The sequence below is a fragment of the Acinetobacter sp. 12966 genome, from assembly GCF_031196995.1.
In the GTDB taxonomy this organism is placed as follows: Bacteria; Pseudomonadota; Gammaproteobacteria; order Pseudomonadales; family Moraxellaceae; genus Acinetobacter; species Acinetobacter geminorum.
On sequence record NZ_JAVIMC010000103.1, the window covers coordinates 1 to 98,666 of the forward strand.

The 98,666-nt window shown below is 39.5% G+C and carries 92 protein-coding genes and 2 pseudogenes; 35 read left to right on the forward strand and 59 right to left on the reverse strand.

Annotated elements, in window-relative coordinates; all coding sequences use genetic code 11:
- Window positions 1-97: 97 nt before the first annotated feature.
- Both RFW85_RS15810 and RFW85_RS15815 read right to left on the reverse strand, forming a co-directional pair.
- On the reverse strand, window positions 98-619 hold the full coding sequence (locus tag RFW85_RS15810; RefSeq protein ID WP_000501457.1) for a chromate transporter: 522 nt from the start codon (window positions 617-619) through the stop codon (window positions 98-100).
- Window positions 619-1,179, reverse strand: a complete 561-nt coding sequence (locus RFW85_RS15815) for a chromate transporter (RefSeq protein WP_001017026.1) — start codon at window positions 1,177-1,179, stop codon at window positions 619-621. The genes RFW85_RS15810 and RFW85_RS15815 overlap by 1 nt, the downstream gene beginning before the upstream one ends.
- Before the next feature lie 101 nt (window positions 1,180-1,280).
- Here RFW85_RS15815 and RFW85_RS15820 point away from each other — a divergent pair, with 101 nt between their 5' ends.
- Window positions 1,281-2,183, forward strand: a complete 903-nt coding sequence (locus RFW85_RS15820; RefSeq protein WP_033849754.1) for a LysR family transcriptional regulator — start codon at window positions 1,281-1,283, stop codon at window positions 2,181-2,183.
- Window positions 2,184-2,240: 57 nt separating this feature from the next.
- Here RFW85_RS15820 and arsH read toward each other — a convergent pair whose 3' ends face one another.
- From arsH to RFW85_RS15840, 4 genes are read right to left on the reverse strand one after another with little or no spacing between them, the layout of a single operon-like run.
- Window positions 2,241-2,954, reverse strand: a complete 714-nt coding sequence (gene arsH / locus RFW85_RS15825) for an arsenical resistance protein ArsH (RefSeq protein WP_068564293.1) — start codon at window positions 2,952-2,954, stop codon at window positions 2,241-2,243.
- Window positions 2,941-3,987, reverse strand: a complete 1,047-nt coding sequence (gene arsB, locus RFW85_RS15830; protein ID WP_170247789.1) for an ACR3 family arsenite efflux transporter — start codon at window positions 3,985-3,987, stop codon at window positions 2,941-2,943. The genes arsH and arsB overlap by 14 nt, the downstream gene beginning before the upstream one ends.
- 10 nt (window positions 3,988-3,997) lie before the next feature.
- Window positions 3,998-4,471, reverse strand: coding sequence for an arsenate reductase ArsC (locus RFW85_RS15835; RefSeq protein WP_130118462.1), 474 nt, complete (start codon window positions 4,469-4,471; stop codon window positions 3,998-4,000).
- A 4-nt stretch (window positions 4,472-4,475) separates the two neighbouring features.
- Entirely contained in the window at window positions 4,476-4,805 is a 330-nt protein-coding gene (locus RFW85_RS15840; protein WP_005069740.1) for a metalloregulator ArsR/SmtB family transcription factor, read from the reverse strand.
- 85 nt (window positions 4,806-4,890) lie between these two features.
- Between RFW85_RS15840 and arsC the strand changes: the two genes are divergently transcribed.
- A complete protein-coding gene (arsC, locus tag RFW85_RS15845) occupies window positions 4,891-5,319 on the forward strand; it encodes an arsenate reductase (glutaredoxin) (protein WP_170247790.1) in 429 nt (142 codons plus the stop codon).
- Between the two features lie 69 nt (window positions 5,320-5,388).
- On the opposite strand, the gene RFW85_RS15850 is transcribed toward arsC, so the two are convergent.
- From RFW85_RS15850 to RFW85_RS15860, 3 genes are all read right to left on the reverse strand, one after another.
- Complete coding sequence (locus RFW85_RS15850) at window positions 5,389-5,550, reverse strand: DUF1427 family protein (protein ID WP_000784879.1); 162 nt, start codon at window positions 5,548-5,550, stop codon at window positions 5,389-5,391.
- 57 nt (window positions 5,551-5,607) lie between these two features.
- Window positions 5,608-7,482, reverse strand: coding sequence for an amidohydrolase (locus RFW85_RS15855; protein WP_309171673.1), 1,875 nt, complete (start codon window positions 7,480-7,482; stop codon window positions 5,608-5,610).
- A gap of 107 nt (window positions 7,483-7,589) precedes the next feature.
- A complete protein-coding gene (locus RFW85_RS15860; RefSeq protein WP_003651277.1) occupies window positions 7,590-8,276 on the reverse strand; it encodes a hydrolase in 687 nt (228 codons plus the stop codon).
- Window positions 8,277-8,473: 197 nt separating this feature from the next.
- Between RFW85_RS15860 and RFW85_RS15865 the strand changes: the two genes are divergently transcribed.
- Complete coding sequence (locus RFW85_RS15865) at window positions 8,474-9,367, forward strand: LysR family transcriptional regulator (RefSeq protein ID WP_170247792.1); 894 nt, start codon at window positions 8,474-8,476, stop codon at window positions 9,365-9,367.
- Window positions 9,368-9,407: 40 nt separating this feature from the next.
- Here the strand turns inward: RFW85_RS15865 and RFW85_RS15870 are convergent, their stop codons facing one another.
- Window positions 9,408-10,157: a GntR family transcriptional regulator gene (locus RFW85_RS15870; protein ID WP_170247793.1), complete on the reverse strand. Its 750-nt coding sequence runs from the start codon at window positions 10,155-10,157 to the stop codon at window positions 9,408-9,410.
- 398 nt (window positions 10,158-10,555) lie between these two features.
- On the opposite strand from RFW85_RS15870, the gene RFW85_RS15875 reads away from it, so the two are divergent.
- Both RFW85_RS15875 and RFW85_RS15880 read left to right on the forward strand, forming a co-directional pair.
- Window positions 10,556-12,025, forward strand: coding sequence for an NCS1 family nucleobase:cation symporter-1 (locus tag RFW85_RS15875; RefSeq protein ID WP_170247794.1), 1,470 nt, complete (start codon window positions 10,556-10,558; stop codon window positions 12,023-12,025).
- Window positions 12,022-12,756 (forward strand): aspartate/glutamate racemase family protein, encoded by a 735-nt coding sequence (locus tag RFW85_RS15880; RefSeq protein WP_170247795.1) that lies wholly within the window; start codon window positions 12,022-12,024, stop codon window positions 12,754-12,756. The genes RFW85_RS15875 and RFW85_RS15880 overlap by 4 nt, the downstream gene beginning before the upstream one ends.
- 67 nt (window positions 12,757-12,823) lie before the next feature.
- Here the strand turns inward: RFW85_RS15880 and tauD are convergent, their stop codons facing one another.
- The 4 genes from tauD to tauA are packed head-to-tail and all read right to left on the reverse strand — an operon-like array spanning window position 12,824 to window position 16,424.
- Window positions 12,824-13,705: a taurine dioxygenase gene (gene tauD, locus RFW85_RS15885; RefSeq protein ID WP_001099243.1), complete on the reverse strand. Its 882-nt coding sequence runs from the start codon at window positions 13,703-13,705 to the stop codon at window positions 12,824-12,826.
- 8 nt (window positions 13,706-13,713) lie between these two features.
- Window positions 13,714-14,583 (reverse strand): taurine ABC transporter permease TauC, encoded by an 870-nt coding sequence (gene tauC, locus RFW85_RS15890; protein WP_017481613.1) that lies wholly within the window; start codon window positions 14,581-14,583, stop codon window positions 13,714-13,716.
- Entirely contained in the window at window positions 14,580-15,374 is a 795-nt protein-coding gene (locus tag RFW85_RS15895; RefSeq protein ID WP_170247796.1) for a taurine ABC transporter ATP-binding protein, read from the reverse strand. Before RFW85_RS15895 ends, tauC begins: the two co-directional genes overlap by 4 nt.
- Window positions 15,375-15,383: 9 nt before the next feature.
- Window positions 15,384-16,424: a taurine ABC transporter substrate-binding protein gene (gene tauA, locus RFW85_RS15900; protein WP_170247797.1), complete on the reverse strand. Its 1,041-nt coding sequence runs from the start codon at window positions 16,422-16,424 to the stop codon at window positions 15,384-15,386.
- A 441-nt stretch (window positions 16,425-16,865) separates the two neighbouring features.
- Between tauA and RFW85_RS15905 the strand changes: the two genes are divergently transcribed.
- A complete protein-coding gene (locus RFW85_RS15905) occupies window positions 16,866-18,050 on the forward strand; it encodes a hypothetical protein (RefSeq protein ID WP_170247798.1) in 1,185 nt (394 codons plus the stop codon).
- A 134-nt stretch (window positions 18,051-18,184) separates the two neighbouring features.
- On the opposite strand, the pseudogene RFW85_RS15910 reads toward RFW85_RS15905, so the two are convergent.
- Both RFW85_RS15910 and RFW85_RS15915 read right to left on the reverse strand, forming a co-directional pair.
- Window positions 18,185-18,361: pseudogene (locus RFW85_RS15910) on the reverse strand (monooxygenase); the annotation flags it as partial.
- 118 nt (window positions 18,362-18,479) lie between these two features.
- Entirely contained in the window at window positions 18,480-19,298 is an 819-nt protein-coding gene (locus RFW85_RS15915) for a hypothetical protein (protein WP_170247799.1), read from the reverse strand.
- 643 nt (window positions 19,299-19,941) lie between these two features.
- Here RFW85_RS15915 and RFW85_RS15920 point away from each other — a divergent pair.
- The 5 genes from RFW85_RS15920 to RFW85_RS15940 all read left to right on the forward strand — a co-directional run bounded on the left by RFW85_RS15920 (window position 19,942) and on the right by RFW85_RS15940 (window position 25,071).
- Window positions 19,942-21,387, forward strand: coding sequence for a cytochrome ubiquinol oxidase subunit I (locus RFW85_RS15920; protein ID WP_170247800.1), 1,446 nt, complete (start codon window positions 19,942-19,944; stop codon window positions 21,385-21,387).
- Complete coding sequence (gene cydB / locus RFW85_RS15925; protein WP_170247801.1) at window positions 21,380-22,387, forward strand: cytochrome d ubiquinol oxidase subunit II; 1,008 nt, start codon at window positions 21,380-21,382, stop codon at window positions 22,385-22,387. The genes RFW85_RS15920 and cydB overlap by 8 nt, the downstream gene beginning before the upstream one ends.
- 14 nt (window positions 22,388-22,401) lie before the next feature.
- Entirely contained in the window at window positions 22,402-22,536 is a 135-nt protein-coding gene (locus RFW85_RS15930) for a hypothetical protein (RefSeq protein ID WP_000749813.1), read from the forward strand.
- 98 nt (window positions 22,537-22,634) lie between these two features.
- A complete protein-coding gene (locus RFW85_RS15935; RefSeq protein ID WP_309171674.1) occupies window positions 22,635-24,053 on the forward strand; it encodes a PLP-dependent aminotransferase family protein in 1,419 nt (472 codons plus the stop codon).
- Between the two features lie 100 nt (window positions 24,054-24,153).
- Window positions 24,154-25,071 (forward strand): LysR family transcriptional regulator, encoded by a 918-nt coding sequence (locus RFW85_RS15940; protein WP_019458888.1) that lies wholly within the window; start codon window positions 24,154-24,156, stop codon window positions 25,069-25,071.
- Between the two features lie 54 nt (window positions 25,072-25,125).
- Here the strand turns inward: RFW85_RS15940 and madM are convergent, their stop codons facing one another.
- From madM to RFW85_RS15995, 12 genes are all read right to left on the reverse strand, one after another.
- Complete coding sequence (gene madM / locus RFW85_RS15945) at window positions 25,126-25,887, reverse strand: malonate transporter subunit MadM (protein WP_002133212.1); 762 nt, start codon at window positions 25,885-25,887, stop codon at window positions 25,126-25,128.
- 42 nt (window positions 25,888-25,929) lie between these two features.
- Window positions 25,930-26,331: a malonate transporter subunit MadL gene (gene madL, locus RFW85_RS15950; RefSeq protein ID WP_170247803.1), complete on the reverse strand. Its 402-nt coding sequence runs from the start codon at window positions 26,329-26,331 to the stop codon at window positions 25,930-25,932.
- Window positions 26,332-26,384: 53 nt separating this feature from the next.
- Window positions 26,385-27,317 (reverse strand): malonate decarboxylase subunit epsilon, encoded by a 933-nt coding sequence (mdcH, locus tag RFW85_RS15955; protein WP_170247804.1) that lies wholly within the window; start codon window positions 27,315-27,317, stop codon window positions 26,385-26,387.
- A 12-nt stretch (window positions 27,318-27,329) separates the two neighbouring features.
- Window positions 27,330-27,938: a malonate decarboxylase holo-ACP synthase gene (locus tag RFW85_RS15960; protein ID WP_170247805.1), complete on the reverse strand. Its 609-nt coding sequence runs from the start codon at window positions 27,936-27,938 to the stop codon at window positions 27,330-27,332.
- Window positions 27,929-28,756 (reverse strand): biotin-independent malonate decarboxylase subunit gamma, encoded by an 828-nt coding sequence (gene mdcE, locus RFW85_RS15965; RefSeq protein ID WP_170247806.1) that lies wholly within the window; start codon window positions 28,754-28,756, stop codon window positions 27,929-27,931. Before mdcE ends, RFW85_RS15960 begins: the two co-directional genes overlap by 10 nt.
- On the reverse strand, window positions 28,753-29,604 hold the full coding sequence (locus tag RFW85_RS15970) for a biotin-independent malonate decarboxylase subunit beta (RefSeq protein ID WP_170247807.1): 852 nt from the start codon (window positions 29,602-29,604) through the stop codon (window positions 28,753-28,755). Before RFW85_RS15970 ends, mdcE begins: the two co-directional genes overlap by 4 nt.
- A complete protein-coding gene (locus RFW85_RS15975) occupies window positions 29,597-29,896 on the reverse strand; it encodes a malonate decarboxylase subunit delta (protein ID WP_170247808.1) in 300 nt (99 codons plus the stop codon). Before RFW85_RS15975 ends, RFW85_RS15970 begins: the two co-directional genes overlap by 8 nt.
- A gap of 2 nt (window positions 29,897-29,898) precedes the next feature.
- Window positions 29,899-30,240 carry a triphosphoribosyl-dephospho-CoA synthase gene (locus RFW85_RS20075; protein WP_375143868.1) on the reverse strand — a complete coding sequence of 114 codons (342 nt, stop codon included), beginning with the start codon at window positions 30,238-30,240 and terminating at the stop codon, window positions 29,899-29,901.
- The gene (locus RFW85_RS15980; RefSeq protein WP_375143869.1) at window positions 30,203-30,784 is read right to left on the reverse strand and encodes a triphosphoribosyl-dephospho-CoA synthase; all 582 of its coding nucleotides are present in this window, start codon (window positions 30,782-30,784) and stop codon (window positions 30,203-30,205) included. The genes RFW85_RS20075 and RFW85_RS15980 overlap by 38 nt, the downstream gene beginning before the upstream one ends.
- Window positions 30,784-32,463: a malonate decarboxylase subunit alpha gene (gene mdcA / locus RFW85_RS15985; RefSeq protein ID WP_170247810.1), complete on the reverse strand. Its 1,680-nt coding sequence runs from the start codon at window positions 32,461-32,463 to the stop codon at window positions 30,784-30,786. Before mdcA ends, RFW85_RS15980 begins: the two co-directional genes overlap by 1 nt.
- A 169-nt stretch (window positions 32,464-32,632) precedes the next feature.
- Window positions 32,633-33,226 carry a GNAT family N-acetyltransferase gene (locus RFW85_RS15990; protein WP_170247811.1) on the reverse strand — a complete coding sequence of 198 codons (594 nt, stop codon included), beginning with the start codon at window positions 33,224-33,226 and terminating at the stop codon, window positions 32,633-32,635.
- A gap of 42 nt (window positions 33,227-33,268) precedes the next feature.
- Window positions 33,269-33,904 (reverse strand): FMN-binding negative transcriptional regulator, encoded by a 636-nt coding sequence (locus RFW85_RS15995; protein ID WP_086266156.1) that lies wholly within the window; start codon window positions 33,902-33,904, stop codon window positions 33,269-33,271.
- A 115-nt stretch (window positions 33,905-34,019) separates the two neighbouring features.
- Here RFW85_RS15995 and RFW85_RS16000 point away from each other — a divergent pair, with 115 nt between their 5' ends.
- Window positions 34,020-35,510: a PLP-dependent aminotransferase family protein gene (locus RFW85_RS16000; RefSeq protein WP_309171675.1), complete on the forward strand. Its 1,491-nt coding sequence runs from the start codon at window positions 34,020-34,022 to the stop codon at window positions 35,508-35,510.
- A 7-nt stretch (window positions 35,511-35,517) separates the two neighbouring features.
- Here RFW85_RS16000 and RFW85_RS16005 read toward each other — a convergent pair whose 3' ends face one another.
- Together RFW85_RS16005 and RFW85_RS16010 are read right to left on the reverse strand one after the other, a co-directional pair.
- Window positions 35,518-36,207: an LrgB family protein gene (locus RFW85_RS16005; RefSeq protein ID WP_033850199.1), complete on the reverse strand. Its 690-nt coding sequence runs from the start codon at window positions 36,205-36,207 to the stop codon at window positions 35,518-35,520.
- 11 nt (window positions 36,208-36,218) lie between these two features.
- Window positions 36,219-36,650, reverse strand: coding sequence for a CidA/LrgA family protein (locus tag RFW85_RS16010; protein ID WP_309171676.1), 432 nt, complete (start codon window positions 36,648-36,650; stop codon window positions 36,219-36,221).
- 110 nt (window positions 36,651-36,760) lie between these two features.
- Between RFW85_RS16010 and RFW85_RS16015 the strand changes: the two genes are divergently transcribed.
- From RFW85_RS16015 to yghU, 3 genes are all read left to right on the forward strand, one after another.
- Window positions 36,761-37,666: a LysR family transcriptional regulator gene (locus RFW85_RS16015; protein WP_170247813.1), complete on the forward strand. Its 906-nt coding sequence runs from the start codon at window positions 36,761-36,763 to the stop codon at window positions 37,664-37,666.
- Window positions 37,667-37,786: 120 nt separating this feature from the next.
- Window positions 37,787-38,413, forward strand: coding sequence for a glutathione transferase (gene yfcF, locus RFW85_RS16020; RefSeq protein WP_170247814.1), 627 nt, complete (start codon window positions 37,787-37,789; stop codon window positions 38,411-38,413).
- Window positions 38,414-38,445: 32 nt separating this feature from the next.
- A complete protein-coding gene (gene yghU / locus RFW85_RS16025; RefSeq protein ID WP_170247815.1) occupies window positions 38,446-39,306 on the forward strand; it encodes a glutathione-dependent disulfide-bond oxidoreductase in 861 nt (286 codons plus the stop codon).
- Window positions 39,307-39,344: 38 nt separating this feature from the next.
- On the opposite strand, the gene RFW85_RS16030 is transcribed toward yghU, so the two are convergent.
- Entirely contained in the window at window positions 39,345-40,265 is a 921-nt protein-coding gene (locus RFW85_RS16030) for a LysR family transcriptional regulator (protein ID WP_170247816.1), read from the reverse strand.
- Window positions 40,266-40,390: 125 nt separating this feature from the next.
- On the opposite strand from RFW85_RS16030, the pseudogene RFW85_RS16035 reads away from it, so the two are divergent.
- Window positions 40,391-41,127: pseudogene (locus RFW85_RS16035) on the forward strand (SDR family oxidoreductase).
- Between the two features lie 89 nt (window positions 41,128-41,216).
- On the opposite strand, the gene RFW85_RS16040 reads toward RFW85_RS16035, so the two are convergent.
- On the reverse strand, window positions 41,217-41,858 hold the full coding sequence (locus RFW85_RS16040; protein ID WP_170247818.1) for a LysE family translocator: 642 nt from the start codon (window positions 41,856-41,858) through the stop codon (window positions 41,217-41,219).
- A gap of 91 nt (window positions 41,859-41,949) precedes the next feature.
- Here RFW85_RS16040 and RFW85_RS16045 point away from each other — a divergent pair, with 91 nt between their 5' ends.
- Window positions 41,950-42,888, forward strand: coding sequence for a LysR family transcriptional regulator (locus RFW85_RS16045; protein ID WP_170247819.1), 939 nt, complete (start codon window positions 41,950-41,952; stop codon window positions 42,886-42,888).
- Between the two features lie 120 nt (window positions 42,889-43,008).
- Here the strand turns inward: RFW85_RS16045 and RFW85_RS16050 are convergent, their stop codons facing one another.
- The 3 genes from RFW85_RS16050 to RFW85_RS16060 form a co-directional block, all read right to left on the reverse strand.
- Window positions 43,009-43,293: a GNAT family N-acetyltransferase gene (locus tag RFW85_RS16050; RefSeq protein ID WP_005069864.1), complete on the reverse strand. Its 285-nt coding sequence runs from the start codon at window positions 43,291-43,293 to the stop codon at window positions 43,009-43,011.
- Between the two features lie 142 nt (window positions 43,294-43,435).
- Complete coding sequence (locus RFW85_RS16055; protein ID WP_170247824.1) at window positions 43,436-44,395, reverse strand: response regulator transcription factor; 960 nt, start codon at window positions 44,393-44,395, stop codon at window positions 43,436-43,438.
- A complete protein-coding gene (locus RFW85_RS16060) occupies window positions 44,392-47,856 on the reverse strand; it encodes an ATP-binding protein (RefSeq protein ID WP_170247825.1) in 3,465 nt (1,154 codons plus the stop codon). The genes RFW85_RS16055 and RFW85_RS16060 overlap by 4 nt, the downstream gene beginning before the upstream one ends.
- Window positions 47,857-48,051: 195 nt before the next feature.
- Between RFW85_RS16060 and RFW85_RS16065 the strand changes: the two genes are divergently transcribed.
- Window positions 48,052-49,668, forward strand: a complete 1,617-nt coding sequence (locus tag RFW85_RS16065; RefSeq protein WP_216076489.1) for a cytosine permease — start codon at window positions 48,052-48,054, stop codon at window positions 49,666-49,668.
- Between the two features lie 57 nt (window positions 49,669-49,725).
- Here the strand turns inward: RFW85_RS16065 and RFW85_RS16070 are convergent, their stop codons facing one another.
- On the reverse strand, window positions 49,726-50,181 hold the full coding sequence (locus tag RFW85_RS16070) for an Lrp/AsnC family transcriptional regulator (RefSeq protein ID WP_000376211.1): 456 nt from the start codon (window positions 50,179-50,181) through the stop codon (window positions 49,726-49,728).
- Window positions 50,182-50,337: 156 nt separating this feature from the next.
- Between RFW85_RS16070 and RFW85_RS16075 the strand changes: the two genes are divergently transcribed.
- Entirely contained in the window at window positions 50,338-50,949 is a 612-nt protein-coding gene (locus RFW85_RS16075) for a LysE family translocator (RefSeq protein WP_000885232.1), read from the forward strand.
- A gap of 70 nt (window positions 50,950-51,019) precedes the next feature.
- On the opposite strand, the gene RFW85_RS16080 is transcribed toward RFW85_RS16075, so the two are convergent.
- The gene (locus RFW85_RS16080; RefSeq protein ID WP_005069871.1) at window positions 51,020-51,631 is read right to left on the reverse strand and encodes a LexA family transcriptional regulator; all 612 of its coding nucleotides are present in this window, start codon (window positions 51,629-51,631) and stop codon (window positions 51,020-51,022) included.
- Window positions 51,632-51,918: 287 nt separating this feature from the next.
- Here RFW85_RS16080 and RFW85_RS16085 point away from each other — a divergent pair, with 287 nt between their 5' ends.
- Window positions 51,919-52,152, forward strand: coding sequence for a hypothetical protein (locus tag RFW85_RS16085; protein ID WP_002114518.1), 234 nt, complete (start codon window positions 51,919-51,921; stop codon window positions 52,150-52,152).
- Between the two features lie 58 nt (window positions 52,153-52,210).
- Here RFW85_RS16085 and RFW85_RS16090 read toward each other — a convergent pair whose 3' ends face one another.
- Window positions 52,211-53,560: a KGG domain-containing protein gene (locus RFW85_RS16090; RefSeq protein ID WP_170247827.1), complete on the reverse strand. Its 1,350-nt coding sequence runs from the start codon at window positions 53,558-53,560 to the stop codon at window positions 52,211-52,213.
- A 474-nt stretch (window positions 53,561-54,034) separates the two neighbouring features.
- Here RFW85_RS16090 and RFW85_RS16095 point away from each other — a divergent pair, with 474 nt between their 5' ends.
- Both RFW85_RS16095 and RFW85_RS16100 read left to right on the forward strand, forming a co-directional pair.
- Window positions 54,035-54,436: a DUF6367 family protein gene (locus RFW85_RS16095; RefSeq protein ID WP_170247828.1), complete on the forward strand. Its 402-nt coding sequence runs from the start codon at window positions 54,035-54,037 to the stop codon at window positions 54,434-54,436.
- Between the two features lie 140 nt (window positions 54,437-54,576).
- Window positions 54,577-55,455: an SDR family oxidoreductase gene (locus RFW85_RS16100; RefSeq protein WP_170247829.1), complete on the forward strand. Its 879-nt coding sequence runs from the start codon at window positions 54,577-54,579 to the stop codon at window positions 55,453-55,455.
- Between the two features lie 54 nt (window positions 55,456-55,509).
- On the opposite strand, the gene katE is transcribed toward RFW85_RS16100, so the two are convergent.
- Both katE and RFW85_RS16110 read right to left on the reverse strand, forming a co-directional pair.
- The gene (gene katE, locus RFW85_RS16105) at window positions 55,510-57,654 is read right to left on the reverse strand and encodes a catalase HPII (protein ID WP_170247830.1); all 2,145 of its coding nucleotides are present in this window, start codon (window positions 57,652-57,654) and stop codon (window positions 55,510-55,512) included.
- A gap of 41 nt (window positions 57,655-57,695) precedes the next feature.
- A complete protein-coding gene (locus tag RFW85_RS16110) occupies window positions 57,696-59,114 on the reverse strand; it encodes an iron-containing redox enzyme family protein (RefSeq protein ID WP_170247831.1) in 1,419 nt (472 codons plus the stop codon).
- A 316-nt stretch (window positions 59,115-59,430) separates the two neighbouring features.
- Between RFW85_RS16110 and RFW85_RS16115 the strand changes: the two genes are divergently transcribed.
- The 3 genes from RFW85_RS16115 to surA1 all read left to right on the forward strand — a co-directional run bounded on the left by RFW85_RS16115 (window position 59,431) and on the right by surA1 (window position 60,832).
- Window positions 59,431-59,907, forward strand: a complete 477-nt coding sequence (locus RFW85_RS16115; protein ID WP_170247832.1) for a CinA family protein — start codon at window positions 59,431-59,433, stop codon at window positions 59,905-59,907.
- A gap of 279 nt (window positions 59,908-60,186) precedes the next feature.
- A complete protein-coding gene (locus tag RFW85_RS16120) occupies window positions 60,187-60,399 on the forward strand; it encodes a hypothetical protein (RefSeq protein WP_170247833.1) in 213 nt (70 codons plus the stop codon).
- A gap of 115 nt (window positions 60,400-60,514) precedes the next feature.
- Complete coding sequence (gene surA1, locus RFW85_RS16125; protein WP_170247834.1) at window positions 60,515-60,832, forward strand: surface antigen protein 1; 318 nt, start codon at window positions 60,515-60,517, stop codon at window positions 60,830-60,832.
- Window positions 60,833-61,025: 193 nt separating this feature from the next.
- Here the strand turns inward: surA1 and RFW85_RS16130 are convergent, their stop codons facing one another.
- Window positions 61,026-61,172, reverse strand: a complete 147-nt coding sequence (locus RFW85_RS16130) for a hypothetical protein (RefSeq protein WP_033850239.1) — start codon at window positions 61,170-61,172, stop codon at window positions 61,026-61,028.
- Between the two features lie 905 nt (window positions 61,173-62,077).
- On the opposite strand from RFW85_RS16130, the gene RFW85_RS16135 reads away from it, so the two are divergent.
- Window positions 62,078-62,380, forward strand: coding sequence for a hypothetical protein (locus tag RFW85_RS16135; RefSeq protein ID WP_068565411.1), 303 nt, complete (start codon window positions 62,078-62,080; stop codon window positions 62,378-62,380).
- Here RFW85_RS16135 and RFW85_RS16140 read toward each other — a convergent pair.
- Window positions 62,373-63,278 carry a LysR family transcriptional regulator gene (locus tag RFW85_RS16140; protein ID WP_170247835.1) on the reverse strand — a complete coding sequence of 302 codons (906 nt, stop codon included), beginning with the start codon at window positions 63,276-63,278 and terminating at the stop codon, window positions 62,373-62,375. The genes RFW85_RS16135 and RFW85_RS16140 overlap by 8 nt on opposite strands.
- Window positions 63,279-63,389: 111 nt before the next feature.
- Between RFW85_RS16140 and RFW85_RS16145 the strand changes: the two genes are divergently transcribed.
- Window positions 63,390-64,628: an SGNH/GDSL hydrolase family protein gene (locus tag RFW85_RS16145; RefSeq protein ID WP_309171677.1), complete on the forward strand. Its 1,239-nt coding sequence runs from the start codon at window positions 63,390-63,392 to the stop codon at window positions 64,626-64,628.
- 49 nt (window positions 64,629-64,677) lie between these two features.
- Here RFW85_RS16145 and RFW85_RS16150 read toward each other — a convergent pair whose 3' ends face one another.
- The 5 genes from RFW85_RS16150 to RFW85_RS16170 all read right to left on the reverse strand — a co-directional run bounded on the left by RFW85_RS16150 (window position 64,678) and on the right by RFW85_RS16170 (window position 70,864).
- Window positions 64,678-66,033 carry an MFS transporter gene (locus RFW85_RS16150; protein WP_309171678.1) on the reverse strand — a complete coding sequence of 452 codons (1,356 nt, stop codon included), beginning with the start codon at window positions 66,031-66,033 and terminating at the stop codon, window positions 64,678-64,680.
- 100 nt (window positions 66,034-66,133) lie between these two features.
- The gene (locus RFW85_RS16155) at window positions 66,134-67,423 is read right to left on the reverse strand and encodes a DcaP family trimeric outer membrane transporter (RefSeq protein WP_309171695.1); all 1,290 of its coding nucleotides are present in this window, start codon (window positions 67,421-67,423) and stop codon (window positions 66,134-66,136) included.
- Window positions 67,424-67,700: 277 nt separating this feature from the next.
- Complete coding sequence (locus tag RFW85_RS16160; protein WP_309171679.1) at window positions 67,701-68,372, reverse strand: class I SAM-dependent methyltransferase; 672 nt, start codon at window positions 68,370-68,372, stop codon at window positions 67,701-67,703.
- 71 nt (window positions 68,373-68,443) lie between these two features.
- Entirely contained in the window at window positions 68,444-70,138 is a 1,695-nt protein-coding gene (locus RFW85_RS16165; protein WP_309171680.1) for an AMP-binding protein, read from the reverse strand.
- Between the two features lie 108 nt (window positions 70,139-70,246).
- Window positions 70,247-70,864: a TetR/AcrR family transcriptional regulator gene (locus RFW85_RS16170; protein ID WP_002114305.1), complete on the reverse strand. Its 618-nt coding sequence runs from the start codon at window positions 70,862-70,864 to the stop codon at window positions 70,247-70,249.
- A gap of 144 nt (window positions 70,865-71,008) precedes the next feature.
- On the opposite strand from RFW85_RS16170, the gene RFW85_RS16175 reads away from it, so the two are divergent.
- From RFW85_RS16175 to RFW85_RS16195, 5 genes are read left to right on the forward strand one after another with little or no spacing between them, the layout of a single operon-like run.
- Window positions 71,009-72,181, forward strand: a complete 1,173-nt coding sequence (locus RFW85_RS16175; RefSeq protein WP_005076583.1) for an isovaleryl-CoA dehydrogenase — start codon at window positions 71,009-71,011, stop codon at window positions 72,179-72,181.
- A 24-nt stretch (window positions 72,182-72,205) separates the two neighbouring features.
- Window positions 72,206-73,807, forward strand: coding sequence for a carboxyl transferase domain-containing protein (locus RFW85_RS16180; protein WP_309171681.1), 1,602 nt, complete (start codon window positions 72,206-72,208; stop codon window positions 73,805-73,807).
- A gap of 9 nt (window positions 73,808-73,816) precedes the next feature.
- Entirely contained in the window at window positions 73,817-74,620 is an 804-nt protein-coding gene (locus RFW85_RS16185) for an enoyl-CoA hydratase/isomerase family protein (protein ID WP_309171682.1), read from the forward strand.
- Window positions 74,621-74,631: 11 nt separating this feature from the next.
- On the forward strand, window positions 74,632-76,623 hold the full coding sequence (locus RFW85_RS16190; RefSeq protein ID WP_309171683.1) for an acetyl/propionyl/methylcrotonyl-CoA carboxylase subunit alpha: 1,992 nt from the start codon (window positions 74,632-74,634) through the stop codon (window positions 76,621-76,623).
- Complete coding sequence (locus tag RFW85_RS16195) at window positions 76,620-77,522, forward strand: hydroxymethylglutaryl-CoA lyase (RefSeq protein WP_309171684.1); 903 nt, start codon at window positions 76,620-76,622, stop codon at window positions 77,520-77,522. The genes RFW85_RS16190 and RFW85_RS16195 overlap by 4 nt, the downstream gene beginning before the upstream one ends.
- Window positions 77,523-77,773: 251 nt before the next feature.
- Here RFW85_RS16195 and RFW85_RS16200 read toward each other — a convergent pair whose 3' ends face one another.
- Window positions 77,774-78,715, reverse strand: a complete 942-nt coding sequence (locus RFW85_RS16200) for a LysR family transcriptional regulator (RefSeq protein WP_309171685.1) — start codon at window positions 78,713-78,715, stop codon at window positions 77,774-77,776.
- Between the two features lie 204 nt (window positions 78,716-78,919).
- On the opposite strand from RFW85_RS16200, the gene RFW85_RS16205 reads away from it, so the two are divergent.
- Window positions 78,920-82,402: an indolepyruvate ferredoxin oxidoreductase family protein gene (locus tag RFW85_RS16205; protein WP_309171686.1), complete on the forward strand. Its 3,483-nt coding sequence runs from the start codon at window positions 78,920-78,922 to the stop codon at window positions 82,400-82,402.
- A 61-nt stretch (window positions 82,403-82,463) separates the two neighbouring features.
- Here RFW85_RS16205 and RFW85_RS16210 read toward each other — a convergent pair whose 3' ends face one another.
- The 8 genes from RFW85_RS16210 to RFW85_RS16245 form a co-directional block, all read right to left on the reverse strand.
- Entirely contained in the window at window positions 82,464-83,267 is an 804-nt protein-coding gene (locus tag RFW85_RS16210; RefSeq protein ID WP_309171687.1) for a thioesterase family protein, read from the reverse strand.
- A gap of 247 nt (window positions 83,268-83,514) precedes the next feature.
- A complete protein-coding gene (gene phnX, locus RFW85_RS16215) occupies window positions 83,515-84,330 on the reverse strand; it encodes a phosphonoacetaldehyde hydrolase (RefSeq protein WP_309171688.1) in 816 nt (271 codons plus the stop codon).
- A 36-nt stretch (window positions 84,331-84,366) separates the two neighbouring features.
- A complete protein-coding gene (phnW, locus tag RFW85_RS16220; protein ID WP_309171696.1) occupies window positions 84,367-85,554 on the reverse strand; it encodes a 2-aminoethylphosphonate--pyruvate transaminase in 1,188 nt (395 codons plus the stop codon).
- A gap of 26 nt (window positions 85,555-85,580) precedes the next feature.
- Window positions 85,581-86,735, reverse strand: coding sequence for a TIGR03364 family FAD-dependent oxidoreductase (locus tag RFW85_RS16225; protein ID WP_309171689.1), 1,155 nt, complete (start codon window positions 86,733-86,735; stop codon window positions 85,581-85,583).
- Window positions 86,736-86,836: 101 nt separating this feature from the next.
- Window positions 86,837-88,546 (reverse strand): putative 2-aminoethylphosphonate ABC transporter permease subunit, encoded by a 1,710-nt coding sequence (locus tag RFW85_RS16230; protein ID WP_309171690.1) that lies wholly within the window; start codon window positions 88,544-88,546, stop codon window positions 86,837-86,839.
- Window positions 88,540-89,742: an ATP-binding cassette domain-containing protein gene (locus RFW85_RS16235; RefSeq protein ID WP_309171691.1), complete on the reverse strand. Its 1,203-nt coding sequence runs from the start codon at window positions 89,740-89,742 to the stop codon at window positions 88,540-88,542. The genes RFW85_RS16230 and RFW85_RS16235 overlap by 7 nt, the downstream gene beginning before the upstream one ends.
- A 22-nt stretch (window positions 89,743-89,764) precedes the next feature.
- On the reverse strand, window positions 89,765-90,802 hold the full coding sequence (locus tag RFW85_RS16240) for a putative 2-aminoethylphosphonate ABC transporter substrate-binding protein (protein ID WP_068931127.1): 1,038 nt from the start codon (window positions 90,800-90,802) through the stop codon (window positions 89,765-89,767).
- 91 nt (window positions 90,803-90,893) lie between these two features.
- Entirely contained in the window at window positions 90,894-91,616 is a 723-nt protein-coding gene (locus RFW85_RS16245; protein WP_017385548.1) for a UTRA domain-containing protein, read from the reverse strand.
- A 1,260-nt stretch (window positions 91,617-92,876) separates the two neighbouring features.
- Between RFW85_RS16245 and alr the strand changes: the two genes are divergently transcribed.
- Complete coding sequence (gene alr / locus RFW85_RS16250) at window positions 92,877-94,169, forward strand: alanine racemase (RefSeq protein ID WP_309171692.1); 1,293 nt, start codon at window positions 92,877-92,879, stop codon at window positions 94,167-94,169.
- A gap of 147 nt (window positions 94,170-94,316) precedes the next feature.
- Here alr and pobA read toward each other — a convergent pair whose 3' ends face one another.
- Complete coding sequence (pobA, locus tag RFW85_RS16255; protein WP_002114537.1) at window positions 94,317-95,531, reverse strand: 4-hydroxybenzoate 3-monooxygenase; 1,215 nt, start codon at window positions 95,529-95,531, stop codon at window positions 94,317-94,319.
- A 141-nt stretch (window positions 95,532-95,672) separates the two neighbouring features.
- Between pobA and pobR the strand changes: the two genes are divergently transcribed.
- Entirely contained in the window at window positions 95,673-96,488 is an 816-nt protein-coding gene (gene pobR, locus RFW85_RS16260; protein ID WP_309171693.1) for an IclR family transcriptional regulator PobR, read from the forward strand.
- Between the two features lie 164 nt (window positions 96,489-96,652).
- Here the strand turns inward: pobR and RFW85_RS16265 are convergent, their stop codons facing one another.
- Both RFW85_RS16265 and RFW85_RS16270 read right to left on the reverse strand, forming a co-directional pair.
- Entirely contained in the window at window positions 96,653-97,297 is a 645-nt protein-coding gene (locus RFW85_RS16265; protein ID WP_057086183.1) for a glutathione S-transferase family protein, read from the reverse strand.
- 216 nt (window positions 97,298-97,513) lie between these two features.
- Window positions 97,514-98,071 carry a TetR/AcrR family transcriptional regulator gene (locus RFW85_RS16270; RefSeq protein ID WP_309171694.1) on the reverse strand — a complete coding sequence of 186 codons (558 nt, stop codon included), beginning with the start codon at window positions 98,069-98,071 and terminating at the stop codon, window positions 97,514-97,516.
- Between the last annotated feature and the right edge of the window lie 595 nt (window positions 98,072-98,666).

Consider the following 98,666-nt stretch of genomic DNA (forward strand, 5'->3'; position numbering starts at 1 on the left):
TATATATTTGATCGGTTTTTTAGATTTAATTATTATTTACTTCAAATCAAAAAAGCCAACCTGAACTCATCCAGCGCAGGTCGGCAAACTGGTTAAACTAGAGTAAGACCACACCAAATACAGCCCCAGCAATCAAGACATGTAAAGGATGAACCTTTTTAATTAAAGATAATAAAGTCGCAATGACTACCATAATAATGAGTAACGTATTTATTGCCGCTGCCTCAGAAATAATCCAAGCACTAGCAAGTACAGTTCCCACAGTGACAGGTTGTAAAGCAAGCTGTAAAACACGTCTCCATTTTTTATCTTTAAATTTTGACCAGCCTCTCATCACAAATACAGTAATTAGAGATGAAGGTAAAAATTTAGCGGTAGACGTTACAAGTAGACCTGACAACCCTGCTACATGCCATCCCACCAACGGTACAATCATCATGTTCGGACCGGGTGCAGCTTGGGCCATGGCGAACAATGCACTAAATTCTTGCGCCGTCATCCAGTGATGAATATCAACTACTTGGCGTTGCATCTCAGGCAAAATCGTATTTCCACCACCAAATGCAATAAGAGACAATTGAGTAAAAATGATCGCTAAAGTAAGTAGAACTGCACCCATTACACACGTCTCCAAATGATTGCCGAGTAAAATGCCAACAAAATCAGCATAGTCACTAGTAAAGAGATTTTTAGAAAAGCAATACTGATAATTGCAGCAACCACTACGCAAATCGCTAATGGATTACGTAACAATGGCTTAAGCATTTTTAAACCTGTTGCAACTAGAAGCCCAGCCGCAGCAGCAGCTAAACCTTCAAAAAGATGCTTAACCATTAAATTATCTTGGAACTGCTCATAAACATAATGTAAAAGTACAACAATTATCGTAGGTGCAAGGATCAGACCAATGAGTGAGCTCACTGCCCCACGAACACCGCGAAACTCCATGCCAATCGCAACCGATAAATTAATAATATTGCCGCCTGGTAAAAATTGACACAGACCAAGTAACTCAGTGAATTTTTCAGGGCTTAACCACTGCCTCTGCTCTACAATAACTTTACGGGCTAAAGGCAGCACGCCACCGAATCCAATTAAACCTAATGTTAAAAAACCTAAAAATAACTCTGTGCAGGTCGGGACACTCTCCTTCTGCACAGCAATCTCAACATGGTTCATTTTCGTTACTTTTCACTTTATCTGACCAAGATAGAATGATACTTTTGTGATATATCTACAAATGCTTTTATTTTCATCTGCCATACCATAAAGGTATTCCTATGCTCGATTTACATAAGCTCCATGCCTTTGTTGTGGTAGTTGAAGAAAGGAATATTACGCATGCCGCAAACCGATTGTTTATTCAACAGCCACCTCTAACGCGTTTACTTAAAAAGCTGGAAGAAGAACTCGGCACACAATTACTTATTCGCCAGCCTCGAGGAATTGAACCAACTGAGGCTGGTTTAGCCTTATTTAAAGAAGCACAACTTTTATTAGAACATGCCAGACATATTCCGAAATTAGTCCAAGATGTTAGCCAAGGTAAAACTGGTCAACTCAATATTGGTTTTACAAGTTCCGCAGGTTTGCATCCTCTTATTTCATTAGTATTGCGCTCATATCGAGAAATATATCCAAAGGTACAAACCAAACTTGAAGAAGCAGGCAGCCAAAAACAGTTAGATTGGTTAATCTCCGAGAAACTTGATATTGCTTTTTTAAGAGCACCGATCAGCCGTGATATCGGGTTAAAACATCTTCATATATTAGATGAACCAATGATGGTGGCATTGCCTATAGGCCACCCACTTACACAAAAAGAAAAAATTAGCTCAAATGACTTATCAAATGAAAATTTTGTTTTATACCGTCGTTCTTCAGGACAAGGTTTATATGACAATATTTTATATAGTTGCTACCAAGCAGGTTTTAGTCCACGTATTATTCAGGAAGCACCTCGGCCAACTGCAACATTAAATTTAGTTGCTGCTGGGATTGGTATAACGATTGTGCCAGCCTCAATGCATAACTTTTGGGAACATGAAATTGTGTATCGCGATTTTGATGATTCAATAAAAATGAATGCGCCTATTTACTTGATTACAAGAGAAAATGAGAGCTCTGCCAAAGTTTCAAATTTTATTGAACTATTACAAAAACTTTTGCCCACAATGGCCTGAGTGTAAAAACTAAGCAATAAAAAGTGCCCCGAGTGGAGCACTTTTTTATGAAACTATTTATTTTTGATTTACTCGTTTTGACAGCTCTTCTGCTGATTCTTTGCGCTCAGAATAGCGATCTGTCAAATACTGTTTTTGCCCACGTGTTAATAAAGTGAACTTATACAATTCTTCCATAACATCAACGATTCGGTCATAGTAAGAGGATGGTTTCATACTGCCATCTTCTTCAAACTCTAAAAAAGCTTTAGCAACTGAAGACTGATTTGGGATGGTAATCATGCGCATCCAACGCCCTAAAATACGCATTTGATTGACCGCATTAAATGACTGCGAACCACCACTAACTTGCATGACTGCCAAGGTTTTACCTTGAGTTGCACGGATTGCTCCGGCTGCCAAAGGAATCCAGTCAATCTGGGCTTTTAAAATTGAACTCATTGCACCATGACGTTCAGGTGAGCACCAGACCATACCTTCTGCCCAAGCCAAAAGCGCATGTAATTCTTGAACTTTCGGATGATCAGTTCCTGCATCCTCAGGTAAAGGTAAACCTTTAGGATGAAAGATTTTGACTTCAGCACCTAAGTATTCAAGGATTCGACCAGCAGTCAGCACAGCAAAACGACTATAAGAACGTTCACGATTAGAACCATATAGCAATAAAATGCGAGGTGGATGCTCAAGCTGCTGTGCTTGCACTTGCTCAAATGTAGGCTTATCAAGAAGATCTAATACTACATTTGATAAATCATTATTAAGACTGTTCATCTGAGAAATACTTTTTCTTTAACCAAAGAGAAACGGTAACGAGTGAAATTAAAACGGGAACTTCAACCAATGGTCCAATCACTGTGGTAAATGCCACAGGTGATGCCAAACCAAATGTTGCAATGGCAACCGCTAAAGCTAACTCAAAATTGTTACCAGCCGCAGTAAACGAAATAGCAGTGGTACGTGGATAGTTATTCCCCATACGTTTACTCATAAAGAAGCTAATGAAGAACATCAACACAAAGTAAATCGTCAGTGGGATTGCAATACGTAATACATCTAAAGGTAAGCTCACTACATCACCACCTTTTAGGCTAAACATCGCCACGATGGTAAAAAGTAGAGCAATTAAACTAATCGGACTAATTTTTGGTAAAAATTTAGTTTGATACCATTCCAAACCTTTCGACTTGACTAAAATCAAACGCGTCAAGAACCCCATTAAAAATGGAATACCCAAATACACCAAAACCGCATGGGTAATGGTCCAGAAATTCACATCAATGACTTGTCCAGCCACACCAAAATAAGGCGGCAAAAATGTCAAGAATAACCATGCATAGGTACTGAAAAATAAAATTTGGAAAATACTGTTAAAAGCAACTAAAGCAGCAACATATTGGTTATCCCCACATGCCAAACCGTTCCAGACCAATACCATTGCAATACATCGTGCCAAGCCTATCAGGATTAAACCTGTCATATATTCCGGATAGTTATGGAGAAAAATAATCGCTAAAGCAAACATCAAAATTGGAGCAATTAACCAGTTTTGTACTAAAGACAAAGCCAACGTTTTTTTATCTTTAAATACTTCCGGTAACGTAGCGTAGTCAACCTTTGCTAAAGGTGGATACATCATCAAAATTAAGCCGATTGCGATTGGGATATTAACGTTATCCACACTCATCTGGTTCAAAGAAACCGAGGCCTGAGGAAAGAAAACTCCAATAGCCAAGCCTAAGGCCATGGCTATAAAAATCCATAGCGTCAGATTTCGGTCTAAAAAGGAAAGCTTTTGCTTAGTCATGTCTGCTCTCTTACTCAATATGAGAGATTTCATTAATCTCAGCAATTAAATGTGAACGGTTTAGATTCGCAACATCAAGTGCAAACAATGCATCTAAACGACGATTAATATGAGCTACGGTCTCTTGGAATGCTTTAAGCTTTTCTTCTTTCGGCAAATCCAAGTGAGATGGGTCACTTAAACCCCAGTGTGCTTTGATCGCACCACCTAAATATAATGGGCATGCTTCTTGTGCAGCGGAGTCACAGACTGTAATAACAACATCTGGTTGATATTGTTCACAGTCATCAATAGTTTTACTCCATAATCCATCTGTGGGAAGGCCTAAATTTTCAAGTGTTTCAATCGTTAATGGATGTACCTGTCCTGATGGTTTACTACCAGCGCTATAAGCTTTCCAACCTTCTGGTGCACGGCTGTTAAATAAAACTTCTGACAAAATGCTACGGCAACTGTTTCCAGTGCATAAAAATAAAAATTTCATGGCCTCACTCACAATAGGTAGAAATAGAAGAAAACTGTGAAGATTGGTGTTTCATCGAATCTTCATCTTGCACGCCTATAATTTTTAAAACGTCGACAGCCCACTCAGGTAAATTGGGATTCAAACTGTAATAAACCCATTGTCCCTGTCGTGCATCAAGTAAGATGCCATGTGTGCGTAGCAATGCTAAATGTCTTGAAATTTTCGGCTGGCTTAAATCAAGCTGTTCGGTCAAATCACAAACACAAATTTTTTGTTGATTTAACACAAGTTTTAGAATGTTTAGTCGTGTTGAATCGGATAGACACTTAAAAAAATCAACTTGGTTGACCATGTCAGCTCCTCATTTAATATCTGTTATTGCAAATATACGCATATCCATATATAAATGCAATATCTCAACTTATTGTGAATTCGTCATGACAAATCCTGTGAAGATTTACCATAACCCTGCTTGCGGAACCTCACGTAATACATTAGCGCTTATTCATCATGCAGGCCTTGAACCTATCGTTATTGAATATTTACAAACGCCTCCAACGAAAGCTGAACTGGTACAACTCATTCAGGATTCAAACTTAACTGTACGTGAAGCAATTCGTAAAAATGTTGATCCATACAAAGATTTAGAGTTGGAACAAGGTCACTGGACTGAGGAACAGTTAATTGATTTTATGGCGGAGTATCCAATTTTAATTAATCGTCCTTTCGTGGTTACACCAAAAGGTACACGACTTTGCCGCCCTTCTGAAATTGTCCTTGATATTTTAGATGTAGAAAACTTAGGCTATTTCGCAAAAGAAGATGGCGAAGTGATCATTGATGAGCAAGGTCATCGTATAAAGTAATTAAAGATACTTATTAATATAAAAAGCTAAATGGCATAACACCATTTAGCTTTTTTTGAATTAAACAGGTTAAAAATAAGACTTAATGAAAGGAAGAAGTTGCTCTCCTATCACCATGCCCAATAAACCGACTAATGCAACAAGAGGTGGAGCTGGTGACTTAACATTTAGAACATAATATAAGACACCAACAAGCAACCCTACAGCCAAAGATAACAAGTACATTTTCATCGTACATACCTTAGAGAGTTAAGCCATTTAATGAAGCAGGTTCCCATACTGTTTTATTTAAAATGCAAAACACGAGCACCCAAGTGCGCCCCAGAAAGATTTTTTGTCCTTATCATTTACAGGAATATCAAGCATCCAAGCATGGCTATGCCCATGCATACCACAGCTGCTAGCACATGCACACAAAGCACTTTGTGACTGTAATGATTGATTAGAAGGTGCATTACGATTCTCAGATAACCGCCACTGACCACCGAAGCGCTTTACTGGTGACCATGTTGGTGAAGCTGGTGGTAACGGCGGATCGTCGTGCTTAAACTCTGCCCCTGCATAGACCACTTTGCCACCTAAGACAGTAAGTACAGACTCAATCCACTGGATATCTTCTGCTTCCACTTTAAAGTAGTCATCAGACAACACGACCAAGTCAGCGAGTTCCCCTGCTGTTAGTGAACCTTTGACATCTTTTTCACCAGAGAACCAAGCCGAACCTTTGGTCCAGAGCATAAGCGCTGTTTGGCGATCTAACAGATTTTTTTCATCATAGAGTGGTAAACCACCGACTGTTTTACCAGTACTTAGCCAATACAAACACACCCAAGGGTTATAAGAGGCAACACGAGTCGCATCTGTGCCCGCACCAACAGGAACACCAAGTTCTAACATTTTCTTAACTGGTGGCGTTGCCTGAGCAGCCTCGGCACCATAGCGTTTTACGAAAATCTCACCTTGGTAGGCCATACGGTGTTGAATGGCGATACCACCACCCAACGCACCTATACGTTCAATATTACGCTCAGATACAGTTTCGGCATGGTCAATAATAAATCGAGTTGCAAAAGGCTGTTTTGAATTTACTTTCTCAAATACATTGAGCAAACGATTAATACTTTCATCATAGGTTGCATGAATACGGAATGGCCATTTCTTTTCAGCCAAGTGCTCTACAATAGCTTCTAGTTCACCTTCCATTTTTTCTGGTAAATCTGGACGTGGCTCATAGAAATCTTCAAAGTCACCCGCTGACCAAGTCAGGTTCTCACCTGCTCCATTCATTCTAAATAACTCATCACCATCGCCTGGGAATGTCATTTCTGTCCAACGGCGATAGTCATCAAGCTCTTGGCCTGCCTTTTGAGCAAATAGATTGTAAGCAATTCGCACTGTCATTTGATTTTGATCATGCAATTGCTTAATCACATCATAATCTTCAGGATAGTTTTGCCCACCGCCACCCGCATCGATTGCAGAAGTAATACCTAATCGGTTCAATTCACGCATGAAATGACGAGTTGAATTGACTTGATCTTCAACTGGCAATTTCGGTGCTTTCCCTAAGGTCGAATACAAAATCATAGCCGATGGAGTTGCGAGCAACAGACCCGTTGGCTCACCCTTTTCATCTCGTACAATCTTGCCGCCGGGCGGGTCTGGTGTGTCTTTATTAAAACCCAAGACATCAAGTGCCGCTCGGTTCAACAAGGCGCTAGCATATAAATGTAAAACAAATACTGGAGTATCTGGTGCAGCTTTGTTGATTTCTTCTAAAGTCGGTAAACGCTTTTCGGCAAACTGGAATTCAGTCCAACCACCAACCACACGTACCCATTGTGGAGCTGGGGTATTATCTGCTTGTTCTTTGAGTAAGCGTAATGCATCAGCAACGGATGGCACACCTTCCCAGCGCAGCTCCATATTGTAGTTCAGGCCACCCCGAATAATATGTAGATGGCTGTCATTTAAACCCGGTATAACGCGACGGCCATTTAAGTCTACTACTTTGCTCGTCGCTGTTGCGAGCTTCATGACATCATCATTCGTACCTGTGCATACGACTTTACCGCCTGCTATGGCAATTGCTTGTACTTCTGGATTTTTTGGATCTAAAGTTGTGATTTTACCGTTTTTGAGTATGAGATTTATTTCGGTCATTCTGAACTCCATTCTTGTGAATTATCGTTCTAAAAATAAAGGCATATCTGTATTAATATCACTTAAATATTGAATACTAGACATGCCTTTACCAAATCAGTAGTATTTTATTTTGCAGGAACTGGTGCAAGTACTTCGTGTTTTGATGTGGTACGTTCAGGTGCCTTATGTACCATCGTATAAGCATAATCAACGCCCATACCATAAGCACCAGAATGCTCACGTACAATTGCCATAACTGCATCATAGGTATCACGGTGTGCCCAATCACGTTGCCATTCAAGTAATACTTGTTGCCAAGTTACTGGAACAACACCTGCTTGAATCATACGTTGCATAGAATAATCGTGCGCTTCTTTCGATGTACCACCAGAAGCATCCGCAACCATATAAATCTCATAATCGCCTTCAAGCATAGCACCAAAAGCAAAAGTGTTATTGCACACTTCAGTCCATAAACCTGAAACAATCACTTTCTTACGATTATTTTTTGCAAGTGAATCACGTACTTTTTGGTCATCCCATGAATTCATTGAAGTACGTTCTAATAATGGAGCATCGGGAAATACATCTAAAAGCTCAGGATAGGTATGGCCAGAGAAGCTTTCAGTTTCAACCGTAGTAATGGTGACAGGAATATTGAACGTTTTAGCTGCTTTTGCTAACCCTACAGTATTATTTTTTAATACTTGGCGGTCTATTGACTGCACACCAAAAGCCATTTGTGGCTGGTGATCAATAAAAATAACCTGACAATTCGTTGGTGAAAGTTGTTCTAAAAGTGATTTATTCATGGGTAAACTCCATTATTCCTTATGAGTAATGCATTAAAATTGCTTACTGGTCATTATCAAAACAGATAAAAATGTAAAAGCATAGACAGCAAATCAGCACGAATCTGTATCCTGCATGAATACAATAAAAACAATGATTGCTTTTTAATTTTTATAGTTTAATCATTGATATATATTTTTTTAACTTTCGCTTATCCATGGATCGATTAGACTGTATTTCCACTTTTGTAAGTGTCGTAGAACATGGTAATTTTAGTAGTGCAGCCAGAGCACTCGATATCTCTCGTGACTTGGTTGCCAAGCGCGTTTGCTACCTCGAAAATGACCTAAAAACTACACTATTAACCAGAACCACAAGACAGATGAACCTCACCTCTTGTGGAGAAAAGTTTTATCAACATAGCAAAGTCATTTTAAGTGAGTTTGAATGGGCTGCCTATGAAATTAACTACAATCAGCAGTACCCTGAAGGTGAACTCAAGCTCAATACCCCCATGTCTTTTAGCAATATTTTTCTTCAAAATATAATTTCAGACTTTATTGAAAAATACCCTAGTATCAAAATTGATTTATTCATGACAGATCAGCTATTAGACATGAATAATAATAATAAATTTGATTTAACCATTCGTGTAGATGGCTCTCCTCCAAATTTGGCAAATAGTAAAATATTAAATACCTATCAACGTTACTTATACGCAACGCCTGAGTATTTTAATCAGCATGGATTACCCGCTTCTTTAGAGGAACTCAAAGATCATAAATTTTTAATTTATTATCAAGATAGCCGTCATAAGAAGTTGATTTTCCAAAAAGATCAAAAAGAAGTGTCTTTTAATTGTTTCCCTGTGATGACCTGTAATAATGGTGAATTATTATTAGATATGTGTCTAAAAGATCACGGTATTGTCTTTCTTCCAGAGTTTATTGCAGAGCCTTACTACAAAGAAGGTAAATTACAGAAATGTTTGGAAGACTACACCAGTCAGCCGCTTCACTTATATGTCACATGGCCAAACCGTAAGATTTTGTCGAAGAAAGTAAAATTATTTATTGATTTTTTAACACGTCAAATCGTTCCTATAAAATAACCAATCCGGGCCTTTTCCATAGGAAATTGGCCCTTGATTTTCAGTTAGTTTGAATTGTTTCAATCTTCTTATTTTTAAATAAATTTAATAAATTTTGTTCTGCTGACGTTGTGCTGTCTTCTTCAATAAATGTGGTCGCGTAGTTTTCTAAATGCTCTTCCATCAATTGAGTTGCTCGTTTTTCATCACCGTGCTCAATTGCATCTAAAATTGCACGATGTTCATCTGCCGAACAATTATTATGTTTTGGAATTTCATATAACCCAATTAATAACGAAGTTCTCGCAATAAGTGTCTGCAAATAATTAGTCATGATCGTATTCTGATTTGCTTCAATCAATTTCAAATGAAATTGTCCTGATAGCTTAATCCACTCAGCCCAATTACCAGCTAATCGCTCTTGCGACTCTTGATCGACTAAGGCTCGAAGCTCACTAAAATCTAAGTGATGAGACTTTTGAGCTAACTTTTTTACAGTGACAATTTCAAGCATGCTGCGTGCTTCAAAGACTTCTTTTGTTTCATGAGCACTATGTTTTGCGATGAGTGCCCCACGATTGGGCTGAATTTCGATGACCTTATCATGGGCAAGTTTTACGAAAACACGTCTTAACACTCCCCTCGTTACACCGAATGCCTCACATAGGGGTGCTTCAACCAAACGCGCCCCGGGTGTAAGTTGCCTATTTAAAATGGCATCAACAATAGCGTTATATATATGGTCATCAATTTCATCATTGCTCTTTTCTACGGCTTTTTTTAGTGCATTCGATGGCATTGATTTCTCCATTTTTGTTAACGCCTCCTCTTTTTAAAACTTTATCTACTAACTGTAGTGTAAGTTTAACTTAACCTTTTGGGAATATTACTCTCATTTCCGCAGCATCTATGTGCTACTGAACAATTCAAAAATAAACCTTAAAATATCAGCTTATATAACTAAATTTATGTACTTTTTATAAAAATTAATCTCTTCTCATTTTATAAAACTGTCTCTTTATATCCAAATTCCGTACCAGTTTAAACAATCTCATCAATGCTACCCGCGAAATTGGCACAACTTTTGCTCAATAGAATTGTGCACAATCAAAATAACACATTGTGCACAATTTTAACTTCTTTCTTTTAGTCAGAGTTTCAAGCTGCTGAAGAACGTGCCCGCCCAACATAGGGAAGTGAGTGTTCAAGATGAATAATACCGAAGCAATAATTAAACCTTCTTATGATGCAAAGCTAACAAATCAAGACCTAGCTCCTTTAAAAAAGCAAACTTGGGGCGCTTATAATATTTTTGCCTTTTGGATGTCTGATGTTCATAGTGTCGGCGGTTATGTCATGGCTGGGAGCCTTTTTGCACTTGGGCTCAATAGCTGGCAGGTACTTCTCTCTTTACTGATCGGCATTGCCATTGTTCAGTTTTTTACAAACCTGATTGCCAAGTCTAGTCAACAAACTGGCACGCCCTATCCTGTTATTTGCCGTGCAACCTTCGGTGTGCTTGGTGCAAATATTCCTGCTGTTATTCGTGGGCTTATTGCTGTCGCATGGTATGGCATTCAAACCTATTTGGCCTCAAGTGCATTCTTATTGGTCATTTTAAAGTTCTTTCCAGAATGGTCCGTCTATGCCGATGTTTCAAATTACGGCTTTCTTGGGCTTTCCTATTTAGGATGGGTTGGCTTTATGCTGCTTTGGTTACTGCAAGCGATTGTTTTTTGGTCTGGCATGGACAGCATTCGTAAATTTATTGACTGGGCAGGTCCGGCTGTCTACGTTGTGATGTTTGCGATGGCAGTCTGGCTCATATGGAAAGCTGGATGGCAGAATATTGATTTAAACCTAAGTGGTGTTCAATACGACGGTTTTGCGGTTGTACCTGTCATGATTGGTGCTATTGCTCTCGTTGTCTCATATTTTTCAGGTCCGATGCTGAATTTTGGTGACTTCTCTCGTTATGGCAAAAGCTTTAACGCGATTAAAATGGGCAACTTTCTTGGACTACCAATTAATTTCTTAGGCTTTTCTTTACTTACTGTTGTATGTATTGCGGCAACGCTTCCAGTCTACGGCAAGCTCATTACAGACCCTGTCGAGATGGTTGGTAAACTGGATAATACCTTTGTGGTGATTCTAGGTAGTTTGACCTTAATGATTGCCACGATTGGGATTAATATTGTCGCTAACTTTGTTTCACCTGCCTTTGATTTTTCCAACGTTTCACCGAGCAAAATTAGCTGGCGCATGGGTGGAATGATCGCAGCAGTTGGTTCGATTTTCATTACCCCATGGAATTTGTTTAATAATCCTCAAGTGATCCATTACACCATTGATATTTTAGGCGCATTTATCGGTCCACTTTTTGGTATATTGCTCGCCGATTTTTACCTCATTAAAAAACAAAAAATTGTGGTAGATGATTTATATACCTTAGATACCAAAGGTTCGTATTGGTACAAAAATGGTTATAACCACTCTGCCTTTTATGCCTTAATTCCTGCTTCATTAATTCCTATTCTCTGCGTACTTTTACCACAACTGTCGGGGCTTGCTAATTTCACATGGTTTATTGGGATGGGATTCGGTTTTGTCATTTACCGATTTCTTAACCAACCGCTTGCCCATGCTAAATCGGCAATGACTAAGGTAAAAGTACAATGAAAATTAAAATTATTAATCCTAATACTACTCAAAGCATGACAGACAAAATTGCTGCATCAGCAAAGGTAGTCGCGAGTTCTGGTACTCAAATTATTGCAGTGAGTCCTCAAATGGGCCCTGCAACGATTGAAAGTTATTATGATGAAGCCCTAAGTGCCGTAGGTGTGCTGGAGGAAATCTGCCAAGGTGAACAGCAAAATGTAGATGCTTATGTTATTGCCTGTTTTGGCGACCCTGCGCTTTATGCCGCCCGTGAAATCACTTCGGCACCTGTGATTGGGATTGCCGAAGCAGCCATGCGAACTGCAAGTTATGTCAGTACTGGTTTTAGTGTGGTGACAACCTTACAACGCACAGTGAATATGAGCTGGCATCTGGCTCATCGCTATGGGGCTACGCCATTTTGCAAAAATGTTCGAGCTTGTGACATTGCCGTTGAAGAATTGGAGCTTCCTGACTCAGATGCTTATCGAACCATACGAGATGAATGCAAAAAAGCACTCGCTGAAGATAAAAGCGATGCGATTGTTTTAGGATGTGCAGGTATGAGTGATTTGTGTCTAAAGCTACAAAACGAGTTAGGCGTAATCGTTATTGACGGCGTTGCAGCAGCAGTTAAACAAGCTGAAATGTTAGTTCAGTTAAATTTAAAAACCAGCAAAGTTGGTGATTGGGCCTCACCTCCTGTAAAGAACTACACAGGCATATTGTCAGGATTTGGAATGCGCTAAAGAGTTAATATTTCAATTCCAGCTCAAAACTCAGAGTTGGAATTGAAATAAAGAATAATTAAAGGAATTAAGCCTCTGCTAACTCTGGCTGTTGTTCTTCTTTATAAAATGGCACATCGCCATTAATAGTTGCGCGGTGCATAATTCGATGAGCATCTCCGTAATCAAATAATGCTTTATGTTGTGTGCAACGGTTATCCCAAATCGCGACGTCACCGTCTTGCCATTTCCAGCGTAAATGAAATTGCTCTTGGGTCGCATGTTCAAACAAGAAATTAAGTAATTGCTCACTTTCTTGTTCGGGTAACTCATTAATGTGTGTGGTAAAACCCTCACTTACGAACAACAAAGGCTCGCCTGTGACCGGATGGGTACGCACCACTGGATGAACCACTGGAGGATTACGCTTAAAGGTTTGTAACAGCTTTTCACGTTCTTCTTCGTTATGAGCAAAACGCTCAAGTGGAAAAGACTTACGAATATCGTGTGTTGCAGTTAAGCCACGCAATTTTTGCTGTAACTCAAGCGGAAGCCCTTTAAAAGCTGCTGTGTTGCTCGACCACAACGTGTCACCACCTACAGGTGGAATTTTAATAGCTTGCAACACACAACCTAAAGGTGGAGTTTTACTAAAAGTCACATCTGTGTGCCAAAGTTCATTGTCACGCAAATCTTGTTTCCAACTGTCGAGCACCATCACCTCAGGTACATCTTCAATTGAAGGATAAATCGGGTGCACATGCAATGTGCCAAAACTACGGGCCAAGTCTGCTTGTGCTTGTGGTGCTAATTGTTGCTTTCGAAAAAAAATGACCTGATGATCAAGCAAAGCCTGCTGGATTTGTTGCGTTGTCTGTTCATTTAACGCATTCAAATCAATATCGTGAATAATTGCGCCAATGGTAGGCTTGATCACTTCTATATTTAAGTTTGCTACTACTGTATTCATCTTCTTTACTACAACTGCTGACCATACCAAGGAGAAAACTGTTTTTGTAACCAACGTAAAAACAGCTCAAAACTAACTGCGACAATCGCAATCACAATAATGCCCAGAATCACCGTATCGGTAATTAAGAACTGTGCTGCCGATTGCACCATAAAACCAATACCACGGTCCGCTGCAACCAACTCTGCTGCAACTAATGTTGACCAACCCACCCCAAGACCAATACGAATACCGGTAATAATATGAGGTAAGGCTGTTGGTAAAATGACATGCCAAAAGACTTGTGACTGACTTGCCCCTAGCGACAATGCTGCACGTTCACGATTAAGCTGATGGCTTAACACACCATGCGCACTACTAATAATGACAGGCGCCAAAATCGAGAAGAAAATCAAAAGTACTTTTGTGGTTTCACCAATACCGAACCAAATAACAAGTAACGGCAAATAAGCTAACGGCGGAATTGGTCGTAGCAATTCAACCAAAGGATCTAGAACAGCACGAACCCATTTGTTCAGCCCCATCCACAAACCCAGCGGAACACCAATCACCACGGCAGCAATCAAAGCTAAAAATACACGAGAAATGCTGGCTGCCAAATGTTGCCACAAAGTTGCTTTCATAAAGCCTTCTTGGCTGACCGATATAAATTTTTGCCAGACTGCCTGTGGACTCGGTAAAAACAGTTCAGGTACAACATGCAAAGCAGTAATGAGGAACCAGAGTGCAACTACACTTCCCACACTGATTATGCTGACCGCCAAAGTACGATGCTTCTCAAAGAATGACGATAGAAAAGAAGCACTTTCTGTTTGTACATCTGGCTTAATTTTTAGCTCTGCCTTGTCATATTCATAGACGTTATCTTTAGTGTTCATGTAGGTAACGCCTCCTTACCGCTTTGTTTTTGTACCCTTAAACTTTCAAATAGCTGTTCTCTGAGCTGAATAAATTGAGAATCCGATTTAATTGAGCGAATAGACTCGCCCTGACGATATCGTTGGGCAAAATCGAGATGTAGAGTTTCTACAATTTTGCCTGGATGCGCTGTCATTAGTACCAGCTGATTGCTGAGCAATAATGCTTCTTCAATGTCATGAGTAATCAAAAAGAAGCTTTTATTTTGTTGAATCCATAAATCGAGCACTAACTGCTGCATGTTTTCACGCGTAAAAGCATCTAATGCGGCAAAAGGTTCATCTAATAAAATAAACGGCGCGTGACTGATCAAAGCTCTGGCAATACCAACACGTTGTTTCATACCACCGGAAAGTTCCCAGATATTGGCTTTTTCAACGTGACTTAAACCCACAATTTTTAAAATTGCGTTCACTTGTGCTTCGATATCCGCGCGCTTTAAACCTTTTAACTGCAAAGCGAAGCCAACATTATCTGCAACATTCAACCAAGGAAGTAAGGCGTGATCTTGAAATACAACAGCACGAGTTACATCTGGTCCAGTTACGACTTCATGATTTACAAGCACATCACCTGAACTCGGCTTTTGAAACCCTGCCAAGATATTAAGCAAAGTTGTTTTGCCACAACCCGACTCACCTAAAATCACGGTTAAAGAACCTTCTTCAATGGTTAGGTTAATGTCTTGTAAAACTGGCTTTTGCTGTTTAGGAAAAGTCAGATGAATATGTTTGGCTTCTAGTACACTCATGACAACTCCTTAAGGCTGCAAAAATGAAGAATTCACATTGCCTTTATAATCGGCTTTCAGTTGATCGACTTTGCCCTGACCTTTTAAGAACTTCGCTGTATCAAAAATATTTTGCGCAAATTCACCATCTAACGTTTGTTTTTGCTGAGCGTGGTCAAGGTAAATATTTCCTCTTAATAAAAGCGGGATATCTTTTGCATCAGAACCTGTGAGCTGCGCAATTTTTTGCACGTTATCGGCATCTTTAACGTAAGCGGCTGGGTCTTGATTATATTTTTCGAGTTGCTCAAGTGTGGTTTGAACAAAAGCTTTCAAGAAGTCAGGATTTTTCTCTGCAAAATCTTTACGTACAACCCATAAGTCATAAGTTGGAGCGCCCCATTCACCGACTTGTTTTGAGTCGGTTAAAACCGTACCAGATGCTTTGGCTTTACTTAAAGCAGGTTCCCAAACATAGGCAGCATCAATATCACCACGTTCCCACGCCGCTGAAATTTCAGGTGGACGCAAGTTAATAATTTTTACTTTGTCTTCTGGAATGTTCCAATGTTTAAGTGCAGACAAAAGGCTGTAATGGGTTGTCGAAACAAACGGTACAGCAATGGTTTTGCCAATTAAATCTTGAGGAGTTTTAATTCCTGACTTATTACTTACTACTAATGCTTCAGATCCACCAAGTTTTGATGTAATTAAGAATACTTCAATCGGTAAATCACGGCTTGCTGCAGCAGCAAGTGGACTTGAGCCAATATTGCCAAGTACGACATCACCTGAAGCAAGTGCGTTTACAACATCTGAACCCGCATCAAATTTTTTCCATTGAATGATACGTTGACTATGTTTTTCATAGTCTCCATTCGCCTGTGCAACTTTGCTTGGGTCAACTCCGGTTTGATAAGCAATCACGACAGGTTTGTTGTCACGAACTAAAGCACCCGTATTATTATCTTTCTTATTTTGCCATACGATAAATGCAACAATTGCTACAACCACAATTGCCGTGATAATCAACGGTTTGGTCTTTGTGCTCATAATTTCATGATCTTTCAATAATATAAGCCCATGGTATGCAGCCGGCTTTATAATGAAAAATAAAAAAATATGAGTTGCTTATCAGGTTTTTATAAATAACTTTTCCTTATAAGTTTTTATCTTTTGGGAAAAAGCAAATTTTAAATAATCTTATAGAATAGATACAAAATTAAAATACTTATATATCAATAAGTAAAAACGACATTCCCAAATCATATGATTGTGAAAGCCTGACATATGCCCTTTAGTATTTTATCCTCTGATATTTGATCATTTTTATTTTTGCTTATTGTATCCAGAGTTTTGCATCTAATTAATTTTCTTTCTTTTATATAAGGTTTAGATTTTATTATCTTTTTATCTTAAAACCTCTGCAAATATTGAGATTTGGACAAATCTTTTTCTGGTTTATACATGACGCAAATTTAATTTTTATTTTTTAAGAGGAGAAAAATTCTTTTGTTTAAACATTCTCAAATTTTGACAAAAACATTAATTACAACATCTTTGCTTACATTCAGCCTTTCAAGTCATGCAGCGCTTACCTTTGGCAATGCTGAAGAAGGTCAACTTAAAGTAAGCGGTACTGTTCGAGCTAAATATGTTTATGATTTTGACTCTGATCCCACTACCAGTAAATTTTCTTTTAATGACGCAGTATTATGGCTGGACTATAACTCTCCGAAATGGATTGGTCGTTTAGATTATCGAGTTTATGAATATTACGGACGTCTAGGCGATGCCAATTGGCTCACCGATGCATGGTTAGGTTATAAAATTAATGATAACAGTAAAATTATTGCTGGCTTAAACCCCGTTCCTTTTGGCTTGGGTCGCTTTTGGGGAAATACTTATTATTTAGGCATTGCCAATAGTGCTGGTTGGGAAGATGTACACAACCTTGGGGTGAAATATGATTTCAATGATGGAATCAATGAAGCACAACTCGCCTTTTATCCTACCGATGGTGGCACCTATAGAGGTAAAAGCAAAGACTCGAGTCGATTTAGTATCAACCCTATCAATGCGGATGACTCTGTACCACAAGGCACCAATACTAAAGAAAAGAACTCCATTGTTGTTCGCGGTGCTCATACCTTTAAAAATGTCTTAGGCCAAGAAAATTTCTCTACTCAACTGGGTGCATCTGCATGGTATTCCACCATTGAAAATAAACGTTCAGGGCAAGATGGCGATCGCCAAGTCTATTCGGTTTTTAGCAATACCAATTATAACCAATGGAATTTACAGCTTTTGGCCGGTTATCAAGACATTGATAATGCCGACACTCAATATAAAGATCATCTGACTCTGGGCGGTTTCGATTATTCATTTAACTCTGCAACCAAAGGTCAGATTTATTCAGCCGAACTGAGCTATTTATTTCCTCAGCAGTTTGGCCCGATTACCTCTGTCCGCCCGTACCTAAACTATAGTTCTTACCGAAAAGAACAAGATGGCTTTAAAGACTCAACCCGTTTTATACCCGGTATTGCCTTTAACTATCAAAAATTGACAGTACAAGCCGAGTTGTTGATGGGCAAACATGACCCATATTTAGGTGATAGTGAGGGTCTGGCAGCTGGTGGAACTAACGATAAATGGAATAAAAAAGCGTTTGTAATTTTTGCTTATTACTTCTAACTCTAAAAATAAAGGCCAACAGATGTTGGCCTTTATTTTATTTAGAGATTTACTTTCACTCTAATCAATTACTGGTGAATTGCTGAGAGGAAGTTCTGTTTTATCTTCATCGATAACATTGACATCTTCGTATACTGCTCACGGATTAAAGCCCCCTTTTTTTAATACGGGCAAAAGTCGGTCTGAAATTTTCTGCCAATTCATCATAACGTGATGACTGCTTCACCCCACACGCGAGAAATACTTAAGGCCTGACTAAGTGCTGCATGCGTTAGTGAACCGAGATGATGCTCAAAATTTAAATTTCTCATGTAAGTAAAACCAATATTGCTTTGCTTTTACCATAAAATATTTATTTCACATGAAAACGATTATTTTTTTATAACTGTATTCATTCTTTATATAAAGCAAAACAAAAGCCTGAAAGCGCTAAGCAATCTCTTTCTTGTTAAGACTATGCTGACTTTGCAATAAGGTTTGCATATATTCTGAATAGACAGATAACTTTTCAAAAATATGTTCTGAATAAAACATGTCGTCAATTAAATGCGTCATTTGAGGCGTCGTGAAAGTGTCACAGAGTCCTACCAATTCAGCATTCATTTGAGCAAATTTCGCGCATAATTTGACATAAGTTTCATCTTTATTTTTGAATAATAATTTCCGCATTTCTAAGCCATTGAGGTTTTTTAAGTCATCATGTTTTGTGGTTTTAATCCAATAAATTTTTATTTTTAAAAACTGTTCAAGTTGATTTAGAGCCTCTAAATCAATTTCTAAATATGTTATTAAAAAAACTGTAGAGATATCACTTCGGCATAGTGCCTTGATTAAGCTTAGATAAATAAATTCGACTTCATTAAGCTCTGCAAGTTCCAAATCGATATAAATTTTTAGACTTTCTAAAACGTCATCTACTTTGAATAAGGCTTTTTTTTCAGCTTGGTAATATTTATTAAGAATAGAAAGCACAGGCGTAGTCGCAGGCGTTGTATAAATAGCAGCCTTATTTAGGTTAGCAAAAATAAATGGTGAAAATAGATAAGCCACACTACTTTGCTGTGGCTCAATATGAGATTGGATTAAATATACAGTTTCAGATTTAGAAAAGTCTCTGAGTACTTTCGCTCTTAATAAAGTAGCTTCAAAATTAACGTAAGTCTGCTCTAACTGAACTAATGTAGATACAGGAATAGGCTGATTTTTAATAATTTTATGCAGGACATTGAGTTGAGAAGTAATAAACATTTTTTAACATCCAAGCTATTTTAGAAGAGCTACACTTAAATCAGGTCTTTAATAACCTACGTAACAACCAGACCTCACGCAAAACAACAAAGGAATAAAAGAGAAGAAACTATTCTGCGCTTATTACCCAAAGTCGCATTCACTTTGTTTTGGAGAGTGATTTTGGCCATTCGTAAATCTTGTTCATTTATTTTGGACTTTTGAAGAATGGATACATAGCTACAGATAATTGAAAAAAAACTATAGCACACCTCATGACTGCTCCAGACTGTTATAGTTTTATAAAAAATTTCTGTATCTACATATACAAAAAGAGTAAGTGCATGATTAGGGAAACTTCTTAAGGTAGGTAGTTTTCATGAGACGATCTATTGCATATCGCCAGATATTTCATCAATGTTTCAATGCAACATGCATTTTTACAAATGCAACATCAAGCATAAACTTTGTTAACAGATTGAGAACAATCAATCAGTCTATTCTCTTGGAATATCAAGCAATTATATTGCTTAACCCTGTTGGCATTTTACTTGCTAAGAACATTTATCACAGAAGTAAGTTTAATCGCCAAAATACTTTGTTGCCTGAAAATAAGTATTTAACTCATTCAATCATCATCAGCTAGTTCACAGGGGGAAAGTTTATGAGCCTCGGTCTAACCGCTCTAGAATTAGCGCGAATACAATTTGCTTTTACAGTATCCTTCCATATTATTTTTCCGGCCACTTCCATCGGTCTTGCCTGCTTTTTAGCAGTGTTAGAGTGGAAATGGTTAAGAACCCAAGACCCGATTTATAAAGATCTATTTAAATACTGGATTAAGATCTTTGCCGTTGCCTTTGGTATGGGTGTGGTCTCGGGCGTAGTCATGAGTTACCAGTTCGGTACGAACTGGAGTGAATTTTCACGTGTCGCCGGAAGTATTACTGGTCCTTTACTTACCTATGAAGTCTTGAGTGCCTTCTTCTTAGAAGCAGGTTTCTTAGGCATTATGTTATTTGGTTGGGGCCGTGTTGGTCCTCGAGCCCATTTCTTCGCAACACTTATGGTTGCCATCGGAACATGTATTTCCATGTTCTGGATCTTATCTTCGAATAGCTGGATGCAGACCCCTCAAGGCTTTGCTATCGAAAATGGCATTATTGTGCCAAAAGACTGGTTTGCAATTGTCTTTAACCCATCCTTCCCTTACCGCTTTGCCCACATGGGTGCAGCAGCTTTCTTAGTTTCATCATTATTGGTCGTCGGAACATCTGCATGGCATTTAGTAAAAGGCCGTCGCGATGAGTTGGTGAAAAAATCGTTCTCGATGGGTCTCTGGATGGTACTTGTGACTTCATGTTTGCAAGTAGTGATTGGCGATAACCATGGGTTAAACACCCGTGAACATCAACCTGCCAAACTTGCAGCAATGGAAGGACATTGGGAAACTAATCACAATGAACCAATGCCATTATTGCTATTTGCAATTCCCGATATGAAAGAAGAACGTAACCACTTCGAAGTAGGTGTTCCTTATTTGGGTAGCTTAATTTTAACGCATAGCTTAGATGGCCAAGTGACAGGTTTAAAAGATTTCGCACCAGAAGATCGTCCAAATTCAACCATCGTTTTCTGGAGCTTCCGTGTGATGGTGGGTCTTGGTGTACTCATGGTCACTTTGTCTTTAATTGCGCTTTGGTTACGTAAGCGTGGAAAACTCTATGAAACATCTTGGTTCCATAAATTTGCTTTAGTAATGGGGCCTTCTGGTTACGTTGCCATGCTTGCAGGTTGGGTAACAACTGAAGTCGGTCGTCAACCGTGGGTTGTATACGGCATTATGCGCACAAAAGACGGGCTTTCACATACTGTTTCCGCAGATCAGGTCGGACTTAGCCTGTTTATTTTTGTGGTGGTCTATACCATCGTTTTTGGTAGCGGTATCTACTACACCTTAAAACTGATTAATAAAGGCCCTGTATTTATCGATACACCAAATGTTGAAACTGGTGGCGTTGGACACTTTAAAACACCAATGCGTCCACTCAGTGCGGTCGATGAAAACATTGACGATAATCAAAAATCTGGGGAGAAACATCATGATTGATCTTTCTTTAATATGGGTCGGTATTATTGGTTTAGGTGTTTTAATTTACGTGGTCATGGACGGTTTTGACTTAGGAATCGGAATTATGTTCCCTTTCATTAAGAACAGCCAAGAACGTGATGTCATGATGAATACCGTCGCTCCTGTTTGGGATGGTAACGAAACTTGGATGGTTCTCGGTGGTGCTGGTCTATATGCTGCCTTCCCGCTGGTTTATTCAACAGTTTTATCCGCACTATATTTACCGATCATTTTTATGGTAATTGCCCTGATTTTCCGTGGCGTTGCTTTTGAATTCCGTTTTAAAGCTCACCGTACCAAACATCTTTGGGACTTGGCTTTTATTTGGGGTTCAGTTTTAACGAGCTTCCTTCAAGGGATTATTTTGGGTGCTTATATTCAAGGAATCAAAACCGAAAATGGTATTTTTGCTGGTGGGTCTCTTGATTGGCTTTCTCCGTTTACGATCTTCACAGGTATTGGCGTAGTTGCCATGTATGCTACTTTAGGCTGTGGATGGCTGATTTTAAAAACCGAAAAAGGTTTGCAGCAACGTATGTATGAGCTTATGCCAAAGCTAATTATTGCGCTGCTCATTATTTTTGGTGGCGTGAGTTTATATACGCCGTTGACTCATCCTGAAATTGCAGATCGTTGGTTCTCTTTACCAAATCTGTTCTATTTTAGTCCTGTACCGATTTTGGTCTTATTGTTTGTTGGCCTGATTTTATTGGCATGTAAAAAGCAAGATCATGACCTCAAACCATTTGCATATACATTGGCTCTCGTTTTCCTTGCATTTACTGGTTTTGTGATTAGTTTATGGCCATATATTATTCCGCCATCAGTCACAATCTGGCAAGCCGCAGCACCGCATTCAAGCCAGATGTTTGCTTTGGTTGGCGCACTTATTCTGATTCCGATCATTATTGCTTACACCATTGTGTCTTACTGGGTATTTAGAGACAAAGTTCGTGTAGGTGACGAAGGCTATCACTAAGTATGGAGGGTTTTATGAAAAAGTCATCCGTTAAACTCAATCAAACCCAATGGTTTATTTTGCTATGGCTCGGTGGTTTTTTAGCCTTAGCTGTGATTGCGGGATTGTTTAAAGTTATCTTGATTTATGCAGCCCCTTACTTAAAGTAAATCTATTGTTCTAAACAAATGCCGTTTGTAGATTCTGCAAACGGCATTTATTATTGATTAAGTGCTTCTTTCATTTTGTTATTTCGTGCAGCCCCTACATGTATAAATCAGAACAACTCGCTCATAGCATTCGCCAACTCATTGAGAGCGGCACTTTAAATGCACATGAGAAATTACCGTCATTGAGAGATCAGGTACAACGTTCTGGTTTTAGTTTAATGACCGTCATGAATGCTTATCAGGAGCTTGAATCACAAGGTCTGATCTATTCAAAAGAAAAATCTGGCTACTTTGTTGCCGAGCAAATTGCACTAAAGCCACTCGAACAATATTCAATTGTTTCACTAAACTCTAAAATTGAAATTAATTCCTTAGTTTTTAAATATCTTAAGTCAATTCAACATGAGTCTGTCGTACCTTTTGGCTCAGCTTTTCCAGACAGTCAGCTTTTAACAGCACCTAAACTTATTCAAATTATGGGGCAACTTGCGCGCAAAAGACAAAGCTATGACCAGACCACAAGCTTGCCTCCTGGTAATTTAGCGTTAAGAAAACTGATTGCTCAGCGCTACTGTATGCAAGGTATACAGACCGATCCAGATGACATTGTCATTACATCTGGAGGTTTAGATGCACTAAACCTTTCGCTACAAGCTGTCGCTCAACCCGGCGATTATATTCTATTGCAACAAACCGTGTTTTACGGCGCTTGGCAAGCCGCTGAGCGTTTAGGACTTAAAGTGATTACCATTCCTGAGCATCCGCAACATGGTTTTGATCTAGAGGCTTTTGAACAGGTTATTCATACATATCCAATTAAAGTATGTTGGCTCATGTTAAATAGCCACAACCCGATTGGTTTTACAGTCAGTGATGACATTAAATATAAAATTGCTAAGTTGCTTCACGAACATCAAATCTATTTAATTGAAGATGATGTCTATGAAGAGCTTTATTACGGTGGGCAAAAACCACTTTCAATGAAGTATTTTGATCAACAAAATCTGGTACTGCACTGTTCGTCTTTTTCTAAAACATTAGGTGCAGGTTTTCGGGTCGGTTGGGTCTATGCGGGTAAATTTTCAGACCATATTCAACACTTACAGCTCATGAGTACTATTTCAGTGAATGCACTCATTCAAAATGCATTGATTGAGTTTTTGTCTCATCATCATTATGAAAAACACTTACGTACGCTTAGGCTTTCACTTGAGCGTTATAAAAAGCAGTTTTATCATTATTTAAAACAACATTTACCTAGCTCTTGTGAAGTGTATTACTACCCAAGTGGTTATTTTCTATGGGTCAAACTTCCTAGTACGCTGGACAGTATGCAAGTTTATGAAGAATTGATTCAGCAAGACATTGGCGTTGCGCCAAGCCCTTTGTTTAGTGTTTTACCTGCACAGCAATATTATTTAAGAATCAATTGCTCTTTTGAATGGAACACTAAAATTCAAAATGCATTAGATCAGGTTATCAAAACCATTCAACAAAGAGTTGAAGCAAGTTTATAAAGATATGCTTCGACCTAAGCACAATTTTATAGTCTTTATTTTGTGCTAACTTTATAGCTCAAATCTATAGTGTTAAGGGAAACTGGTTCAAGGAATTAATATGGAAATTGATGAAGAACTCACCCTTAAAAAAATACAGATTTTTTTAGCTTTCATGCGCTGCGGAAATTTGTCTAAAACAGCCACAGAAATGCAGTTGAGCAATGTCAGTGTTCATAAAGCCTTACATTCTTTAGAAAGTGCTTTACGTTGCCCTCTTTTTAAAAATGAAGGCCGTAACCTCATTCCTTTAAAAAGTGCTTATGTCTTTGAAGAACGGGCACAGAAAATCGTACAAGACATTTTTATTACCGTAAATAAAACCAGAGAAGCAGCAGGTTTTGCAGCCAAGGTTTTACATCTAGGTTCTCTTTATTCTTTGACGGTAAACACCATTCCAAATGTGATTAGCGGCCTTAAACTCAGACGCAGTGAGCTTGATATTCAACTGTTGCTGAGTTCGAATCAGGATTTGGTGAAAAAGCTTAAAGCAACTGAGCTGGATGCAATTATCGTGGCTTTAAATGAAACCACTCAAGATGATGACTTTGAAATTTTGCCGATGTTTTCAGACGATATCTTTCTGGCAGTCAATAAAGATTCAAAATATGCCGATTTTAAAGATATTGATTTAAGCCTTTTAAAAGAAGAAACTTTTTTAACTTTAACTAAGGGTTTTGCAACTCATAACGACAGCGACATCATTTTTAAAAAAGCAGGTTTTTCACCAAAAGTTGCTTTACAGGTCAATGATATTTTTACCCTCATTAGTATGGTCAGCTCAGGTGTCGGTTTTGCTCTACTACCCGGTCGTATTTCTGCCGTCTATGAAAGTTCAGTAAAACTTATTCCACTAAAACAGCAATATCATATGCAACAAGAAATCGGTTTAGTCTTTCTAAAAAGTAAAGAACGCGACCCAAACTTACTTGCTCTGATTGCTGAATGTCGTATGTTCGCCACTAATTTTAAAAGATAAATATCGGCAACTTATTAAAGAATAATGAGTTGCCGTTATAGGATTTTCAAAAATTTATCCAAAAATCGCATTAACCGTTAAGAAAAATACAGAAGGTCCAAGTAAACAGCCAAGTCCTGTATAGAAGGTTGCAACCAAAGCGCCATAAGGTACAAGTCGTACATCAGTGCCAGCTAGGCCTGCTGCGGTGCCACTGGTTGTTCCAGCCAAACCACCAAAGACCATGGCAGAGCGCGGACTTTTTAGATACATAAATTTCGCAAGCAATGGCGTCCCTACCATAAAGAAAACTGACTTGATTAATCCAATTGCAATAGAAAGAGCAATCACATCAGAGCTTGCACCAATTGCGGTTCCTGTAATCGGACCAACAATATAAGTCATTGCACCTGCACCGATCGTTGTCATCGAAATTGGATCTCGATACCCCATGCCCCATGCGACCAGAACTCCAATTGCAAAAGGCACAACACAACCAAGCATTAATGCAATTAGACCAATTTTGCCTGCTTTCTTCACCTCTTTCACATCAACTTCAAATGCAGTTGAAGCGATAGCTAAATCACGAATCATGGCTCCGCCCAAGAGCGCAAAACCAGAAAAAATAGCGATGTCCGAAACACCTTTGGTTCCCTGCGTATAAACTCCTGCAAAGTAAGCAACAACCAAACCTAAAGTAATCGCGATTGCAGAGCTTTGTAATTTTCCCTTCGTCAAATATTTTGAGAGTAAATGGGAAACAAACATCATTAAACCCGTTACGGCAAGAGCAGTAACTAATGCATTTTTTGATAACACAGCAATTATAGCGTCCATCATTTAAATCCTTTTTGATTGAACTTCTTGTAGTTTTATTGCTTAGGCTATTTTTTCCTTAGATTCTATTGTCCATTCATAGGTTTCATAGTCACCACTAATTCTATTTAAATAACGGATGACTAAAACCGTACCGATTAACGATGCAATAGAGACAATCAGCCCTAACATGCCACCCGATAAAGCTGCAACGACATTTTGACCTGCCGACATCGCAACAACGATCGGAATATACATACCTGACCAATACAAAATGCCGAATTGTGTGACTTGAGGTAAGTAACCTTTTTTTGCCAGTAATTCTTTAGATAAGATCAACAGAATCATTGAAATAGCAACGCCACCGACATTCGCTTTAACACCTAATACCATGCCTAAGGTATTGCCAAGATAGTCGCCTAATAAATGGCAGATCGCTAATATTGCTGTTCCATATATAATCATTGTAAATCCCTCATATCCTTGGGTTATTACTCAATTTTTAATTTATATTGTAATTACAAAGAAGCGTTATTTTCATTTTGCATTGCTAACTGAATGCTGTCTAAACGTGTTCCCTGAAATGACAATACAGTTCCTTCTTTAAATATTCGACGTGCAAGTGTAGTAAGCACCGTTCCCGGTAAAGCTTCAATCTGCAACCTCACACCTCGCTCCCATGCAGCTTGGATGGTACTTTCCCAATCTACAGTTCGGCTCATATTAAAAGCCAAGTCATCACCAATCTGTTCTGGCCTGCTAAGCGTACGAGCCGTTGTACCACTTAAATAACGTATTTTAGGCTGCTTTAAAGTCACTCCCTCCATAGACGCTGCAAGTTGCTTTGCTTGCTGACTTAATAATTCACAGTGCGATGGCACCGATACATCTAATTTTTTTGCCACCACGCCTTGTTGCTTTGCCAAAACAGCAACTTGGTACATGGCTTCAAAGCTTCCTGAAATAACGATCTGGTTATGTGCATTAATATTTGCAACAAACACCTGTGGCGTTATTTCATAAATCTGTTTGACCCATACTTCTACTGCTGAACGATCTGCACCAATCAAGGCGGTCATACCATAGCCCACCGGATAGGCGTTTTGCATGAGTTCACCGCGATAGGCAACCAAACGAATAGCATCTTCATAGGATAAAACTCCCGCTACAACCGCCGCTGACCATGCACCGATTGATAAGCCCGCAACATAATCTGGTGTTAAGTTTTCCACACTTAATAGTGCAGAACTCACCACACCTGAAATCAGTAAACAAAGCTGTACTGCACGTGTCGATTGCAATGCAGCCGGACTATCTAGCATCAAGACATCTTCTTTGAGTGCATCCGATGCACGCTCAAGGTATTCTTTAACTAGAGCGGTTTGAGGTAAGTCGTGCAACATATTGCTTCGTTGCACACCTTGCCCCGGATATACCCAAATTGAAGCCATGATATCTATTCCCTAATTCCATGGGTTTTCTAATAAAACAGCACCATCAGAACGTTTCAATAGAACTTTTCCACTGTTCTCAGCCCATTCTTTTAATGCCAAACCACCTTGTGGTAGTTGCAGTTGTATATCCACATTAAGCGCTGCTTGCTGAAAATTTTCGAGTAGCTCAATTGCCAGCTTTTTGGCAAAAGATTGTTCAGCTCGAATCAACAGATCTATGTCACTTTGTTGGGTTACTGTTTTAATGCCAGTTGCCAGTTCAAACCCGAAACTTCCTGTATATCCCCAACATCCTGAAAATTTTTTCATAATGCTGGAAATGCTCTGTAAACGTTCTGCCAAGTGTGCAAACTGCTGCATATCTACATGAGTCAATTCTTCGGGTTTAAGCTGTCTGCTAATTGCAGATCGTGGCATTTGCGCTGCATATCGTTGATGACGAAATTGCCCCCTTATACCCACAGCCACCTGATCTTCAGGAGTAATTTCCCGTCGAACTACAACGGGATCACCGCGTAGTAACACCTCTTTCACCCAAAGCGGAGCATCATCAGCCAAGCAGTCGGCTGTCATGCCCCACAGCAAATCATGGGCTTCGAGATTAAGTTTCATGACCATTGCTCACGCAATAATTCACGAACCTTCTTAGACATCTGACGGTTTTGTCCGTGAAGTCTTTGTTCCAGTCCTCTAGACTGCTCAGCATTAATTTCTTTAAATGCTTGAGCAATCACCTGCTTCGCTAACAAAAGATCATCATTTGTCGGTTGTTCAGGGTTTTCAACAGATAACAGTTCAGATAACAAACCAAGCGTGGCATAACTTTCAATGTCATAAGCCATTGGCGGAATGCTTGAGGCCAATTGCTCTAACTCATCAACTGATCGCAAGGTAACGCGTGCAGCAGATTCCTTACCCATCGCATGCACCATAACACCTGAATCTTTTAAGGCAATAATACGATTGGCTTGATATCCATGCGCCAAGAAAGCACCCGACATCGATTTACCAACCAACAAGCTAACAATAGGATGGCCTGCTAATCTGGCTCTAGCATAGCTATCTACTGCACCCGCTAAAGCTTGATGAATGCCTAATAATTCTTCACGGCGCCCATAGGCCTGACTTGGAACATCAACCAGACATAAAATGCCGCGTTTAGTTTCTGCATTTGCATCGGCTTGAATCACCTCATCAACCGCTTTTGCTAAATTCCAGCCTTCTAAGAGTCCAACTTCGCCTTGTCTTGCCCGTGGGAACAGATTATTACTATCTTGCACAACTGCAATCACACGCACTGCTTGCTGATCAATCTGACCATCAGCTACCCAAACAGAAGCTTGAAAACCTTCAACTGTCTTAAAGCCTTGTGTCAGTGCTTTAAACCAATGTGCACCACGAGTAGATGCTTTTAATGTATCAACGGCGATATTCATGCTTGCTCTCCTTGATACAAAGCTTGAACTTGTGCTGGGGTAATTTGCTCACCAGTATCAACTTGTTGTAGCTTTTCTAAATAGAATGAGTAATTTGAACTACGATGCTGGTGAGGTACGCCTTGAGTTAAATAATCGATGACTTGCTGACGAATTTTCTGGCGATCATCGTCTACATAAGCATCTGCCAAACCACTAGTGAAGCGCTGATTACCACCAGTAATACTCCATATAAATGGACGATCTTTGGCGTTATATTCTTGAACACCAGCTTCTTGTTCAATTACTTGCGGGCCATTTAAGCCTAAACGCCCTTCTTGTGTCATTACAATATAGCTACATAGGCCAGCCGCAATTGACATACCGCCAAAGCACCCTACACTGCCTGCAACTACTGCAATCACAGGTTGATACTGACGTAAGTTCACAATTGCAGCCTGAATCTCAGCAATGGCTGCCAAACCCAGATTTGCTTCTTGTAAACGAACGCCACCCGTTTCTAAAAGTAAGATTGCTGCTGTTGGAATGCCTTTCAGGTTGTCTTCAACTGCAAGCTCTAAGGCTCCCGCAATTTTGGCACCGCCCACCTCGCCTAAACTTCCACCTTGAAATAAGCCTTCAATTGAAATTAAAACCACTGGGCGTTCTTGAATAGATCCTTTTGCAATCACTACACCATCATCGGCTTGTGGGACAATATTTTGCTGAACCAACCAAGGCGACATAACACGGGCAAATGGGTCGAGTAACTCTCGAAAAGTCCCTTCATCTAATAATGCTTTAGCACGCTCTCTGGCGCTGAGTTCAATAAAATCTTGTTTATTTAATAAACTTTGGATATCAGTCATGCGCAATCTCCTCTAATGCTTGTTCCAGACGTAAGCGCACGACACCGGGAGTTGCACCAAAGTCATGAATATCAATATTGACGGCAGGTGGTATTTGCGCAGTAAAAATTCGTTCAAAAACATTGTGCCAACGTGCTGCACTGCCATCTACCGAAGTCACTACATGAATAGAAGCTTTTCCAGTTTCACCAGGTTCCATCAAAATTTCTAAATCGCCAGAGCCGACACATCCTACCAACGCTTTTTTTACAGGTGGCTCTGTTGCAACAAATTCAAAATGAAGTGTTTCCATAATCAAAATCCCTCTTTATTTTTTAAAGATGACTGCTGAGCACGATCTATAAACAATGTTGTTGCCAACAAATCTGCGGCACCACCAGCGGAGGCTTTCATCCGAAGTAGATCAATCTCTAAAAGATGCAAAGCTCGGCGACCTTCTAAGCTTGAGCTGCCGCCCAAATCAAGTACTTGCTGAGCACCTTGTTGCATACGCTTTAAACCCGATGTTCCCGAGCGATAAAGCACACAGGTATCGGTCAGGTCAGTCATCATGGCAAGTAAGGCATCTAAGCGAGCGAACTCTTCTTTCATTGGTTTACTACGACTTTGGTAAAGCTGCTTTAACCCAAAATTCACAATAGTTGGAAAACCTTGTTGTGCCTGTTCTTTGGCACCTAAGATGCCTAATTTTTTCTGTAACTTGTTGGCCATGACTCAAAGCCTTCTTTGGAATAAAGCGATCTTCAAGCTGAGCAATCTGACCAGCTAAATGGCATAGCTCAACAGCCGATAAATATTGTTGATTCGTGCGTGCCAATGCTGCGGCCGTCACCATTAAACCCAAGGCCCAAATTGCACCGCGGTGTGTATTTACACCATTTGTTGCCAACATCATGGTCTTTTCACCTTGGCGACCGATTTCTCCAATGTGTTCACGCAAGGCTAAACAAACCTCACCATGATGTATGGCTGCTTGAGCCATTGCCTCAAACATAGGTTCTAAACTTTTTGCAGAGCGCTCCATTAATTCCAAAGTCAGGTCATCATGTGCGCCACTGCCACGCCGATCAACCAAAGCTGGTTTCGGTGTCAGATTAACTTCATCAATTAACGCTTCGACCGCTAAACTTGCCAAAATATGACTATCGCTGAGCGTTTGATATTTAACTTGTGCCATCATTACCAACTCCTGAATTTTGCAGGGGGTTGATATAAACCATCAGACCATGTCACCAAGTCGGCAATATTTTTAGCAGCTAAAAGTTCACGTGTGGCATCGGTACGGCGAATACCTAAATCTTCAGGAAATACCACCAAACCTTCACGTCTTAAACGTGCTGTTGTTTTCGGGTCTTGGCTTAAACCAATGCTAGTCACACCTGCCACCGCAGCAATCATGGCTTGGCGCTCTTCTTGGCTGCTTGCTTTATATAAATAAGCAATGCCTTCTTCGGTGAGTAAATGGGTGACATCATCACCATAAATCATGATCGGTGCTAAAGGCAGACCTGCTGTTTTAGCAACATCAATCGCATCAAGACGATCTACAAAAGTTGGCTTGCCACCCTCTTGGAAGGTTTCGACCATTTGCACCACCAGCTTTTTACCACGTGCCAAATAGGTTTCTGTTTCATTGGCACCTTGCAAGCGCATATCTAGCCATGCTGGCGTATCGTGACGACGTCCGCGTGGATCATGCCCCATATTTGGTGCCCCACCGAAACCAGCCAAACGACCTTTGGTGACAGTCGAAGAATGCCCCATGCCATCAACTTGCAAAGTTGCGCCAATAAATAGATCAACAGCGTATTGACCTGCAAGCTGACACATCATGCGGTTGGAACGTAAAGCGCCATCACGACCTGTAAAGAACACGTCGGGACGAGCTGCAACATATTTTTCCATACCGAGTTCAGTACCAAAACAATGCACGCTTTCAACCCATCCAGTTTCAATCGCTGGAATTAAGGTTGGATGCGGATTCAGAGTCCAGTTTCGGCAAATTTTTCCTTTTAAACCTAAAGACTCACCATAGGTCGGTAAAATCAGTTCAATTGCCGCAGTGTTAAAACCAATACCATGGTTTAACGATTGCACATTATGCTTTTCATAAATTCCGCGAATTGCCATCATCGCCATAAGCACATGCACTGGCTTGATGTGTTTCGGGTCACGAGTAAATAACGGTTCGATATAAAATGGCTGATCTGCCACCACCACATAATCAACCCAAGAAGCAGGAATATCGACACGTGGTAAATCTGAAACGTCATCGACCAGTTCATTGACCTGAACAATCACGATACCGTCACTAAAAGCAGCAGGTTCAATGAGTGCTGGAGAGTCTTCGGTGCTAGGGCCTGTATAGATATTGCCTTGGCGGTCCGCCATAAAACCCGCCGAGAGCACCACATTTGGAATTAGGTCGACCACCAAACGTGAATACAACTCGATATAGGTATGAATGGCACCAATCTCTAACAGGCCATCTTCAATTAACTGGCTAATACGTAAACTTTGCGGGCCAGCAAAAGAGAAATCGAGCTTGCGTGCAATACCTTTTTCAAATAGATCAAGATGTTCCGAACGCCCGACACTTGGCATAATCATATGTAAATCATGCAAAACATCTGGATTGGTTTGTGCCAAAGATCGAGATAAGAAATCTGCTTGCTTTTGGTTATTCCCTTCAAGTACGACTCTGTCACCCGGTGTAATCAAGGTTTCTAAGACTTTAATAATGTCTTGGGTTGGAATGACCACACCATCGGTATATTGGCTTGCCATCTCCAGTTTTAGCTGTTTGGCATGACGCCGCTTTGTCCATAATCGTTCTTTATTCTGAACTGATCCTTCCATGTGCTTACCTATATAGATCGCAGTTTTGTTCTGAATCTATAAAAGCGCTTTATGGAATTTTGATCAATCAACCTACATCGGTAGTTATTAACTTCAGGTTAATGATTGTCACAGCTTCTCTCTTCTGGCTAAGCCCAAAAAGAGAAAAACAGCTTGCTTAAAATTCCTTTTAACGTGGTTTATTCAACATCCATTCCAGATTTTGGCGAACCGCAGGCCACTCATGTTTTAAAATGCTATAAACATGGGTATCCCTCAAAATATCATCTTTCACAATTTGATGGCTTCTTAGCACACCATCGAGCTTTGCACCCAAGCGTACAATCGCGGCTTGACTTTGAACATTTAAAGAAGATGTGCGTAACTCAACAGCAATACAGTTTAAAGTCTCAAATGCGTGAGCGAGCAATAGCTTCTTACATTCAGTATTTACAGGCGTACGCTGTGCAGATTTGCGGTACCATGTCGAACCAATTTCTACACGGCGATGTGCTTCTTCAATATGCATTAGTGTTGTCATGCCCAACGCCCGTCCCGTTTTTCGATCTTCAATATAAAATGGCAGCATAGAGCCGGATTTTTGTAAACCAAGACGCCTTTCAATTTCAGCAGCCATTTGTTCAGGTCTTGGCACACGGGTATACCAAAGATTATAGAGCTCCCCATCGCAAACGGCCTCTGCCAGTAAGTCAGTTTGAGTTACATCTAGCGGCTTTAAAATAACGTGTTCACCCAATAACTCAACAGGTGTAGTCAAAGACATCTTTATCTCCTCAATTGATATTAAGCTTTTATATTTTCAAAATTATTTATTTAACTCAGCGACACTATACATAGCGTCCGCTATAGTTTGATGACCAGATTTCGATAGGCCATCTGCCGCGCCTAAAATGTCACGACGTTCTTTATTTTGCCCAAGTTTTGATTTTCCTTGCAGCTTGGTAATTTCAATTTCTATTCCCACAATCGCCTTTAACATTGGTTCAAGATAGTCCTTTGGTGCATCTGACATTTTCCATGGTTCAGGTTGAGATGCCTCATGAGTACGGGTTAAACGAGCCACCACGCCACGGACAAATCGCTCATCATCTCGAATCGTCACTTTGCCATATGCATGCACAACCCTATAGTTCCATGTCGGTACTTGTCTGTGCTGTTCATGTTTGGATGGGTACCAGTTTGGTGAAATATAAGCATCGCCCGCTTGAAACACGACGAGTACCTCATCTCCATTTTTAATGTCCTGCCAGACAGGATTAACTCTAGACACATGCGCATGTAGCACACCCAAGTTCTCTTCATTTACCAGCAATTCAAATGGAAGATGATTTGCATCTAAGCCATTACTTCCATGAGTAAAAAGCACACCAAATGGATATTCGGTAATAAGAGAATGTAATACATCCAAACGGTTTTCTGCATAATCATCGGGGATATACATGGCTCAAAACCTCACTGTAAATATCAGGGTTATTTATATTTTGTGTTGTAAATTTTCTGGTTTATGTGGTTTATTAAAAAGAACCACTTTGTATTTTTTTAAGTAGACCAGAATTATGGCCAGAATGGCAAAAGTTGTTGAACTTCCGTCTATTGCGAAGATTGATAAAAGACAAGGGAAGATAAGTGCTCAACTGACTCAAGCTTTACGTGAAGCTGTACAAAGTGGTGATTTACAGCCCGGCGATCCGTTGCCTTCTTCACGCGAACTGGCTCAAACACTTGGGGTCGCTCGCGGAACGATTATCGAAGCTTATGATCAGCTTTTAGCTGAAGGTGTGTTTGACTCTCAACCACGAACTGGCACTTATGTGTCTCATGCTTTGGTTAAAACATCTGTAATACAACATTCTTCAAAAGAAAATAAACCTAACTCGATCTCTTTGACCAAATCGGCACGTTCATATGCCAAAGTGCTTGATGAATTTAAGCCACTTCCCCATGTTCCTTTTGCGGTATCTGTCCCCGCTGGACGTACTCAACCAAGTGATATTTGGCGTAAATTTGGTAATAAATTTAGATCTCGGGGTGCAGGTGCTCCATCAGGTTATGGTGAACCTCAAGGGGTATTATCACTAAGAATTGCTATAGCAGACTATATACGACGGTCACGTTCTGTCCACTGCGAACCTGAACAAATTGTGATTACGCCCGGCATTCAACAATCACTTTATATTTGCAGCCAAATTTTATTTGAAGCAAAAGATGAAGTTTGGGTTGAAGATCCGGCTTATCGGGGGACAACGGCCATTTTTGAGCATGCTGTACAAAACATTCGGATGGTACGTGTTCCTGTCGATGAAGAAGGCATTCAGGTGGAAACTGGAATTAAGCTTTCTAAACATGCACGTGCCGCATTCGTGACACCATCTCACCAATATCCACTTGGCATGCCGATGAGTCTAGCAAGACGTACTGCTTTATTGGCTTGGGCAAAACAGCAAAATGCATGGATCATTGAAGATGACTATGACAGTGAACTCCGTTATAACGGTCAACCCTTCCCATCTTTACAAGGTATGGCACCCGACCAAGTGATTTATCTTGGAACTTTCAGCAAAGTTCTATTTCCATCACTTAGACTTGGTTATGCAGTATTGCCTAAAGAATTGGTAGCACCTTTTTGTGGGCTTAGAGTCTTAATTGATCGACACCCGCCTGCTGCTGACCAACACGTTTTGGCTACTTTTATTCAAGAGGGCTATTTAGAGCGGCATATTCGACGTACTCGAAATGTCTATGCAGAAGTTCGAGAATACATTATTGATCTGATTGAAAAATACATACCTCAAGAACTAGCTTGGTTACAGCCGGGCGATCAAGGCATGCATATGGTGTTATGGCTTGCTCAACATATTAATGATATTGACGTTGCAAGCTCGGCAGTCGATGCAGGTATTGCCATCAAAGCAATTTCACCGACATTTTCAAAAGAGCGGCGACGTTCGGGTTTAATTGTCGGCTTAGGCGATTTTGAACCCGAACTGATGAGGCAAGCCATAAAAAAATTATCAAGAATTATTCAACAACATGACAAATCAAGTTAGATAAAATCTACAACAGCAACCATAGATGAATCGCAAATGGCCCAATCAGTACCATTAAAATACCTGCAATGACCATGGTTAAACTGGCAATTACACCTTCTTCGCTATTGCGTTGCTGTGCTCTAACTGTACCAAAACCGTGGGCTGCATTTCCGAAGGCTGCCCCATTGGCCACATTAGAACGAATTTTAGTAATCGCTAAAATTGCATCACCACAAATCATACCGACCAAACCCGTAATGACAGTAAATAAAGAAACCAATGCTGCCGAACCGTGAATATCTTCCGCTAAAATCATGGCAAATGGTGTGGAAATAGAACGTGCCATCAAACTATTGGTCACTTCAGGGCTAAAGTGGAACCACTGCGCCATCTCATAGGCTGACATCACACCTACACTCATGCCCACAATAATTGCAATCGAAAGGACGCCAAGGTTTTTACGAATCGTTTCCCGATAACGATAAATCGGTACAGCGAAAGCAACTGTTGCAGGCCCTAATAAATTAACAATCCACTGCGTATCTTCTGCATAAGTTTGATAGGAAATTCCAAAAATCGTCATCAAAATAATGGTGAGTACAGGTACACTAATCGCGGGTGATAACCAAAGTTTTGGATTTTTCTGATAGATTCGCTTTGCCACAACATAGGCTGACAAAGTCCAGATCAGACAAAGAATTGACCAGATATTCATGTCATTTTCTCTTAGATATGCTTATGTTGAAGACGTTTTCGAGCCTGTAAATATGCCTTTAAACGATTGTAATAGTGAATAGTCAGACACGTACTGAGCATGACAGAAATGGTCCCAACCGCAATGCTCAACACAATTTGCCAGCCTTCGGTCATAAACAAAGTTTTATACTGAACAACGGCGACTACAACAGGCACGAAAAACAGCAACAGTTCACCTAAAACAACAGTTGCTCCCACTGCCACCTGATCCATTTTGATAATTTTAAAGAACAGGCATAAAAGCAATAAAAACATACCTAAAATGCCTGCCGATACAGGCACACCAAGTTTTTGATGTAAGAGATATCCGATCCACCAAAATCCAGCCAATATGAGAATTTGTTTAACTAACACGAACAGTGATGGTTGTGAGGGTGTTCCAGAAGCAGATTCAGTACTCATTTTTCGAAATTAAATGGTTAACTACACTATTATGCTAGCTTGGTTAAACCTGCTAAATATGAATTATTCATGTTAATATTATTCCAAAATGGAATAATCTATTCTTTATTATGCTTTCTCTAAAATCATTACAGTGCTTTGTTACTCTGGTTAAAACTAAAAGTTTTACCCGTACTGCTGAAGAGTTGTATCTGACTCAACCGACTATTAGTAAAATATTACAGCAGCTTGAAGAACAGCTCCAGGTCCAACTTTTGGTTAAACCCGATCACGGCCGTAAAAGACAAATTGAATTAACTGAAATTGGAGAGCGCATTTATCAACATGCGATTGAGCTTCTTCAGGCAGAACAGAACATCTTTCTTGAAATTGAAAACTATCAAGAATTAAAAACAGGAACTTTAAAACTCGGCGTTCCGCCTTTGGGTTCGCAGCTCCTAACCACTGCCCTATTTGATTATCATCAGCAATTACCAGATATTGAATTGGCTTTTATGGAGGTTGGTTCACGTGGTATTGAGCAAGCTTTGCTTAACAATGAACTAGACGTTGGCGTTTTATTGCAACCCTTTGATACCCAAATTTTCAATAGCATCGAGTTATGTAACTACCCTTTAATGGTCCTTTTACGGCGTGATGCAACTTGGGCAACCCGCAAAAAAATAAATCTAGAAGAACTACAACACCAATCATTTTTAATGTTTCCTGAAAATTTCTCTTTAAACAGTATTATCCTTGATGCATGTAAACAGCATGGTTTCTACCCAACCATTGCTTGCCGTACCAGCCAATGGCACCTTTTGGCAGATATGGTGTTACAACGAATGGGGATTGCGCTTCTCCCGAAATATTATACCGACATGCTTGACCCTAATTTATTTGCAGCAGTACCACTCGAAAAACCAAATATTCAATGGCACTTAGTCATGGCTTGGAAAAAGAATCTTCCTGTTTCACCAGCAGTACAAGCTTGGCTTAGTATTGTTCGTCAGCATTTTCAGCACATTAAGTCCTAACGTTGAAAACTGAAATGGCTTAATTCAAAAACTGATAAAGCTTTTCCACAAAAAAGCTACCCAATCTTGGATCAGCTCACTTAGACTAAATCCGATTGTTTTATGACATGGACAATAACAATGAATAATGAACATTTTATGCTGTACACAGATTCACAATTTCTAAGCCCCTATGCATTTACTGTTTTTGTCGGGCTACATGAAAAACAAATCCCATTTGAAATAGCGACCATCAACTTAGGCCAACAAGGCCAGTTTGAAAAATCTTATGTAGCAAAGTCATTAACTGCCAAAGTGCCTGTACTCGAGCATAATGATTTTGCCTTATCAGAATCCTCCGCCATTTTGGAATATTTAGAAGAGCTTTATCCAGACACATCTATTTATCCAAAAGATATTCAAGCACGCGCAAGAGCAAGACAAATTCAGGCATGGCTCAGATCGGACTTAGTTGCCATAAGAACTGAACGTCCAACCGATGTTATTTTTATTCAGCCCACGTCCACTCCACTTTCAGAAGAAGGCAAAAAAGCTGCGGAGAAACTTTTCTTTGTTGCAGAAAAACTTCTTGCGTCTGATGCCGAATTTCTTTTTGGTTCATGGAGCATTGTGGATGCTGAACTTGCCCTGATGTTGCAACGCCTTATCCAAAATGGTGATGCTGTACCAGAACGTTTAAAAAACTATGCATTAAAGCAATGGCAACGTCCGACTGTACAAAAATGGCTCGCCTTGCGAAATAACTAAGCCTTTTATTTACACCAAACACGAGATAAAAAATGAGTGATTCAACCTATATTCCTCCACAAGTTTGGCAATGGACTGGAGAAAAAACCGATTTAAACCAACCGACTTCAGGTGCGCGTTACGAGCATACACTTCCCGTCGGTAAACATCCGCTCCAGCTCTACTCTTTAGCAACGCCTAATGGCCAAAAAGTCACTATTTTGCTAGAAGAACTTTTAGCATTAGGACATCAAGATGCTGAATATGATGCATGGCTGATTAAAATTGGTGAAGGTCAGCAATTTGGCAGTGGCTTTGTAGAAATTAATCCAAACTCTAAAATTCCAGCATTGGTTGACCATAGCCAAAACCCGCCATTAAGAGTATTTGAATCTAGCTCAATTTTGCTTTACTTGGCTGAAAAGTTTAAAGCTTTCATTCCAACTGATATTGCTGCACGTACTGAATGCCTTAATTGGTTATTCTGGCAAATGGGCAGCGCACCTTACATAGGTGGCGGTTTTGGGCATTTTTATGCTTATGCACCCGTTAAAGTTGAATATGCAATTAACCGCTTTGCCTTGGAAACAAAACGCTTACTTGATGTGTTAGATCAGCATCTAGCAAAGCATGAATATTTGGCAGGTTCTGAATATTCGATTGCTGATATTGCAGCATTCCCTTGGTATGGTGGTCTTGTTAAAAACTGGGTGTATAACGGCGCGGAGTTTTTAGGTGTCGATCAATATAAAAATGTTCAACGTTGGGCAGATGCGATTTTAGCGCGCCCTGCGGTACAACGTGGTCGTATGGTCAACCGTACTTTTGGTGATTTAGCTACGCAGTTGCATGAACGCCATGATGCGAGTGATTTTGAGACCAAGACTCAAGATAAATTGCAGAATCAGTCTTAAAAAAAATCATTCAGTTTTTGACTTACCCGCAAGATATTTCATTTTTGCGGGTATTCAAAGTTGGCAAAATACCCAATATATAACTCACTCAGCCAAGCGACAAAAACTCGTACGCGTGGCGAGAGCTGCCGATGCTGCGGATATAAAGCAGAAACTGACATCTTCGGGATTTCCCATTCAGATAAAACCTCAACCAGTCGCCCATTTTTGAGCTCATTTGCCACATGGTAGCGCGGTACTTGAATTAAACCTGCCCCACGTAAAGCAGATAATACATAGTTTTCAGCGTCATTTACCGCAATCCAACTTTTCAAAAAATAATCTTGTTTTTTGCCATTCACCATTAATTCAAATGGATAATTCCGTCCGCCTGATGTCGAAAAGAAATTGACACAATAATGTGATAACAAATCTTCTGGTTGCTGTGGCGTTCCATGTTTATTTAAATAGTCAGGACTCGCGCAAATCACTTGTGGCATATCGACCAAATGTCTAGCAATTAAAGTGGAATCATCTAAACGGCCCGCTCTCACCACACAGTCTATCCCTTCCCTAATCAGATCAACCAAGCGGTCACCCGTACTAATTACAAGTTCAATGTCGGGGTATAACTGATGAAATTGATCGATATTGGGTAAAACAATTTTAGTCGCATGTGCGCCTGATAAATCGACACGTAGTAAACCTCGGGGCTGTGCAATTACATTACGTAAAGATGATTCGGCATCATCGAGTTCCGATAATATTTGTGTACAGCGTTCATAAAATGCCTGCCCATCTAGCGATGGCCTTACATGCCGAGTCGTCCGTTCTAGTAAACGGCACTGTAAGTTACTCTCTAACTTCTTAATGGCATTACTTGCTGTAGCGCGTGGGATATTTAGTTGATCAGCTGCCTGACTAAAACTACCCAGTTCTACGATGCGGGTATAAAGTTGCAAGGTATCAAATTTGTCCATGGTGCTCGCTTTTAACCCTATCCATTATTAATTTATATGGAATTATCTTATCCAATTCTGACGATTTATCCCATATTTCTATATTATTAAAATAAGCCATACCTACTCAAACAGGCAATTTAAAAATGAATATTTCAAGAAAAACAGCTCTGGTTACTGGTGCATCACGTGGTATTGGCCGTGCTATTGCAGAACGTTTAGCTCAAGATGGTTTTTATGTGATTGTTAATTATGCTGGCAATAAAGTGCATGCCCAAGCCACTGTAGAACATATTATTGAGCAAGGTGGTCAGCCTTAGCTATTCAAGCGGACGTTGCAAATGAACATGAGGTGAGCCGTTTATTTCAAGAGGCAAAGGCCATTAACGGTCAAGTAGATGTGGTAGTTCATAGTGCCGGTATTATGCCTATGGCAAAAATTACACCTGAAGGCCTGCCAGATTTCGACAAAGTGATTCATACCAATTTACGTGGTGCGTTTTTAATATTGGCGCATGCGGCCAAAACAGTGCCAGATGGTGGTCGGATTATTACGCTTTCAACCAGTGTAATTGCCAAATCTTTTCCGGCATATGGTCCTTATATTGCTTCAAAAGCAGGTGTCGAAGGTTTAGTACATGTGTTAGCAAATGAGTTACGTGGACGAAATATTACAGTAAATGCTGTTGCACCCAGCCCGACAGGTACTGACCTTTTTTATAATGGAAAAACTGATGAGCAAGTAGCAGCTATCGCAAAACTTGCTCCATTGGAACGAATCGGAACACCTGAAGTAATTGCTGGCGTAGTGGCCATGCTGGCTGGTCCAGATGGGAGCTGGGTAAATTCTCAAGTCATTCGGGTAAATGGTGGATTTGCTTAATTTCTATATTTTAGAAAGTCTAAGTTTGGAATATATAAAATATATTTCAAACTTATCAAATGAATGTGATGAGAACGTATCAAGTTAAATTAAACAAACAACCCCCAAATCAATCTCAATGCAATTCCAATTAATAAAACTCCCATTACCCGTTCAAAATAAACCCCAAACTCCAAAAAACGTTTCCGTACAATAGGCTGTGCAAACAGCACACTCACTATCATAAACCAGATGGCATTGACCATACACATCCACACCCCATAAAAGACCTGAACTTTCATCGGTGTGGTCGTACTTACAATCGTCGTAAAAATTGCCAGAAAAAAGATAGTGGCTTTGGGGTTTAGCGCATTCGTCAGAAAACCCATCGTAAAGGCTTTAAATAAACTCGGCGTGTCACTGTCTGCTTGACCATTAATCTCAATATTGTTGGTATTCGGCTGGCTGTGTAAACACTGCCATCCTAAATACAGCAAGTAGGATGCTCCCGCTGTTCTAATCAGTGACATGAGCCATTCACTTTGTTGAATCAAAAAACCAATGCCAACAAGCGTATAAAACACATGCACCGAAATCCCGACGCCAATACCAATTGCGGTCAAACATCCAATCAAATAACCATAACGTACACTTTGTCTTACCGTAATCACAAAATCTGGTCCCGGTAAAATCACCGCCATAAAGTGAATAAGAGCTAGCGTTAAAAACTCATGTCCATACAACTGCCACATAACAATTTAGTTTCCTGAAAATCACCTAAAAGATTGTATTGCGATTTTTTAGACGCGATAATCCAATTAAAATCTAAATAACTTTTGCCTCATGAGCACAAATCAAAATCTGGTTCTGTTAAATGAAATGGCGACTTTCGTTAAGGTTGTCGAGTCGGAAAGCTTTTCTGAAACTGCCCGCCAGCTTGGTACAACACCTTCTGCTGTGAGCCGCGCGATTGCTCGTTTAGAACGTGCTTTAGGCACCCGCTTACTCTATCGGACTACACGGAAACTTCGTTTAAGTGAAAGTGGACAACAGGTCTATCAACGCTGTTTAGACATGGTGAATGCTGCGCAAGCAGTCATGGAAAGTTCAGGCCAATTTCATGTCGAGCCAGAAGGTATTATTCGCATGAGTGTTCCAAAAGCTGTGGGACATTTTATGATTCATCCGCATTTACCCGAATTTTTAGAACGCTACCCGAAAATTGATATTCAAATGCTTTTAGAAGATCGTTATGTAGATCTCATTGATGATGGAGTCGATTTAGCACTTCGGATTACAGAGCAACCACCGGGTGGCCTTATGGGCCGAAAGCTGATTGATATTGATCACTTGGTTTGTGCTACACCTGAGTATTTGGCCAAGTATGGTACACCAAACCATCCTCATGATTTAAAGCAGCATGAATGTATTTACTTAGGTGAACAAGCCAGTGACTCAAAATGGAAATTTCAGCAAGGAAATAAATCGATAAGTGTTGCTGTGCGTGGTCGTTATGCAGCAAACCATACGGGTGTGCGTTTGAGTGCTGCATTACAGCATTTAGGTATTGCGAGCTTGCCGTACTTCGTTGCACGCCATGCTCTACAACAAGGTACCTTAGTTCAGGTTTTACCAGACTGGGATTTTAAAACCTATTATAGCGGTGGGCTGTGGTTACTTTACCCACCAACACGGCATGTCCCGCCTAAATTAAGTGTGTTGATTCAATATTTAGCAGATAAACTAGCAGCAGAACCAACGTTATTAAAAGCATTTGTGTAGTTAACTTAGTTAAAATTATCTGCAAATCCTAAAGTTATCTTATAAATCACAATTTCATAACATCCAATAAAAATCGGACACCAACGCCCGATTTTTCTTAAATAATTTTTAATCTACTGCTTATTTTCTAAGTACATCGCCAATGCTTGGGTCTTTATCAAAAACCGATTTAGCATATGGGCAAAGCGGAATCACCTTTACGTCTTTTTCACGAACAAAAGCCACCAAAGCATCCAGTAATTGGCGACCTACGCCTTGTCCCCGATAATTTTCATTTACATCTGTAGCATCAATAATCAGCATGCCTTCGCCTGCCCATGTATAAGTCATTTCACCTGCAACAGTTTCACCATCAAGTAAGCTAAAGCTGCCGTGTTTTGCATCATCTTTTTGTTGAATATTCACAATGAATTCCTCATATTATGGCTCAAATTTATTTAAAAATGACTTTATATATCTTTATCTATAAGAACAAATTTAAGTGTAAAAAAATAGACTATTTTTAGCAGTGAGTCTGTATGCTTTTTAAATACAATCATCACTTAAATTAGTGAAACTCTTGCACCAAACTATTAATGTGCGCCACGGCAGCAGTTCGATTTTCAACGCAAAGTTTTTCAAAAATATGTTCTAAATGCTTGTTCACGGTCCGTGGGCTAAGCTCCAATATTTCTGCAATATCTTTATTGGTTTTCCCTAACAACAACCAATGCATGACTTCTGCCTCACGTTGAGTCAACTGTGGGCAATATTTCAAAATATCAGCCATTTCCAAAGCCGGCGTAGAAGTCTTAATCTGTATCAGATAATTTTTTGCCACACTTTGCTCACTTTCCCACGGTGTAAGCAATAAAAGCTGTAATTGCTGGGATGGCGTTGAATAAGAACAGCTGGTTAATTTTTTAGGGTCTTTTTCATGTACTAAATCTGAAAACCAAGCTTTTAAGCCTGCTTCAAAGCCCTCTAATTCAGGTAAATATTGATTCAGTAAATCACTGGCTTTTTGGGTTTTCCAAACAATTTTACCTTGAACATCTAGCGCAAGAATGGCTGTTTCCGTCGCATCAATCACCTGTTTTTGTTGCTGCAATAGTTTGGCATGTGCCAAATGTGTTTTTACCCTTGCTAGTACTTCTTCAATATTCAAAGGCTTGGTTACATAGTCCACCCCGCCGACCTGGAAACCTCGCACTATATGCTCTGTTTCCGACAAGCCTGTCATAAAAATGACGGGAATAAACTGGGTAATTGGGCTCGCTTTAAGCTGTATACAACTTTCAAAACCATCCATATGTGGCATATTGCCATCAAGCAAAATCATATCTGGTAAGCATCGGTGTGCTATTTCAATAGCACTTAACCCATCGGTTGTGACAAGTACGCGATAACCTGCCTGATCCAGACTTTCATGTAGCAAGCCTAAATTTTCTGGCACATCATCCACAATCAGAATAACAGCTTGCTCATTTGGTGAAGCTTGCTGAAAAGAAACTTGTTGCGTACTCATTGCTTATCCTGAATTAATCGTTGCGCGTGTTTTAAATCAAACTTTTGAATCGCCTGTTCAAGCTGTTCCCATAACTCGTTATGCTCTGGAAAATTTTGACGGCATTGCGTTAAAGTCTGTTGAATTCCACGGATATAACCTTGTCCAATCAAATCATTTAATTGCTGCAAGCTTTGCGGTAAATCGAGTAGCTCATTATCTTCTGGCTGTTTAATTGGTGCATGAACAGTGGTTTGCTCTTGCTTATATATATTTAGATCAAGTGTTTGAACTTCATTATTTTCAAGGTGTGCATCTGATTTGGAATCAATCCATATCAAACCCAACTTATCTCCAATTTTACTCAGCAACAAATTAAGATCGATTGGTTTTAACATAAAGTCTTCACTTAAGACGGCGTCTTGTGGATTGACTTCACGCTCGCCTGCATTCGCTGAAATAATTAAGATCGGCACATTGGTAATATTATTCTGACGCAATAATCGCGCAGTTTCCCAACCGCCCATCAAAGGCATATTTAAATCCATCAAGATCAGATTAGGTTGGAAAATAGGTACACGTCTTAAACAATCAATGCCCGACTCGGCCTCTTCAATCATAAATCCCAAAGGTTTGAGAAAATTAGCAACTAAACCTCGGTCCACCGCTTCATTATCGACAACCAAAATTCGTTTACGCTCGCCCTGATAACCCGTAATTTGGTTGGAATAAACATTAGAAATTGGATGAACCACTTCTTTTGAAGGTAAATAAAACTTAATCTTAAACTGTGAACCCTGATTGAGCTGACTAGTCACAGCTAGCTGGCCACCAAGTAAATCGACTAATAATTTTACAATGGGTAGGCCTAGCCCTGTTCCGGTAAATCCGCCTTGAACCACATTGCTACCCCGTTCAAACGGGTTAAAGATTCGCTCTAAATCTGCCTCGGCAATACCACAGCCCGTATCTCTAATTTCAAAATATGCTGTTTGAAATCGGTACTCGACTTTCAAAGTAATTGTGCCGCTCGTTGTAAACTTTAAAGCATTGCCTAGTAAGTTAATAAGTATCTGTTCTAAGCGTTTTTTGTCGGTACGAACATAGTGCGGCAGGTTATCTCCAATTTCATAAACAAACTGTAAATTCTTCTGTTCAAACTGTGGCTGAAACATTTGAATAATTTGTTCAATAAAATTTGGGAAATGAACGTCCACTACATTTAAAGAAATCTTGCCTGTTTCAATTCGCGCTAAATCTAGTAAACCGTCAATCAGTGAAGTTAAATGCTGCCCACTACGGCTAATCACACCGAGCGCCATTTTGCCTTGTTCTGAGAGCTGCTCTTGTTTTTGGAGTAATTGGCTATAGCCTAAAATACTATTTAGAGGCGTTCTTAGTTCGTGACTAATGCCAATGACATAACGGCTTTTTGCATCATTTGCCCGTTCTGCTGAAATTCTGGCATCTTGCAGGTCTTTTGAAGTGACTTCATGGGCAGCAATTTCATCAATCAATAATGCAGTTTGCTGATGCGTTTCGATTTCGGCATTACGACGACTTTCATCGTTTAACACTAACCACCATGCAGCAACACTCATTAATAAAAATAAAATGGTGTAGATTTTGACAAACAGTGTAAATAACTGAGGAACGGCTGCAGCATTAATGGTTTCTAAATAGGTTTTTTCTTGGATATAAACCAGACTTAAACTCACTGCCAAAACAATAGACAGCCCTAGAGTCAGCAATAGATACAAACTGACCCTGCTATTTAAACGGCTAGCCCAACGTTCTGGTAAATAGTGCCAGATGGCTTTTTTGAGCTGTACTGACCAACGTGCATCGGGTTTACATAAATCGTGACAGCGTGCTTCAAGTGAACAGCATAGAGAGCAAATCGTACCGTTATAGGCTGGGCAACCCGCCATATCAGCAAGCTCATAATCCCGTTCACACACGACACAGTTAGCAACCGAAGTCGCCTGAATTTTTTCAGGCTGGCGTGCAATGTAATATTTGCCTTTAGTTAGGTAAGCAATAATAGGAACGCATAACACCGCACTCCCCAAAGCAATGAAACTTGCTAAACCTTTCGCCATGAGACCGAAAAAGCCCAAATAGCTCAGCATCGATAACACTGAAGCGATGAGTAACGCGCCTACACCTACGGGATTGATGTCATATAAATAAGCACGGCGAAATTCAATTCCCTTTGGGCTTAAGCCTAAAGGCTTACAGATAATTAAATCGGCAACAACGGCACCAATCCATGCCAAAGCGATATTGCTATATAGTCCCAAAATGCGTTCAACTGCATGGCTAATGCCCATTTCCATCAAAACAATGGCAATAAAAACGTTAAAAAGAAGCCAGACAATTCGCCCCGGATGGCTATGAGTTAAGCGCGCAAAAAAGTTTGACCATGCCAGTGAGCCAGCGTAGGCATTAGTCATATTAATTTTAATTTGCGCCAAGCAAACCAGTGCTAAAGTCAATATTAACGCTAGCTGAGGGTTTGGAATAAATTGTTGATAGGCAACCCAATATAAATAAGTCGGATTATCTAGTTCAGAGACAGGAATAAACAACTGAAAAGCTAACACCATCAGCAGCATGCCCATCAAAACTTTTAGAAATCCAAAAATAATCCAAGATGGACCACCTAGAAAAACGGCAAAACGCCATGCGGTTCTGTTCTTTTCTTTTTGCGGTAAGAAGCGTAAATAGTCAGCTTGCTCACCAATTTGGATCACAAATGAAAAAATAAGAGTGCACGCCGCACCAAAGTAATACAGATTAAAATCAGTCGAGTTTGAAACCGCACCAACAAAATGCAGACTACTACTTAAAATTTGTGGCTGTTTCCAAAGTACAAAAAACCACGGTAATAACAGCAATAAGAGCCAGATGGGTTGTGTGATTGCCTGAACTTTATTAATAAAACCAATGCCTTTAACTACTAAAGGCAAAATCACTAAGGCAGAAATTAAGTAACCAATAACTTGCGGAATACCTAAAGCAAGCTCAAGTGCCATCGCCATAATTGCGGCTTCAAACGCAAGCAAAATAAAGGTAAAGCTCGCATAAATCAGAGATGTAATGGTTGAGCCAATGTAGCCAAAACCTGCACCACGAGTAAGCAAATCGACGTCTACATTATATTTTGCAGCGTAGTAACTAATCGGCCAACTGGTTAAAAATATGATGGTACATACGACTACTGCTGCCCATACTGCATTACTAAAGCCATACTGCCAAAGCATGGTCGCCCCAATGGCTTCCATCGCCAAAAAGCTAACGGTCGAAATTGCGGTGTTGGTCACAGTCCAAGGTGACCATTTACGTACAGAGGTGGGTGCATAGCGGAGCGCATAATCTTCGATACTTTCATCTGCCACCCAAATATTATATTCACGGCGTGTTTTGATCACACGTTGTGGCGCTTGTTGGGGGCGTGAAGAATCTAGCATAACACTCATGTTTTGGATAGGGCTGCATTAACCCCAGCAATCCTTATGCCAAAAGTCAATTATCATGGTGATTTTCTCGAATACGCACATATACGCAAAATAACGTATTTTCAATTTTTCCCAAAAATCACACACTCAAATCCATCAAAAAACAATGATCAATATTTGTGTTGATTGACCGAAAATGATTGGGAGATTGATGTTATGAGTGTATCTGAACATCCAAATCTGGACACTGTGCAAGGTACAGATTCACAAAAAGCAGTGAATGAAACCTTAGAAGATTATACTTTACGTTATGCTCCACACAGCTTTCGGCGCTGGAGTCCCAAAGTTGTCGCTATTACTGCACTTGGTGGTATTGCCTATCTTGCTGACTTTTCTATTGGCGCCAGTATTGGTATGTCTTACGGAACAACCAATGCTGTTTTCTCCATTTTATTTGCAGCGATTATTATCTTCTTAACCGGCATTCCTTTAGCCTACTACGCAGCGCGCTATAACATCGATCTTGACTTGATTACCCGCGGTGCAGGTTTCGGTTATATCGGTTCAGTCCTGACCAGTATCATTTTCGCCAGTTTTACCTTTATTTTCTTTGCCCTTGAAGGTTCAATCATGGCGCAAGGGTTATTGCTCGGTTTAGGTATTCCGCTTTGGGCAGGTTATCTCATCTCAACAGTTATGGTCATACCGCTGGTAATTTACGGCATGAAAGCCTTAAGTAAATTACAAGTCTGGACTACCCCGCTTTGGCTGGTTCTGATGATTGGTCCTGTGGCCTATCTGATTTATCAAGAACCTACCTTAGTCAGCCAGTTTGCAACTTTCACAGGTAACGAAGGTTTCGCAACTGTAGACATGGCAGCAATCATGTTGGGTGCTGGTATATGTCTATCTTTGATTATGCAAATTGGTGAGCAAATTGACTACCTACGCTTCATGCCTGCTAAAACAAAAGAAAATAGCAAAGCATGGTGGGCTGCGGTTATTTCAGCGGGTCCGGGTTGGGTGATTTTAGGGGCGATTAAACAAATTATCGGGGCATTTTTAGGTTTCTATTTACTTACTAAAATACCGGGCGTAAACAGCACTGAACCTGTTCAACAGTTTAATGCGGCGTTTCATGACATGCTTCCGGGCTGGGCTGCTTTAACACTCGCAGTGATTTTGGTGGTCATTTCTCAAATTAAAATTAATGTGACTAATGCTTACTCTGGTTCCCTTGCATGGACAAGTGCCTACACTCGTATTAGCAAACATTATCCGGGTCGTATTGTGTTTGTGATGGTGAACTTGGCAATTGCGCTTGCTTTAATGGAAGGCAACATGTTTGCGGTACTGGGTAAAATCTTAGGGTTCTATTCAAACTTTGCGATTGCATGGGTTGTAGTTGTTGCAACAGACATTTCAATCAACAAATATGTTTTAAAACTTTCACCTAAAGAGCCGGAATACCGCCGTGACATGCTATACAACGTAAACCCTGTCGGTATGGTTGCATTCCTTGTATCAGCAGGCTTATCGATTGCAGCATTCTTCGGCTTACTCGGTAGTTTCTTGGCACCTTACTCACCGCTTATCGCACTTGTGCTTGCTTTTGTATTAACACCAATCATGGGTTTATTAACCAAAGGAAAATACTACATCAAGTCAAACGATGACGGTATTAAAGAACCACGTTACGATGCTGAAGGCACTCCTGTTGCTACCGTCTATCACTGCCGCGTATGTGAGCAAGGCTATGAACGTCCAGATATTATGTTCTCTCACAAACATAACGGTACGATCTGTTCTTTGTGTAAAACACTCGATGCTTAAATATTCTTAAAACTAAAAAAGAAGCTTTAAAGCTTCTTTTTTTATATCTGATGATTCTTAGCCAATCGGGAATAAACGTTCAGGCACTACATCTTTCATCACGATGGTTGAGATGAGCCGTTGCACACTTGGAATAGCAGATAATTTTTCATCGTACAAACGCTGGAAAGCAGGTAAATCTTTAGCCACCACATGTAGTAAATAATCTGGCTCACCAAACAAACGCTGTGCCTGAATAATTTGCGGTATGTCTATCACGGCATTTTCAAACTTCTCGACTGCCTGTTTATCGCCCTCTTTAAGCGTAATAAAAACAATCGCTGAAAATTCAAATCCCACTAAGTTTGGGTCGAGTTCTGCCCGATAACCTTTGATAGCTCCAGACTCTTCTAAAGCCTTCACTCGTCTATGACAAGGTGAAATGCTCAAACCGACTTTTTCTGCCAACTCGGTGATAGATAATCGGCCATTTAATTGCAATTCAGCAAGAATCTTTTTATCTGTGCGATCCATTTAGAAAAATTTACCCCAAATGAGTGTGATATGAGCAAACATTTAAAAGCACATTCTAAATACATGAGCATATTATTTTCAACAAGCTCGCATAAATAGGGATTTTTTCTAAACCACGAGCGAAACCTTTGGAAAATAGTTTGCTGAGATAAGCATATGGCTTTTAACATTTTTATTGCATTTTGGAGTGTCTCCATTCTTTTTATTATTACGCCAGGGGCAGACTGGGCCTATGCCATTTCAGCAGGGATTAAAGGCAAAGTCGTCGTACCCGCCGTCGCAGGTATGCTATTTGGACACTTTATTACGATTTTATTGGTAGCGGCTGGTGTTGGTCTGCTTGTAGCAAATAATCCAACTGCTCTAATGATTCTTACTGTTGCGGGTTCTGCTTATTTGTTATGGATGGGTATAAATTTATTACTTACCCCTCCTACTCCGAACGAGTCTGGTTCTGAAAAAGCTCAGTCATGGTTGAGCTGGGCAACCAAAGGCGTTTACGTGAGTGGATTAAACCCGAAAGTTTTTTTACTCTTTTTAGCCCTGCTTCCTCAGTTTATTGATACTACTGCTTCATGGTCAGTGACAACACAAATTCTTGCCTTTGGTGTTGTTCACATGATTAGCTGCGCGATAATTTACTTAATGGTAGGTTATGGTTCAGAGGCTATTTTAAAAACCAGACCACAAGCAGCACAGTTAGTTGGTCGTTTTTCAGGTGGTTTGATGGTTGTTATCGCTACATGTTTATTGATTGGACAAATTTAAAAAGTCATTCAGCAAAAGTTACTGGCCTCCATTCCAGGTCAGTAACTTGAATATAAAATATGAGAAAAAATTATCTCATTCGTTTGAGGTTATAAGTCACCACTCCCCAAATAACCAGTTCTTGCCCCTCTTCAATATAAATATTCTGATAATCAGGGTTCTCTGCTTTCAGCCAAACTTTAGGTGGATGAAATTGACTATCAATCATTAAGCGCTTCACAGTAAAATCATTGTCGATGAGTGCAATCACAATATCACCTGATTTAGCGGGAATGCTACGGTCCACAATAAGCGGATCATTAATATCAATTCCAGCATCTAACATGGATAAAGAGTTGGCTTTAACAATAAACGTGGCATTTTCATTTCTAATTAAATATTCATTTAAATCAAGTGCTTGCTCAATATCATCTTGCGCAGGTGAAGGAAAACCTGCCGCAACACGTTCAGTTGCCAAAGGAATGTGGTAAATTTTATCGTTATTCGGGTGGACCTGTTGGACATTAAGTTTTGAGTTAAAGTCGGTCAAGTTATTGGTTTTGACATTATTCAGTAACCAATTTTTGATAAAGTTAACTTGAGACTCGGGAACACGAATGACTTTGGTGGGTTCATTGAACTGTGCTTTACGTCCGGCATTTTCTCGTGCACCGCCATGCTCGAACTCTTTTTTCTTTGGCATATTGCCTCCACTCCACTGTTCAAATCCTACACAAACAATGTAACTTGAAAAAGTTACATTTTCAAGTTGACGAAATATTTTTTTTGCATAACAATAAATCTCATGATCAGATTTTAATCCATTTTGCTTTTAACAGGGATGTTTTAACCAAAATGGCAATTTGAAGAAAATCAAAACCTATTTCGGAATAGTCGTTATCGCTGACTGTTTTTTGATTTTTATCAAATGAGATTCTGAACACTTAACATTCTGGTTAAATTCAGTTTTTTGGTATGGAGACATGCGAAATGAAAAATCAACGTGATGCGGTTTTAGGTTATGCAAATGAGCAACATGCTTACTATATCCGCCTAATTGAAAATGATGCGGTTTTAGGTGAAAGCTACGGATTATTTTGTGAAAATCCAGATAGCGAAGCAGCCGAAAGTATTATGACGACACTTTTTTTGAAAAAATCTTTTTGGTTAAACGGTTCTGAATACCTTGATATTGTAAAAGGCCTACAACCTCTCCCTCAGTAAATAAGTAAGCTAAAAAACAAAGGAGGCAAAAGCCTCCTTTGTTTTTAAAACATTCTGCTTAAGACGTAAAACGTCCGTAGGCATCACGTTTTTGATTACGAGAGTTTTGACCACGGCCATCATAATCATCATCGTCATCGCGGCTGCGACCACGACCTCGTCCACCTGAGCGGCCACGATCGTCATCATCATCATCGTCATCACGGCTGCGGCCACGACCTCGTCCGCCTGAACGGCCACGATCGTCATCACGGCTGCGGCCACGGCCTCGTCCGCCTGAACGGCCACGATCGTCATCATCGTCGTCATCACGGCTGCGACCTCGGCCTCGTCCACCTGAGCGGCCACGATCGTCATCATCATCGTCGTCATCACGACTGCGACCTCGGCCTCGGCCACCTGAACGGCCACCCCGATCGTCATCATCATCATCATGGCTGCGACCTCGGCCTCGGCCACCTGAACGGCCACCCCGATCGTCATCACCATCGTCATCACGACTGCGGCCACGACCTCGTCCGCCTGAACGGCCGCGATCGTCATCATCATCGTCATCACGGCTGCGGCCACGACCTCGGCCACCGCGATCATCATCATCATCGTCATCACGACTGCGGCCACGGCCTCGTCCGCCTGAGCGGCCTCCGCGATCGTCATCATCATCGTCGTCATCACGACTGCGACCTCGGCCTCGTCCGCCTGAGCGGCCTCCGCGATCGTCATCATCATCGTCGTCATCACGACTGCGACCTCGGCCTCGACCACCTGAACGGCCTCCGCGATCGTCATCATCGTCGTCATCATCACGACTGCGACCTCGGCCTCGACCACTTGAGCGGCCACCGCGATCATCATCGTCGTCATCACGGCTGCGGCCACGGCCTCGACCACCTGAACGGCCTCCGCGATCGTCATCATCATCGTCATCACGGCTGCGACCTCGGCCTCGACCACCTGAGCGGCCACCGCGATCGTCATCATCGTCGTCATCATCACGGCTGCGGCCACGGCCTCGTCCGCCTGAACGGCATCCGCGATCGTCATCATCATCGTCATCACGGCTGCGACCACGACCTCGTCCACCTGAACGGCCTCCGCGATCATCATCATCGTCGTCATCATCACGACCGCGGCCACGACCATTACGGCCATCATTTTTATGGCTTAATGCACCCGCTTCACGCGCTTCTTCAGACGTAAATTCATGAGCGTTACCACTTGCATGGGCTGCTCGGCCAGCTTCACGAGCTTCTTCAGAGGTAAACTCATGTGCATTACCACTCGCGTGAGCAGCTCGCCCACCTTTGCTAGCTATTTCTCGTACTCTTTCAGGATCCATACTTGCAAATCCACGATTTGAAGTACCTGATCTATTGTTATCATCATCTTCATATCTAGTATTAGCCATAGTTATATCTTCCTATATTTAATTATAGTCACTACCGCTTTTAGTTAACGGATTTAATAACAATAGAATATCTATAATATTTTCCCACCCAAGTGATGTATCAATCCTTTTAAATGTATATCAATCTAAAAATAAAATTTCCTATAAGGTTATTATTTTTAAAATATTTTAAAAATTTTAATTATTAATAATTTTACTCTTTAAATAATGAACATACTCATTATTACCTAATAGTACACTATAATATAGTTTTACAAACATAGTTAAAATAATTTAACTGATAACAAAAAATTTCAAAATGTACAAAACAGTAAAATAACACAACATCAGGTCTATTGAGAAAATAACAAGCAAACAATTATTTTAATTAAAAAACAATAACATATATCATTACATTTTCAGAATTAATTTACTTGAGAGATTAATATGAATATTTAAAACTAATTTTAATAAGATGGTTTGAGTAACTTAACTATGCAATTAAAAAATCAACAGTCAGCTCTACAATATATTCATATTTCTATCCCTGAAATTTTACTAGGACATATTAAGTCTAAAAACTCATGGCAGGACTATGACAAAGAATGGAGCTATAGATTAGACCCACCTCATGCAAGTCATCCTTTCCAAAGAGAATTATATATCATTAAGTCAAAAAATATAGAAAATGAAGATATAAAACTTTTGCTAGATAATATAGCTGTTAAAAATAATAAAAGTTCAGAAAATATAGATGAAGCAAAAGAAATTATTAAAAAAATATTAGACTTATCTAATAATATACCTATAGAAAACTGGTTAGAAGACACAGGAAATAGATCTATTATTGAAAGTATGATTGATAAAAATAAAATCAAGTTGATCGATATTATTTAACCCTCAAATATAAAAATATTTTTTTACATCCTTATAAATAAAATAACAAAGACAACTTATTAAAGAATTCATTTTACTCACATTTACGCGGTAACAGCTCACTATATAAAAATTAGATATTACAACCGAGGTATTTAAAAATGGAAAACTCAACAAACCAGTATCCAACATCTGCCCCCGCACAAGTTCAACCTCATCAACCAGGTGATCAGGAAAAAATGCATCCTGAGCCAGAGATTATAAAAAGCTCACATAAAGGGAGCGATAAGCTAAAAGGTAAAGTTGCCGTTATTAGTGGTGGCGATAGCGGTATCGGGCGTTCTGTCGCAGTATTGTTTGCTCGTGAAGGTGCCGATATTGCGATACTTTATCTTGAAGAAGATCAAGATGCTGAAATCACCAAACAACTCGTTGAAAGAGAAGGACAACATTGTCTTTTATTAAAAGGTGATATTTCTGATCCAGATGTTGCGAAACTCGATATTGATAAAGTTCTACAACATTACGGTAAAATTAATATTTTAGTGAATAACGCTGGTGTGCAATATCAACAAAAAGAAATTGAAAGCATTAGTAATGAGCAATTAGAAAAAACTTTTAAAACTAATATTTTCCCAATGTTTTATCTTACTAAAGAAGCCATTCCTTATATGGAAGAAGGCGACAGTATTATTAATACAACCAGTATTACCAGCTATCAAGGCCATGATGAGCTCATTGATTATGCAAGTACCAAAGGCGCGATTACTACTTTTACGCGTAGCTTATCGAACAATTTAATGAAGCAGAAAAAAGGAATTCGGGTAAATGGTGTTGCGCCGGGACCCATCTGGACACCATTAATTCCAAGCAGTTTCGATGCAGAAACCGTTAAGGAGTTTGGTAAAGACACCCCAATGGGAAGAATGGGACAACCAAGTGAAGTTGCACCTGCTTATCTTTTCCTTGCCTCAGATGATGCAAGTTACATTACAGGTCAAGTCATTCATGTAAATGGCGGTCAAATCGTAAATGGTTAATCCCTAAGATATAAAAAAGCCCTGAAGTTAAAACTTTCAGGGCTTTTTTGTTTGTTAAGCCGGTATCTGAGCAGCTATTTGTTCTCGTGACCAAACACGATGAGCCATAATCAAGTTTTTGAACTTTTCAGCAATCGGCTGGAATTCATCTCCAACAAGAGTGCCTTCATCGGGAACTAAACCTAGTGGTTCAAGTAAATCAGATTTATTACCTAAAAACGCAATTGGTTTTAAATGCTTGTAAGCCTCTAATAGATAATGGCGAGTTACTCCGTCTTGCATGACAGCGTTTAAGTTATCGCCATCAGGAATAATCACTGCATCATATGCAATTGAAGGCTCAGCCATTTGCATACCATCAGCCACAATAATGTTGTCTTTATGGTCTTTTACAGGAGCTAAGCTTGGCGCCAATAAATGAAGAGTCACCCCTTCTTTAATTGCCCAGTTTTTCATAGCTTCTAATGCATCAGATTTGACTAAATTATGGATGAGTACTGCAACTTTTCGGCCTTGAATATCTTGGGGTGGGAAAGCCAAGAAAGATAATTTAGCCGATTTTTCAACTGCAGTTTTTTTATAATCTAGCGTTAAATCAGGTACTTCAATTCCTAAATTAGCGCCTACTTGTCGTGCTAAGTCGAGATCAATATTTGCCAAAATTTGTTGAACTTGACGCTCACGAATGTGTTTTCGTTGCACTTTACTTAATTCAAAAGTATAGGCATCGACCACATGCTTTTGCTCATGAGGGGCAAGGCTCTTGTAGTAAAGGCGCGGTTGAGAAAAATGATCAGAAAAAGTTTCGCTTCTTTGACGAAGTTTGTGTCCGCTAATCTGTTCAGGATAGCTTTCAAAACCGCCGTTTGAAGCAGCAGGTGGGGTTTCAGCTGGCCAATCATTATCAATTGAGTTTGGTTGATATGAAGCCTGCCCTTTATGAATCGTATGCTGGTGAATACCATCACGTTGATTATTATGGAATGGGCACACAGGTTTATTGATCGAAATTTGATGGAAGTTTGGTCCACCTAAACGGCTTAACTGTGTATCGGTATATGAAAATAGACGTGCTTGTAGAAGCGGATCATTTGTAAAATCAATTCCTGGCACAATATGTCCCGGACAGAAAGCCACCTGCTCTGTTTCTGCAAAGAAATTATCTACATTTCTGTTTAAAACAAATCGGCCAATTGGTGTCACTGGAACCAACTCTTCAGGAATAATTTTTGTCGGATCCAATAAGTCGAAGTCAAAGTTCATCTCGTCTTCTTCTTCAACAATTTGTACACCGAGCTCCCATTCAGGATAAACCCCATTTTCAATGGCTTCATAAAGATCACGACGGTGGAAATCTGGGTCTTTACCTGCAAGCTTTTGAGCTTCATCCCAAACTAAAGCACTTAAACCCTGTTTAGGTGTCCAGTGGAATTTCACAAAATGTGATTTTCCTTCGGCATTAATGAGACGGAATGTATGAACCCCAAACCCTTGGATTGAGCGTAAATTACGTGGAATTGCACGGTCTGACATTGCCCAAATCACCGCGTGTGCTGACTCAGGAACTAAAGACACAAAATCCCAAAAAGTATCGTGTGCAGATGCTCCTGTTGGCATTTCTGTATCTGGTTCAGGTTTTACAGCATGAACGAAGTCTGGAAACTTAATTCCATCTTGCACAAAAAATACTGGGGCATTGTTGCCGACTAAATCAAAATTACCCTCTTGGGTATAAAATTTAATGGCAAAACCACGAATATCGCGGACCGTATCAGCAGAACCACGTGGTCCCTGCACTGTTGAGAAGCGTACAAAAATTGGAGTTTGAATGGTTGGGTCAGTCAAAAAACCAGCTTTTGTTAAGCGCTCATTTCCTTCATAAGCCTGAAAGTAACCATGAGCACCCACGCCACGCGCATGCACAATACGCTCAGGAATACGTTCATGGTCAAAATGAGTAATCTTTTCTCGTAAAATAAAATCTTCTAATAGTGTCGAACCGCGAATACCTGCTCTTAAACTATTCTGGTTATCAGCAATTTTAACCCCTTGATTTGTGGTTAATGCTTCATTGGTTGCATCGTCTCTGACTGAGTCTAATTGTTCAGTTTTTTGGTTCGTATTCGCTTTATTTGCAGCGTCAGCACCAGCCATTTCACTTGTTTTATTTGTTGATTTAATATTATCAGTCATGTTCATTACCTATGTTTTAAAGTTAAACGTGGGGTGAGTTAAAAACTTCAAGAGTTAGTTTTGTTAAAGGAACTTAAATATGGAAAAAGGAGCTCGACATATTTACGTGTGCTCCAAAGCCCAATGCTTTTATGGTGTGAATCTGGTGCCAAAAACGGAGTCAGCTTGCATATTTTTATGGCAAGATCAGGTGTCTGACGTATACGTTCTTGGAGTGCTTCCAGTTCGCCATCAGAAATATAGCTAAACAGATAATCTTGAATACGCTGGCTATTCTTTAGTTCTCTACTGTATGCCAAGAAGTTAGAAGAATGATCACTACCAGCAATCCAGTCATGAATAATTTGACGTTCTACAGGGTTAAATACCCCAAACATTTTTCCATTTTCTTCATTAATCATTCGCCAGAACACGCTCTGTTCAGGGTCGGTATTCAATTTAATCCACTTGTGATCAATGAGATGTGTAACCAAGCCTTTAACGTCTTCTGGGTTTGATAACCATTGGTTAATGGTTTTACATCCAAACTGTCTGGTTTCGTTATGTATTAGCTGACCCACGAGCGCTTTTCTTTTTAAAATTTTAAGGACTAAATCTTCAAGATTTAAATTTTTAATAATTTTTGAAGAAGAAACACCATGGTTATTAAGAGCAAAACCACGTTTTAATTTATTAAAGAAAGCTTCTTTATCTCTGTATTTATTGTAAATATTTTCTATAACTTTAATGGCTTTATCTGCATGTCCGTTATCAATATTGTCGATAGTGATGTGCAAATTAAAATATTTAGAATCAATACCCAGTTCTGCAAGCTCATAATTACTAATGAGTAAATGCAGTGGCAGTTGCTCATAACCCAAATTGAAGCCGACAATTTCGGGAATAAACTCAGGTGGAGCATAGCCAAGCGCCAGCTGAATCACGGCATTATGATAGTATTCATCCTCTAAAAGTAGATCAAAACTATCAAGCCCCAGACTACGTAACAAATCATCATAGATACAGACATGGTTTGCTTTCGGCTCACCGAGTCCAAGCTCTTCTAGATAGGTAATAATAAGGTCATGAAAAATAGGATCATTCCAGTAGTGAACTGAACTATATAGCCATGCGCCGTCTACTTTTTTAGTTGGAGAAACTTTAATTAAAAATTCAAATGCCTGACCGACATTTTGGAAGTACTCTCTCCCCCCCCCACTTTGTCTACGGTTTAGGTAAGTCTGAAATAATTCACAATTTTGTTTATTATCATTTTCACACCATTCTTTAACTGTATTTATAGATGCGGGAAAATCAATTTCGTCTTGATCTATTTTATCTATTTCTTTATTAAGGAAATCTTTTGCTTTCTTCCCTTTTTCAAAACTAGAAATATCAGGATCAAGGAAAAAAACAAATAATTCGTAATAGCTCTGTTGATTATCTTGTAATAGGTCTAATAATCTTTTTTTCACTACAACAGGCATTTCTATTCTCCTTTAGTGAGATATAAATTACCATACTTTAAGAAAACTATAATCTCAGCATATCTTTGTTATATTACGTTATTAAGAAAAACCGCATCCCTTTTAAATCATTAAAATTCAACAACATAAATCATAACACAAATTTACATTCTCAACTTTAGAATAATTTAAATATTTGCTTTTATAAAAAACATATAAATTATTAATTTTCATTACATTTGAGTTACTTTTAAGATTATACAGACTAAAAACTTAACAAAAAGAAATCAAAAATAATCTTATAACTAAATTAAAAACAATTGTAAGGAGAGTACAAATGTTTAACTCATGCTGCAAACTACTAGCACAAGAAAAAATTAAAATCGCATTTTTTGAAAGTGCATCTGCAGGTTATTTAGCTTACCGCTTTTCTTTGAGTCCCTATTCAGGTGATATTCTTATTGGGAGCTTAGTCAGTTACGACTTACGTGTTAAAGAAAATACACTTCATATTTCACCTGAACTCATTGAAAAATATACACCTGAGTCGATGCAAGTCACTGTAGAAATGATCAAAAAAGGTAAAGAACTCCTGAATGCCGATCTTTATATTGCCTGTACCGGGTTATTAAAAAAAGGAGGTTCTGAAACTCAAGAAAAACCTGTAGGTACCTTTTTTTATTGTATTTATTATAAAAATAATTTTTATAATTTTAGACGACTATTTAAAGGACTACCCTATCTTAAACTTAGACAACTGCTCTATTACATTACGCAGGATATAAAATATGTAATATTGGATAATAAAAAATAGCTTTCCTTCATAAAAGATAACAAATACATATTTAGAAATGATCATAGCTTTTATTTAACCTCTATGTACCCAAATGTAATTTTAACTATATTCATATTAATTATGTTTATTCATTCAAATTACATTTTATATAAATCAAGGTTTTATTTAATATTTAAAGTTACAGTTAAATATAGGGTAACAGCCCGAAGCTACACATTAAAAAATTTCATGTTTAAATAAACCTATCTGAAGCTCTCAGATAAAACACACATCATAAATGATATGAGGTAATTAAAGATGAGCAGTACTAATAATCAAAGCAATCAACGCGATAATCAACAGCAACAACAACAGCAAAACGACAACCGCAACAACCAACAGCAGCAAGGCAATCAACAGCAACAGAACAATCAGCAACAACAGCAAAATGACAACCGCCGCCAACAACAAGGCTCTAATCAAAAAGATTCAGGCCAACAAAACTCAAATAACAATAATCAGCAACGTTAATCCGTTGCTGACTTAAATGTCATTTGATGCGGTCATTCATTTTATTTAGGAAGGTGCCCTCACCTTCCTAAATTTAACATAAGCATAAAATTAAATAAGAGAAGAGGAAAAACTGATGACAGATCAAAATACAGACCATACTCGACTAGTAGCTGGCGACCATAATTATTCTGACTCTCGCTGGCGAGAAAGTTATCTTACTCGACCTTATTATCAAGAAGCTCAATTAACTACGCCAGATCTGGATTATGATCGTGATTTTTCTGCAGCTTATGAACTAGGTCACCGTGCCCGTTCAGAATCGAAAGAAGGAACTCAGTTTGAAGATATGGAAAGTAGATTGCAACAAAAGTGGGAAGAACTCAAAGCTGAATCCCGATTAAAATGGGAACATGCAAAACAAGCCATTAAAGATGCATGGGATGGCATGTGACGTCCTTAATTGCTCCAAAGCATATAGCTTATTTCCTATTGGCCCTGGGAAATAAGCTTTTTTTTATGGATGTGTGTACTAAAGAATACTAAACAATTAATTATTTTTATATTTTCATTTTTTATTATGTTACATACTTTATAGAAAAAAGTTAAGGAAACCCACATAACTATGAGTTTCCTTAAATAAAAAATTATGAATTTTTATCCATTTGTTGAGAAGTGGTTGGATCATTAGAGCCATGTGTTCCATCATCATCTGTTGAATTTCGATCTTGGCAAGCGCTCATACCCATGGCGATTGCAACAACCATACTCACTGCACAAAAAATTCTTAACATTGAGGCCACCCTTATAAATCTTAAGATGTAGACTTATGAATAACATTATCTTATGTTGGCCTACCGCTGTGGTTCTCTTAAGTTTTGTAGGTTATGCAAGCTTTTGTAAAAACTTGAATAAAATAAATGATAAAAAATTACTCTTCTTGCAATTGATATTTTATTTAAAATTTGGCAACAGCTATTTATTTAATTACGCCATATTCATAAAATTAAATTTGGTTACTCTTTTTTGCTTTATGTTTAGTCAAGTCATTGAACACGAACACTATACAAATAAACAATTAATAAATATTTGATATATAAACATTAAAAATTATTTTTATAATCATATTGAACCATTATTCAATAACTCCAATTGTAAATAACTCATTATTTTATTAATGAAAATTTAAAAATATTAATATTTGTTTATATAAACCAATCTTTTATTTTTGCAATTGACCCGCTTTAAGGCTCAGCTTATGATGCTCCGGCTGACCTATTTTGTCAGTCGGTTTTAGCAGACCGTCTACCTAAGCGCACTAAAAACGAGTTTTTTGGTGTGTAGCCCCTCGTGCCTTTGACGGAGGAACGGGAGTGGGACACCTTCGGGTGTGCTGGTTTCTTAGGTATCAGTCTGCTAACCCTCTTTCGTTTCACCACCATAATTAATAGCAGTGATTGGGCGCAACTTCTTTTATCAAGGAGTCTCTAATGACTATTATTTTATATCGTGTTATTTCATCTACTCTTCATTACGTTATCGATTTAGCTGAAACTATTTTCAAGAAAAAGCTCTATTTTTTTATGTTGCTGCTTTCTTCTTTTTTCAGAGTAAATATTTCCATATTTAAAGCTGGATAAAGACTAGAAAATTTCTATAAACATGACTTAACGATAACAACAACCAATGAAGAGCAATAATGATGTTTTTTTTATATCGTATTGTTTTAGTGTGCACCCTATTAATAAGTTCTATAAGTTTATTAGGTTGCAGATCTATTAGTAAAAATGAATTTAATACACATTGTGTTTGGGCTGGTCGTGCACTTTCACAATGCAACTGTATTTATAACTCTTTAGAAAAACATTATTCGCCACAATTTGTTGAGAACTTGCCTAAAGTAAGCTTACAAAATATTGATGCGGATATGCACTTTGTGGAAACAATGAATGAAACAATGCACCAATGTCAGTTAAGTGCCAGAAAAAGTTTAATTAACTAATATTCGCATGCTCTACTAAGAAATCTAGAAAGGCCCTTACACGCTTAGGGACATATTTATCATGTCCTATCCAAACAGCATGGAATTCTTCCGAAGCATTGATATTCCAATCTTCAAGGATTCTAACCAACTGTTTTTGTTCTAAAGCTTTTTGGACTTGGAATTCATTAAGCTGTGCAATACCAACTCCTGCAAGCGCCAATTGTAAGATTGCCTCTCCATGATTTACTTTTAAAACTTTGGTTGGTGTAAGTGTGATTTCTTGAACGTCTTTTTTAAAGAGCCACGTTTTGTTCTGGCGCTGATAACTTACATCTAAAAGCTGATGTTCATGTAGTTCATCTGGATGCTCAGGACAACCGTACTTTTCAATATATACAGGAGAGCAAACATACTGTTTATAAGTACTGCCAAGCGAGCGGGCCACCAAATTGGAGCTTTTCAAAGGTCCTGTTCGAATCGCAACATCAATTCTTTGTTCAACCAAATTAATGACTTCATCACTCAAATGAGCTTCTAATTCAATTTCCGGGTAGCGTTGATTAAACAAACTAATGCATGGCAATAGAAAGTGTGTCCAATATGAAAAACTGGTATGGATTCTAATTCGCCCTTTCGGTGTATGATTTGCGGTAACCGCTTGTTCCAGTTCGTCTAAGTCATTGAGTATTTGAATGCCTTGCTCATAAAACTGGCATCCTTCACTGGTAAGCTGAAACTGACGTGTTGAACGGTTGAGTAACCTGACACCCAGTCTTTTTTCTAAACGAGAAATTAACTTGCTTACGGCAGACGGCGTCATGTTACATGCTCTTGCTACCGCTGAAAAACTTCCAAGCTCGACCACCCGTATAAAAATTGCCAACTCGCCAGAACGATTGATATCAAAATAAGACATAGTAAAATTTATTTAAGAATTATATTCACAAATCTTATTCCGCTTAGACCGCTATAACAAGGCATCAATTTGTTTCAAGATACCTTTAATTCGTTTTAAAGAGTTCTTGAGATGAAACTTTATCAATCTGCACTATTCTCTCTCGTTTTATTTACGAGCTTTGCACAAGCAGAAGTACAAAAGAGCCAATGGATTACCACTTGGGCAGCTAGTCCACAAAAAGTCTGGAATAAAGATTTCGTTTTTCCAACCCTAATTCCCGAGCAAATATCCAATCAGACTATTAAGCAAATCAGCCAAATTAGTTTAGGTGGTGAAGCGGTTAGGCTCGTTTTTACCAATCAATATGGGGATCAACCACTTTATATTGATAAAACTACTGTGGGGTTAGTCAAAGGACAAAGTCTTAAATCAAAGAGTGCTTACCCAGTTTATTTCTCAGGAAAGCTTAAAGCACAAATTTTACCTGGCAAACAATTGATCAGTGATCCAATCCAGCTCCCTGTTCCCGATCATGCGCAGTTAATGGTAAATACCTTTATTCAAAGGCCAACTACATTTAAAACTTTTCATTGGGATGCGAAACAAACCAGTTGGCTCATTACGGGCAACCAGACTGCGAACTTAAATATGCCTAGTAGTGCCAAAACTACAACTGCGCGATTATTATTGTCGGCTGTAGAAGTAAAACCAAAGCGTAAAGCCCATGTTATTGCTGTCATTGGAGACTCAATTACCGATGGAGCAACTGCAACTTTAGATGCAAATACACGATGGACCGACTTTTTATCTAAGCGCTTATCGCCACATCAAGTCGCGGTCATTAATAGTGGAATTTCAGGAAATCGATTACTCACAGACGGTATGGGTGACAATGCTTTAGATCGTTTGAAAAAAGAAGTATTTCAATATTCAGGTGTGAAAACATTAATTGTTTTGTTGGGTATTAATGATATTTCATGGCCCGGTACCGCATTTGCACCTAAACAACAAATACCGACTTTTGAAACACTCACTCAAGGTTATAAAGGTGTTGTAGATGAAGCACATCGCCAAGGTATTCAAGTGATTGGAGCAACCTTATTACCATTTTCGGGAGCTTTACCCAATACGCCGTTAGATAATTATTACCAACCGAATAAAGACCAATTACGTCAGCGCATTAATCACTGGATCAGAACCAGCCATACATTTGATGGGGTTCTTGATCTTGAGCAAGGTTTAAAAGACCCTAAACATCCCGATCGATTAAATCCAATTTATGATTCGGGTGATCATTTACATCCGAATGACCGTGGTAATCAACAAATGGCAAATCTGGTTGATATAAACCAGTTACTCCATAAATAAAATGTCCAGATACAGGTAGGAATTTGCTCCCTACCTGTATCAATATGAATTAATTACCCTCTAACTCGACATTAAGCTTTGGTGTAATAGGCTGTTTTTCAGATGTATATCGTCTTAAAACCATGACGGCGAAAAGCGCTAAAATTGCTGGAATTGCGATCATCACAAAGTTCATCTTATGTGGTAACTCTAAACCCAATAACAGGCCCGTTAAGATAGGTCCAACAATAGCCCCAATTCGACCTACACCAGAGGCACAACCAATTCCAGTAGAACGCACACTTAGTGGATAATATTGTGCAACATAACTATAAAGAAGAATTGAAGTACCAATTGTTGCTGCTCCTGCAACAGTCACTAAACCATATAAGACATAGGCTGGTGAGTTAAAGCCTAAACCGACTAAAGCGACAACACCCGCCAGTAGCATTCCCATAATTACAGGTTTTAAATGGAATTTATCAGACAAAATACCGCCACCGATTGAACCGATCATTGCACCCACATTTAAGGCAAGCAAGAATAAAATACTCTTTCCAAGCGAATAGCCTGCTGCTAGCATGAGTTTTGGTAACCAGCTACTTAAGGCATACACCATGAGTAAGCACATAAAGAATACAAGCCAAAACATGAGTGTATTGAAAGCACGGCCTTGCTGAAATAATCCCTTTACAGAACTACCTGTTGGTACATTATCCTCATTAAGCACTAAGTGCGTAGTGATCGTTAGGTTTTGTTCAGGTGAAATCTTTTGAATAATGCGCTGTGCTTGCTCAGTCTTACCCGTCTTAACTAAAAAGGTTAAAGACTCAGGTAAAAACTTCCAAATGACAGGTAATAAAAATAGTGGAATACCGGCAATTAAAAACATAATTTGCCATCCTTGACTTTCAACCAGATAACTACCAATTAATGCTGAAAGAATCCCGCCAATTGCATAACCACTAAACATACTCCCAACCAGCGTACTTCTTATACGTTTAGGCGCATATTCTGATGTAAGTGCAACTAAATTTGGCATGACCCCACCAATGCCTAGTCCCGCCAAGAACCGAAGTACCCCAAACTCAAGTGGGCTTGATGCAAAAGCACCTAAAAAGGTGAAACCACTAAAAAAAGTCACACAGATTAAAATTACCTTTTTACGGCCTATTTTATCTGCCAATGTTCCAAAGAACATCGCCCCAAACATCATTCCACATAGTGCCGTACTTGCTAACATCCCCGCCTGTACAGCTGTTAACGACCACTCTTGCATTAGCAAAGGCAATACAACGCCATAAATCACCAGATCGTAACCATCAAAAATAATAATTAATAAACACCAAAGTAAAATACTCCAGTGAAAAGGGGTAAATCTGGCCTGATCAATAACTTCATTTACATTTAATTTAGATGTTGTCATTTACTCACCTCCTTTGTGAGATAAATTCATATTCAATTTTTTAAAACGACATACTGCACCCTAAAGAAAAAACAAATTATTCAAGGTTTTATTGAATAAATTAAAAGTCATAACTCGCCATCACATTGAAGCGGTTATCAATCCCGTTACGTCCATCAAAAGTTTCTCGTTCGCCATATACATATTCGACGCCCAAGGTAATTGGTTTGTAAGGGTTATAAAGTGCATTCACCCAGCTTTGCCAAAGCTCTTTGTTTTGAGTGGTGCTATTACGTTGTAATTCAGCAAAACGGTTATCATCTTTGGCTTTCATATAGCCGTAGCCTAAAGTCGAGCGAATTTGCGGTGTAAATTGATGAGTAATACCCAAAGAAACAGTGTCAAATTCATTGCTATGCATATTGTTTTGATCATCTATTGCATAGCCGCTGTTACTCCATAGCAGAAAACGCCCATCTCCTTTGACATGGTAATAATCGGCTTTGAGTAATGTATCAGGTGTAATTTGGTATTTACCGCCGAAGCCTACGCCCCAAGCGACTTCCTCATCATGATTAGTTCTTTTTTCAGCAACAAAACTACGTCCCGATAACATCGATCCATTGGCAAATTTATGATTTAAGCGCCCTACCAAGGCTGGTAAACGCATTTTATTATCTGGATCTGAGGTCGCAGTATATTTCGGATCTTCAACCGATATTGCAAAGCTTGTATTTGCCGTTAAGTTATCGCTATAGCGAACTAGTGGTGATCTTAATAATGCTCCGCCTACAAATGTGCCTGCATCAATCGTTTCCGGATAATATTCGGGTGCGATAAATGTTGACCACGTTTGACCAATCAACCATTTATCAAAAGTTAAATAAGCATGGCGTATTCGAAACTGATCACGAGTGGCTGCCCCAAAGAAGTCCATTTCCAGTTTCCCGCCCACATCACCCGCAGCTGTTGGAGTTTTAAAATTCAGCCCGAACCGTGTCACATTAACCGTACTGTGTAATTGGTCTTTTTGTGCAGATTCTTCTGGAGTATTTTCGAGTGGAACACCGCTAATATTGTTATACATCGTAGATGCCCCTTTCATTTGATAAGAAGCATCTGCCCGTATATAACCATATAAGTTAAATTCTGCACCAGACTTGGTTAAACCTTGCTGTATTGGTGGTACGGTTGCGGCTTGAGGAGTCGCTGAATTTGCTAGTTCCACTCGTCCTTGCGATAAAGATTTTTGCGCCTGCATATTGGCTTGTAACATAGCCCGAAGCTCTTTCACTTCTTGGCGAAGTTGTGCTATTTCAGGATCTGTTTGACCTGCAAAAGCAGAAGACACAAACAGGGTCACAGAAACAGCCATCAGGCTTTTTTGAACCGTTGTATTTAAAGCATTTATCATAAGACTTTCCTTTTGATCTTTAATTCGACTTAAAGATCTCGACATCCTTTTTGTTATGTACCTATCTAAAATAGGTGCTTAAAATTTGCTTTTCTTTCACAAGAAAGACCTTCAATCATATTTTTTAGACAAAACCTCCCTAAAGCGGCCTGAAAACCACTTTTAATTTGTTTTTAAGTAAAGCTAAATCTTTTAATTTTTTTCAGTTTTTATATTCTCTTCCTCATTGAGAATATGCAGGTTTTATATCCGTATTAACGCTTTCCGAAATCTATTATTTTTTTGCAATAAACCCTTGATACGTCAAAATTTGTGTATAAGGCTGCACACTTTCAAAACCAGTTTTTTCTAAAAGTTTTATATATCCTTCAGTGGTTAGGCTAAAAAAGTCTTGCGCCATACGCTCTAACATTTTTTGACATTGTTCTTCTGTTAAACCTTGTGCCAAGCATAAATAACGTAAAGCTTGAAGATGTTGTGGATTTACACACGTCATTAAATCGTAGGTCAGCAAAACAGCTTTTTCTTTTAAACGATCATAAATATCTTTAAAGAAAACAGGTTTTATATCATCTGCAATAAAATGAGCCACAAGAATAGAAAGTGCAGCATCAAAGCAATTCTCAACAGGTAAAGCTGATGTTTCACCGTGAACAAAGGTGACTTGAGAAGATTTATCTAAAAGTTCAACCTGTTCCTGAGCTTTTTGCAGCATAGTCAAAGATGGATCAACTGCCGTAAACTTCCAGTTTGGATGACGTTTAAGTAAATATTCGAGTTCATACCCCGTGCCACAACCCACAATTAAAATATGAGCATTTGGTGATAACACTGATTGCAAAATGGCATCCACCTGTTGATGGATCACCTCATAACTCGGAATTAATTTACGAATATGTTCGTCATATCCTTCGACTACCTTTGGGCTATTAAAGTCTTTTGCCATTTTGCTTATCCTCTATTTAAGCTGCCTTTCAACTTATAGTTTGCTGCACTTTGACCAAACTTTTAACCTCTTTAGTCAAAGACATTTCCAGTTAAGTTAAGTTCAGCTCGCATAATTTCCTGCAATTTAAACTTCTGCGCTTTGCCTGAAGCTGTCATTGGAAACTCATTAAAGAATCGGACATAGCGCGGCACTTTATTATGAGAAATATGCTCTTTGCAGAATTGGCGAATGCTGTCTTCATCAATTTGATGATGCTCATGCAAAATAATACAAGCACAGAGTTCTTCGCCATATCTGGCATCTGGCAAGCCAATAACTTGCACATCGCTTACATCTGGATGAGTGTATAAGAAGTCTTCAATTTCTTTTGGAAAGAGATTTTCCCCACCGCGAATCACCACATCTTTAATACGGCCTTTAATTTTAATAAAACCGTCTTGATCCATTTCGGCAATATCACCTGTATGCATCCAGCCAGCTGAATCAATGACTTCACGGGTCTTTTCTTCTTCACCCCAATAGCCAGCCATCACTGAATAACCGCGAACGCATAGCTCACCCAAAGTTCCTTGCGGAACAATCTGCCCTTCTAAATCGACAATTTTAATTTCAACATGCGGATGGACATGCCCAACTGTGCTTACTCGTTTATCAATCGAATCATTTACCGAACTTTGTACACTCACTGGCGAGGTTTCAGTCATACCATAACAAATCGTGATTTCAGACATGTGCATGCGGTCTATAACCCGCTGCATAATTTCTCTTGGACAAGGACTACCTGCCATAATGCCCGTTCTTAAGCTCGACAGGTCAAACTCATTAAACTGTTCATGTTCTAAGGTTGCAATGAACATGGTGGGCACGCCATAAGCTGCCGTACAACGCTCTTGATGAATAGCTTTTAAAGTTTCTAAAGGATTAAATACCGCCGATGGATAGACCATGGTTGAACCATGCGTAACACATGCTAGATTTCCCATCACCATGCCAAAACAATGAAACAACGGTACAGAAATACAGACTTTATCTTGAGGGGTTAAGCGGATGCCTTCACCGACAAAATAGCCATTATTTAAAATATTATGGTGGGTCAACATGGTCCCTTTAGGATTACCAGTCGTACCTGAGGTAAATTGAATATTAATGGTTTCATCAAACTGAAGTTGCTTGGTTAATAGTTTTAACTCTTCTAGCTGTTCAGAGGTTGGCGCAGTGACTAAATCACTAAAGCGATGAATACCCGTATGATGCTGGTCATCAATTTTAATGACAAATTTTAAATGTGGTAGTCGCGCTGAACTCAGCACTTTATCTGGACTGATGGTTAACTCAGGGGCAATTTTTGTGAGTAGTTCTTGGTAATCCGTTGTTTTGAATTGAGAAGCAATAATCAATCCTTTGCATGAGACTTTATTCAACACATATTCAAGCTCATGACTTTTATAAGCTGTATTCAGATTAACTAAAATAATCCCTGCTTTAAAAGCTGCAAATTGGGTTACCGTCCATTCCACACAATTAGGCGACCAGATGGCTAATCGATCACCTTTTTTTAATCCCAATTTTAAAAGGCTACAAGCAAAAGCATTTACTTCATCCTGTAAAGCTTTATAGGTTAATCGTCTGTTTTGATGAAAACTAACGATTGCTTCCTTTTCAGCATATTGCCGACAAGCCTGATCAAATTGTTCACCAATGGTCATACCCAATAAGGGCTGCGTGCTTGGTCCCGAGGCGTAGCTTAACCGTTCTTGTTGCATTGAATCATTCTCCTTGATTCTTTTATTCTCTTCTTACCTGATCTAATTGTTGTTACTGCAACTACTTTTCCAAACTACTTATTTTGTGTTGTTTATCGTTTATATGCCCTATTTCCTCTGCACAGCATCTACACAAAAGTCAGCAATCTGTTTTGAAAAATAGTCTTTATGCGCATGATCAAACTTTGTATTTTGAGCTGGGTCTAGGGGTTCAACCACCACATAGGTCATGGCACCGACAACACAAAGTGCTGCTGTATTTAAATCATCCAAGACAAACTCACCACTTGCATTTCCATCCGCAAGTATTTTTTTAATACTTTGTTTGATCAATTGCTTCACACGAAAACGCTCATGTTCAACCGTTGAATCGACAGGTTCAAACATGAGTGAATATGCAAGCTGAGGACTATTGAGTGCCCGTTTTACAAAGGTTGCCACAGCCTTATGTAATTTCTGCTTTGCCGATAAGTCACTTTCAGTAATCGAATCAATCACCAATAGTTCCGTATTAATGGCTTCGGACAAAACCTCAATCAGCACTTGGCTTTTATTATCAAAGTAGCGATAAACCAGACCACTTGATACGCCCGCTTGCTCTGCAATTGTTTGTATTTGTGCGTCTTTAAACCCTCCCTCTGAAATTAACTTTCTGGCTGAACTCAAAATCGACTTACGATTTTGCTCCATCCGCTCTTGCATTAAAGATGATCGTTTATAGCTCATAATTTATTCTCTAACAAATAAAATGAATTGTAAATCATTTTATGAATCAGTATTCACTTTTTTAAAAAATCATTGTATGGTAATTATCAAATACCCACAAAATATTTTATGGACAACAAATATAACCAATAGGATGAAGATATCATGAACCTACGCAGCTTGAATTTCGGTCTAGATGAAACTTTAATTGCGCTTCAAGATTCAGTGGCAGCATTTTGTGCAAAGGAAATTGCACCAATTGCCCAACAAGTTGATCAAGACAACAAATTCCCTGCACATCTCTGGAAAAAATTCGGAGATATGGGCCTTTTAGGCATGACGGTTTCTGAAGAATATGGCGGTGCCAATATGGGTTATTTAGCTCATATTATTGCCATGCAAGAAATTTCTCGTGCTTCAGCAGCCATTGGTCTTTCTTATGGTGCTCATTCTAATTTATGTGTAAACCAGATTAACCGTAACGGTAACGAGCAGCAAAAACAAAAGTATTTACCAAAATTGATTTCCGGTGAATATGTGGGTGCCCTTGCCATGTCTGAACCAAATGCGGGTTCTGATGTCGTCAGCATGAAATTACGTGCTGAACAAAAAGGTGATCACTTCGTTTTAAATGGTTCAAAAATGTGGATCACTAACGGCGGTGATGCAGATGTATTGGTGGTTTACGCCAAAACTGACCCACAAGCTGGCGCAAAAGGCATGACTGCTTTTTTAATTGAAAAAGGCATGAAAGGCTTTAGTCACGGCAACCACTTAGACAAACTCGGTATGCGTGGCTCTAACACTTACCCGCTGTTCTTTGACAATGTAGAAGTACCTGCTGAAAACGTACTCGGTGGTGTTGGTAACGGCACAAAAGTACTGATGAGTGGTTTGGACTATGAACGTGCAGTTTTAAGTGCCGGACCTTTAGGCATTATGGATGCTTGTTTAGATGTGGTAATTCCATACTTACACCAACGTGAACAGTTTGGACAAGCTTTAGGTGAATTCCAGCTTATGCAAGGCAAACTTGCCGATATGTATTCAACTTGGTTGGCATGTAAAGCTCTTGTTTATGCTGTTGGTGCTGCATGTGATAAAGCTGACCATGACCGCAGCCTACGTAAAGATGCTGCAAGTGCCATTTTATATGCTGCCGAAAAAGCAACATGGATGGCTGGTGAAGCAATCCAGAGTCTAGGTGGCAACGGTTACATCAATGAATTCCCTGCTGGCCGTTTATGGCGCGATGCAAAACTTTATGAAATTGGTGCTGGAACTTCTGAAATTCGCCGCATGCTGATTGGCCGCGAACTTTTCAATGAAACCAAATAATAATTATAAATAAGGATGCATCTTATGAACCAATTACAAAGCAAGATTAATGTTCGAAGTGAAGACTTCAAAACAAACCAGCAAGCCATGCAAACATTGGTCACAGATCTAAAACAAGTTGCCCAGCGTATTGCTTTAGGCGGCGGTGAAAATGCCCGTCAAAAACATTTGGCTCGAGGTAAGCTTTTACCCCGTGAACGTATTGATCAACTGATTGATGTCGGCACGGCATTTTTAGAAATTGGTCAATTGGCAGCGTACAACGTTTATGAAGATGATGTTCCTGCTGCGGGTGTGATTGCGGGTATTGGTCAAGTCAACGGCATCACTTGCATGATCGTTGCCAATGATGCAACGGTTAAAGGCGGAACGTATTATCCCCTTACGGTTAAAAAGCATCTACGCGCACAAGAAATTGCTGAACAAAATCACTTACCTTGTATTTATTTGGTGGATTCAGGCGGTGCCTATTTACCAATGCAAGATGAGGTTTTTCCAGACCGTGATCACTTCGGGCGTATTTTCTATAATCAGGCACGCATGTCGAGCCTCGGGATTGCCCAAATTGCTGTGGTGATGGGTAGCTGTACCGCAGGTGGTGCATATGTACCAGCCATGTCTGATGAAACCATTATTGTCCGTAATCAAGGTACGATTTTCTTAGGTGGACCTCCTCTGGTAAAAGCTGCAACTGGTGAAGTGGTAAGCAGTGAAGATTTAGGTGGTGGTGATGTGCATACACGTCTTTCGGGCGTGGCTGACCATTTAGCCGAAAATGATGAACATGCAATTGCGATTGCACGAAACATTGTCGCTAACTTAAATAAAAAGCCAAACGACTTAAATAAACAAGTTGATGAACCATTGTTTGATGCTTCAGAACTCTATGGCGTAGTGCCAAGTGATGCACGTAAACCTTTCGATGTGCGTGAAGTGATTGCCCGTATTGTAGACGGCTCTCGTTTTGATGAATTTAAAGCACGATTTGGTTCAACACTGATTACCGGTTTTGCTTCACTCTATGGTATGCCAGTCGGCATTATTGCCAATAACGGGATTTTATTTTCTGAGTCTGCACAAAAAGGTGCGCATTTTATTGAGCTATGCACACAGCGCAATATTCCATTGTTATTTCTACAAAACATTACGGGCTTTATGGTCGGTCGCCAGTATGAAAATGAAGGGATTGCAAAAAACGGTGCCAAATTGGTTATGGCAGTTGCAACCGCAAATGTACCAAAACTCACCTTGATTATTGGTGGTTCGTTTGGTGCAGGTAACTACGGTATGTGTGGACGTGCTTATTCTCCACGTTTCTTATGGACTTGGCCAAACTCGCGTATTTCAGTCATGGGTGGTGAGCAAGCAGCCAGCGTACTTTCGACTTTGAAGCGTGATCAGATCGAGCAAAAAGGCGCAGAATGGTCAGCACAAGAAGAAGATGAATTTAAACAACCGATTCGTGATCAGTATGAACGTCAAGGTCATCCTTACTATGCTTCTGCCCGTTTGTGGGATGACGGTGTGATTGATCCAGCGCAAACGCGTCAAGTACTTGGTTTAAGTCTAGCCGCTGCAATGAATGCTCCAATTCAACCGACTAAATTTGGCGTGTTCCGCATGTAAGAGGTGTTTATGAGCTATCAATTTTTACAACTGGAACAGCATGATCAGGTGGCATATGTGTGGCTGAATCGTCCTGAGCTACACAATGCCTTCAATACAACGGTGATTGAAGAATTGCATACTTGTTTTAAGCAACTTGCTAACCGTGACGATATTCGAGTTGTAGTTTTAGCAGGTCGTGGTAAAAGCTTTTCAGCAGGTGCAGATCTGAATTGGATGAAACAAGCGGGTCAAGCTTCTACAGAAGAAAATGAAGCCGATGCTTTAAAACTCGCACAGATGCTTGAAGCATTGGCAACCTTAAATCAGCCAACGATTGCACGTGTTCATGGTATTGCTTTTGGTGGTGGTATGGGTTTGGCATCTGCATGTGATATTTGCATTGCCAGTACCGATGCAAAGTTTGCAACCTCTGAAGTTCGACTAGGTCTTGCCCCTTCTACGATTAGTCCATATGTAATACGTGCGATTGGCGCTAGACAAGCTTCACGCTATTTTTTAACTGCTGAACGTATCTCAGCGCACGAAGCAAAACAAATCGGCTTGGCACATGAAATTGCGGATGCAGAAGATTTAGATAAAAAAGTTCAAGAGATTATTGATGTTTTACTGCTGGGTGGACCACATGCCCAAGCAGCATCTAAGCAACTGATTCAAATGGTCAGCAATCAAAGTATGAATGATGAATTACTTCGACAAACTGCTCAACACATAGCACAAGTCCGTCAAGGCAGTGAGGCAAAAGAAGGTTTAACTGCTTTTTTAAGTAAGCAAGCCCCTGCGTGGACTTCAAATTCTAATAACAACAATTAAGGATGATCAACATGTTTGAAAAGATTTTAATTGCGAACCGTGGTGAGATCGCTTGCCGTGTGATTCGTACCGCCAAAAAATTAGGTATTGCGACGGTTGCGGTTTACTCAGATGCAGATGCACATGCACAACACGTTAAACTTGCTGATGAAGCGATTTATATTGGTCAATCTCCTGCAACACAAAGTTATTTACAAGTTGATCGTATTATTCAAGCGGCGATTGATACAGGAAGCCAAGCGATTCATCCCGGTTATGGTTTTCTTTCGGAAAACGATCAATTTGCTCTAGCTTGCCAGCAGCATAATATTTGCTTCATTGGTCCTCCAGTCGATGCCATTTTAGCGATGGGCTTGAAAGCAACCTCTAAAGCTTTGATGGAAAAAGCAGGTGTACCTCTAACACCGGGCTATCACGGTACCAATCAAGATGCTGAATTTTTAAAACAACAAGCAGATCGTATTGGCTATCCTGTATTGATCAAAGCCAGTGCTGGCGGTGGTGGTAAAGGCATGAGTCTAGTGGAGCGTAGCGAAGATTTCCTACATTCTCTTGCATCATGTAAACGTGAAGCCAAATCAAGTTTTGGTAATGATGATGTACTGATTGAACGATATGTGATTCAACCACGTCATATCGAGGTACAGGTATTTGGCGACACACATGGCAACTATGTACATTTATTTGAACGAGATTGTTCTGTTCAACGACGTCATCAAAAAGTATTAGAGGAAGCCCCTGCTCCGCAAATGCCAAGCGAAAAGCTCGATACTATGCGTCAAGCTGCAATCGATGCTGCGCGTGCGGTAAATTATGTCGGTGCAGGTACGGTTGAGTTTATTGTTGAACAAGACGGTACGGCGTATTTCATGGAAATGAACACACGCTTACAAGTCGAACACCCTGTGACTGAAATGATTACTGGAGAGGACTTAGTAGAATGGCAATTACGAGTTGCGTATGGTGAGCCATTACCAAAACTCCAACATGAATTACAAATTCATGGGCATGCACTCGAAGCACGTATTTATGCAGAAGAACCAGAAAAAGGCTTTTTACCTGCAATCGGTAAAATTGACTATCTACGCTACCCAGCGCAAAACCAATTTGTTCGTGTAGATAGTGGCATTGTTGAAGGTGATGAAATTACCACTTTCTATGACCCAATGATTGCCAAATTGATCGTATGGGGTAAAAACCGTGAAGATGCTTTGATTCAAATGCAACACGCGCTGAGTCAATTCCATGTCGATGGTTTAGGCAATAACATTGCCTTTTTAGAAAAGATTGTACGTTGTGATTCGTTCAAACAAGCCAAACTTGATACCAACCTGATCCAACGTGAACAAAACTTCTTGTTTAGCCCTGAAGAAATTAAACCAGAACTTATAGTGGCCGCAGCATTTATTGAGTTTTTAAGCAAACTTAATAACAACAGCTCAAGCCAAAAACAGCTTTGGCAAGCTCAACCACTTTGGCGTTTAAATATTGCCTATCAGTACAGTATTAAACTGAATTATTTAAACCAAAATATTCAAATCAAATTTGCCTCAAATGAACATGGCTTCACCGCAGAATATAATGGTCAAAGCTACCCGATTTCAGGTCAATTGCTTGATGCGCATATGGCATCTGTTCAGATTGGTGGGTCTAAGCAAAAGCTATCTTTTAACCAAAATAAGCAAGGCATTACCTTGTTCCAAAATGGACAAAGCTATAAATTTGCTTATATTCGCCAAGATTTTAATCAGGCAGATAGCCAAGCCGATGAAAGTCATTTAAAAGCACCAATGCCGGGTGTGGTCACTCAAGTTTTGGTGAGCGCGAATCATAGCGTGAAGAAAAACGATATTTTAATGACGCTTGAAGCGATGAAAATGGAATATACCATTCGTGCCCCTAAAGACGGCGTGATTGTAGACTCTTATTTCCAAGTCGGTGATCAGGTCAAAGCTGGCGACGAGCTTGTGGAATTTCAGCCTGCTCAGGAGGAAGTTGCATGAGTGAGTTTGTCAAAATCGTTGAGGTCGGTCCCAGAGACGGCCTCCAAAATGAAAAGCAGACTTTAACTGTCGAACAACGCTTAAACTTTATTAATGACCTAATCAGTGCAGGCCTAAAATCAATTGAAGTCGGTTCATGTGTTTCGGCAAAGTGGGTACCGCAAATGGCTCAAAGTGACGAGCTATTTAAGCAACTTCCCCAAACAACCGATGTGCAATTTAGCCTGCTCACCCCCAATATCAAAGGTTTTGAAACTGCTCATGCGGTAGGATGCAAAGAAGTTGCGGTGTTTACCGCGGCTTCTGAAAGTTTTACCCGTAAAAATATTAACTGTTCAATTGACGAAAGCTTTGAAAAATTTAGTGATGTCATGAGCGCGGCAAAAGCCCATAACATTCGTGTACGCGGTTATGTCTCTTGTATTGTCGATTGCCCTTATGAAGGTGCAATTGCTCCTGAGCAAGTGGTAAAAGTTGTTAAACGACTCTATGACATGGGCTGCTATGAGGTGTCTTTAGGTGAAACCATTGGCACAGCAACACCTGATCGTGTTCAAAAGGTTTGGCAGGGCTGTCTTGCGGAACTCGACAGCAAGGTTTTGGCAGGACATTTCCATAACACCTATGGCATGGCAATTGCCAATATTTATCAGTCTTTACAGCAAGGTATTCGTGTTTTTGACTCATCTCTTGCAGGACTCGGTGGTTGCCCTTATGCCAAAGGAACTTCTGGCAATGTATCGACCGAAGATTTGTTTTATTTGCTGTCACACATGGGATTTGAAACTGGCATCGACTTAGAAAAACTGATGCAAGCCAGCCAAAATATTAGCAACGTATTAAACCGAAAAAGCTTGTCGAATTATGCAAATGCGTATTGGCAAACCAAGTGTGCCTAATCATAAATTAAAATAGCTCAGCATCTGGTATAAAGCTGAATATTAGGCCAAGTACCAGATCATCCTATCTCATCTTTATCTCATTCTGTTCAGGAATTGGGGCTCAATCCCTCATGCAATTTTTTTAAAATTTATCATTTATCTGTGTATTAAATGCCTCTCTCATCAGAAGCATTCTCTACCCTATTTTTATTCTAAATCCGTATTATTCTTCATCCTTTTCTATCTTAATTCTTAAAAAATTTATCTCATTATTTATAAAAATAAGATGCATCCATTTCAATTCTTGGGGAAATATATTCTTCCACCCAATCCAGCCATGCACGTGTTTTGGCATCAATAAAATGGCGTGAAGGCAACAAGGTATAAACTCCGATATCGGGCGAACGCCACTCTGGCAAGATATGACATAATCTTCCATTTTGAACCGCATCTAAAGCCGAAAACATCGGCAATAACGCCACACCCATATCTTGTTGCACCACATCTAACAATAACTCAGGGTTATCTGCAATGAGTTGCCCGCCAGTATCAATTTGGTAAGACTCACCCTTTGCATTTAACAAGTGCCAATCTGGTGTAATAGACGGGTTTACCAAGCGTAAACAGGCATGATCTTTTAAGTCTTCTGGAGACTTCGGCATACCATGTTTTTCGAGGTAAGCAGGTGAAGCACATAAAACAGAAAAAATAGTGCCAATTCTGCGTGCGACAAAACGAGAATCTGTTAATGATTCAGTGAGATAGAGACTGACATCGACCCCTTTTGCCAACAAGTCTGGAACGTACTGTGAAGTCGTATATTCCACGGTTAATTCGGGATAATGCTTACAAAACTCGGCCATCACTGGAAAAACATAATGATGCCCAAAGCTTCCCATACTTAATACCCGCAAACGCCCTTTGGGTTTAGATGCTGTTCCTGTTACTTCCGACTCCGCTTCATCCACCATTGAAATGACTTGACGACAGCGCTCTGCGTAAGTCGCACCAATATCGGTCAGTGCCTGCTGGCGCGTCGAGCGTTGTATTAATTTTGTACCTAAGCGTGTTTCTAGCTCGCTGATAAGACGTGAAACCTGTGCTGTGGTCAGATCCATCTGCTCAGCTGCTGCTGTGAAACTCCCGCTATCAATCACTTTCAGGAATGCATGCATTGCATGCAATAGTCCACCATCGAGATTTTTGCGCATAACGTAAATATGTTTTCCTAAATTACGGATTGTTGCACCAGTTTAGATCAACCACAATGACTAAATGTACATACATTGGCACTAATTCTTTTTAAGAAGAGGAACCGATCTTTTTTTATTTCGTATGTCACTTGCTCCAAATATTCAACTGGATGTTGAAAAAAGAAAGTAGTCCGAGCTACTAAAAATTCTAAGGAGATATAAATGAATATAGCTACAAAAGTCACTCCAAATATTATTGCAACAAAGGATGTGTCACTTGAAGATAAATATGTAAGTGATAACGGTACAGCATATATGACCGGCATTCAGGCGCTTGTTCGGTTGCCTCTTGCCCAAACTCGCCGTGACGCGATGAATGGTTATCACACTGCTGGTTTTATTTCTGGTTATCGCGGTTCTCCTGTTGGTAACTATGATAGTTTCCTTTGGCAAGTTCAAGGATTGCTTAAATCCCATAATGTTGTATTTCAACCTGGCGTAAATGAAGACTTGGCTGCTACCGCAATTTGGGGTACCCAACAAGTTAATCTTTCAGGCCAAGGCAAATATGATGGAGTGTCTTCATGGTGGTATGGTAAAGGCCCGGGTGTTGACCGTTCAGGCGATGTACTCCGCCATGCTAACTTAGCTGGTACCTCTGAACGTGGTGGTGTTGTTGCTTTATTTGGTGATGACCACTCATGTAAATCTTCTACAATCCCTCACCAGTCCGAACATGTCATGATTGGTTGTGGTATTCCAATTTTCTACCCAACATCCGTTCAACAAATTTTAGACTTTGGTGTTCACGCCATTGCTGTTTCACGTTTTTCTGGCCTTTGGTCTTCAATGAAGCTGGTCAGTGAAATTGTAGAGACTTCTGCTTCTGTTCATGTCGACCTAGACCGTGTTACTCCGGTTATACCAGAAGATGTTAATTTCCCAGAGGGCGGCGTCAATATTCGTTGGCCAGACCACGGCATTCAGCAAGAAGAACGTCTTTATAAATATCGCTTACCTGCTGTTTTGGCTTATGCCCGCGCCAACAAAATCAACACCGTTACATGGCCATGTGAAAATGCCCGTATTGGTATTGCCGCAAGTGGTAAAGGTTATTTAGATACGATTGAAGCCTTACGCATTTTAGGTATTGAAGACGAAACTGCCCAACAGCTTGGGCTACGTGTTTATCAGGTTGGGATGATTTGGCCTTTAGAACCACAAGGTGTTCGTGAATTTGCCGAAGGTTTAGAAGAACTGATCGTTATCGAAGAAAAACGTCCAATTATTGAAACACAAATTAAAGATGAGCTGTACTCACTGCCTGATGGCAAACGTCCTCGTGTCATTGGTAAAGCAACTGACGGCAAAGGTGAATGGAGTACCTCTATTGAAGAAGCACCGCTCATTGGTCACTATGAATATCAGCCTGAACCTATTGCAAAAATGCTGGCTGCTCGCTTCTTAAAACTCGATATTCCAGAAAGCCTAAAAGTACAAATCCAAAGCAGAATCGACTTACTACTAAAAGCAGAGCAAGAATCAAAACGTGTTATTGATCTTGCTGAACGTAAACCATATTTCTGTAGTGGTTGCCCACATAACTCTTCAACCGTAGTTCCTGAAGGTAGTCGCGCGTTAGGCGGTATTGGTTGTCACTATATTGCTGTTTCACTTGACCGCGGTACTGAAACGTTCTCTCAAATGGGCGGTGAAGGTGTAAGTTGGGTGGGTGCATCACCATTTACCAATGAAAAACACATTTTTGCTAACCTTGGTGATGGAACCTATTTCCACTCAGGTTACTTAGCAATTCGTCAGTCTATCGCTGCAAAAACTAATATTACCTACAAAATCCTCTACAACGATGCGGTCGCTATGACAGGTGGTCAGCATGTAGATGGTCATTTGAGCGTTGCGCAGTTAACTCGTCAGCTTGCTGCTGAAGGTATTAAAAAACAAGTCATCGTAACTGATGAAGTTAAACTATTAAACGAAGAAGACGGCATTGCACCGGGTGTAGAAATTCGCCACCGTAATGAACTCGATGCAGTTCAACGTGAGCTTCGTGAAATTACAGGTGTCACCGCTTTAATCTATGTACAAACCTGTGCCAGCGAAAAACGCCGTCGTCGTAAACGTGATGCGTACCCTGATCCAGCTGAGCGTTTATACATTAATAGTGATATTTGCGAAGGTTGTGGCGACTGTTCGAAAAAATCAAACTGCTTATCTATTGAGCCAGTAGAAACAGCATTAGGTACTAAACGTCAAATTAACCAAAGTAGCTGTAATAAAGACTTCACTTGTGCCGAAGGGTTCTGTCCTAGTTTTGTGACTGTTCACACACGTGATATGAAACGTCCAGCTAAATTTGAAGGAATTGGCGCAGGTTGGCCAACATCACCAGTTATCCCTCAGTTATATGACGTTCCAAGTCGTATTATGGTTGGTGGTATTGGTGGTACAGGTGTTGTGACTATTGGTGCACTCCTTGGTATGGCGGCTCACCTAGAAGGTAAAGCCACACGTGTTATGGACATGGCCGGTCTTGCGCAAAAAGGTGGTACGGTTTATTCATACGTTCAACTTGCGGCAAGTGATGAACAAATTTCTTCTACCAAAATTCCAGCGGGCCAATGTGAATTATTGATTGGTGCAGATGCTGTAGTCGCTGGTGGTAGCGCTGCTCTCTCTCGCTTAAAAGATGATGCTTTAGTTATTGTGAATGAAGACAGCACTCCTACTTCTGAGTTTATTAAATCTCGTGACTGGTATGCGCCTATTAGTGATTTAATTGATCGTCTTCGTGGTCGTGTTCGTCAAGGCCAACTGGTTTCTTTACCAGCAGCTCGCATCGCAACACAACTCTTAGGTGATTCAATTTATACCAATCAGTTATTACTCGGTATGGCATGGCAATCTGGTCGCATTCCGTTATTACGTGAAAGCATTGAAAAAGCAATTCGCTTAAATGGTACGGCTGTTGAAAAGAACATCGAAGCTTTCCGCGTGGGTTGTCATCTTGCAAGTGACCCGACTTTAGCTGCTCGTTTACTTGCAGCAATGCCAAAAACTAAAACTCCACAAACTTTGGCCGAACTTGTTGAAGACCGTTCTGCTCGTCTAACAGACTATTGGAATGAAGCTTATGCAGCTAAATACCGTACGCTTGTAGAATTAGCTGCTAAAAAGTTACCAGAAGAATTAACAGGTACGATTGCAACTCAGCTTTATAGAGTTATGGCGTATAAAGATGAATATGAAGTTGCACGTCTTTTAACAGGTAAAAGCTTCAAAGAATCAATTGAAACCCAGTTCGGTAAAGGCTTACGTTTAACGTATCACCTTGCCCCACCAGCGTTACTTGGTGGCCTGAAAAATGTCCGTAAACGTGCATTTGGTTACTGGATGCGCTTCCCAATGATGATGCTTGCTCGCTTACAATGGCTTCGTGAAACTTTCCTTGATCCATTTGCACGTCAAGAAGAACGTCAACACGAACAAGCGTGGCGTGATCGTTACATCGCATTTGTTGAAGCACTTGTTGAAGCACCAGACAATCATAACTTGGCAGTTGCTGAACAAATTGCAAAATTACCGGCAGAAGTTCGTGGTTATGGGCATATCAAAATGAAAGCAATGGACGCTGCAAAACAACGTTGGGATGAACTTACCCCAACACTGCTAAAAGTCCGTAACTAAAAATTAAATCTCAAAATAAAAAAGTCATCCTTAGGGATGACTTTTTTATTGGCTCAAAAATTTATTTAGCTATTTTACGTAAAGTCAAAATCTGTTCACTTCGACCAAATGGACCATACACATCATGTAAAACTGCACTGGTTAAACCAATACCATCCGAACCATATTGCTGAACGGTTTCCAAACCTAGCCATTTCCCTTGCGGATAACGGTGCATGTGAACTTGCAAATCAAGATTTGGGAAGCCCCAAGTAAATTCGCCTTCTTGTCTTGGTACAATGCCGTTTGCTGTATCTATCATGCCAATTAAATGAGCAAAATCTGTCGTCGGCTGTCCTTCAACCATTTCTTTATCATTATTGAGCCAAACAATGCCTTTACCTGCGCGATGCTGATCATCAGTTTTAGTGACGAGTGTCTGGATAAAACCACCTGGCCACCTTTTCATACCTGTCCACTCTGTAAAGGTATCTGGATGATGAACTGGCTGATCTTCAAGCCCAGCAATATCGGAACTGTCTTGAGTGCACATTCGCCATGCTCTAGCCACAATACAAGTTTTACCTTGTGCCTGCATTTCAGCTTCAATCAGTTCAATGGTTTTACCAGCACGAATGACATGGGTCTTGATCGTAAATTCACCAAATGCAATCAATCCAAAAATATCAAAACTAATTCGACCAATTCGCATATCTTGTCGTGGTGAAAATTGCTCTAACTCTGCTGCGATTACACCACTTGCAGGCGCCATATGCTGTTCATGAGGGTTCCAAGCTCCTTGTGCATGAACAGTTGAGCAATAATGAGCAATAACTTCACCTTGAGGACCAATTGTTCTATTCAGTAATTGATAATAAGCATTCATGATTTTCTTTCCTTAGTCCTTATCCAACATCAATATTTGATGAAAATTCACGTTTTAATGCTTATATTAACCCCCTATTTCTTTGGCTCAACTGTTTTTTCCTACCAAAAACTCATGAGTATAAGATTATAAATTTACTGAATAAAAATTTGTTTATTTTTAAATATCAATAAAAGATTAGAACTAAAAATTACTTTAAATCATAAAAAACCCGCTTTATAGCAGGTTTTTTTACGCAAGGATTTGTTTAAGGTCGTTCACCCTGTCCCAAACGGCGTTCAATATCATCTAAAACATTTGGCAAATCAGCGACACTATCAATCACATAATGAGCGCCTGACGCATTCATTTTTTGGTATGCCTTATCTTTTAGTACAATCTGTTCATCGGCCGATAATGCACTCCACTCTTCATAGCTTAAACCGACTTCATTGCCACTAATCGCAAGTCCTACTGTCCAGCATCCAGCATTTAAACCTTCATCGATACCCACCACGGTATCATCTACTTTTACAACAGTTTTAATGTCGGATACGTCGAGTTGAATTAAGTTCTTCCATAACATTTCAGGATATGGACGGCCAAATTTCACATCGCTGGCAGTAACGATACAGTCTGGACGGTAGCCCTGATCGGCAGCATCTTTAACCAAACGACCGATCATCATAGATGCATAGCCCGTGTTACTGCCAATTTTTGCACCACGCTTTTTAATATTCTCAAACGTTTCTAATGCACCCGGAATTAAAGCAGAACATTTCGGAATAGAATTTAACTGATACGGAATAAAGTCTTTATATAAACGGTCAATATCTGCTTCAGTTGCCGCCTGCCCATATACTTCCTGCCATGCAGCCGCTACACGCGGCATTTTTAAAACAGCTGCAATATGGTCACGTTTTTCTAAACCCATTGGCGCTCGAGCTTCTTCAACCGTAATTTCAATTTTATTGTCTTTAAATAAAGCCATAAAAGCCAAAATCGGTGCGCGTGAACCAAAATCTACAGTTGTGCCAGCCCAGTCAAAAACCACAGCCTGAATTTGTGTGTTGTTGGTCGTCATGATGTATACCCTTTAATTCAAATGTTTTAATAAAAGTTATGCTGTTACAGCTTGATTGAGATGGCTTTCGCAGTAGCTGGCAATCGCAGCAAGAAGCCCTTCAATGTCTTGAATATAAACTTCGCCAATATTGCCAATACGGAAGCAGTTGAGATCGGTGACTTTGCCCGGATAGATCACATAGCCTGATTTTTTCAGGGTTTCGTAGAAAGACTGAAAGCTAAAAGACTTGGCTGTTGGGTAAAGAAAAGTGGTAATGATGGGTGATTGTGAGCACTCTTCACCGAGTACCAATTCAAAGCCCAGTTTTTGCATACCTTGCGATAAGGTTTGCTGGTTTTGTAAATAACGTTGATAACGTGCAGCAACACCGCCCTCTGCCTCAAGCTCAAGTAATGCTTGATAAAAAGCACGCACCACATGGGTTGGTGAGGTAAAGCGCCATTTGCCGTTATGCTGTTCCATCGTGCTCCACTGATCATACAAATCGAGGCTGACCGAACGAGCCAAGCCTTTACATGCTTCTAGGCAATCACGCTTTGCCAAAATAAAACCAAAGCCCGGAACACCTTGAATACATTTATTTGCACTTGAAATCAGAAAATCAATTTCAAGCTCAGCCATATCCATAGGCACACCACCAAATGAACTCATGGCATCTACAATCCAGATTTTTCCTGCTGCTTTAACTAAACGGCCTATCTCTTGAATCGGGTTTAAAATACCTGTGGTGGTTTCACAGTGCACACAAGCAACATGGCTAATGGCTTTATCTTTTAAAACGCGCTCAATCTCTTGTAAATCTGGTGTCTGGGTTTCTAAATAGTTCAGTTCTACAACTTCAATATTTAAGCAACGTGCCATTTGCCCCATACGTGCACCATATGCACCGTTATTAATGATCAAGATTTTGCCATCACGCGGAATAGCTGAACCAAGCACAGACTCCACTGCAAAACTACCACTGCCTTGCATTAACACAGCCGTATATTTTTCAGGTTGACTGGTTGCCAAGTTGACTAGACGAGAGCGGATATCTTGTACCAGCGAGTTGTATTCTTGGTCCCAAGTACACCAGTCTTTTTGCATGGCACGGCGTACTGTCGCCGATGTTGATAATGGTCCTGGAGTAAGAAGCAAATACTTGTTCTCTAAATCCATATCGAGTTGGGGTTGCATGTTCATAATGGTACTCATTTCTTTCGCGTTCATTTCAATATACACCAATCTGGTTTAAACCAGATGACAAACTAGTAAATATTTTGTTCTAATACTTCTTTCATAAACCCAGCCCCTGTGGTCATGCCTTTGCCAGCAATTGCACTTACCAGAAAGATGTTTTTTTCGGCTTCAGTGACACAGGCCAACTCATCTTCATGAATCAGGTAATAACCATTCCAACGTTTTTGAATTGGAGGTAAAGTCAGCCCTAATTTTTCATGGCAGTAAGCTTGAATAAATTCATTAATCTCTTCACGCTGCTCGAACTGAGGCGCTTCATTAATCGGATGGTATTCGTGACTATCGCCCACGATCAGTTCACCAAATTCGTTTTGTTTAATCAGAATATGAATACCGAATTCTTTAATGAAGCCTTGTTGTGACGCTTTAACTAGCTCTGCATGACTTGGGCAAATTTCAAAAGCTGGATAACGTGAAATGGATAAGCCTGAATAAAGAGAAGCATTTAATTTTTGGTGAAACTGTTGAGTCAGGGCCATTTGTAAGCCACAACGTTTCAGATTTAAACTTTGTAAGAGATCTGGATATAAAACATCGATGATTTCACCGTGGCAGATCAAAACTTTATTTGCCCGATATGCCTCGCCACTTGCCAAGCGAACCTGACAAATTTCATGTTGATATTGGGTTTGAACGACACAAGCATTGGTATAAATCTTTACGCCTTTTCTTTCGGCATATGCCAATAGTCGCTGCCCAACCACATGCGGTTCGACCGAATAATCTTCTTCAAAAACCAAGCCGCCTTGAAACTGCTGCGAAGGATTTAAATAAGAAAATTGAGTAACCAGTTCCTCATGCTTTAGCAAATGAATTGGAATTTGGTAATTATTTGCACGCTCGGCAAACTCATTTAAAACCTGCCATTCAAGTGCCGTATTTGCCAGATACACACCTTGGCGTTGAGCAAACGAAATATCGGTTTCAGCTTGAATACCCTGATAAAAAGAACGCGTTTCAAGAGCGTACTTTCGCCACTGTTGCTCTGGATGGGTTAATGTCGAAGTTCCGACCATGCCAAAATTACGACGAGTTGCCCCCACAGGCTTGGCATTTTTCTCGAAGATACAAACTTTTAAGCCTTGCTCTTGCGCCTGTATGGCAGCGGACAAACCTAAAATACCGGCGCCGACAACAATTAAATCAAACTTTGCGTTATTCATAAGACTTCCAATTTTCGAAATTTAGGATGAATAAACCCTTGCCTTGTTGAACAAAGCATTTCGTTTCAGTCGGTTAAATAAAAATTGTGTTTAGCTAAAACTTAATGGGAGCTTTCGCGCCATTGCTGACTTCTTGCCATAATTTTTCTGGTAAATAACCAGTGAATGAGTTTTACAACACATGAGGTTGTCAAAATGAGAATGCTCATCGCAACAGCAGCAACCGTGTCTCCTGCATCATCCATATTTAAAACAGCTACCGCAGCTAAACTGGTGTCTGGTGAATAGAGGAAAATGGCAGCCGATACAGTCGTCATGGCATTCACAAAAACATAGACCGATACATCGCATAGCGCTGGAAAACACATGGGCAAATACACTTTCCAAAAGGTTTTGCACTTCGATGTTCCTAAAGTTTCTGCTGCCTGATCGAGCTGTAAAGGAATCTGTTTAATGGCATTGGTTAAAGTGAGGTGTGGCACAGTGTAATAATGCACAATGGTTGAAATCACCAAAATGGTCATGGTTCCATACAGCACATTTAAAGGGTTGCTTTGCTGGTTAAAAAACAAAATATAAGCAATACCTAGCACCAACCCTGGTACAGCAAGGGGTAATAAAACCAAAGCTTGCACATAGTTTTTAATGAGTGGGTGTGCCTTAAAACGTTCGGTTAATAGTGCCACCATAAAAATGAGTGCTGTTCCAAAAACCGTACTAAAGAGTGCCATACGAACCGAGTTAAAGTACGCTGCCCAACCGCCGCCATCGACATATTCAAAACTGTAATGTGCTAAGGTTAAAGACAAATCATAAGGCCAAGACTGAATGAATGAAGCCAGCACTGCCGTAAAGATAATCAGTAAAATCGCACCTGAAACCAACCCACAAAATAAGCTCAGAACGACTTCAAGTTTTTTATTCGATGTTGAGATATAAGGTTTAGTCTGAAAAGCTTGAAAACGTGCATGGCGTTTGCTTTGAATACGATCGAAAATGAATACAAAAACTGCTGGTAACAACAATAAGATGGAAATTACCGCACCCATGCTCATGTTTTGCTGACCAATAATCTGCTTATAAACATCAAGCGCCATCATGTTAAATGAACCGCCAATGACTTTTGGAATACCAAAATCGGTCAACACATAAATAAAAGCCACCAGACTTGCACTGATGAGTCCATACCGAATTGCAGGTAGTGTGACGTGATAATGCGTCTTCCAGATATTTTTGCCGAGCGACAAAGATGCCTCAATTAAACGCTGATCGACACTGCGAAAAGACACCATCATCAACATCAAAATTGCTGGAAATAGCCAAAAGCAATAACTGATTAAAATACCCATTGGTCCATAAATTTGTATATCGCCCAGCAAAGGTTTAAATACACCTTGCTTACCAAATAAATAAACCAATGCCAAAGACGGTAAAAGTGACGGTGCTAAAATCGGTAAAAAAGCCACCAGTTTAAAGAAACCTTTGCCTTTCATATTCACATTGGTCAGGGCAAAAGCATAAATACTGGCAAGAAATACTGTAATGACAGTAGCAGCACAAGCAACCCACATCGAGTTAAATATAGAACTGAGTAAAGCTGGACTTGCAAAATAATTATAAAAATTTTCAAGACCAACAAAACTTTGATTTTCATCAAAAAATGCGGTTTCAAACAGCATCATTAAAGGAGCAATAATTGCTAAAGTCAAAATGATTGCGACGCTAGCTAAAGCAATATTTGATCTTAATGAATATTCAGTTTTTCGACGCGGCTGTGTTTTTAAAACCGCTGAAGCAGCTTCATTTAACATAGTGCGTACCCTTGTTCGTCAAAGACATGAATGAGCTGATTAGGCACTTTTATAAACATGAGTTCTTGCAAAGATTTGAACTTGGTATTTTCAATTTCAATTTGCAAAAGGTGCTTTGCCTGCTCAATTCCATCAATATGAATAGTGCAAAATAAACGGCGTTTTGCGCCTAAAAATTCAGTGCTTAATACTTTAACTGGCAAATACAACGACTCTTTATCACTGCCAAAAGCATCAACCAACTCGACAGCTTCGGGTCTAAAACCAATGCTGTAGTTTTCCCCTGCTTTAAGTTTTTGCTGCTCCAATTTTAAAGGAATAAAACCTAAAACCTCGAGCTGATTGGCGACTGAACAAGTGGCAGTTAAAAAGTTCATGGTGCCAATAAACTTTGCAACGAATTGGGTTTGTGGCTTGTAGTAAATATTATGCGGTGTATCAATTTGCTCAATGACACCATGATTCATGACTACAACACGGTCAGAAATGCTTAATGCTTCTTCTTGATCGTGTGTGACCATAATGGTTGGCAGATTAAGCTGCGATTGAATCGAACGGATCTTTTGTCTTAGGTTTAGACGTACCTGAGCATCGAGTGCAGACAATGGTTCATCTAACAGTAAAATATCAGGCTTCGGTGCAATTGCCCGAGCAAGCGCAACACGTTGCTGCTGCCCACCCGACAATTGATTTGGATATTTTTTAGCAATATCGGGTAATTCAATCAGTTCTAATAATTGCTGAACTCGTTGACTACGCTGTGCCTTATCCCATTTCTTTTTGTCTAAGCCAAAAGCAATATTTTCTTCAACGTTTAAGTTTGGAAATAACGCATAGTTCTGAAACACAATGCCACAGTGACGCTTTTCAGCACTCAACAACGTAATGTCTGCGCCCTTTTTTATAACCTTTCCATAATCAGGTTTTTCTAGACCCGCAATAATGCGTAGCAATGTGGTTTTACCGCATCCAGAAGGTCCCAAAAAGCTCACGAACTCGCCAGCTTTCAGGTCTAAATTAATATGCGTGAGGGCCTGAAAGTGTTGGAACTTTTTTTGAATATCTATCACTTCTAAAACTGATGGGCCATGTTCAGGATATTTATAGGTCGTTAATGTCGACAATAAATGCCCTGCCAACTCGCCCTTTGGGTTTTGACCTAGCAGCGATGATTGCAATGACGAAGGAATTTGCATAATGAGGCCCTTATTCAAAAGATCACTTTTCAAAACGCTTTGACCATTCAGCCAAAATACGTTCACGCTGCTCGGCCGCCCAATAAAAATCATTTTTTACGAGCATTTGAGGAAGGTTTTTCGGGAAGTCCATTGTGGTATTTTCAATGCCTTTATAGGCCACCATTGAAAAGTTATGGGCATAGGCTTCATTTGCCGCTTTGCTTACCGACCAATTTATAAATTTTTGTGCGCTACTTAATTTCTTGGTTCCTTTCACAATTGCTGAAGCTTCCATTTCCCAGCCTAAACCTTCAGTTGGATAAACCACTTCTAAAGGTGCACCCTCTGCTTTTAATTTAAATGCCGGATAACCGAAAGAAATACCAATTGGGATTTCGCCCTGTGCAGCCATCTTGCAAGGTTTTGAACCCGAATGAGGATATTGTGAAATGTTTTTATCCAAAGCCTGCATATAGTCCCATGCCTGCTTTTCACCCCAAATCTGCATCCAAGCCGTGACATCTAAATAGCCTGTACCACTCGAAGCTGGATTTGGCATCACAATCAGGTTTTTATAAATCGGGTTGGTTAAATCTTTCCAAGTTTTTGGAATTGGTAACTTACGTTTTTCTAATTCGACTTTATTGACACAAATAGCAGATTCCCATGCATCCATACCCGTCCAAGTCGGTACAGGTTTTTGACTTACAAATTCTGGTTTTAAATTTTGCACACCTTCAGGTTTGAAAGGCTCAAGCATGTCTTTCTTTTCCATGACCAGCAAACTGGTTAAAGCAACACCAAAAACCACATCCGCTTGGGGATTTTTCTGCTCTGCCAAAAGTTTAGCGGTGATCACACCTGTTGAATCACGTACCCATTTTACTTTTAGCTCTGGATAGGCTTTATGCAGTTCTTCTTGGTACTGTTTGAGCTGGTCGGCTTCCACTGCCGTATAGACTGTAATTTCTTCTGAGTTTTTTGATGTTGCTGATGAACATCCCATTTGAATAGCGACCACCACACCTAAAACTGATGCAGTGCCGAGTTTAATTGTCTGTTGAACGTACTGTTTCATCTGCAAACCATCGAATGCAATTATTTGATGATCGTATTTCAACAGCTTTATATGACAGTTTAATTAATCTGGTTTAAACCAGATTGTATTTTTATGCTCGTGCTTCAAAATGTAAATCTAAAACATCATGTAGCCAATATTCTTGGTCGACATCAGTAATTACGCCTTCTTCATTTCTATTACTACGACGAATATATAAACCGAGCGCGCCCACATTGACATGAAGTGCTTTGGCCTGCTGTTCCGATAAGGCCGTTGGATAGAGGTTAATATCAGCTCTGGTGATATGGCAGTTATATTGATTTGCCATCAGTAAAGTAATCGATTGCTTAAGATCATGAGTTAAAAACTCAGGGAAAAACTCAGCGTTAACACGTAAATGCTCAACCAAAACAGGTCGTCCATTAATACAACGACGTCGCCAAACTGAATAAATCGGATGCCCTTTTTCAACTTTTAAATGCTTGGCATCCCAAGAAGTAGCCTGAGTCAGTTCACTCGAAATCACTTCTGTCGAAGGTTCATAGCCTTGTTCAATCACAAACTGATTAAAGTTTTTTGTAGATTGCGGGTGATAAATAATACGAGGAGAACGAACATACCAACCACGACGGTCTAATCGATAAATCAAACCATCAGTTTCCAAAGCCAACAAAGCTTCACGTGCAGCAACACGAGTGGTTTGGAATTGTTCAGAAAGCACCCTTTCCGAAGGGAGTTTTGCGTGGGCTTCTAATACGCCAGATTCAATATCGTGGGCAATTGCATCGCGGATAGGAATATATTTAGGTATGCGAGCTTGGTCCTGTTCCATACAAACTTAGAATTTATAAATAAAGAAATTAATAGCAATATACTGAAAAAATGTGACAAAAGCTTTTATTATTGCTGATATTTTAAGCAAAATGCGTCCTATTCCCCGCTTTTTTCCAATTCATTTTTTCATAAAAAATCTTTTTTCTATACTCATAAATGCTTCGGAAAACCTTTGTTGATCCATCTATAAGTAAACAAAAATGACAACAGAATAAGATTTTTTATATTAATTTTTAATAACAACTTATAAACCTAAAACATTAAAATTTAACAAAAGGTAAAACTTAATATCTAATTTAATTTATTAATTTTAATAAAATCAAAAAAATTAAATCAATTAAAAAATAAAATAATTAAGCTTTATTCAAAATTGGCATCGTACAAGGTACTCACTAATGCAATAAAGAGAAAACTGTACCAGTTAGGGCTAGAGATCAAAATACACCAAAATCTCAACAAAACTAAAATATCCAGTTATTTTATTAAGTATAAGTTTATTATTTAGCCTCAATTTAACCTAAACCATAGATAAGAAACTTTATTAAAAAAATAGAAAGTACGAATGGTCTACTTATTAAGCAAAACTTATAAGCTTACTTTTCATACTCGCCCTACTTCTATTATTTATTTTATCTAACTAATTATTTATTTATAGAATTTAGATTAAATTATTATCAATTCTTAAAACAAGACTTTAGATCATTAAAAACTTGTAATGCACGGTTCACAATACTTCTAGGTTATTTCAATTAATATTTAACTTAAATATATGCAATTCTATAATTTTAAATAATTTTTCATTAACAAATGAAAAGTACAATTTCCAGTCAAATATATTCTTTTTAATTTTATTAAATGATAACCAATATCATCCAATAAAAATAGATCAAAAATAACTCCATCCATAATAAAAAATCATTATTTATCTAAAGTTACATTTACATAAATTTTGATTAAAAAATAGCACAATCAATTAGATTAAAAAAATAACACTTAGAAAAATTTAGCAAATTTTTCTATTGTTTTTTTACGAATGTATATTTAGATTTAATTAATATGATTTAAAGCACGACAATATTACTTAATAAAACTAAGGTAGCTTTAAGCTCACTTAATACTTCTCATAATATTTTAAGGAGGAAATATTATTACGAAAAAATATGTGATTTCGCAAAACAAATTCATTGTATTGCTGTAATTAATCATAGAAATATACCGAAAGGTAAAATATATTCAATCAGGAAAGATTAAAAAACTCATGAAACTTAAAACAAAATTTTCTCATCTGGCATATAGCTGTGCATTAATATTATTCGGTTCGGTGCAATTTGCTCATGCAGCTCCCTTACTCACTCCCCATGTTACAAATGAAGTAAGCCCTGCACCTACAGCAAATGCATGGATAGAAATTGATACTCAAGCTTTTGAAGATAATATTAAAAGGACAAATCAGTTACTTAATGGCAAAACACAACTTTGTATAGTCATGAAAGCTAACGCATACGGCCATAGTATTGATCTACTTATGCCAAGTGTTATGAAGTTAAACGTATCATGTATTGGCATTACCAGTAATGCTGAAGCAGCTATGGTGCGTAAGCATGGCTATAAAGGCAAAATTACACGTTTACGTACCGCCACAGATAGTGAAATTATCAATGCACAAGCTTTAAATATTGAAGAGCTTTTAGGTAATTATGACCAAGCTGCCCGTATGTCTAAATGGGCAGAAGCGAACAATACAACTGTTCATTACAGCTTGGCTTTGAATTCAGGCGGTATGGATCGTAATGGTCTTGAAATGTCTACGGCTCTAGGCAAAGAACAAGCTGTTGCGATCACCAAACTTCCCCATCTTAAAATTGACGGCATTATGACCCATTATGCCGTAGAAGATGAAAAATTTGTTCGTGAGCGTCTGGCACAATTTAATGAACAAACCGCATGGTTGATAAAAAAAGCCAAACTGAATCGTAAAGAATTAACATTACATACTGCTAATTCATTTGCTACTGTAAACGTTCCTGAATCACATTTAGATATGGTTCGTGCAGGTGCAATTATATATGGTGATTTTCCTAATCACCCTGAATTTAAAGGCATGATGGCATTTAAAACACAAATTGCCGCAGTGAATAATTACTTGAAAGATTCAACCGTAGGTTATGACCAAACCTATACTTTGAAACGTGACTCTAGACTCGCAAACCTCCCTGTAGGTTATTCGGATGGTTACCGTCGTAGTTTTAGTAATAAAGCTTTTGTATTAATCAATGGACAAAAAGCACCAGTGGTTGGTCGAGTATCAATGAATACTGTAATGGTTGACGTAACAGATATTCCAGAGGCCAAAGCAGGTGATGAAGTTGTATTATTTGGTCGTCAAGGCAATGCAGAAGTTAAAACGAGTGATTTAACCAGCCTTACAGGCCATATTTTGACAGAAGCCTATATCCCGTGGAGTAACTCTAACCCACAAGTGGTTAAACCCGTTCAATCTCAGCAACAAGTGATATTAACCAATAATAAAGTTGCGGCAAAGGCCAACTAAACTTTAGGTGAATTGATAGGTAGCCCTATATTTTGAAAAGTATCGGGCTACTTTTAGCCGAATCACATCTTTTAAGCGATTTTATTCCATCCAGTTTTTTTATATAAAAAAGGACATTTGCATGCCCTTTTTATTTTTACTTAGTCTTTAGCTTGCGTGCTTAAAACTATCAATTTGTTTAATCTCATAAGGCAAACCAACATAGTTTTCGGCCAATGTGGTTTTACCTGCAATCGAGCCAAGCACATAACTTAACTCGGCTTGTTTAATCTTATGATCAAACTCACTTTCAGTTTCAAAACGATGCAATAAATGAGTCATCCACCAAGAAAAACGCTCCGCTTTCCATACACGTTGTAGGCATTTTTCTGAGTATTCATTTATACCTTGCTCGGAACCTTCAACATAATATTCAACAAGCGCACTTGATAAATAAGCAATATCAGAAGCCGCGAGGTTGAGGCCTTTTGCTCCAGTCGGTGGAACAATATGTGCAGCATCGCCTGCTAAAAATAGTTTTCCAAAACGCATTGGCTCGGTCACAAAGCTACGTAACGGCGCAATACTTTTTTCAATAGAAGGTCCTGTGACTAGCTTTTCACGGCTTTCAGGGTCTAGGCGGTTTTTTAGCTCATCCCAGAACTTTTCATCTGACCAATCTTCGACGTGATCTGTTAAAGGGACTTGTAAATAATAACGGCTACGTGTTTCTGAACGCATACTACATAAAGCAAATCCACGCTCTGACTGTACATAAATAAGTTCATCGGCTACAGGCGGCACATCGGCCAACACCCCTAACCAGCCAAACGGATAAACTTTTTCAAAGGTTTTAATTTTATCTTCTGGCACGCTGGCACGGCAGACACCATGGTAGCCATCACAACCAGCAATAAAGTCACATTGAATTTGAAAGGCTTTACCTTGGTACTCAAACTCAACTTTTGGTGCAGTGTAAAAATCTTTTACTTGTACATTTTGAGCTTCATAAAATGAAGTGAGCTGCTCTGCTTCACGCGCAGTCATTAAATCTTTGGTGACTTCGGTCTGACCATATACGGTCACTTGTTTGCCACCCGTGAGTGCAGCCAAATCAACGCGATGCAATTCACCATTGGTTAAGATTTCGATGCCTGAATGCGGTAATCCTTTGTCTTTTAGGTTTTGATCAACGCCTGCTTGTTTCAGTAAGTCGACCGAAACTTGCTCTAAAATTCCTGCACGAATCCGCGAAGCCACATATTCAGCACTACGTTGCTCAACAATAATATGGTCGATGCCAGCTTTATATAGAAGTTGCCCAAGCAATAACCCTGCTGGTCCAGATCCAATAATTGCAACCTGTGTCTTTAAAATATCCATAACTTCATCCTTGTTTCATCCTGACTTTTAAATTACTGGCTTTAAGTTTTGTGCACTATGTATCCAAGACGAAAATAACCGTTTATCATTTAGTTTGTCCGAATAGCGGACAGAAACAACCAAAATAACAGGAACGAAAGGATGCCTTCTCTCGATGCTTTATTAGAGCACCCAAACTCGCATGAGAAAATTCGTCAAGAAGACTACATTGCAGGGTTAGCAAAAGGCTTAGCTTTACTCGAAGCTTTTGGAACGGATCGCCAGCGGCTTAATGTCACTCAAGTAGCCGAGCGAACAGGCATTAGTCGTACAGCGGCAAGGCGGTATCTAAAAACTTTAAAATACTTAGGCTATTTAGAAACCGATGAACATTACTTTTGGCTCACTCATCGCGTGCTGCGCTTTTCAAGTTCTTATTTAAGCTCTGCCCATCTGCCTAAAGTTGCTCAGTCATTTTTAAATCTTTTGTGTGCGCAGACATCTCTTACTTTCTCGATTGTGGTTCTGGACGATAACGAAGTGGTGCCAATTGCCCGTAGTTATTTACCACAGCAAGATAATTTACGTGTCAGCCCTTATGGCATGCATTTAGGGAACCGACTCCCTGCCCATGCCACTTCCACGGGTAAAGTATTGCTGGCAGCACTATCCGAAGAAGCTCAACATACGTGGGTAAAAAATTACGGTTTAAAACGCTTAACTCCTTTTACCATTGTAGATGAGTCAAAGTTTGTTGAAGTGCTTAAGGGTATTTCATTATCGGATTATTGTCTTTCTAAAGAAGAACATGAGCTTGGCGTGATTGCGATTGCTGTGCCCGTTTTTAACGCACAAGGTCAAGCCATAGCAGCGCTTAACTGCATGTCTCAAACCAACCGTGTACAAGAAGATTATTTGGTTCAGCAAATTTTGCCATTGCTGCGCAACACAGCAAATGAACTCAGAAATGTAATTTAAATAGACATAGAAACTCTTGTCATCAATTAGAAGTACAAGAGTTTCAAATCATAATTTTAAAACAACGGGGTCTTTAACTCGCTGGTTTAGCAGAACTCGTGAAAGAATGAATACGAGCCAATTGAGCAGCTAAACAATATTGGAAAAATTACTTAGAGCAATTTTTAGGCATTGGTATGTTGATGAAGATTTTGTTCAATAGACATGGCTTTTTTCCAGCTTTCTAGGTTTTCTAAACCTTTTACATATTGTTCAATATTGAGATATTTTGACCGAATATTTAAAGAATTAATTAGACCATAGACTACGAAACCAATCATAAAATCTGCACCCGTTAAATAATCGCCTACTAAGAATTTTTTGCCTACTAATTGTTGATCTAAATATGAAAATACTTTATCCAACTCAGTCTGCGCATATTGATCTAAGAACTTTAATTGAGTGCCATTTTTTAACTCAATCGAATTAAAAATATTTAATAAATATGGAACCATAGCCGAACTTTCTGAAAAATGAACCCATTGTAAATAATCAAGATAACTGTCTGAATCTTTCGCGGGCATCAGTTGAGGAGCAAACTTTTCAATCAAAATTTCTACAATGGCACCTGATTCAGCAATTACTTTTCCATTAAGCTCAATCACAGGTGATTTTCCTAAAGGATGAATATTTTTTAATTCTTGAGGTGCAAGATTTGTAGTTTTATCTCGAAAATAACTTTTTAATTCATACGGTTGATTGATTTCTTCAAGTAACCACAGAATGCGAAATGAGCGTGAAGCATTTAAATGATGAAGAATAATAGACATTAATTTTCTCTTTTAAACTAGATGGTCAACAAAGTAAGGCCTAACTATATAGCTTGATAGACGACCGGTCTAATATTTTTTGTTATCAGCCACGCATTTGTCTGATCAAGCAATAAAGTAAATGTCTAAAAGTATAAAAACCACCTCCGTAGATATGGTGACAAACGGCTTTTAATTTTATCGATTGCCTAGCGCATTCTGCGGCATCAAATTACATCAACTACCTAAACTACGCAAAAAACAATCTAGTACCTTTTCCCGATCAATTGCCCCATCTAAACTTAAAAACTGAATAATTGCGCCTTCAATCATATATAAAAATAGTTTGGTGTCTTGAAAAGTCGCATCGGTTTTTAGTTTTATCAGTTCGCTATAGATTTCATTCAGTAACCATGTGCGATATCTCACTGCGGTGATATAGGCTTTTGGATAGCTCAGTTTCGCTTCAAACATGGCTTTAAATAATAGGTAGTACATTCCCTCTACATCGGTATGTAAGAAATAAAGCTGTTTGAGTTTATCAGCCGCGCTTGTGCCTTGGGCATACTCTGCAATTGAGACCACTTTTTCTTTTAAACGTTCTTTTTGTACGATCAAACAGATTTCAATAAACCGCTCTTTAGAATGGAAAAAGTTATAAAAAGTCGCTTTGGTAATTTCACATTCTTTGACGATTCGATCTACCCCAACGGTATGAAAGCCACGATGGTGAAATAAATCAATCGACTTGTTGATGACTTGTATGGCACGGGAAGAAAGCACTAACTTTGGCATAGTTTTACCGTTATAAATTCTTGTTGTTTATAAATGAGATAAAAAGCCTGTGCCCCTTTTGGGAGAAAAAAAAGGCACAGCAAAGCCGTAAAGACTGTGCTTGGCACATCTCAAGTTTTGTTGTTGCTAAGTTTTAAGTAAAAAAGACTTAAAGCCTGAAAACCTTAGGGCAATCAAGCTGCTTTAATTTTTTAAGCTGTGTCGTTATAGCTCTTGGCATTGAGAGCCAAGAAATAATGGATGTGCAAAGCCAACTCCTTTTTATTGGGAGTTCTGCCGACATTTAAATTATGGTGGCAGAACGAAGGGGGTTCGCGGACTGGCCTTAAGACTCCAGCACACCCAAGGGTGTCCCCCTCCGTTCCACCATAGAGGGGGCACGAGGGTGTACACACTAAAAGTATAAAACCTTTAATGCTCCTAAGGGACGGTCCGCGACGACCGACTGGCAATGTGGCCAGCAGGCAAAGAATAGTGCCCAACCTTTTTGCAGTCAAGCACGCAAAATGCCATTTGTTTTAAATTAAATCATTAGAAAAGTAAGGCTAAATAATGAAGGAGTTATTGTTAAGTGGTAAGCGTCCGCTGAACACAC

What these genes read in the sequence shown, in the direction of transcription:
- RFW85_RS16185 (WP_309171682.1), top strand. Translation starts at nt 73,817, where the DNA reads ATGAGCTATCAATTTTTACAACTGGAACAGCATGATCAGGTGGCATAT.
- RFW85_RS16000 (WP_309171675.1), top strand. Translation starts at nt 34,020, where the DNA reads ATGGCCAGAATGGCAAAAGTTGTTGAACTTCCGTCTATTGCGAAGATT.
- RFW85_RS15995 (WP_086266156.1), bottom strand. Translation starts at nt 33,904, where the DNA reads ATGTATATCCCCGATGATTATGCAGAAAACCGTTTGGATGTATTACAT.
- RFW85_RS16225 (WP_309171689.1), bottom strand. Translation starts at nt 86,735, where the DNA reads ATGAATAACGCAAAGTTTGATTTAATTGTTGTCGGCGCCGGTATTTTA.
- RFW85_RS15980 (WP_375143869.1), bottom strand. Translation starts at nt 30,784, where the DNA reads ATGATGGCACAAGTTAAATATCAAACGCTCAGCGATAGTCATATTTTG.
- surA1 (WP_170247834.1), top strand. Translation starts at nt 60,515, where the DNA reads ATGACAGATCAAAATACAGACCATACTCGACTAGTAGCTGGCGACCAT.
- RFW85_RS16040 (WP_170247818.1), bottom strand. Translation starts at nt 41,858, where the DNA reads ATGTGGCAGTTGTATGGACATGAGTTTTTAACGCTAGCTCTTATTCAC.
- RFW85_RS16135 (WP_068565411.1), top strand. Translation starts at nt 62,078, where the DNA reads ATGATGTTTTTTTTATATCGTATTGTTTTAGTGTGCACCCTATTAATA.
- RFW85_RS16085 (WP_002114518.1), top strand. Translation starts at nt 51,919, where the DNA reads ATGAAAAATCAACGTGATGCGGTTTTAGGTTATGCAAATGAGCAACAT.
- arsB (WP_170247789.1), bottom strand. Translation starts at nt 3,987, where the DNA reads ATGACTAAGCAAAAGCTTTCCTTTTTAGACCGAAATCTGACGCTATGG.
- madL (WP_170247803.1), bottom strand. Translation starts at nt 26,331, where the DNA reads ATGATTATATATGGAACAGCAATATTAGCGATCTGCCATTTATTAGGC.
- RFW85_RS15815 (WP_001017026.1), bottom strand. Translation starts at nt 1,179, where the DNA reads ATGAACCATGTTGAGATTGCTGTGCAGAAGGAGAGTGTCCCGACCTGC.
- RFW85_RS16180 (WP_309171681.1), top strand. Translation starts at nt 72,206, where the DNA reads ATGAACCAATTACAAAGCAAGATTAATGTTCGAAGTGAAGACTTCAAA.
- yfcF (WP_170247814.1), top strand. Translation starts at nt 37,787, where the DNA reads ATGAATAATGAACATTTTATGCTGTACACAGATTCACAATTTCTAAGC.
- RFW85_RS15920 (WP_170247800.1), top strand. Translation starts at nt 19,942, where the DNA reads ATGAGCCTCGGTCTAACCGCTCTAGAATTAGCGCGAATACAATTTGCT.
- RFW85_RS16130 (WP_033850239.1), bottom strand. Translation starts at nt 61,172, where the DNA reads ATGTTAAGAATTTTTTGTGCAGTGAGTATGGTTGTTGCAATCGCCATG.
- arsC (WP_170247790.1), top strand. Translation starts at nt 4,891, where the DNA reads ATGACAAATCCTGTGAAGATTTACCATAACCCTGCTTGCGGAACCTCA.
- RFW85_RS16010 (WP_309171676.1), bottom strand. Translation starts at nt 36,650, where the DNA reads ATGAGTACTGAATCTGCTTCTGGAACACCCTCACAACCATCACTGTTC.
- RFW85_RS16210 (WP_309171687.1), bottom strand. Translation starts at nt 83,267, where the DNA reads ATGAATGCTTATTATCAATTACTGAATAGAACAATTGGTCCTCAAGGT.
- arsH (WP_068564293.1), bottom strand. Translation starts at nt 2,954, where the DNA reads ATGAACAGTCTTAATAATGATTTATCAAATGTAGTATTAGATCTTCTT.
- RFW85_RS16110 (WP_170247831.1), bottom strand. Translation starts at nt 59,114, where the DNA reads ATGCCTGTTGTAGTGAAAAAAAGATTATTAGACCTATTACAAGATAAT.
- RFW85_RS15865 (WP_170247792.1), top strand. Translation starts at nt 8,474, where the DNA reads ATGGATCGATTAGACTGTATTTCCACTTTTGTAAGTGTCGTAGAACAT.
- cydB (WP_170247801.1), top strand. Translation starts at nt 21,380, where the DNA reads ATGATTGATCTTTCTTTAATATGGGTCGGTATTATTGGTTTAGGTGTT.
- RFW85_RS15940 (WP_019458888.1), top strand. Translation starts at nt 24,154, where the DNA reads ATGGAAATTGATGAAGAACTCACCCTTAAAAAAATACAGATTTTTTTA.
- RFW85_RS16070 (WP_000376211.1), bottom strand. Translation starts at nt 50,181, where the DNA reads ATGGATCGCACAGATAAAAAGATTCTTGCTGAATTGCAATTAAATGGC.
- RFW85_RS16100 (WP_170247829.1), top strand. Translation starts at nt 54,577, where the DNA reads ATGGAAAACTCAACAAACCAGTATCCAACATCTGCCCCCGCACAAGTT.
- RFW85_RS15990 (WP_170247811.1), bottom strand. Translation starts at nt 33,226, where the DNA reads ATGTCTTTGACTACACCTGTTGAGTTATTGGGTGAACACGTTATTTTA.
- RFW85_RS16195 (WP_309171684.1), top strand. Translation starts at nt 76,620, where the DNA reads ATGAGTGAGTTTGTCAAAATCGTTGAGGTCGGTCCCAGAGACGGCCTC.
- RFW85_RS15850 (WP_000784879.1), bottom strand. Translation starts at nt 5,550, where the DNA reads ATGAAAATGTACTTGTTATCTTTGGCTGTAGGGTTGCTTGTTGGTGTC.
- RFW85_RS16095 (WP_170247828.1), top strand. Translation starts at nt 54,035, where the DNA reads ATGCAATTAAAAAATCAACAGTCAGCTCTACAATATATTCATATTTCT.
- RFW85_RS16235 (WP_309171691.1), bottom strand. Translation starts at nt 89,742, where the DNA reads ATGCAAATTCCTTCGTCATTGCAATCATCGCTGCTAGGTCAAAACCCA.
- RFW85_RS15840 (WP_005069740.1), bottom strand. Translation starts at nt 4,805, where the DNA reads ATGGTCAACCAAGTTGATTTTTTTAAGTGTCTATCCGATTCAACACGA.
- RFW85_RS15880 (WP_170247795.1), top strand. Translation starts at nt 12,022, where the DNA reads ATGAAAATTAAAATTATTAATCCTAATACTACTCAAAGCATGACAGAC.
- mdcA (WP_170247810.1), bottom strand. Translation starts at nt 32,463, where the DNA reads ATGGAAGGATCAGTTCAGAATAAAGAACGATTATGGACAAAGCGGCGT.
- RFW85_RS16190 (WP_309171683.1), top strand. Translation starts at nt 74,632, where the DNA reads ATGTTTGAAAAGATTTTAATTGCGAACCGTGGTGAGATCGCTTGCCGT.
- RFW85_RS15970 (WP_170247807.1), bottom strand. Translation starts at nt 29,604, where the DNA reads ATGACTGATATCCAAAGTTTATTAAATAAACAAGATTTTATTGAACTC.
- RFW85_RS16145 (WP_309171677.1), top strand. Translation starts at nt 63,390, where the DNA reads ATGAAACTTTATCAATCTGCACTATTCTCTCTCGTTTTATTTACGAGC.
- mdcE (WP_170247806.1), bottom strand. Translation starts at nt 28,756, where the DNA reads ATGAATATCGCCGTTGATACATTAAAAGCATCTACTCGTGGTGCACAT.
- RFW85_RS16060 (WP_170247825.1), bottom strand. Translation starts at nt 47,856, where the DNA reads ATGAGTGTTATGCTAGATTCTTCACGCCCCCAACAAGCGCCACAACGT.
- RFW85_RS15960 (WP_170247805.1), bottom strand. Translation starts at nt 27,938, where the DNA reads ATGGTCATGAAACTTAATCTCGAAGCCCATGATTTGCTGTGGGGCATG.
- RFW85_RS16150 (WP_309171678.1), bottom strand. Translation starts at nt 66,033, where the DNA reads ATGACAACATCTAAATTAAATGTAAATGAAGTTATTGATCAGGCCAGA.
- RFW85_RS15875 (WP_170247794.1), top strand. Translation starts at nt 10,556, where the DNA reads ATGAATAATACCGAAGCAATAATTAAACCTTCTTATGATGCAAAGCTA.
- RFW85_RS16200 (WP_309171685.1), bottom strand. Translation starts at nt 78,715, where the DNA reads ATGCGCAAAAATCTCGATGGTGGACTATTGCATGCAATGCATGCATTC.
- RFW85_RS16015 (WP_170247813.1), top strand. Translation starts at nt 36,761, where the DNA reads ATGCTTTCTCTAAAATCATTACAGTGCTTTGTTACTCTGGTTAAAACT.
- yghU (WP_170247815.1), top strand. Translation starts at nt 38,446, where the DNA reads ATGAGTGATTCAACCTATATTCCTCCACAAGTTTGGCAATGGACTGGA.
- RFW85_RS15975 (WP_170247808.1), bottom strand. Translation starts at nt 29,896, where the DNA reads ATGGAAACACTTCATTTTGAATTTGTTGCAACAGAGCCACCTGTAAAA.
- mdcH (WP_170247804.1), bottom strand. Translation starts at nt 27,317, where the DNA reads ATGGCTTCAATTTGGGTATATCCGGGGCAAGGTGTGCAACGAAGCAAT.
- RFW85_RS15860 (WP_003651277.1), bottom strand. Translation starts at nt 8,276, where the DNA reads ATGAATAAATCACTTTTAGAACAACTTTCACCAACGAATTGTCAGGTT.
- katE (WP_170247830.1), bottom strand. Translation starts at nt 57,654, where the DNA reads ATGAACATGACTGATAATATTAAATCAACAAATAAAACAAGTGAAATG.
- RFW85_RS16240 (WP_068931127.1), bottom strand. Translation starts at nt 90,802, where the DNA reads ATGAAACAGTACGTTCAACAGACAATTAAACTCGGCACTGCATCAGTT.
- RFW85_RS16055 (WP_170247824.1), bottom strand. Translation starts at nt 44,395, where the DNA reads ATGAGTACGCAACAAGTTTCTTTTCAGCAAGCTTCACCAAATGAGCAA.
- RFW85_RS15870 (WP_170247793.1), bottom strand. Translation starts at nt 10,157, where the DNA reads ATGGAGAAATCAATGCCATCGAATGCACTAAAAAAAGCCGTAGAAAAG.
- RFW85_RS16230 (WP_309171690.1), bottom strand. Translation starts at nt 88,546, where the DNA reads ATGTTAAATGAAGCTGCTTCAGCGGTTTTAAAAACACAGCCGCGTCGA.
- RFW85_RS16090 (WP_170247827.1), bottom strand. Translation starts at nt 53,560, where the DNA reads ATGGCTAATACTAGATATGAAGATGATGATAACAATAGATCAGGTACT.
- RFW85_RS16175 (WP_005076583.1), top strand. Translation starts at nt 71,009, where the DNA reads ATGAACCTACGCAGCTTGAATTTCGGTCTAGATGAAACTTTAATTGCG.
- pobA (WP_002114537.1), bottom strand. Translation starts at nt 95,531, where the DNA reads ATGGATATTTTAAAGACACAGGTTGCAATTATTGGATCTGGACCAGCA.
- RFW85_RS16075 (WP_000885232.1), top strand. Translation starts at nt 50,338, where the DNA reads ATGGCTTTTAACATTTTTATTGCATTTTGGAGTGTCTCCATTCTTTTT.
- RFW85_RS15820 (WP_033849754.1), top strand. Translation starts at nt 1,281, where the DNA reads ATGCTCGATTTACATAAGCTCCATGCCTTTGTTGTGGTAGTTGAAGAA.
- RFW85_RS16045 (WP_170247819.1), top strand. Translation starts at nt 41,950, where the DNA reads ATGAGCACAAATCAAAATCTGGTTCTGTTAAATGAAATGGCGACTTTC.
- RFW85_RS16115 (WP_170247832.1), top strand. Translation starts at nt 59,431, where the DNA reads ATGTTTAACTCATGCTGCAAACTACTAGCACAAGAAAAAATTAAAATC.
- tauD (WP_001099243.1), bottom strand. Translation starts at nt 13,705, where the DNA reads ATGAATACAGTAGTAGCAAACTTAAATATAGAAGTGATCAAGCCTACC.
- RFW85_RS16270 (WP_309171694.1), bottom strand. Translation starts at nt 98,071, where the DNA reads ATGCCAAAGTTAGTGCTTTCTTCCCGTGCCATACAAGTCATCAACAAG.
- RFW85_RS15915 (WP_170247799.1), bottom strand. Translation starts at nt 19,298, where the DNA reads ATGTTTATTACTTCTCAACTCAATGTCCTGCATAAAATTATTAAAAAT.
- madM (WP_002133212.1), bottom strand. Translation starts at nt 25,887, where the DNA reads ATGGACGCTATAATTGCTGTGTTATCAAAAAATGCATTAGTTACTGCT.
- RFW85_RS16245 (WP_017385548.1), bottom strand. Translation starts at nt 91,616, where the DNA reads ATGGAACAGGACCAAGCTCGCATACCTAAATATATTCCTATCCGCGAT.
- RFW85_RS15895 (WP_170247796.1), bottom strand. Translation starts at nt 15,374, where the DNA reads ATGAGTGTACTAGAAGCCAAACATATTCATCTGACTTTTCCTAAACAG.
- RFW85_RS16170 (WP_002114305.1), bottom strand. Translation starts at nt 70,864, where the DNA reads ATGAGCTATAAACGATCATCTTTAATGCAAGAGCGGATGGAGCAAAAT.
- alr (WP_309171692.1), top strand. Translation starts at nt 92,877, where the DNA reads ATGAAACTTAAAACAAAATTTTCTCATCTGGCATATAGCTGTGCATTA.
- RFW85_RS16080 (WP_005069871.1), bottom strand. Translation starts at nt 51,631, where the DNA reads ATGCCAAAGAAAAAAGAGTTCGAGCATGGCGGTGCACGAGAAAATGCC.
- phnX (WP_309171688.1), bottom strand. Translation starts at nt 84,330, where the DNA reads ATGACGACCAACAACACACAAATTCAGGCTGTGGTTTTTGACTGGGCT.
- RFW85_RS16160 (WP_309171679.1), bottom strand. Translation starts at nt 68,372, where the DNA reads ATGGCAAAAGACTTTAATAGCCCAAAGGTAGTCGAAGGATATGACGAA.
- RFW85_RS16005 (WP_033850199.1), bottom strand. Translation starts at nt 36,207, where the DNA reads ATGAATATCTGGTCAATTCTTTGTCTGATCTGGACTTTGTCAGCCTAT.
- RFW85_RS15930 (WP_000749813.1), top strand. Translation starts at nt 22,402, where the DNA reads ATGAAAAAGTCATCCGTTAAACTCAATCAAACCCAATGGTTTATTTTG.
- RFW85_RS15810 (WP_000501457.1), bottom strand. Translation starts at nt 619, where the DNA reads ATGGGTGCAGTTCTACTTACTTTAGCGATCATTTTTACTCAATTGTCT.
- RFW85_RS16065 (WP_216076489.1), top strand. Translation starts at nt 48,052, where the DNA reads ATGAGTGTATCTGAACATCCAAATCTGGACACTGTGCAAGGTACAGAT.
- RFW85_RS16265 (WP_057086183.1), bottom strand. Translation starts at nt 97,297, where the DNA reads ATGTCTATTATTCTTCATCATTTAAATGCTTCACGCTCATTTCGCATT.
- RFW85_RS16140 (WP_170247835.1), bottom strand. Translation starts at nt 63,278, where the DNA reads ATGTCTTATTTTGATATCAATCGTTCTGGCGAGTTGGCAATTTTTATA.
- RFW85_RS16205 (WP_309171686.1), top strand. Translation starts at nt 78,920, where the DNA reads ATGAATATAGCTACAAAAGTCACTCCAAATATTATTGCAACAAAGGAT.
- RFW85_RS15855 (WP_309171673.1), bottom strand. Translation starts at nt 7,482, where the DNA reads ATGACCGAAATAAATCTCATACTCAAAAACGGTAAAATCACAACTTTA.
- RFW85_RS16165 (WP_309171680.1), bottom strand. Translation starts at nt 70,138, where the DNA reads ATGCAACAAGAACGGTTAAGCTACGCCTCGGGACCAAGCACGCAGCCC.
- RFW85_RS16030 (WP_170247816.1), bottom strand. Translation starts at nt 40,265, where the DNA reads ATGGACAAATTTGATACCTTGCAACTTTATACCCGCATCGTAGAACTG.
- RFW85_RS16120 (WP_170247833.1), top strand. Translation starts at nt 60,187, where the DNA reads ATGAGCAGTACTAATAATCAAAGCAATCAACGCGATAATCAACAGCAA.
- tauC (WP_017481613.1), bottom strand. Translation starts at nt 14,583, where the DNA reads ATGAACACTAAAGATAACGTCTATGAATATGACAAGGCAGAGCTAAAA.
- RFW85_RS15835 (WP_130118462.1), bottom strand. Translation starts at nt 4,471, where the DNA reads ATGAAATTTTTATTTTTATGCACTGGAAACAGTTGCCGTAGCATTTTG.
- pobR (WP_309171693.1), top strand. Translation starts at nt 95,673, where the DNA reads ATGCCTTCTCTCGATGCTTTATTAGAGCACCCAAACTCGCATGAGAAA.
- RFW85_RS15935 (WP_309171674.1), top strand. Translation starts at nt 22,635, where the DNA reads ATGTATAAATCAGAACAACTCGCTCATAGCATTCGCCAACTCATTGAG.